General features: G+C 70.1%; 115 protein-coding genes, 4 tRNA genes, 1 pseudogene and 1 riboswitch (1 of these 121 only partly in view). Of the genes and pseudogenes, 102 read left to right on the forward strand and 18 right to left on the reverse strand.

The annotated features are described in order from the left end of the window. The 6 genes and pseudogenes from D7044_RS29120 to D7044_RS29145 form a co-directional block, all read left to right on the forward strand. Positions 1–1021 (forward strand): annotated as a pseudogene (locus D7044_RS29120) (hypothetical protein); the annotation flags it as partial. 80 nt (positions 1022–1101) lie between these two features. Continuing rightward, positions 1102–2076, forward strand: coding sequence for an alpha/beta fold hydrolase (locus tag D7044_RS29125; protein ID WP_120680576.1), 975 nt, complete (start codon positions 1102–1104; stop codon positions 2074–2076). Between the two features lie 5 nt (positions 2077–2081). After that, positions 2082–3056 carry a DUF3152 domain-containing protein gene (locus tag D7044_RS29130; RefSeq protein ID WP_120690810.1) on the forward strand — a complete coding sequence of 325 codons (975 nt, stop codon included), beginning with the start codon at positions 2082–2084 and terminating at the stop codon, positions 3054–3056. 143 nt (positions 3057–3199) lie between these two features. After that, positions 3200–4015, forward strand: a complete 816-nt coding sequence (locus D7044_RS29135) for a DUF3152 domain-containing protein (protein ID WP_120690811.1) — start codon at positions 3200–3202, stop codon at positions 4013–4015. 119 nt (positions 4016–4134) lie between these two features. Further along, positions 4135–5367, forward strand: coding sequence for an adenylyltransferase/sulfurtransferase MoeZ (moeZ, locus tag D7044_RS29140; protein WP_187398621.1), 1233 nt, complete (start codon positions 4135–4137; stop codon positions 5365–5367). Beyond that, complete coding sequence (locus D7044_RS29145) at positions 5328–6302, forward strand: prenyltransferase/squalene oxidase repeat-containing protein (RefSeq protein ID WP_411711009.1); 975 nt, start codon at positions 5328–5330, stop codon at positions 6300–6302. Before moeZ ends, D7044_RS29145 begins: the two co-directional genes overlap by 40 nt. Positions 6303–6319: 17 nt before the next feature. Here D7044_RS29145 and D7044_RS29150 read toward each other — a convergent pair whose 3' ends face one another. Continuing rightward, complete coding sequence (locus D7044_RS29150) at positions 6320–7564, reverse strand: glutamate-5-semialdehyde dehydrogenase (protein WP_120690813.1); 1245 nt, start codon at positions 7562–7564, stop codon at positions 6320–6322. A gap of 122 nt (positions 7565–7686) precedes the next feature. Beyond that, positions 7687–8796 (reverse strand): glutamate 5-kinase, encoded by a 1110-nt coding sequence (gene proB / locus D7044_RS29155; RefSeq protein ID WP_199716816.1) that lies wholly within the window; start codon positions 8794–8796, stop codon positions 7687–7689. A 62-nt stretch (positions 8797–8858) separates the two neighbouring features. Here proB and D7044_RS29160 point away from each other — a divergent pair, with 62 nt between their 5' ends. Genes D7044_RS29160 through D7044_RS29170 form a run of 3 tightly spaced genes read left to right on the forward strand, consistent with a single transcriptional unit; the run spans position 8859 to position 12128 of the window. After that, complete coding sequence (locus D7044_RS29160; protein WP_120690815.1) at positions 8859–9200, forward strand: MGMT family protein; 342 nt, start codon at positions 8859–8861, stop codon at positions 9198–9200. 32 nt (positions 9201–9232) lie between these two features. Next, positions 9233–10618, forward strand: coding sequence for an MFS transporter (locus tag D7044_RS29165; protein WP_120690816.1), 1386 nt, complete (start codon positions 9233–9235; stop codon positions 10616–10618). A 25-nt stretch (positions 10619–10643) separates the two neighbouring features. Beyond that, complete coding sequence (locus D7044_RS29170) at positions 10644–12128, forward strand: pyridoxal phosphate-dependent decarboxylase family protein (protein WP_120690817.1); 1485 nt, start codon at positions 10644–10646, stop codon at positions 12126–12128. A gap of 62 nt (positions 12129–12190) precedes the next feature. Here the strand turns inward: D7044_RS29170 and D7044_RS29175 are convergent, their stop codons facing one another. Then, complete coding sequence (locus tag D7044_RS29175; protein WP_120690818.1) at positions 12191–13390, reverse strand: hypothetical protein; 1200 nt, start codon at positions 13388–13390, stop codon at positions 12191–12193. Next, positions 13383–13952, reverse strand: coding sequence for a SigE family RNA polymerase sigma factor (locus tag D7044_RS29180; protein ID WP_120680595.1), 570 nt, complete (start codon positions 13950–13952; stop codon positions 13383–13385). Before D7044_RS29180 ends, D7044_RS29175 begins: the two co-directional genes overlap by 8 nt. A 136-nt stretch (positions 13953–14088) precedes the next feature. Between D7044_RS29180 and D7044_RS29185 the strand changes: the two genes are divergently transcribed. Together D7044_RS29185 and D7044_RS29190 are read left to right on the forward strand one after the other, a co-directional pair. Then, complete coding sequence (locus tag D7044_RS29185) at positions 14089–14670, forward strand: NADH-quinone oxidoreductase subunit B (RefSeq protein WP_120690819.1); 582 nt, start codon at positions 14089–14091, stop codon at positions 14668–14670. 147 nt (positions 14671–14817) lie between these two features. Beyond that, positions 14818–16134, forward strand: coding sequence for a DUF2252 domain-containing protein (locus D7044_RS29190; protein WP_120690820.1), 1317 nt, complete (start codon positions 14818–14820; stop codon positions 16132–16134). Positions 16135–16165: 31 nt separating this feature from the next. Here the strand turns inward: D7044_RS29190 and D7044_RS29195 are convergent, their stop codons facing one another. Then, positions 16166–17212 (reverse strand): glucose 1-dehydrogenase, encoded by a 1047-nt coding sequence (locus D7044_RS29195; protein WP_199716817.1) that lies wholly within the window; start codon positions 17210–17212, stop codon positions 16166–16168. Between the two features lie 150 nt (positions 17213–17362). Here D7044_RS29195 and D7044_RS29200 point away from each other — a divergent pair, with 150 nt between their 5' ends. Then, positions 17363–18121 carry an NADH-quinone oxidoreductase subunit C gene (locus tag D7044_RS29200; RefSeq protein WP_120690821.1) on the forward strand — a complete coding sequence of 253 codons (759 nt, stop codon included), beginning with the start codon at positions 17363–17365 and terminating at the stop codon, positions 18119–18121. Then, a complete protein-coding gene (locus tag D7044_RS29205; protein WP_120690822.1) occupies positions 18121–19083 on the forward strand; it encodes a complex I subunit 1/NuoH family protein in 963 nt (320 codons plus the stop codon). The genes D7044_RS29200 and D7044_RS29205 overlap by 1 nt, the downstream gene beginning before the upstream one ends. Before the next feature lie 46 nt (positions 19084–19129). Here the strand turns inward: D7044_RS29205 and D7044_RS29210 are convergent, their stop codons facing one another. Continuing rightward, on the reverse strand, positions 19130–20194 hold the full coding sequence (locus tag D7044_RS29210; RefSeq protein ID WP_411711008.1) for a glutathione S-transferase family protein: 1065 nt from the start codon (positions 20192–20194) through the stop codon (positions 19130–19132). Positions 20195–20309: 115 nt separating this feature from the next. On the opposite strand from D7044_RS29210, the gene D7044_RS29215 reads away from it, so the two are divergent. After that, positions 20310–20735, forward strand: coding sequence for an ester cyclase (locus D7044_RS29215; RefSeq protein WP_120684401.1), 426 nt, complete (start codon positions 20310–20312; stop codon positions 20733–20735). Here the strand turns inward: D7044_RS29215 and D7044_RS29220 are convergent. Continuing rightward, positions 20716–21291 carry a Uma2 family endonuclease gene (locus tag D7044_RS29220; RefSeq protein ID WP_120690823.1) on the reverse strand — a complete coding sequence of 192 codons (576 nt, stop codon included), beginning with the start codon at positions 21289–21291 and terminating at the stop codon, positions 20716–20718. The two genes, D7044_RS29215 and D7044_RS29220, sit on opposite strands and share 20 nt — an antisense overlap. 93 nt (positions 21292–21384) lie before the next feature. On the opposite strand from D7044_RS29220, the gene D7044_RS29225 reads away from it, so the two are divergent. From D7044_RS29225 to D7044_RS29265, 9 genes are all read left to right on the forward strand, one after another. After that, positions 21385–22011 carry a NuoI/complex I 23 kDa subunit family protein gene (locus tag D7044_RS29225; protein ID WP_120684405.1) on the forward strand — a complete coding sequence of 209 codons (627 nt, stop codon included), beginning with the start codon at positions 21385–21387 and terminating at the stop codon, positions 22009–22011. Next, complete coding sequence (locus D7044_RS29230) at positions 22008–22559, forward strand: NADH-quinone oxidoreductase subunit J family protein (protein WP_120690824.1); 552 nt, start codon at positions 22008–22010, stop codon at positions 22557–22559. The genes D7044_RS29225 and D7044_RS29230 overlap by 4 nt, the downstream gene beginning before the upstream one ends. Further along, positions 22556–22900, forward strand: a complete 345-nt coding sequence (gene nuoK / locus D7044_RS29235; RefSeq protein WP_120684409.1) for an NADH-quinone oxidoreductase subunit NuoK — start codon at positions 22556–22558, stop codon at positions 22898–22900. The genes D7044_RS29230 and nuoK overlap by 4 nt, the downstream gene beginning before the upstream one ends. Beyond that, positions 22897–24870 carry an NADH-quinone oxidoreductase subunit 5 family protein gene (locus tag D7044_RS29240; protein WP_120690825.1) on the forward strand — a complete coding sequence of 658 codons (1974 nt, stop codon included), beginning with the start codon at positions 22897–22899 and terminating at the stop codon, positions 24868–24870. The genes nuoK and D7044_RS29240 overlap by 4 nt, the downstream gene beginning before the upstream one ends. Beyond that, a complete protein-coding gene (locus D7044_RS29245) occupies positions 24867–26372 on the forward strand; it encodes a complex I subunit 4 family protein (protein ID WP_120690826.1) in 1506 nt (501 codons plus the stop codon). The genes D7044_RS29240 and D7044_RS29245 overlap by 4 nt, the downstream gene beginning before the upstream one ends. Next, positions 26369–27850 (forward strand): NADH-quinone oxidoreductase subunit N, encoded by a 1482-nt coding sequence (locus D7044_RS29250; RefSeq protein ID WP_120690827.1) that lies wholly within the window; start codon positions 26369–26371, stop codon positions 27848–27850. The genes D7044_RS29245 and D7044_RS29250 overlap by 4 nt, the downstream gene beginning before the upstream one ends. A gap of 135 nt (positions 27851–27985) precedes the next feature. Further along, the gene (gene htpX / locus D7044_RS29255; RefSeq protein ID WP_120684417.1) at positions 27986–28861 is read left to right on the forward strand and encodes a zinc metalloprotease HtpX; all 876 of its coding nucleotides are present in this window, start codon (positions 27986–27988) and stop codon (positions 28859–28861) included. 142 nt (positions 28862–29003) lie between these two features. Beyond that, positions 29004–30263 (forward strand): MFS transporter, encoded by a 1260-nt coding sequence (locus D7044_RS29260; RefSeq protein ID WP_120684419.1) that lies wholly within the window; start codon positions 29004–29006, stop codon positions 30261–30263. 142 nt (positions 30264–30405) lie between these two features. Beyond that, positions 30406–31275: an AraC family transcriptional regulator gene (locus D7044_RS29265; RefSeq protein ID WP_120690828.1), complete on the forward strand. Its 870-nt coding sequence runs from the start codon at positions 30406–30408 to the stop codon at positions 31273–31275. Between the two features lie 518 nt (positions 31276–31793). Here the strand turns inward: D7044_RS29265 and D7044_RS29270 are convergent. The 4 genes from D7044_RS29270 to D7044_RS29285 all read right to left on the reverse strand — a co-directional run bounded on the left by D7044_RS29270 (position 31794) and on the right by D7044_RS29285 (position 34877). Then, a complete protein-coding gene (locus D7044_RS29270; protein WP_199716818.1) occupies positions 31794–32273 on the reverse strand; it encodes a tyrosine-type recombinase/integrase in 480 nt (159 codons plus the stop codon). 88 nt (positions 32274–32361) lie between these two features. Continuing rightward, on the reverse strand, positions 32362–33012 hold the full coding sequence (locus tag D7044_RS29275; RefSeq protein ID WP_120690830.1) for an HAD family hydrolase: 651 nt from the start codon (positions 33010–33012) through the stop codon (positions 32362–32364). Between the two features lie 830 nt (positions 33013–33842). Beyond that, a complete protein-coding gene (locus D7044_RS29280; RefSeq protein WP_120690831.1) occupies positions 33843–34217 on the reverse strand; it encodes a hypothetical protein in 375 nt (124 codons plus the stop codon). Positions 34218–34382: 165 nt separating this feature from the next. Then, on the reverse strand, positions 34383–34877 hold the full coding sequence (locus tag D7044_RS29285; RefSeq protein ID WP_158609413.1) for a YajQ family cyclic di-GMP-binding protein: 495 nt from the start codon (positions 34875–34877) through the stop codon (positions 34383–34385). Between the two features lie 148 nt (positions 34878–35025). Here D7044_RS29285 and D7044_RS29290 point away from each other — a divergent pair. From D7044_RS29290 to D7044_RS32200, 4 genes are all read left to right on the forward strand, one after another. Next, a tRNA-Tyr gene (locus D7044_RS29290) sits at positions 35026–35109 on the forward strand. A gap of 832 nt (positions 35110–35941) precedes the next feature. Then, on the forward strand, positions 35942–36178 hold the full coding sequence (locus tag D7044_RS29295) for a hypothetical protein (protein ID WP_120690832.1): 237 nt from the start codon (positions 35942–35944) through the stop codon (positions 36176–36178). Next, positions 36162–38540 carry a coiled-coil domain-containing protein gene (locus D7044_RS32195; protein ID WP_147434740.1) on the forward strand — a complete coding sequence of 793 codons (2379 nt, stop codon included), beginning with the start codon at positions 36162–36164 and terminating at the stop codon, positions 38538–38540. The genes D7044_RS29295 and D7044_RS32195 overlap by 17 nt, the downstream gene beginning before the upstream one ends. Before the next feature lie 47 nt (positions 38541–38587). Further along, positions 38588–39574: a hypothetical protein gene (locus D7044_RS32200; protein ID WP_147434741.1), complete on the forward strand. Its 987-nt coding sequence runs from the start codon at positions 38588–38590 to the stop codon at positions 39572–39574. On the opposite strand, the gene D7044_RS29305 is transcribed toward D7044_RS32200, so the two are convergent. From D7044_RS29305 to D7044_RS29315, 3 genes are all read right to left on the reverse strand, one after another. Next, entirely contained in the window at positions 39571–40932 is a 1362-nt protein-coding gene (locus D7044_RS29305; protein WP_147434742.1) for a DNA methyltransferase, read from the reverse strand. The two genes, D7044_RS32200 and D7044_RS29305, sit on opposite strands and share 4 nt — an antisense overlap. A gap of 57 nt (positions 40933–40989) precedes the next feature. Continuing rightward, on the reverse strand, positions 40990–42306 hold the full coding sequence (locus D7044_RS29310; protein ID WP_120690835.1) for a serine/threonine-protein kinase: 1317 nt from the start codon (positions 42304–42306) through the stop codon (positions 40990–40992). Positions 42307–42733: 427 nt separating this feature from the next. Next, positions 42734–43156 (reverse strand): GntR family transcriptional regulator, encoded by a 423-nt coding sequence (locus tag D7044_RS29315; RefSeq protein WP_120690836.1) that lies wholly within the window; start codon positions 43154–43156, stop codon positions 42734–42736. 989 nt (positions 43157–44145) lie between these two features. Here D7044_RS29315 and D7044_RS29325 point away from each other — a divergent pair. The 3 genes from D7044_RS29325 to D7044_RS29335 all read left to right on the forward strand — a co-directional run bounded on the left by D7044_RS29325 (position 44146) and on the right by D7044_RS29335 (position 46095). Beyond that, positions 44146–44376 carry a precorrin-4 C11-methyltransferase gene (locus tag D7044_RS29325; RefSeq protein ID WP_233565161.1) on the forward strand — a complete coding sequence of 77 codons (231 nt, stop codon included), beginning with the start codon at positions 44146–44148 and terminating at the stop codon, positions 44374–44376. A 142-nt stretch (positions 44377–44518) separates the two neighbouring features. Continuing rightward, positions 44519–45331 (forward strand): GntR family transcriptional regulator, encoded by an 813-nt coding sequence (locus D7044_RS29330; RefSeq protein ID WP_233565162.1) that lies wholly within the window; start codon positions 44519–44521, stop codon positions 45329–45331. Then, positions 45319–46095 carry a glycosyltransferase family 2 protein gene (locus tag D7044_RS29335; protein WP_233565163.1) on the forward strand — a complete coding sequence of 259 codons (777 nt, stop codon included), beginning with the start codon at positions 45319–45321 and terminating at the stop codon, positions 46093–46095. The genes D7044_RS29330 and D7044_RS29335 overlap by 13 nt, the downstream gene beginning before the upstream one ends. On the opposite strand, the gene D7044_RS29340 is transcribed toward D7044_RS29335, so the two are convergent. Then, positions 46079–46522, reverse strand: coding sequence for a hypothetical protein (locus D7044_RS29340; RefSeq protein WP_120690839.1), 444 nt, complete (start codon positions 46520–46522; stop codon positions 46079–46081). The two genes, D7044_RS29335 and D7044_RS29340, sit on opposite strands and share 17 nt — an antisense overlap. 994 nt (positions 46523–47516) lie before the next feature. On the opposite strand from D7044_RS29340, the gene D7044_RS29345 reads away from it, so the two are divergent. The 64 genes from D7044_RS29345 (at position 47517) to truA (ending at position 98205) form a co-directional block, all read left to right on the forward strand. Continuing rightward, positions 47517–47912, forward strand: a complete 396-nt coding sequence (locus tag D7044_RS29345) for a transcriptional regulator (protein WP_120690840.1) — start codon at positions 47517–47519, stop codon at positions 47910–47912. Positions 47913–48093: 181 nt separating this feature from the next. Further along, positions 48094–49689, forward strand: coding sequence for an FtsK/SpoIIIE domain-containing protein (locus D7044_RS29350; RefSeq protein ID WP_120690841.1), 1596 nt, complete (start codon positions 48094–48096; stop codon positions 49687–49689). Next, positions 49686–49940 (forward strand): hypothetical protein, encoded by a 255-nt coding sequence (locus D7044_RS29355; RefSeq protein ID WP_120690842.1) that lies wholly within the window; start codon positions 49686–49688, stop codon positions 49938–49940. Before D7044_RS29350 ends, D7044_RS29355 begins: the two co-directional genes overlap by 4 nt. Before the next feature lie 3 nt (positions 49941–49943). Beyond that, positions 49944–50132, forward strand: coding sequence for a hypothetical protein (locus D7044_RS29360; RefSeq protein WP_120690843.1), 189 nt, complete (start codon positions 49944–49946; stop codon positions 50130–50132). Positions 50133–50152: 20 nt separating this feature from the next. Further along, the gene (locus D7044_RS29365; RefSeq protein ID WP_120690844.1) at positions 50153–50662 is read left to right on the forward strand and encodes a DUF2637 domain-containing protein; all 510 of its coding nucleotides are present in this window, start codon (positions 50153–50155) and stop codon (positions 50660–50662) included. Then, a complete protein-coding gene (locus tag D7044_RS29370; protein WP_233565165.1) occupies positions 50659–52386 on the forward strand; it encodes a replication initiator in 1728 nt (575 codons plus the stop codon). The genes D7044_RS29365 and D7044_RS29370 overlap by 4 nt, the downstream gene beginning before the upstream one ends. Before the next feature lie 920 nt (positions 52387–53306). After that, entirely contained in the window at positions 53307–53741 is a 435-nt protein-coding gene (locus D7044_RS29375; protein ID WP_233565168.1) for a GyrI-like domain-containing protein, read from the forward strand. Positions 53742–54305: 564 nt separating this feature from the next. Further along, on the forward strand, positions 54306–54452 hold the full coding sequence (locus D7044_RS32500) for a hypothetical protein (protein ID WP_158609411.1): 147 nt from the start codon (positions 54306–54308) through the stop codon (positions 54450–54452). Between the two features lie 64 nt (positions 54453–54516). Beyond that, entirely contained in the window at positions 54517–57042 is a 2526-nt protein-coding gene (locus D7044_RS29380; RefSeq protein ID WP_233565166.1) for a putative bifunctional diguanylate cyclase/phosphodiesterase, read from the forward strand. A 94-nt stretch (positions 57043–57136) separates the two neighbouring features. Continuing rightward, positions 57137–57209: transfer RNA gene (locus D7044_RS29385), tRNA-Thr, on the forward strand. 22 nt (positions 57210–57231) lie between these two features. After that, positions 57232–57304: transfer RNA gene (locus D7044_RS29390), tRNA-Met, on the forward strand. A 131-nt stretch (positions 57305–57435) separates the two neighbouring features. Then, a complete protein-coding gene (gene rpmG / locus D7044_RS29395; RefSeq protein ID WP_007073056.1) occupies positions 57436–57603 on the forward strand; it encodes a 50S ribosomal protein L33 in 168 nt (55 codons plus the stop codon). A gap of 124 nt (positions 57604–57727) precedes the next feature. Further along, the gene (locus tag D7044_RS29400) at positions 57728–58174 is read left to right on the forward strand and encodes a MaoC family dehydratase N-terminal domain-containing protein (RefSeq protein WP_120690845.1); all 447 of its coding nucleotides are present in this window, start codon (positions 57728–57730) and stop codon (positions 58172–58174) included. A gap of 1 nt (position 58175) precedes the next feature. Next, complete coding sequence (locus D7044_RS29405; RefSeq protein WP_120684221.1) at positions 58176–58589, forward strand: MaoC family dehydratase; 414 nt, start codon at positions 58176–58178, stop codon at positions 58587–58589. A 130-nt stretch (positions 58590–58719) separates the two neighbouring features. Beyond that, positions 58720–58792 (forward strand) — tRNA-Trp (locus D7044_RS29410). 211 nt (positions 58793–59003) lie between these two features. Next, positions 59004–59396 (forward strand): preprotein translocase subunit SecE, encoded by a 393-nt coding sequence (gene secE / locus D7044_RS29415; RefSeq protein ID WP_120690846.1) that lies wholly within the window; start codon positions 59004–59006, stop codon positions 59394–59396. Positions 59397–59434: 38 nt separating this feature from the next. Then, complete coding sequence (gene nusG, locus D7044_RS29420; RefSeq protein ID WP_120684225.1) at positions 59435–60157, forward strand: transcription termination/antitermination protein NusG; 723 nt, start codon at positions 59435–59437, stop codon at positions 60155–60157. A 185-nt stretch (positions 60158–60342) separates the two neighbouring features. After that, positions 60343–60774 carry a 50S ribosomal protein L11 gene (rplK, locus tag D7044_RS29425; RefSeq protein ID WP_120684227.1) on the forward strand — a complete coding sequence of 144 codons (432 nt, stop codon included), beginning with the start codon at positions 60343–60345 and terminating at the stop codon, positions 60772–60774. A 79-nt stretch (positions 60775–60853) separates the two neighbouring features. Beyond that, positions 60854–61570 carry a 50S ribosomal protein L1 gene (gene rplA, locus D7044_RS29430; RefSeq protein ID WP_120684230.1) on the forward strand — a complete coding sequence of 239 codons (717 nt, stop codon included), beginning with the start codon at positions 60854–60856 and terminating at the stop codon, positions 61568–61570. Positions 61571–61649: 79 nt separating this feature from the next. Next, on the forward strand, positions 61650–62531 hold the full coding sequence (locus D7044_RS29435; RefSeq protein WP_120690847.1) for an ABC transporter ATP-binding protein: 882 nt from the start codon (positions 61650–61652) through the stop codon (positions 62529–62531). Then, on the forward strand, positions 62528–63217 hold the full coding sequence (locus D7044_RS29440) for a hypothetical protein (RefSeq protein ID WP_120690848.1): 690 nt from the start codon (positions 62528–62530) through the stop codon (positions 63215–63217). The genes D7044_RS29435 and D7044_RS29440 overlap by 4 nt, the downstream gene beginning before the upstream one ends. A gap of 359 nt (positions 63218–63576) precedes the next feature. Continuing rightward, positions 63577–64122 (forward strand): 50S ribosomal protein L10, encoded by a 546-nt coding sequence (gene rplJ / locus D7044_RS29445; protein WP_120684236.1) that lies wholly within the window; start codon positions 63577–63579, stop codon positions 64120–64122. Between the two features lie 57 nt (positions 64123–64179). Further along, complete coding sequence (rplL, locus tag D7044_RS29450; protein ID WP_120684238.1) at positions 64180–64569, forward strand: 50S ribosomal protein L7/L12; 390 nt, start codon at positions 64180–64182, stop codon at positions 64567–64569. A 571-nt stretch (positions 64570–65140) separates the two neighbouring features. Continuing rightward, a complete protein-coding gene (gene rpoB, locus D7044_RS29455; RefSeq protein WP_120684240.1) occupies positions 65141–68572 on the forward strand; it encodes a DNA-directed RNA polymerase subunit beta in 3432 nt (1143 codons plus the stop codon). 90 nt (positions 68573–68662) lie between these two features. Beyond that, positions 68663–72550, forward strand: coding sequence for a DNA-directed RNA polymerase subunit beta' (locus D7044_RS29460; protein ID WP_120684242.1), 3888 nt, complete (start codon positions 68663–68665; stop codon positions 72548–72550). A gap of 91 nt (positions 72551–72641) precedes the next feature. Further along, positions 72642–73010, forward strand: coding sequence for a hypothetical protein (locus D7044_RS29465; RefSeq protein WP_120684244.1), 369 nt, complete (start codon positions 72642–72644; stop codon positions 73008–73010). Between the two features lie 800 nt (positions 73011–73810). After that, positions 73811–74191 (forward strand): hypothetical protein, encoded by a 381-nt coding sequence (locus tag D7044_RS29470; protein ID WP_120684246.1) that lies wholly within the window; start codon positions 73811–73813, stop codon positions 74189–74191. A 680-nt stretch (positions 74192–74871) separates the two neighbouring features. Further along, positions 74872–75246, forward strand: coding sequence for a 30S ribosomal protein S12 (gene rpsL, locus D7044_RS29475; RefSeq protein ID WP_007465318.1), 375 nt, complete (start codon positions 74872–74874; stop codon positions 75244–75246). A 1-nt stretch (position 75247) separates the two neighbouring features. Beyond that, positions 75248–75718, forward strand: coding sequence for a 30S ribosomal protein S7 (rpsG, locus tag D7044_RS29480; protein WP_120684248.1), 471 nt, complete (start codon positions 75248–75250; stop codon positions 75716–75718). A 75-nt stretch (positions 75719–75793) separates the two neighbouring features. Next, the gene (gene fusA / locus D7044_RS29485; RefSeq protein WP_120684250.1) at positions 75794–77890 is read left to right on the forward strand and encodes an elongation factor G; all 2097 of its coding nucleotides are present in this window, start codon (positions 75794–75796) and stop codon (positions 77888–77890) included. Between the two features lie 217 nt (positions 77891–78107). Beyond that, positions 78108–79301: an elongation factor Tu gene (gene tuf, locus D7044_RS29490; RefSeq protein ID WP_120684252.1), complete on the forward strand. Its 1194-nt coding sequence runs from the start codon at positions 78108–78110 to the stop codon at positions 79299–79301. A gap of 347 nt (positions 79302–79648) precedes the next feature. Further along, entirely contained in the window at positions 79649–79957 is a 309-nt protein-coding gene (gene rpsJ, locus D7044_RS29495; RefSeq protein ID WP_007073037.1) for a 30S ribosomal protein S10, read from the forward strand. A gap of 11 nt (positions 79958–79968) precedes the next feature. Further along, a complete protein-coding gene (gene rplC, locus D7044_RS29500) occupies positions 79969–80634 on the forward strand; it encodes a 50S ribosomal protein L3 (protein WP_120684254.1) in 666 nt (221 codons plus the stop codon). Then, positions 80631–81281 carry a 50S ribosomal protein L4 gene (rplD, locus tag D7044_RS29505; protein ID WP_120684256.1) on the forward strand — a complete coding sequence of 217 codons (651 nt, stop codon included), beginning with the start codon at positions 80631–80633 and terminating at the stop codon, positions 81279–81281. Before rplC ends, rplD begins: the two co-directional genes overlap by 4 nt. Further along, positions 81278–81580: a 50S ribosomal protein L23 gene (rplW, locus tag D7044_RS29510; protein ID WP_120684258.1), complete on the forward strand. Its 303-nt coding sequence runs from the start codon at positions 81278–81280 to the stop codon at positions 81578–81580. The genes rplD and rplW overlap by 4 nt, the downstream gene beginning before the upstream one ends. A gap of 12 nt (positions 81581–81592) precedes the next feature. Then, positions 81593–82432 (forward strand): 50S ribosomal protein L2, encoded by an 840-nt coding sequence (gene rplB, locus D7044_RS29515; protein ID WP_120684260.1) that lies wholly within the window; start codon positions 81593–81595, stop codon positions 82430–82432. Between the two features lie 15 nt (positions 82433–82447). Continuing rightward, a complete protein-coding gene (gene rpsS / locus D7044_RS29520) occupies positions 82448–82729 on the forward strand; it encodes a 30S ribosomal protein S19 (protein ID WP_120684262.1) in 282 nt (93 codons plus the stop codon). Between the two features lie 40 nt (positions 82730–82769). Continuing rightward, the gene (gene rplV, locus D7044_RS29525) at positions 82770–83225 is read left to right on the forward strand and encodes a 50S ribosomal protein L22 (RefSeq protein ID WP_120684264.1); all 456 of its coding nucleotides are present in this window, start codon (positions 82770–82772) and stop codon (positions 83223–83225) included. Continuing rightward, entirely contained in the window at positions 83225–84082 is an 858-nt protein-coding gene (rpsC, locus tag D7044_RS29530) for a 30S ribosomal protein S3 (protein ID WP_120684266.1), read from the forward strand. The genes rplV and rpsC overlap by 1 nt, the downstream gene beginning before the upstream one ends. 3 nt (positions 84083–84085) lie before the next feature. Further along, positions 84086–84511, forward strand: coding sequence for a 50S ribosomal protein L16 (rplP, locus tag D7044_RS29535; protein WP_120684268.1), 426 nt, complete (start codon positions 84086–84088; stop codon positions 84509–84511). After that, entirely contained in the window at positions 84511–84747 is a 237-nt protein-coding gene (rpmC, locus tag D7044_RS29540) for a 50S ribosomal protein L29 (protein WP_012015118.1), read from the forward strand. Before rplP ends, rpmC begins: the two co-directional genes overlap by 1 nt. After that, entirely contained in the window at positions 84744–85022 is a 279-nt protein-coding gene (gene rpsQ, locus D7044_RS29545) for a 30S ribosomal protein S17 (protein WP_120684270.1), read from the forward strand. The genes rpmC and rpsQ overlap by 4 nt, the downstream gene beginning before the upstream one ends. Positions 85023–85120: 98 nt before the next feature. Next, positions 85121–85489 carry a 50S ribosomal protein L14 gene (rplN, locus tag D7044_RS29550; protein ID WP_020520472.1) on the forward strand — a complete coding sequence of 123 codons (369 nt, stop codon included), beginning with the start codon at positions 85121–85123 and terminating at the stop codon, positions 85487–85489. Next, positions 85486–85806, forward strand: a complete 321-nt coding sequence (gene rplX / locus D7044_RS29555; RefSeq protein ID WP_187398703.1) for a 50S ribosomal protein L24 — start codon at positions 85486–85488, stop codon at positions 85804–85806. Before rplN ends, rplX begins: the two co-directional genes overlap by 4 nt. Then, positions 85806–86375 carry a 50S ribosomal protein L5 gene (gene rplE, locus D7044_RS29560; protein ID WP_120684272.1) on the forward strand — a complete coding sequence of 190 codons (570 nt, stop codon included), beginning with the start codon at positions 85806–85808 and terminating at the stop codon, positions 86373–86375. Before rplX ends, rplE begins: the two co-directional genes overlap by 1 nt. A 1-nt stretch (position 86376) precedes the next feature. Next, complete coding sequence (locus D7044_RS29565) at positions 86377–86562, forward strand: type Z 30S ribosomal protein S14 (protein WP_007073023.1); 186 nt, start codon at positions 86377–86379, stop codon at positions 86560–86562. Positions 86563–86658: 96 nt separating this feature from the next. Continuing rightward, positions 86659–87066 carry a 30S ribosomal protein S8 gene (gene rpsH, locus D7044_RS29570; RefSeq protein ID WP_120684274.1) on the forward strand — a complete coding sequence of 136 codons (408 nt, stop codon included), beginning with the start codon at positions 86659–86661 and terminating at the stop codon, positions 87064–87066. A 16-nt stretch (positions 87067–87082) separates the two neighbouring features. Next, positions 87083–87625: a 50S ribosomal protein L6 gene (rplF, locus tag D7044_RS29575; RefSeq protein ID WP_120684276.1), complete on the forward strand. Its 543-nt coding sequence runs from the start codon at positions 87083–87085 to the stop codon at positions 87623–87625. Continuing rightward, on the forward strand, positions 87622–88011 hold the full coding sequence (gene rplR / locus D7044_RS29580) for a 50S ribosomal protein L18 (protein WP_120684278.1): 390 nt from the start codon (positions 87622–87624) through the stop codon (positions 88009–88011). The genes rplF and rplR overlap by 4 nt, the downstream gene beginning before the upstream one ends. A gap of 33 nt (positions 88012–88044) precedes the next feature. After that, positions 88045–88659 (forward strand): 30S ribosomal protein S5, encoded by a 615-nt coding sequence (rpsE, locus tag D7044_RS29585; protein ID WP_120684280.1) that lies wholly within the window; start codon positions 88045–88047, stop codon positions 88657–88659. Then, positions 88659–88841, forward strand: coding sequence for a 50S ribosomal protein L30 (rpmD, locus tag D7044_RS29590; protein ID WP_120684282.1), 183 nt, complete (start codon positions 88659–88661; stop codon positions 88839–88841). Before rpsE ends, rpmD begins: the two co-directional genes overlap by 1 nt. Further along, positions 88841–89284: a 50S ribosomal protein L15 gene (gene rplO, locus D7044_RS29595; protein WP_120684284.1), complete on the forward strand. Its 444-nt coding sequence runs from the start codon at positions 88841–88843 to the stop codon at positions 89282–89284. The genes rpmD and rplO overlap by 1 nt, the downstream gene beginning before the upstream one ends. Before the next feature lie 233 nt (positions 89285–89517). Then, positions 89518–90846, forward strand: a complete 1329-nt coding sequence (gene secY / locus D7044_RS29600; protein WP_120684286.1) for a preprotein translocase subunit SecY — start codon at positions 89518–89520, stop codon at positions 90844–90846. Continuing rightward, positions 90847–91500: an adenylate kinase gene (locus D7044_RS29605; protein WP_120684288.1), complete on the forward strand. Its 654-nt coding sequence runs from the start codon at positions 90847–90849 to the stop codon at positions 91498–91500. It abuts the gene before it with no gap. A gap of 88 nt (positions 91501–91588) precedes the next feature. Further along, positions 91589–92440: a type I methionyl aminopeptidase gene (gene map / locus D7044_RS29610; protein ID WP_120690849.1), complete on the forward strand. Its 852-nt coding sequence runs from the start codon at positions 91589–91591 to the stop codon at positions 92438–92440. Positions 92441–92612: 172 nt separating this feature from the next. Next, the gene (locus D7044_RS29615; protein WP_120690867.1) at positions 92613–93113 is read left to right on the forward strand and encodes a DUF1707 SHOCT-like domain-containing protein; all 501 of its coding nucleotides are present in this window, start codon (positions 92613–92615) and stop codon (positions 93111–93113) included. Between the two features lie 251 nt (positions 93114–93364). After that, complete coding sequence (gene infA, locus D7044_RS29620; protein ID WP_007073013.1) at positions 93365–93586, forward strand: translation initiation factor IF-1; 222 nt, start codon at positions 93365–93367, stop codon at positions 93584–93586. A gap of 92 nt (positions 93587–93678) precedes the next feature. Next, complete coding sequence (rpmJ, locus tag D7044_RS29625; RefSeq protein WP_043965539.1) at positions 93679–93792, forward strand: 50S ribosomal protein L36; 114 nt, start codon at positions 93679–93681, stop codon at positions 93790–93792. Between the two features lie 262 nt (positions 93793–94054). Beyond that, positions 94055–94435, forward strand: a complete 381-nt coding sequence (gene rpsM, locus D7044_RS29630) for a 30S ribosomal protein S13 (RefSeq protein WP_076466650.1) — start codon at positions 94055–94057, stop codon at positions 94433–94435. A gap of 88 nt (positions 94436–94523) precedes the next feature. Further along, positions 94524–94931, forward strand: a complete 408-nt coding sequence (gene rpsK / locus D7044_RS29635; RefSeq protein ID WP_076466649.1) for a 30S ribosomal protein S11 — start codon at positions 94524–94526, stop codon at positions 94929–94931. 13 nt (positions 94932–94944) lie between these two features. Next, positions 94945–95571 carry a 30S ribosomal protein S4 gene (rpsD, locus tag D7044_RS29640; RefSeq protein WP_120684291.1) on the forward strand — a complete coding sequence of 209 codons (627 nt, stop codon included), beginning with the start codon at positions 94945–94947 and terminating at the stop codon, positions 95569–95571. 98 nt (positions 95572–95669) lie between these two features. Beyond that, positions 95670–96692, forward strand: a complete 1023-nt coding sequence (locus D7044_RS29645) for a DNA-directed RNA polymerase subunit alpha (RefSeq protein ID WP_120684293.1) — start codon at positions 95670–95672, stop codon at positions 96690–96692. A 34-nt stretch (positions 96693–96726) separates the two neighbouring features. After that, positions 96727–97305 (forward strand): 50S ribosomal protein L17, encoded by a 579-nt coding sequence (gene rplQ / locus D7044_RS29650; protein WP_120684295.1) that lies wholly within the window; start codon positions 96727–96729, stop codon positions 97303–97305. A 69-nt stretch (positions 97306–97374) separates the two neighbouring features. After that, a complete protein-coding gene (gene truA, locus D7044_RS29655) occupies positions 97375–98205 on the forward strand; it encodes a tRNA pseudouridine(38-40) synthase TruA (RefSeq protein WP_120684297.1) in 831 nt (276 codons plus the stop codon). A gap of 14 nt (positions 98206–98219) precedes the next feature. On the opposite strand, the gene D7044_RS29660 is transcribed toward truA, so the two are convergent. Further along, the gene (locus D7044_RS29660; protein WP_120690850.1) at positions 98220–99347 is read right to left on the reverse strand and encodes a hypothetical protein; all 1128 of its coding nucleotides are present in this window, start codon (positions 99345–99347) and stop codon (positions 98220–98222) included. A gap of 183 nt (positions 99348–99530) precedes the next feature. Between D7044_RS29660 and D7044_RS29665 the strand changes: the two genes are divergently transcribed. The 4 genes from D7044_RS29665 (at position 99531) to D7044_RS29680 (ending at position 103665) form a co-directional block, all read left to right on the forward strand. Then, positions 99531–100136 (forward strand): class I SAM-dependent methyltransferase, encoded by a 606-nt coding sequence (locus D7044_RS29665; protein ID WP_120690851.1) that lies wholly within the window; start codon positions 99531–99533, stop codon positions 100134–100136. 41 nt (positions 100137–100177) lie between these two features. Further along, the gene (locus D7044_RS29670; protein WP_120690852.1) at positions 100178–101857 is read left to right on the forward strand and encodes an ABC-F family ATP-binding cassette domain-containing protein; all 1680 of its coding nucleotides are present in this window, start codon (positions 100178–100180) and stop codon (positions 101855–101857) included. After that, positions 101854–102651, forward strand: a complete 798-nt coding sequence (locus D7044_RS29675; protein ID WP_120690853.1) for a nucleotidyltransferase domain-containing protein — start codon at positions 101854–101856, stop codon at positions 102649–102651. Before D7044_RS29670 ends, D7044_RS29675 begins: the two co-directional genes overlap by 4 nt. A gap of 69 nt (positions 102652–102720) precedes the next feature. After that, positions 102721–103665, forward strand: coding sequence for an aldo/keto reductase (locus D7044_RS29680; protein WP_120684307.1), 945 nt, complete (start codon positions 102721–102723; stop codon positions 103663–103665). 205 nt (positions 103666–103870) lie between these two features. Here the strand turns inward: D7044_RS29680 and D7044_RS29685 are convergent, their stop codons facing one another. Both D7044_RS29685 and D7044_RS29690 read right to left on the reverse strand, forming a co-directional pair. After that, positions 103871–104410, reverse strand: coding sequence for a hypothetical protein (locus D7044_RS29685; protein WP_120684309.1), 540 nt, complete (start codon positions 104408–104410; stop codon positions 103871–103873). 70 nt (positions 104411–104480) lie between these two features. Beyond that, positions 104481–110336, reverse strand: a complete 5856-nt coding sequence (locus D7044_RS29690; protein ID WP_120690854.1) for a ThuA domain-containing protein — start codon at positions 110334–110336, stop codon at positions 104481–104483. A gap of 295 nt (positions 110337–110631) precedes the next feature. Further along, positions 110632–110740: riboswitch (TPP riboswitch) on the forward strand. Between D7044_RS29690 and thiE the strand changes: the two genes are divergently transcribed. From thiE to D7044_RS29710, 4 genes are all read left to right on the forward strand, one after another. Further along, positions 110735–111361: a thiamine phosphate synthase gene (gene thiE, locus D7044_RS29695; protein ID WP_120684313.1), complete on the forward strand. Its 627-nt coding sequence runs from the start codon at positions 110735–110737 to the stop codon at positions 111359–111361. (Overlaps the previous riboswitch by 6 nt.) Then, entirely contained in the window at positions 111358–112617 is a 1260-nt protein-coding gene (gene thiO, locus D7044_RS29700) for a glycine oxidase ThiO (protein WP_411711010.1), read from the forward strand. The genes thiE and thiO overlap by 4 nt, the downstream gene beginning before the upstream one ends. Continuing rightward, the gene (thiS, locus tag D7044_RS29705; RefSeq protein ID WP_120684317.1) at positions 112608–112808 is read left to right on the forward strand and encodes a sulfur carrier protein ThiS; all 201 of its coding nucleotides are present in this window, start codon (positions 112608–112610) and stop codon (positions 112806–112808) included. The genes thiO and thiS overlap by 10 nt, the downstream gene beginning before the upstream one ends. Continuing rightward, positions 112805–113568, forward strand: the 5' portion of a protein-coding gene (locus D7044_RS29710; protein WP_120684319.1) for a thiazole synthase. The gene runs 16 nt beyond the window's last position; the window shows 764 of its 780 coding nt (coding positions 1–764); it begins with the start codon at positions 112805–112807; its stop codon lies off the right edge, out of view. Before thiS ends, D7044_RS29710 begins: the two co-directional genes overlap by 4 nt.

The raw sequence follows: 113568 nt of genomic DNA on the forward strand, positions 1-113568 counted from the left end.
CGCCACCCACCTGCGTCGTGACGACGAGCCCGCGACGCCCCAGGAACGCCCCGAGGGGTTCGACGTCAACGCGATCCTCGGCGCGGTACGGGAGGTGGCGGGCGTCCGCGACGCGTCGCTGCGGCGTACCCCGGCGGGGGCGCACAGCCTCCGCCTCGATCTCTCCGACGGGGCGGATCCGGCCGAGGTGAGCCGGCAGGTCGCCCGCCTGCTCCAGGAGCGGATGGGGCTCGCCGCCGCTCCGCAGAACCTGCCGGGTCTGCCGGCCGCGCCGAGCGTGCCCACCGTGCCGGTCCGCCGCCGCACGGCGGTACGTGACCCGGAGCCTGCCCAGTCCGCAGGTGCCGTTCGGGAGGTCCGCGCGGATCGACCCGCCGGGACCGAGGCGGCGACCGGTGCGGAGGCCCCCGCCCGGCCCGCGCGTCCCGAGCCGGAGCCGCTGCGCCGGCGCCGTCCCTCCGGACCGCCCCGGGGTCGGGCCTCGGTGGACGAGACGCCGGTCGGCGGGGCCACCGGGAGCCCGGTGAACCTCGGGGCGTCGTACTCCGGCGCGCAGTTGACGACCACGGAGAGCGGGCCGTCGCGTCCACTGGACACCGGTGGGGTCCCCGGCCCGCGCGTGGTGATCGATCACGTCCAGGTGAGCACGTTCGGCCTCGACGCCAATGTGGAGGTACGGCTCATCGCCGCCGGTGAGACCGCCGCCGGCTACGCCACGGGCCCGGCCGTCGACGGCTACGTCCTGCGGCTCTGCGGGGTGGCCGCCGCGGCGGCCGTCGACGAACTGCTGCGCCGCCCGGCCGGCTCCGAGGGCGGGCGGTGCTTCGTCGAGCACGCCGCCGTCGTGCCGTTCGGCAACTGCGAGGTGGCCACCGTGGTGGTGCTGCTGGTCTGCGACGGCTGGGTCGAGCAACTGGCCGGGTCGGCGCTCGTCGCGGGCGATCCGCGGCAGGCGGTCGTCCGGGCCACCCTGGCTGCCGTGAACCGTCGACTCGAGGCGCTGCTGGCCGACCGGCCGTAGGCCCGGCCCGCGATCCGCCGGGGGCCGCCGGCTCTCGGCGACGCGCTGTCGGCCGGGCCGTTCCCGGGCAGACTGAGGCGATGAAGCGCGCCACCCTCTGCCCGGAGCGGCTGCTCCCGCAGCACGGGGTTCCGCCGCCGTGGCCGGGCCGGGAGGTCCGGCTCGACGGCATGGTCAGCTACGTCCGGGAGACCCCGGCCACCGTCCCGGGCGCGGAGCCGGCCCTGTACGTGCACGGACTCGGCGGCTCGTCGCAGAACTGGACCGACCTGGCCGGGCTGCTCTCCGGCAGGCTGGACGGCCAGGCGATCGACCTGCCCGGCTTCGGGCGCAGTGAGCCGGGCCTCCGTTACACCGTGCCGGCGTTCGCCGCGCGGCTGGTCCGCTACCTCGAACACTCCGACCGGGGGCCGGTGCACCTCTTCGGCAACTCGCTCGGCGGGGCGATCACCGTGCAGCTCGCCGCGCTCCGCCCCGACCTGGTACGCACCCTGACGCTGATCTCCCCGGCCCTGCCCTTCCTCAATTTCGGGCGTTCGTTGCAGGGCCGGATGCTGCCGCTGCTCGCCCTGCCCGGGGCGGAGCGGATGGCCGCCCGGCGCCTGACCGAGTTGGCGCCCGAGGCGATGGTCGAGAAGTTGCTGGAGGCGTGCGTCGCCGACCTGAGCCGGATCTGCGAGCAGCGCCGGCGGGAGGCGTTGGAGGAGATCCGGGTGCGCTACGAGGCCGAGCACTACGCGGCCGCGTACGTCCGCACGTTTCGTGGGCTCGTCTCCAGCTTCCTGCGGTCGTACCTGCCCGGGTCGGGGTCGCTCTGGCGGCTGGCCCGGTCGGTGCGGGCACCCACCCTGGTGGTGGGCGGTGGGCGGGACCGTCTCGTGGACGTCCGGGTCGCTCCGCAGGCGGCTCGGGTGATTCCGGACAGTCGGCTGCTGATGCTGGGCGGGGTGGGTCACGTGGCGCAGCTCGAGGAGCCGCGGCTGGTGGCCCGGGCGGTGCTGGGACTACTCACCGAAACGGGGGAGGGTGCGCAGCGTCACGATCTGGCAGGCTGAGCCGGATGCCCAGCTCCGCGCCGCGCTCCGCCGGCGACCCGACCGTCGGCCGGCAGCCGGTCGATCCGCCGGTGCTCCCGCCGCGCAGGTCCGTCCGCGGCGCGGCACCCGGCCGGCCGGGCGGCGGTGACCGCCGCAGCGGCGCGGTCGCGGGGCCGTGGAGTCCGCACGGCCGCCGGTTCCAGTTGATCGCGCAGCTCTCGGTGGTGCTGCTCGCGATCGGGGCGGCGCTCGTCGTGATCATGCGGCATCAGGACGTCGCGGCCCGGCCGGTGCCGGTCGGCGCGGCGGAGCTGCCGTCCCCCGAGGGGCCGCTGCCGTTGCTCGGGTCGTCGCCGGTCACCGCCTCGCCCTCCGCCTCGCCGTCGCCGGTGTTCCAACTGCCGGGGCCGGTGCCCTCGGCCGGCTCGGGCCGTTTCGGCTACGACGATCGCACCGGGCCGGTGCTGGGCCGGGCCGGCGGGATCCAGCAGTACCGGGTCGCCGTCGAGGCGGGGAGCCGCGAGGAGGCGGGCGAGTTCGGCCGGGCCGTGCAGGTCGCGCTCACCGGTCCGGGTAGCTGGGTGGACAGTGGCCGGCTGCGGCTGCGACAGGTGCCCGGTGGAACGGATTCCGAGTTCACCGTCTACCTGGCGACGGCCCGTACGGCGGGGCGGATGTGCGCGCAGGGCGGGGTGGACATCCGGGTCGAGGGGCGTCCGTACACGTCCTGCCGGGCGCCGGGGAAGGTCATCATCAACCTCGACCGGTGGCGGCTCTCCGTGCCGCACTTCGTGCGGGCGAAGGTTCCGCTCTCGGTCTACCGGCTCTACGTGGTCAATCACGAGGTGGGTCACCAGCTGGGGCATCGCCACGAGCGCTGTCCGGGCAAGGGCCGGGTGGCGCCGGTGATGATGCAGCAGACGCTCTTCCTCAACGGGTGCGTGGCCAATCCCTGGCCGTACCGGGACGGCCGCCGGTACGCCGGCCCGCCGCTCTGACGCGCTGTTTCGTACTGTCTGCGTGCCTTAAGGTGTATTCATCCTAATCACATCTTTCGTCGCCAATAATTGGTCTGACGATTCTGCGGGGCATCAGCCTTGAACATCCGGAAATAAGCGATTGATCTGGCAGGCTGAAGGGCATGACGTCGTCGTCCCCCTACGGCCCGCCGGCTTCCCGTGGCGAGCGGCCCCCCGCACTGCTGCGGACCCGCTCGCGGCGCCGCGGCGCCGTTCTGCTCGGGCTGGCGCTGCTGCTCGCGACCGTCGCCGGAACCGTTGTCACCTGGGGCGACGAACCCTCCACGCCCGCTACCGTGGCGGACCGGCTGCCCGAGGGCGGTGGGTTGGGGGCGCATGCCGAGCCGCAGGAGGCGCCGCCCGTCGTCGTCCCCTCGTACGGTCCGGGCCGATTCGTCGTCGCCACCGGTGGCACGCCCGTCGTCGGCGAGGACGGCCCGCTGCACCGCTACCGCGTCGTCGTGGAGGAGGGGGCCGGTCAGGACGTCGACGCCTTTGCGGCCAGCGTGGACGAGACCCTCGCCGACCCACGTAGCTGGATCGCCTCGGGCGAGCTACGGGTGCAGCGGGTGGCGGAGGCGGCGGAGGCCGACTTCACCGTCTACCTCGCCACCCCGGTCACCTCGGAGCGCATGTGCGCCGAGGGCGGCCTCAGCACCGAGGGCTACACCTCCTGCCGGCTGCCCGGGCAGGTCATCATCAACCTGGCCCGGTGGATGGAGGCGGTGCCGGACTACGGTGCCCCGCTCTCGGTCTACCGGACGTACGTGATCAACCACGAGGTCGGGCACGAGTTCGGCGAGGGGCACGAGGCCTGCCCGGCGCCGGGCAGCCCGGCGCCGGTCATGCAGCAGCAGACGTACGGGCTGGAGGGCTGCCTCGCCAACGCCTGGCCCTACCTCGACGGCCGCCGCTACGCGGGCGAGATCATCCCCTAGCGTCGAGCCACGATCCAGCTCCGGTGGCGGCGGTATCGACGACGGGGTGCGGCGATCGGCGGTGCTATTCCCCTCCCGAATTACGGGCGTCGTGTCCTCCCTCATGGCCGACGCGTCCGGTGCCGAGTGACAATGGCCGGGTTCGCACCGCCGATCCCGGGGAGTCCACCGTGTCGTTGCCCCCGCTCGTCGAGCCCGCCGCCGAGCTGACCGTTGACGAGATCCGTCGCTACTCGCGCCACCTGATCATCCCCGACGTCGGAGTCGAGGGACAGAAGCGGCTGAAGAACGCCCGGGTGCTCTGCGTGGGCGCCGGCGGTCTCGGCTCGCCGGCCCTGCTCTACCTCGCCGCCGCCGGCGTCGGCACGCTGGGGATCATCGACTTCGACACCGTCGACGAGTCGAACCTCCAGCGCCAGATCATCCACGGCGTCTCCGACGTCGGCCGGTCCAAGGCCGAGTCGGCCGCCGCGAGCATCCGCGAGATCAACCCCCTGGTCCAGGTGGAGATCCACAACACCGCGCTCGACCGGGAGAACGTCCGCGACATCTTCGCCCAGTACGACCTGATCGTCGACGGCACCGACAACTTCGCCACCCGCTACATGGTCAACGACGCGGCGGTGCTGCTCGGCAAGCCGTACGTCTGGGGGTCGATCTACCGCTTCGACGGCCAGGCCTCGGTCTTCTGGTCCGAGCACGGCCCCTGCTACCGCTGCCTCTACCCGGAGCCCCCGCCGCCCGGCATGGTCCCCTCCTGCGCGGAGGGCGGCGTGCTCGGTGTGCTCTGCGCCTCGATCGGCTCGATCCAGGTCAACGAGGCGATCAAGCTGATCACCGGCATCGGCGAGCCGCTGGTCGGCGGGCTGATGGTCTACGACGCCCTGGAGATGTCGTACCGGAAGATCAAGGTGCGCAAGGACCCGAACTGCGCCCTCTGCGGCGAGAACCCGACCGTGACCGACCTGCTGGAGGACTACGAGGACTTCTGCGGCGCGGTGTCGGAGGAGGCGCAGGAGGCGGTCGTCGACTCGACCATCACCGCGCTGGAGCTCAAGGAGTGGCAGGACGCCGGCAAGGACGTCTTCCTGGTGGACGTCCGGGAGCCGGCCGAGTACGAGATCGTCCGCATCCCCGGCGCGACGTTGATCCCGAAGGGCGAGATCCTCTCCGGTGAGGCGCTCTCCCGCCTCCCGCAGGACCGGCAGATCGTGCTGCACTGCAAGTCCGGGGTCCGCTCGGCCGAGGCGCTCGCCGCGCTCAAGGCCGCCGGGTTCCGGGACGCGGTGCACGTCCAGGGCGGCGTGCTCTCCTGGATCAAGCAGATCGATCCGTCGCTGCCCGCGTACTGACCGACCGGGCGGGGTCGGGGCGGGCTGGAACCGCTCCGACCTCGGCCGATCCTCCGAGGCGGAATCGCGTTTACGCAGGTAGCGTCTCCGCCGTGGTCGACTTGGACGCCGCCATCGGCTTCGTGGTGGCTCGTGGGGATGCGGTGGAACGCGCCCGCCTCTCCCGGCTGCGCACCGGAGCCCCGGCGCCGGTCGAGCTGATCGAGCGGGCCGAGTTCGGGCAGACGCCCGACGGCGGCTGGCCGGCGACCCTCGACGGTCCGATCGGCTCGGTCGACGCCACCTGCTTCCGCCTCGCCGAGCTCGATGATCTGGGCGCGCTCGGCCGACCGGCGGCCCGGCACGCCCTGGACTGGCTCGCCACCCGGCAGTCGGCCGACGGCGGCTGGGAGGAGGACCCGGCGCTCGCCGAGGTCGCACCCGACTGGGCCCGCCCCGGCGATCCGGAGGCAGGCTTCTACCTCACCGCCAACGCCGGCTTCTGGCTGACCGTCGCCGGGCTCGACGCCCGATCCGCCGGCCCGCTCGACCACCGGGTCGGCGGGGCGTACGCCGGGGTGGTGCAGGCGGCGGCCCAGGCCGTCGTCGAGCGGCTCGGGCCCGACGGGAGCTGGCCGTCGTTCCTGCCGGCCGGTTGGCTGAGCGCGGCCGTGCTGCACCGGCAGGGCAGGTACGACGAGTCGGCGCGGATCCAGGCGGTGCTCGCCGAGCGGATCCCCGAGCTCTCCCCGGCGGACGCGGCCTGGCTCGCCGCGAGCCTGCGCCGCGTCGGGGTGGGCGAGGAGCAGTGGCTCCTCGTCTCCGCCCGCCGCCGGCTCACCGAGACCCAGCGCAGCGACGGCGGCTGGGACAGCGACGACGGCCACCAGTTCGACGTGCACACCACGCTCCGCGCGGTCCGCGCCTGCCTCACCCCGAGCACCGGGCCCGACTGACGGGGCGCGGCCGCCGGTCAGCCGCGCAGGTGGCCGTCGCCGGTCACCACGTACTTGGTGCTGGTGAGCTCGGGCAGGCCCATCGGGCCGCGAGCGTGCAGCTTCTGCGTGGAGATGCCGATCTCGGCGCCGAAACCGAACTCGCCCCCGTCGGTGAACCGGGTCGAGGCGTTCACCATCACCGCCGCCGCGTCCACCCGGGCCACGAACTCGCGGGCCGCCCCGGTCGAGTCGGTGACGATCGCCTCGGTGTGCCCCGTGCCGTAGCGCCGGATGTGCGCGACCGCCGCGTCGAGGGAGTCCACCACGGCGACCGAGATCTCCGCGGCGAGGTACTCGGTGGCGAAGTCCTCCTCGGTCACCGGCAGCACGGCGGCGGAGTGCGCGACGACCCGCTCGTCACCGTGCACCGTGACGCCCGCCTCGGCGAACGCGGCAAGCATCGGCGGCAGGAAGGTCTCCGCGACGGCCGCGTGCACGAGCAGCGACTCGGCGGTGTTGCAGGTGGAGAGGCGCTGCGTCTTCGCGTTCAACGTGATCGCCACGGCCATCGACACGTCGGCGGCGGCATCGACGTAGACGTGGCAGTTGCCGACCCCGGTCTCGATCACCGGGACGGTCGACTCCTCGACCACGGTGCGGATCAGCGACGCGCCACCGCGCGGGATCAGCACGTCGACCAGCCCGCGGGCGCGCATCAGCTCCTTGACCGAGTCGCGGGAGGTGGCGTCGAGCAGCTGGACCGCGTCGGGCGGCAACCCCGCCCCGGCGACCGCGTCGCGCAGCACCGCGACCAGCGCGGAGTTCGAGTTGGCGGCGGAGGAGGAGCCGCGCAGCAGCGCCGCGTTGCCGGACTTCAGACAGATCCCGGCGGCGTCGACCGTCACGTTCGGGCGGGCCTCGTAGATGATCCCGACCACGCCGAACGGCACCCGGATCTGCCGCAGCTCGAGCCCGTTGGGCAGGGTCGAGCCGCGTACCACCTCGCCGACCGGGTCGGGCAGCGCGGCCATCTGCCGCAGCGCGTCGGCGATGCCGGCCACCCGCTCCGCGTCGAGGGCGAGCCGGTCCAGCACGGCCGCGCTCAGCCCGGCTTCCCGCCCGGCCGTCAGGTCGGTCGCGTTCGCGGCGAGGATCTCGGGGGTACGCGCCACCAGCGCGTCGGCCATCGCGTGCAGCGCGGCGTCCTTGGTCGTACGCGTCGCGAGGGCCAGCGCCTCCGCCGCCACCCGCGCCCGCCGTGCCTGCTCCACCACGCTCATGCCGCCACTCCGCTGCGCTCCGTGCCGTCATGAGGCTCTACCGCGCTGCGTTGATGATTCGCTCGCTGTCGCTCGCTCACGTCAACCCTCCGCCCTGAGCTGATCTGCTCATTCGTCACTCCTCACAGCAGCACCAGGTCGTCGCGGTGGACGACCTCGCGTTCGTATGCCGGGCCGAGCGCCGCGGCGAGCTCCGGAGTGGAGCGACCGAGCAGTCCGGGCAGCTCCACCGCGTCGTAGTTGACCAGCCCCCGGGCGACCGCCGCCCCCTGGGAGTCCACCAGGTCCACCGGGTCGCCGGCGGTGAACGCCCCGTCGACCGCCGTGATGCCGGCCGGTAGCAGCGACTTGCGTCGCCCGACCACCGCGGCGACCGCCCCCTCGTCCAGGTGCAGCCGGCCCCGGGGCGAGGTCGCGTGCGCGAGCCAGAAGAGCCGCGCGGCCGGGCGCTGACGCTGCGGATGGAAGAAGGTGCCGACCGCCTCGCCGGCCAACGCCGGGGCGGCCAGCGGTGCGGCGGTGAGCACGACCGGGATGCCGAACCCGGTGGCGATCCGGGCCGCCTCGACCTTCGTCACCATGCCGCCGCTGCCGACCCCGGCGCGCCCGGCGCCGCCGATCGTGACGCCCGTGAGGTCCTCCTCGCTGCGTACCTCGGTGATCCGGGTGGAGTCGGGTCGGCGGGGGTCGCCCGTCCAGAGCGCGTCGACGTCGGAGAGGAGCACGAGCAGGTCGGCCTGGACGAGCGCGGCCACCAGCGCGGCCAGCCGGTCGTTGTCGCCGAACCGGATCTCCTCGGTGGCCACCGTGTCGTTCTCGTTGACGATCGGCACCGCCCGCAGGTCGAGCAGCTTGCGCAGGGTCCGGTACGCGTTGCGGTAGTGCGCCCGCCGGGTCACGTCGTCGACGGTGAGCAGCACCTGCCCCACCGTCCGCTGGTGCCGGGCGAAACTGGCCGCGTACCGGCCGATCAGTTGACCCTGTCCGACGCTCGCCGCGGCCTGCTGGGTGGCCAGGTCGCGTGGGCGGCGGGACAGCCCCAGCGGCGCCAGGCCGGCCGCGATCGCGCCGGAGGAGACCAGCACGACTTCCCGGCCGTCGTCGGCGAGCGCCCCGAGGGTGTCGACCAGCGCGTCGACCCGTTCGCCGGCCAGACCGCCGGTCGCGGTGGTCAGCGAGGAAGATCCGATCTTGACGACGACGCGTCGGGCTGCCGTTACCGCTTCACGCACAACGACCATTCTGCGTGGTCACGGCGGCGCAGCCCCGCGACGTTCCCATAGTGTGGCGCGCTGTGACACCTGACGAGTACGTCGAGGCGGTGCTGGACCTGGTGGAGCGGATCCCGCCGGGCCGGGTGATGTCGTACGGGGCGGTCGCCGATGCGCTCGCCGAGCGCTCGGGTCGCAGCTCGGCCCGGCTGGTGGGCAACATCATGGCCCGGCACGGCGGGGCGGTGCCCTGGCACCGGGTGGTCAACTCGACCGGGCGGCTGCCGCCGGGGCACGAGCGGGAGGCCCGGGCCCGGTTGCTCGCCGAGGGGACGCCGCTGCGCGCGTCCGGGGTGGACCTGGCGGCGGCCGGCTGGTCACCGGAGGAGGGCGAGGGCGCGTGGCCGCCGGAAGAGAGGATGTGACCGGCGCCATAACGTGAGTAGCATTCGGCGCCATGAACGCCCCGCCGGCCGGTCCGCTCCCCGCCCCGGGCCGTCTGCCGCGTCGGGTGCACCTCGGCTACGCGCTCGGCTCGCTCGCCACCGGCGCCTTCGGCACCGTGCCCGGCCTGCTGCTGCTGCCGTACCTCACCGACACGCTGGGGGTGGCCGCCGGGGTGGCCGCGCTGCTGGTGCTCGTACCGAAGGCGTGGGACGTGCTGGTCAACCCGGTGGCCGGCCGCATCTCCGACCGCACCGCGTCGCGCTGGGGTCCGCGCCGCCCCTACCTGCTCTTCGCCGGGCTGGCGCTCGCGCTGCTCTTCGCCGCCATCTTCGCCGCCCCGTTCGGATCGGGGAGCCCGGCCCCGGGGTACGTCGCGGTCGCCTTCCTCGCCACGGCCACCGCGTTCGCCTTCTTCCAGGTGCCGTACGTGGCGATGCCGGCCGAGCTGACCGAGGAGTACGCCGAGCGCACCCGGCTGATGACCTGGCGGATCGCCGTGCTGGCCCTCGCCATCCTGGTCTCCGGGGCGGTCGCCCCGATGGTGGTGAGCGCGGGCGGCGAAGGGCTCGCCGGGCACCGCTGGATGGGCCTCTTCGTGGCGGCACTGATCGCGTTCGGCGCGGTCGGCGCGTTCGCCGGCACCAGGGCCGGGCCCACCGGGCGGGTACGCGAGAGCGAGCCCACGCTCCGCGCCCAGCTCGCGGTCGCCGCCCGGAACCGCCCGTTCCGGGCGCTGCTGCTCTGCTTCGTGGTGCAGTCCGCCGGCGTGGCCACCATCCTGGCCGGGGTCAACTACTTCGCCGACCAGATCCTGCGGGACCCGCGGACCGGAGCGACGCTGCTCTTCGCCTGCTTCGTCGGGCCGGCGCTGCTGGTGATGCCGCTCTGGACCCGGATCGGTGCCCGGGTCGGCAAGCTCCGCGCCCTGGTCGCCGCGTCGCTGCTGCTCGCGGTGGGCGTGGCGGCGCTGGTGTCCGCCCCGCTCCTGCCGGCGGCCGCCATCTACCCGGTGGTCGCACTGGTCGGCGCCGGGTACGCGGGCCAGCAGGTCTTCGCGCTCGCCATGCTGCCCGACTGCATCAGCTGGGACGAGGCGCGCACCGGCCGGCGGCAGGCCGGTGTCTTCACCGGGGTGTGGACGGCGGGGGAGACCCTCGGGCTGGCGCTCGGGCCGGGCATCTACGGGCTGGTGCTCCAGCTCTCGGGCTACGTCTCCTCCGACACCGGAACGGCCGCGGCGCAGTCCGACCCGGCCCGGTTCGGCATCCTGCTCGGCTTCACCGTGCTCCCCGCCCTCCTGGTGGCCGCGCCGCTCGCCCTGCTGCGCCGCTACAACCTGCCCACCGCGAACGACGACGCCGACCGACCGGTCGTGGTGGGCAACGACAGCCGCTGAGCCGCACGGAGAGGGCCGAAGACCCATGAACGAGGAGCCGACCGGCGGCTGTGCGCTGCCGCAACAGGGGCTGCCCGCCGAGCGGGTGCTCGACGAGATCCACCTGCTGCGGGCCCAGGACCGGCCGACGCACGGCGGGCAGCTCTTCGCGTACGTCTACGACCCGGCCGTACCCGGCCTGGACGAGCTGGCCGCCACGGCGTACGCGGCGAGCGCGCACGTGAACGGGCTGGACCCGACCGCCTTCCCGTCCCTGCTGGCCATGGAGAACGCCCTGGTCGGAGCGGCCGCCGAGCTGCTCGGCGGCGGACCCGGCAGCACCGCGCCGGAGGTGGTCGGCAGCGTCACCAGCGGCGGCACCGAGTCGCTGATCCTGGCGGTCAAGGCGGCCCGGGACGCCCACCCGGAGATCAGCACGCCCCGGCTCGTGGTGCCGGCGAGCGGGCACGCGGCCTTCGCCAAGGCGGCCCACTACCTGCGGGTGGGGCTCGACGTGGTGCCGGTCGACCCGGGCACGCTGCGCCCCGACCCGGCCGCGACGGCCGCCGCCATCGGGCCGGAGACGGTGCTCGTGGCCTGCTCCGCCCCGTCGTACGCGCACGGCGTGATCGACCCGGTCGGCGAGATCGCCGCCGCGGCCGCCGCAGCGGGGGTGCGCTGCCACGTGGACGCCTGCTTCGGCGGCTGGACGCTGCCCTACCTGCGTCGGCTCGGCGTGCCGGTACCTCCGTTCGACTTCGCGGTGCCCGGGGTCACCTCGATCTCGGTCGACCTGCACAAGTACGCGTACGCCCCGAAGGGCGTCTCGGTGCTGCTGCACCGTGATCCGGCGCTGCGCGCCCCGCAGTACTTCGCGTACGCCGACTGGCCCGGCTACACGATGATCAATCCGACGATCGCCTCGACGCGCTCGGGCGGCCCGATCGCCGCCGCGTACGCCACCCTGCGGCACCTCGGCGACGACGGCTACCTGCGCCTGGCGGCGGCCACCCGGGACGCCGTGGCCGGGCTGGCCGACGCCGTGCGCCGCGTACCCGGGCTGCGGCTGATGGCCGAGCCGGAGTCGACAGTCGTCTGCTTCACCGCCACCGACCCGGAGCTCGACCTGTTCGTGCTGGTCGACGAGCTGACCGCCCGGGGCTGGCACACCCAGCCCCAGCTCTCGTACGCCGGCCTGCCGGCCAGCGTGCACCTCACGGTGACCGCCGCGGTGGCGACCCGGGTGGGCGAGTTCAGTCCGGCGCTGGCCGAGGCGGCGAAGGCCGTTCGGGCGGCCGGCCCGGTCGTGCTGCCCGAGCAGTTGCGCACCCTCGCCGGCACGCTCACCCCGGACGCGCTCACCCCCGAACTGGTCGGCGGGCTCGCCGCCGGCCTGGGGCTGGGCGGGTCCGCCGCCGCCCCGCCCGACCGGATGGCGGTGGTGAACACGCTGCTCGACGCCGCCGCGCCCGCGCTGCGGGAGCGGCTGCTGGTGGAGTTCGTGGGCCTGCTGCAACGTCCCCACTGGTGAGCCGCCCGACGCGGCAGCCCGGGTTCTCCGGGCCGCCGCGCCGTGCGGGGGTTGTCGTGCTGCTAGCCGGCCGTGCGGAGCTCGACGCGGTTGTCGCTCCGCTTCAGGTCGTCCCAGTACCGGTCCTGCGCGTCGAAGTGGACCACGTGCACGACCGGTCGCAGGTCGTCGTCGCCGGGCGGGTCGACCAGGAACCGGAACGTGTACGTCTTCCGCCCGCCCGCCGGCAGCGGATCCAGCAGGCAAGCGGCGACCGGCCCCGCGTCGGCCGTCCGGCACCGGTCGAGGTCCGTTCCGTCGGGCTCGCCGATGCTGGTCAGCGTGTCGAAGCCCAGCCGGGGAACGTCCACAGGTCCCCGGTTGACGACAGTGACCGTCACCGTGCCGGTGCGTCGGCCCTGCCCGTCCGGCGGCCCGAGGGCCAGCTCACCGGCGGTCAGGGTGAGGTCGGTCAGCCGGGGATCTACTCCGAACTTCGTCGGCCCGGCCGTCTGGTCGAACCGGTCACCGGTCCACGCGTACGTCCGCCACTGCCCCTGCGGCCACCACGACGGCAGGCCGCAGCAGGGCTGTACGTCGGCGACGTGGACCCGGACCTTCCCGTCGTCCTGCACGGAGAAGTCGGCGATGTCGTCCATCCCCTCGGCGGCGCCGACCACCCGGCCCATGGTGACGATCCGGCCGGCGGCGTCGCGATCGAAGGCCACCACCTGTTTCCCGAGGGTCTCACCGTTGGCCCGGCAGCCGAGCAGGGCCACCGTCTCGACCGCACCGTCGCCGTCCAGGTCGCCGTGGCCCGGATCGCCGAGGAGGGCCGGCACCGAATCCACGTTCGGCCCCGGACGGAGCCGCACGTCCTCGGTGCCGCAGCTCGGCGGGGAGTGCAGGTACTCCGGCCAGGCGGGCAGGTCGACGCGGGCGGCGAGGAGCTGGGACCGGCTGATCCGACCGTCCGGCGCCGCGGCGGTGGGGCTCACCGAGCTCGGGGTTGGCGTCGGGGGCACGGTCGACGACGGGCTCGGCTCGCCGGTCTGCGCCGGGCCGGGCGGCGGGGCGGAGCCCCGGTCCCGGGTCGTGTTCGCCGCCACCGGGATCGTGACCGCGAGCACCGCGACGGCGGCAGTCAGCACCGCTACCCGCTGGCGACGTCGCCGTACCGTCCGTCGCACCTCGGTGGGGCCGGCCGGCTGCACCGCCGGGGCGTACGCCTCGCGGAAAGCGGAGAACTCGCCGCTCACCAGAATGTCATCGAACTCAGGCATGACCGTTCCCCCCGTTCTCGCCGGCGAGCTGAACCGCCAGCGCCGTCCGGCCCCGGTGCAACCAGGACTTGACCGTGCCCTCCGGCACCCCCTCCTGCTCCGCGATCTGACCGACGGACAGATCCGCGAGGTAGTGCAGCACCACCGCGCGACGCTGGTTGGCCGGCAGCTGCGCCAGGGCGGCGGTCAGCGCCACCCGCTCCGGGCCGGGACCCGGCATGTGCTCCTCACGCTGCCGGCGCAGCCAGGACTGCGCGGTACGCAGCCGCCGCCAGCGGCTGGTGGCGAGGTTCCAGGCGACCCGCCGTACCCATGCCACCGGATCGTCGTAGCGCGACACCCGGGACCACCGGGCGAAGGCCCGGCAGAACGCCTCCTGCACCAGGTCCTGCGCCTGCGGCAGATCCCCGCAGTACGCCGCGAGCTGGAGCGTCAGCGACCGGAAGTGCGCATGGTAGAGGCCGTCGAAGTCGATTCCCTCGGCCTGCTCACGTGGCTGCGGGCGCTCCGCTGCCACCCCGGGTGGCGGCTCGCCCCGCCGTGGCTCCCTCGTCACCGTCATCTGGTCCTCCCCGTGCGTGCCGCGTCCGTGCGGCCGATGCCGATCACACGCCTCGATGCCGGCCCCGGTTGCACGGGTCTCCGCCGCCGCCGCTGTGGTTGACTGTCAGATCGGAGACAGGGGAGGGAGGCCCGAGGTGCAGGTACCGGCAGTGCTCGGCGAGCCGATCCGGTTCGTGCTGAACTGGGGTCGCCGCTACTCGCTCTGGGTCTTCAACTTCGGCCTGGCCTGCTGCGCGATCGAGTTCATCGCGACGAGCATGAGCCGGCACGACTTCATGCGGCTCGGGGTGATCCCGTTCGCGCACGGCCCCCGCCAGGCCGACCTCATGGTGGTCTCCGGCACGGTGACCGACAAGATGGCCCCGGCCATCAAGCGGCTCTACGACCAGATGCCCGAGCCGAAGTACGTCATCTCGTTCGGCGCCTGCTCCAACTGCGGCGGCCCCTACTGGGACTCGTACTCGGTGACCAAGGGGGTCGACCAGCTCATCCCGGTCGACGTCTACGTGCCCGGCTGCCCGCCCCGGCCGGAGGCGCTGCTGCACGGCATCCTCCGCCTCCAGGAGAAGATCGCCGCCGAGCAGTCCGGCCCCGGCGGGGTGTCCCGTCCCGACCTGCTCGCCGCTCCCGTCGACGCGCCGCCGAGCGACGGTGCGCTTCCGCGGTCGGTCGCGTCGCTCACCGCCCCGCCGGTACGCCCGCCCTCGGCCGGCTGACCCCCGACCGCCCGCGCACCTCTCGTCCGGCCGGCGAGCCCGTCCCCGGTCCCGGCCCGCCCGTGCCGGTGTCTGTACCGCCACCAGCGCCAAAAGGTCCGCCCCGGCGGCGAGCAGCAGTTGGCGGACGGGGGCTAGCCTCCGCACATGAGCAGCTCAGGGCCGCGCCGCGCCGCCCACATCGTCGACGTGTTGATCGCGGAGTTCGGGGAGTCGATGACGCTCGACCCCGCCGCCTTCCGCCGCAAGTTCCGCAAGATGGCCGCCTCCCCGTTCGCCTTCTACCGGGGCAGCGCCGCGCTCTTCTACGCCGACCAGCGCGGCGACTTCGCCGACGACCGGTTCCTCGACGAGCGCACCAGCCGGGTGTGGATCCACGGTGACCTGCACGCCGAGAACTTCGGCACCTACATGAACGCCTCGGGACAGCTGGTGTTCAACGTCAACGACTTCGACGAGGCGTACGTCGGGCCGTTCACCTGGGACCTGAAGCGCTTCGGGGCGAGCGTGGCGCTGCTCGGCTACGCCAAGGCGCTCTCCGACCAGGTGATCACCGAGCTGGTCACCAGCTTCGCCCACTCGTACCTGACCGAGCTGCGGGCGATCGCCGCGGGCGGCGACGACGCCATCGGCTCGATCACGCTCGACAACGCCGACGGGGTGCTGCGCCGGGTGCTCCAGCAGGCCCGGCTCTCCACCCGCGTCGACCTGCTCGCCGCGCAGACCACCATCGACAACTACGAGCGGCGCTTCTCCCTCGGCGACGGTGTGTACGAGGTCGACGACGAGACGCGCGGGCTGGTCACCGCCGCCTTCACGGCGTACCTCGGCACGCTGCCCGTCTCCTCGTCCCGGCTGCGTCCGGTCGAGACCCGGATCAAGGACGTGGTGCTGCGCAAGGGGGTGGGCATCGGCTCGGCCGGACTGCCGTCGTACAACCTCCTGCTGGAGGGGCACACGCAGGCGCTGGAGAACGACGTCGTCATCTACATGAAGCAGGCCCAGGTGCCCGCGGTGGCGCGGCACATCCCCGACGAGTCGATCCGCGCCTACTTCCAGCACCAGGGGCACCGGACGGCCGAGTCGCAGCGGGCGTTGCAGGCGCACGCCGACCCGTGGCTGGGCTTCACCGAGCTGGGCGGGGTCGGCCAACTGGTCGCCGAGGTCTCGCCGTACGCCGCCGACCTGGACTGGGCGGACGTCAACGAGCCGGAGGAGCTGGCCGGGGTGCTGGCCGACCTGGGCCGGGCGGTGGCCCGGATGCACTCGGTGGCCGACGACGAGTCCAGCCACGACCTGGTCGACTACTCCACCGAGGAGGCGATCACCGCGACGGTGGAGCGGGACGAGCCGGGCTTCGTGCGCCACCTGGTGGAGTTCGCCCACGAGTACGGGCTGCGCGCCCGGGAGGACCACCAGCTCTTCGTGGACGTGTTCCGCAACGGCCGGCTGCCCGGCATCTGAGCCGCCGGGCGGGGACCGCCGGGGCGTGCGGTCAGACGGCGAACTCCAGCACCACCTTGATGTCGTCCGGCCCGCTCGTGTACGCGTCGGCGTAATCCGACACCGCCACCCGCCGGCTGATCAGCGAGCTGAGCCAGAGCGGGTCGGCCCGGTGCAGCGCCTCCGCGGCCAGCTCCCAGTGTCGCCGGTTGGCGTTCACCGAGCCGAAGACCACGTTGTTCTCCAGCACCAGCTCGCGGTTGAGCGCGCCCGCGTCGAAGTCGATGGTCCGCCCGCCGCTGGAGACTCCGGCCAGGCAGACGATGCCGTTCGGCGCCGCCTTGCACATCACGTCGAGCACCACCCGGGGCGCTCCGGTGCACTCCAGCACGACGTCCGGCTCGAAGTCCAGCTCGTTGACGTGCACCGAGTGGTAGGTCGCGCCCAACGCGTTCACCAGTTCCGGCTTCGGGCCGCTGGTGGCGAGGTCGAGCACGTGCACGGAGAACCCGCGCTGGGCGGCGAGCAGGGCGGCGAGCAGGCCGATCGGGCCGGCCCCGGTGACCAGCACGACCCGCGGCTGCCACACCGCCCGCTGCCCGATGCGTTCGATGTGGTCCCACGCCTTCGCGACGATGCTTGTCGGTTCGAGCAGCATGCCGACCTGGCCGAGCGACCGGTCCAGCGGGACGGCGTACGGGGGCTGGATCCGCCAGCGTTCCCGGGCGAACCCGGGCAGCGCCTTGATGCCGTGCTCGGTGTAGCGGCCGTTGCGGCACATGTCCCACTCGCCGACCGCGCAGTTCGGGCAGGGCACCGGATCCGGGTGCCGGACGACCCCCGCCACCAGGTCGCCGGGTTGGAGGGTGCCGGTCGGGTCCTCGAGGACCCGACCCAGCGACTCGTGCCCGAGCACCAGGTGCCGCTCGCCCGGCGGCGCCTCGCCGTACTCCCCGGCGACGATCTCGTGATCGGTGCCGCAGACCCCGATGGCCAGGGACTCGACCAGGATCGGGCCCTCCTCGGTGGCCGGTTCCGGGTAGTCCTCGACCAGCTTCAGGGAGTCGGCGGTCCCGGGGGTCACAGTCACTGCGCGCACGACTCCCATCCTCGCCTCTCTGCCGGCCTCCCGACGGGCAAAGCGCAAGATGAGTCCCGTGCCGACCGGTCCCGGCGGTCCGGTCCGACCACGGTCAGCGCGAGCCGCTCGGCCGGGCGAGCCCGCCGAGACAGGCCCTAGGATCAGCGCATGACTCCGGAAGAGGTCGGCAGCCGGATGGCTGAGCTGCTCGCGCCGGCCGAACCCACCCCGTCGGTCTCCGGTGGCGGCCGGCACGCCCGCGCCACGGTGGACGTGCCGGCGGCGAGCTGGCGTGACGCCGTCCGGGCGGCCCGCGACGACGCGGAACTGAACTGCGACTTCTTCGACTGGCTCTCGGCCGTGGACGAGCTCGCCGACGGGTTCGACGTGGTCGCCCACCTCTGGTCGACCCGCCGCCGGCACGGCCTGCTGCTGCGCACCCGGGTGCCGCGCGAGGCGTCCACGGTCGCCTCGGTGGTCGACCTCTATCCCGGGGCCGACTGGCACGAGCGTGAGACGCACGAGATGTTCGGCATCGACTTCGCCGGCCACGCCGGTCTGCGTCCGCTGCTGCTGCCGCCCGAGTTCGAGGGACATCCGCTGCGCAAGGAGTTCGTGCTGGCCTCCCGGGTGGCCAAGCCCTGGCCGGGCGCGAAGGAGCCGGGCGAGTCCGAGGCGGGCGGTGGACGTCGGCCGATCCGCCCGCCGGGCGTGCCCGCGCCGGGGGAGTGGGGCACCACGCCCACCCCGGCCGGCGCCGGTGGCGCGGGGGAGCGGCCGCGGGGCGGCACACCGGCCCGCCCGGCCGGTGACCGGCCCGCCCGGCCGGCGCCGGGAGCCCGCCCCGGGCGTACGGACCGACCGGCGCGCCCGGCCCCGTCGACCGACGCGGCCGACCGCACCGAAGTCGACGGGGACGGGTCCTGATGCCGATCTGGGTCGAGCTGCTGATTCGGGTCGCCGCGGTGCTCGTCGCCTTCCTCGTCCTGCCGCTGCTGGTCGGTCAGGCCGAGCACAAGGTGATGGCGCACATGCAGGGCCGGCTCGGCCCGATGTACGCGGGCGCGTTCCACGGCTGGGCGCAGCTCGTCGCCGACGGGCTCAAGTTCGTGCAGAAGGAGGACGTCACCCCGCGCGAGGCGGACCGTTCCGTCTTCCGGTTGGCTCCGGTGGTCGCGCTGCTGCCGTACCTGCTCGTGCTCCTGGTGATCCCGCTCGGCCCGAACGACCTGGTCGGGCAGCCGCTGGACGTCGGGCTCTTCTTCGTCCTCGCGGTGGTGGGCGTCGGGGTGCTGGCCGTGCTGATGTCGGCCTGGGCCTCGGCCAACAAGTACAGCCTGCTCGGCGGGGTGCGGGGCGCCGCGCAGCTGCTCGGTTACGAGCTGCCGTTGGTGCTGGCCGCCGCGTCGGTGGCGATGGCGGCCGGCACGCTCAGCCTCTCCGGCATCGTCGAGGCCTGGCGGCCCTGGTGGCTGCTCTGGCAGGCGCCCGCGATGATCATCTTCTTCGTGGCCGGGCTCGCCGAGATCCGCCGCCCGCCGTTCGACATGCCGATCGCCGACTCCGAACTGGTCTTCGGCTACCTGACCGAGTACACGGGGCTGCGCTTCGCGTTCTTCCTGCTGGCCGAGTACGTCGGCATCGTGGTGATCGCGGCGCTCACCACCGTGCTCTTCCTCGGCGGTTGGCACGGGCCGTTCGCCGACGACCAACTCGGCTGGCTCTGGACGCTGCTCAAGGTCTTCGCCGTCTCCTTCGTGATCATCTGGCTCCGGGTGTCGTACCCCCGGCTGCGCGAGGACCAGCTCCAGCGGCTCTGCTGGCTGGTCCTCGTTCCGGCGTCCCTGGCGCAGCTGGTCCTCACCGTCGCCGTCCGCGTCGCCCTGTGAGGGCGGGCCCCCTCCGACGGGAGGGGACCCGCACCGGCGATGCCGGTCAGCGCAGCGGGGTGTGCGCGGGATCGACGCGCTCGGCCGGCGGCGGGGGCGGGGTGCCGTCGCCGAACGGGCGCCCGCCGAGCGACTCCCGACCGTGCGGCGTGAGCCAGTTGGCCAGGTCGGGCCCGAGCGGCACGATCCCGGTCGGGTTGATGTCCCGGTGCACCTCGTAGTAATGCCGCTTGATGTGGTCGAAGTCGATCGTGTCGCCGAAGCCGGGGGTCTGGAAGAGGTCCCGGGCGTACGCCCACAGCACCGGCATCTCCGCGAGCTTCTGCCGGTTGCACTTGAAGTGGCCGTGGTAGACCGGGTCGAAGCGGGCCAGCGTGGTGAAGAGCCGCACGTCGGCCTCGGTGATGGTGTCGCCGACCAGGTAGCGCTGCCCGGCCAGCCGCTCGCTCAGCCAGTCCAGCCGGTCGAAGAGCCGGTGGTATGCCGTCTCGTACGCCTCCTGGCTGCCGGCGAAGCCGCACCGGTAGACGCCGTTGTTGACGTCCCGGAACACCACGTCGTTGACCTCGTCGATCTCGTCGCGCAGCCGCTGCGGGTAGAGCTCTGGCGCGCCCTCCCGGTGGTACGCCGTCCACTCGGTGGAGAGGTCGAGGCTCATCTGCGCGTAGTCGTTGGTCACCACCCGCCCGGTCGGCACGTCCACGATCGCCGGCACCGTGATGCCCCGTTCATAGCCGGGGAACCGCTTGAAGTACGCCTCGGCGAGCCGTTCGATGCCGAGCACCGGGTCCCGCCCACCCGGGTCGAGGTCGAACGTCCAGCTCCGCTTGTCGTGCGTCGGACCGGCCACCGCCATCGACATCGCGTCCTCCAGGCCGAGCAGCCGGCGGACGATGATCAGGCGGTTCGCCCAGGGGCAGGCCCGGCTGACCGCGAGCCGGTACCGGCCGGGCTCCACCGGATAGCCGTCCCGCCCGTCGGCGGTGATCCGCGTGGCTATGTAGCGCTGGTCGCGGGTGAACTCACCACCTGGCTCCACGTACTTGCCGCCGGTGCGTTGCAGCACCTCGTCGTCGGTCTCGGTCCTGTCGGCCTCGCTGCTGGTACCCACGCCGCCCTCCGATCCTGTCGCCTCGTCCCATTCTGGCGGCTCGACCGGTTGCCGGCGGGGCGACCGCCGCGAGCGCCGGCGTGCGCGGCACGAGCCCGGCGCTACGCTGCCTCCTGTGATCGACACGGAGGCGGCGGCGCGGCGACTCATCGCCGACGTGTGGAACGCCGGTCGCGAGGAGTCCGCGTACGAGCTGATCGCGCCCGAGTGCCCGGGGCTGGGCGGCACCGGCCCGGAGGCCACCCTGGCGTGGCATCGGGAACGTCGGGCCGCCTTCCCGGACCTCCGCTACAAGATCGTCGACCTGGTCGCCGACGGGGACCGGGCGGCCGTGCACTGGCGGGCCGCCGGCACCCAGGTCGGGCAGTTCGGGCCGGTGCCACCGACGGGACGGGTGGCCAGCTACTCCGGGGCGTCGTTCCTGCGCTTCGACACGAACGGGCGGATCGTCGACGTGTGGAGCGTCAACGAGCTGTTCCAGGTGCTCCAGCAGCTCGGTGTCGAGATGATCCCCCCGGCGGTCAGCGGCCCCGGAGCGTGATCCGGCTGATCGGCAGGTTGATCGGGAAGGGCTCACCGGTGTCGACGAACTTCGTCCACCGGCCGGTCTCTGTGTAGACCTCGTTCACCGCATCGATTCGATAGGTGACGATCTCCAGCGCGCCGTCCTCCGTCTCGACCCGCCAATAGAACGGGATGCCGGCCTGGGCGTAGAGCGCCGGCTTGAGCACCCGGTCTATCGAGCGGGTGCTCGGGGAAACGATCTCTATGGCAAGGACGACCTCATGCGGCTCGTACCGCGACGGTTCGCGTGCCGCCGCGGCCGACGTGGTCACCAGCACGTCCGGAATGAAGGACCGGGTGCGATTTATCCGCACCTCGACTCCCTGGGTGACGTCGTAGTCGTCGGGGCACTCGGCCTCGAGAGCGACGCCAAGACGCATCGCGATGGTCTGGTGAGTGCGGGTGGGGGAGGGGGACATCAGCAGCACTCCATCGAGCAGCTCCCGGCGGCGGCCATCCTCGGGCAGCGCATCCAGATCGTCTGTCGTCCACCCGCCCTCGGGCGGATAGTCGCTCTGCAGCGCGGCGGTCATGGCGGGTCCTTCCAGGCGGTCGTTCTCCCCGGGTCCACCGTACCGCCGGCCGGGCTCGGGGGGCGGTCGCGCGCGCCGGGGCCACAGGGCAGGATGGTCCGCATGAGCGACCGCAGCGAGCGCACGCCGGACGACGTCGCCGGTGACCGCGGCCTGCCCGGTGCGGGTCTGGTCAAGGGGCTGGCGGTCACGCTGAAGACGATGACCCGGCGCTCCACCACCCAGCAGTACCCGGACGTGGCCCCCGAGCTGCCGCCCCGCTCGCGCGGAGTGATCGCGCTGCTCGAGGAGAACTGCACGGTCTGCATGCTCTGCGCCCGCGAGTGTCCGGACTGGTGCATCTACATCGACTCGCACAAGGAGGAGGTGGCGGTGCCCGGCGCCGCCCGCCCCCGCCAGCGCAACGTGCTCGACCGCTTCGACATCGACTTCTCGCTCTGCATGTACTGCGGGATCTGCATCGAGGTCTGCCCGTTCGACGCGCTCTACTGGTCGCCCGAGTTCGAGTACGCCGAGTACGACATCAAGGACCTGCTGCACGACAAGGACCACCTCGGGGAGTGGATGGACACCGTTCCGCCCCCACCCGCACACGACCCGAACGGCGAGCCGGCCAAGGAGGAGACCAGCGCCGCCCGCAAGGCGACGGTCCCCGCCGCGCGCCCCACCGCCCCGGGCGTACGTCCCGACCCGGGCCCGTCCGGCGAGGCGACGACATGACCGGTGCGGACGTGCTGCTGCTCGCGCTCGGCGCGGTGGCGGTCGGCTCGGGCGTGCTGGTGGTCACCACGAAGCACCTGGTCCGGGCGGGCCTCTACCTCGTCGTCTGCCTGGGCGCGCTCGCCGGTGACTACCTGGTGCTCACCGCGGAGCTGGTGGCCTGGGTCCAGGTGCTCATCTACGTGGGCGCCGTGGTGGTGCTGCTGCTCTTCGCGGTGATGCTCACCCGGGCGCCGATCGGCGCCTCGGACGACCTGGACCGGCCCGGCTGGCCGGCCGCGCTGATCGGCGGCGGCGTCGGGCTGGGGCTGACCGCACTGCTCGTCGACGCGTACCGGTGGACCGCTGTGGAGCTGCCCGAGGCGGGCACGGCCGAGCGGATCGGCGGGGAGATCTTCCGCAGCTGGGTGCTCCCCTTCGAGGTGCTCTCGGTGCTGCTGCTCTCCGCCCTGGTCGGCGCCGTGGTGCTCTCCCGACCGGAGATCGGCCGGCCGGCCGGCGGGTCGCGCGACACCACGCGACCGGGCCGTACGGAGGTGGGCCGGTGAGGCCGGTCATCCCGTACGTCACCGCGGCGCTGCTCTTCGGCCTCGGGGCCTACGGTGTGCTGCGTCGCCGTAACGCGGTACTGGTGCTGATGTCCGTCGAGCTGATGCTCAACGCGGTCAACCTGATCCTCGTCACCGCCGACACCACGGTCCGGGCGGCGCTGCCGCACAGCGGCCAGGTCTTCGCGCTCTTCGTCATCGTGCTGGCCGCCGCCGAGATCGGGGTGGGGCTGGCCATCGTGCTCCAGCTCTACCGGCTGCGGGCCGACGTCTCCGTGGACGAGGTGCCGTTGAGCGAGCCGTCCACGACGGTGGACGCCGACGTACGGGAGGCGCGGTGAGCACGACCACGCTGCTCGGTGCGCTGCTGCCGGTCGTACCGCTGGTGGCCGGCCTGCTCGGCCTGCTCCTGCCGCCCTCGCCGCGGGCCCTCACCGCGCAGGGCCGGGACGCGGCGGCCGGTGAGACGTGGGCCCGGCGCGCGGCGATCGTCCTCGGCGTGACCGGCGCCGCCGCTGCGCTGGCGCTCGCCGTCGCCCTGCTGGCCACGTTGGACACGCCGGCCGAGGCGAGCACCACCTGGGTGCGGCTGGGTGGACTCGAGGTCAGCCTCGGCGTCCGGCTGGACGGCGCCGCCGCGCTGGTCGCGGTGGCGGTCGGTGCGGTCGCGCTGGCCGTGCAGGTCTACTCGATCGGCTACCTGAAGCGCGGTCCGCACGACGACGTCGACGTCGACCACCGCTACCCGCCGTACGCCGCGCAGATCAGCCTCTTCACGGCGGCGATGCTGCTGGTGGTGGTCTCCGGAGACCTGCTCCTGCTGCTGGTCGGCTGGGAGGTGATGGGCCTCTGCTCGTACCTGCTCATCGCGCACGACCGCCGGCTGCCCGAGGCGCCCGCCGCCGCGATGAAGGCGTTCCTGGTCACCCGGGTGGGTGACGTCGGTTTCCTGCTCGGCATCGCGCTGCTCGGCGTCTCCGCGGGCAGCTTCCGGATCGCCGACGTGCTCGCCGCCGACCACTCGTCCGGCACGCTCACCGCCGCCTGCCTGCTGCTGCTCGCCGGGGTCGCCGGCAAGAGCGCGCAGTTCCCGCTGCACACCTGGCTGCCCGACGCGATGGCCGGCCCGACGCCGATAAGCGCGCTCATCCACGCCGCCACGATGGTCGCGGCCGGCGTGTACGCGGTCACCCGGCTCTTCCCCCTCTTCGAGGCCGCGCCGGTCGCGCTGACCGTGCTCGGGGTGCTCGCCTCGATCACGCTGCTGCTGGGCGCGCTCGCGGCGACCGCCCAGGACGACATCAAGCGGGTGCTCGCCTGGTCGACGGTCTCCCAACTCGGCTACATGACGGGTGCGCTCGCCGTCGGCGCGCCGGATGCGGCGCTGTTCCACCTGCTCACCCACGCCGCGTTCAAGGCGCTGCTCTTCCTCGCCGCCGGCGCGGTGATCCACGCCGTAGGCACCACGCTGATGTCCAGGATGGGCGGGCTCCGGCGCGGCATGCCGGTCACCTTCTGGTGCACGGTGGTCGGGTTGGGCGCGCTGGCCGGGCTGCCGCCGCTCGCCGGTTTCTGGAGCAAGGACGGCGTGCTCGCTGCGGCGCAGGCGGCCGCGTTGGACGGCGAGGGGCCGACGCCGACCTGGACGGCCTGGCTGGTCTGGCTCTCCGGGCTGGTCGGCGTCGCGCTCACCGCCTGGTACGCCACCCGGCTCCTGCTGCGCGCCTTCCTCGGCGAGAGCCGGGCTCCGCTCGCCCATCCGCACGACCCGCCGGGCACCCTGCGCTGGCCGGTGCTGCTGCTCGCCGTGCCGGCGGCGCTGCTCGGGTTCGCCGGCTTCGCCGGCCCGTTCGCCGACCGGCTGCGGCCGTCCGCGCCGGCCACGGCGGAGCAGCCGTCGAACCTGCTGCCACCCGAGCCGCTGGTCCACCTGGCGCCGTCGGTGCTGCTGCCGCTGGCGCTGCTGCTGCTCGGGGCCGGCCTGGCCTGGGCGCGGTGGCGTCGCGATCCGGCCGCCGATCCGGCGGCCGCGTTGGGCCCGGCGCGGCCGCTGCTCGCGGCGGCGTTCCGGCTCGACGACCTCCAGCACGCCCTGGTGGTACGTCCCTTCCGGGCGCTCGCCCGGGTGACGCGCGCCGGTGACGAGCGGGTGGTGGACGGCGCGGTGGAGGGCTCCGGGCGGGCCGCTTCCGGGCTCGGCGCCGGGCTGGCCGCCCTGCACCGGGCGGCGCTGCCCCGGGCCGCCGCGGCGGTGCTGGCCGGTGCGCTGCTGATCGGGCTGGCCGCCGCGCTGATCGGAGCGAACGCATGACCTTCGGGCAGTTCCTGCTGGTCGCCGTCCTGGCGCTGCCGGCGCTCGGCGCGGTGGCGGTGGCCGCCACCCCGGCCGACCGGGCCGCCCGGCTGGTCGGCACGGTGACCGCCGCGCTCACCCTGCTCGCCGCGCTGCCGCTCGCCGCCGGTGACCGGGGCTGGTTCGCCTGGTCGGCGAACGGGCCCGCGGTTCGCCCCTGGCACCAGCTCGACCTGCCGTGGGTGCCCGGGCTGGAGCTGCGCTTCCACCTGGGGGTGGACGGCATCTCCTACCCGCTGGTGGTGCTGACCGCGCTGCTGACCCTGCTCTGCTGCGCCTACAGCCTGTACCGGGTGCCGGCCGGCGGCAGCGGCCGGGCGCTGGTGGCGCTGCTCCTGGTGATCGAGGTCGGCATCCTGGGCACCTTCCTCGCCCTGGACCTGGTCCTCTTCTTCCTCTTCTTCGAGGTCGTCCTGCTGCCCATGTACGCGGTCATCGCCGGCTGGGGCGGCGAGGACCGGCGTCGGGCGGCCCGGAAGTTCGTCCTCTACACGCTTCTCGGCTCGGTGCTCCTGCTGGTCGGCGTGTACGTGGTGGTGGCCGCCGCCGGCACCGCCGACATCGTGACGCTCACCGGTGGTGGCGGGCTCTCCCGGAACACCCAGCTCTTCGCGTTCACGCTGCTCGCCCTCGCCTTCGCGGTGAAGAGTCCGCTCTGGCCGCTGCACTCCTGGCTGCCGGACGCGCACACCCAGGCGCCCACCGTGGGCAGCGTGGTGCTCGCCGGGGTGCTGCTGAAGATGGGCACGTACGGCCTGATCCGGGTGGCGGTCGGGGTGGCTCCGGAGGGCGCCCGCTGGGCCGCGCCGGTGCTCGGCGCGCTCGCCGTCGCGGCGATCCTCGTCGGCGCGCTGGTCTGCCTGGCGCAGACCGAGCTGAAGCGGCTGATCGCGTACTCCAGCGTGGGACACATGGGCTTCGTGCTGCTGGGGATCGCCACGCTCACCAGCACCGGCCTCCAGGCGGCGCTGATCGGCAACGTCGCCCACGGAGTGATCACCGGCCTGCTCTTCTTCCTCGCCGGCGCGGTGAAGGACCGTACGCACACCGGGGCGCTCGCCGAGCTCTCCGGGCTGCGGGAGACCGCGCCCCGGCTCGCCGGGCTGCTCGGCTTCGCCGCGATCGCCTCGCTCGGCCTGCCCGGGCTCGCCGGATTCTGGGGTGAGGCGTTCGCGGTGATCGCCGCGATCGAGGTGGGCGGGCCGCTCTGGACCACCCTCGCGGTGCTGGCGGCGGTCGGCGGCGCGCTCACCGCCGCGTACTTCCTGCGGCTGCTGCGCCGGGTCACCCACGGCCGGCCGAGCCCCGCGGTGGGCCGGCTCGCCCCGACGCTGGCCGGCGGGGAGCTGACCGCCTGGACGCCGCTGGTGCTGCTGGCGCTCGCCGTCGGGCTGGCTCCGACGCTGGTGCTCGGCGTCGCCGAGGCCCCCGTGAACGCCCTGGTGGAGGTCCTCCGATGAGCGCGAGCGTGGTGCAGAGCGTCGACCACGTGGCGCTGCTGCCGGCGTACCTGGCGGCCGGCACGGCCGTGCTGGTCCTCGTCACCGACCTGGTGCTGGCCCGTTCGCGGGCCACGCTGGCCGTGGCGGCGCTGGGCACGATCGCCACCGCCGTCGGGGCGGCAGTGGTCGGCGCGGGCGACGAGCGGCGGACGTTCTGCGTGGCCGGCGACTGCTCGTACGTCTTCGGCGGGCGGGCGGCGGTGGTCGGCGTGCTCTTCGCCCTGCTGACGCTCGGGGTGCTCGGCCTCTCCGGAGGGCACCTGCGGGCGGGCCGCGCGCCGGTGGGGGAGTACTCCTTCCTGCTCGCCTGCTCGATGACCGGCGGTGTGGTGCTCGGCGCGGCGGGGGACCTGATCACCCTGATCGTGGCGCTGGAGACGCTCACCCTGCCGCTCTACGTGCTTGTCGGCCTGCGCCGGGGCAGTCTGGCCAGCGCCGAGGCGGCGCTCACGTTCTTCCTGGTCAGCGTGGTGGCCACCACGCTGAGCCTGCTCGGCGCGGCCCTGCTCTACGCGGTGACCGGCGAGCTGCACCTGGGGCGGCTCGGCACGCTGCTCGCCGAGCGGGCGGAGCTGCACGACCTGCCGTTGACCGCGGCGGCGGGCGCGCTGCTGCTGCTCGGGCTGGCGTTCAAGGTCGCCGCCGTGCCGTTCCACGCCTGGGCGCCGGCGACCTACGACGGCGCGCCGCTGCCGGTGGCCGCGTACCTCTCGACGGCGTCGAAGCTCGGTGGCGTGGTGGCGCTGCTCGCGGTGACCTCCGCCGCGCTCCCGGCCGACCTGACCGGCCCGGTGCTGGCCCTGCTCGCGGTGCTCACGATGACCGTCGGCAACCTGGTGGCGCTGCGTCAGCGGCGTACGGTCCGGCTGCTCGCCTGGTCGTCGGTGGCGCAGGCGGGTTACATCCTCGCCCCGCTCGGCGCGTTGGCGCTGGCGGCGGGGCGCACCGGCGAGGCTCGGGCCGGCGCGTACGCGGCCGCCCTGGCGTACGCCGTCTTCTTCGTGCTGCTGGAGTTCGCGGCGTTCGCCGGGGTGACCGCCCTGCGACCGGCGGACGCCGACGGCGGCACCCTGGAGGAGCTGCGTGGCGCGGCCCGCCGCCACCCGTGGCTCGGCGCGGCCCTGGGGCTGGCCCTGGTCGGGCTCGCCGGGCTGCCTCCCGGCCTGGCCGGTCTCTTCGCCAAGGTGACGGTGGTCCGTTCGCTGCTGGGCGGGGGCAGCGGCTGGCTCGCGCTCGTCGTGGCGGTGAACGCGGTCATCGGTCTCGCCTACTACCTGCGGCTGGGCGCGGGGCTCTACGCCGCCCCGGACGCCTCGAACCCGGCGCCGGCCGCCGGTGCGGCTCGGGCGGTGGCCCTGGTGCTGGCGGTGGCGACGGTGGCCGCCGTGGTGGTGGGGTTCGCGCCGCAGCTCGTGCTCGATCTCGCCGCCCGCTGAGGCCCGGCTCCGCGCGTCACCCCCGCGCTGGACACGCTCCCAGACAACTCACAGCCATATGACGGATGGTTGACGGGTACCACAGTGTTGAACCGGTCGACGGATCCCGGCGATCCGTACACCGAAGGAGTGACAGTGCACCACAACCGTCTCAAGACCGCCGCGCTGCTCGGCCTGCTCACCGCGTTGATCCTTGGGGTGGGCTACTGGTTCGGCGGCAGTGGTGGTCTGGTCATCGCCGTCATCATCTCGCTGCTGATGAACGGCATCAGCTACTTCTACTCCGACAAGCTCGCGCTCCGCGCGATGGGGGCGCAACCGGTCACCGAGGCACAGTTCCCCGAGCTGTACCGGATGGTGCGGGAGCTGGCCACCGAGGCGCGCCAGCCGATGCCCCGGCTGTACGTGAGCCCGACCGCGCAGCCCAACGCGTTCGCCACGGGTCGTAACCCGCAGCACGCGGCGGTCTGCGTCACGCAGGGCATCACCGAGATCCTCGACTACCGGGAACTGCGCGGCGTGATCGGGCACGAGCTGTCCCACGTCTACAACCGGGACATCCTGATCTCCAGCGTGGCCGCCGGCCTGGCCGGCATCATCACCACGCTCGCGAACATCGCCTGGTTCATCCCGCTGACCAGCGGCGACGACGAGGACGCGCCGAACCCGGCCGTGCTGCTGCTCACCATCATCCTGGGCCCGATCGCGGCGACGATCATCCAGCTGGCGATCAGCCGTAGCCGCGAGTTCCAGGCGGACGCCTCCGGCGCCCGGCTGACCAACGATCCGCTGTCGCTGGCGAACGCGCTGCGCAAGATCGATGCGGTGGCCCGCCAGCGGCCGCTGCCCGCGCAGGGCAACCTGACCAGTGCCGCGCACCTGATGATCGCCAACCCGTTCCGGGGCGGCGGCATCGCGGCGCTCTTCTCCACCCACCCGAAGATGGAGGAGCGTGTCGCCCGGCTGGAGCAGATGGCCCGCAGCTCCGGTCCGGTGCAGTACCTGCGCTGACCCGTCGACCGCAACCCGCGCGCCCGCACCCGGCATCCCGGGTGCGGGCGCTGCGCGTGTGCGGGATATCCGCTACAGCGGCTTGACCCACGGCGTTAGGGTCGGAAGGTTTCCCGCTCATTACATCCCTTGGGAGGATCGCGTGACCGCGCTGCGCCAGTATCTGGGTGTCTGGCGGATTCCCGGAGCGCCGATGCTGCTGATCACCGGCATCATCGGCCGGCTCGGGATCGGCATGACCCCGCTGGCGCTGCTGCTGGTCGTCGAGCAGGTCACCGGGCGGTACTCCCTCGCCGCCGTCGCCGGCGGGATCTACGCCGTGGCGGGCGCCGCCTTGAGCCCCGTGGCCGGCCGGATCGCCGACCGGATCGGGCCCAGCCCGGTGCTGCTCACCACCGCCGTCGCGCACCCGCTGGCCCTCATCGGGCTGCTGCTGGCCAGCCGCTCCGGCGCCGACGGGCTCGTCGCGATCTATCTGACCGCCGGGGTGGCCGGCGCCACGTACCCGCCGCTGACCGCGGCCATCCGTGGCGCCTGGAACGACCTCACCGCACCGGCGTCCGGCCGGTACCACCTGCGCAACACGGCGCTGGCCGCGGAGACCTCACTCTTCGAGATCGTCTTCGTGCTCGGCCCGCTGCTGGTGGCCGGCTTCGTCCTGGTGGCCGACGCGACCGCCGCACTGGTCGGAGCCGCTGTGGTCACCCTCGCCGGCACGACGGCGGTGGCCCTCGGCCGGGTGATGCGCGGCTGGCGACCCCACCCGAGGGAGCACCACGCCCGCGGCCTCGGCCCGCTGCGGCTCGCCGGCTTCCCGGCCCTGCTGGTCTGCGTGGCCAGCCTCGGCATCGCGTTCGGCGCCGCGGGGGTCATTGTGCCGGCGTTCGCCGGCAACTACCGGCCCGCCGACGCGGAGAGCCTGGCCGGCGTGCTGCTCGCGGTCTGGGGCATCGGCAGCGCCGTCGGCGGATTCTGGTTCGGCGTACGCAAGCCGGCGCTGAACATGACCCGTCAGTTCGCCGTGCTGCTCGCCGCCCTCGCGGGCAGCTTCGCGGTCTTCGCGGTGATGCCCACCCCGCTGGCGCTGGGTATCGCCCTGGTCGTCGGCGGAGCCACCATCGCGCCCGCGCTGACCCTGGAGAACACCCTGGTCGGGCGGATCGCCCCGGCCGGCATGCTGAACGAGGCGTACACCTGGGTGGTCACCATGTCCGTCGCGGCGAGCGCGGCCGGCGGTGCGGTGGCCGGACTCATCGTCGACCACGCGGGCGGCGTGCCCTGGGCGTTCCTCTTCGCCGGGGCCTCGGTCGCCGTCGGGGCCGGGGTCGCCGCCCTGCCCGCCGGGCCCATCCGCCGCGCGGAGACCGCTTCGGTACGCCTTGAGGAGCCCGTTCCCGCCTGACCCGGCGGACCCGCGGCGGACCCCGATCCGGGGTCTGGACGCCTCGGGACCGCGCCGGTCCGGGAAGCCGATCGGATCGGGCCGGTGTGATCGGGCGGAGTCGGTGCCGCATCGGCCAGGCTCGACGTCGAAAGGGGGTTCCGTGATCTCGGCACTCAACCGGCTCGTCGACCTCGTCGAGGAGCGGCTCACCGACGAGTTCGACCTGCACGGACTCGTCGGATCGCTCGGCACGACCGAGTACCACCTGCGCCGGATGTTCTCGTCGCTGGCCGGCATGCCGCTCTCGGAGTACCTGCGCCGGCGCCGGATGACCGTCGCCGCCGGCGACGTCGTCCGGGGCGAGGACGACCTGCTGACCATCGCCGTCCGGTACGGCTACGGCTCGACCGAGGCGTTCGGTCGCGCGTTCCGCGCCGTCCACGGTGCCGGCCCCGGTGACGTACGCCTGGACGGCGGCCCCCTTCGCGCACAGCCGCAACTCAGGTTCCACCTGACCGTCGAAGGGAGCATCCCCATGGACACCCGCATCGCCGACCGCCCCGCGTTCCGGCTCGCCGGCCACGCGACCCGGGTCCCGCTGATCCACCACGGCGTCAACCCGCACATCCAGCAGCACATCACCGCGCTGCCGCCCGAGGAGCATCTCCGGCTCAAGGCTCTCGGCGACACCGAGCCGGCCGGCCTGCTGCAGGTCTGCGACGACGTCGAACCCGACGCCGCCGAAGGCAGCGAGCTGACCTACCTGCACGGCGTCGCCCTCTCGGGGGACACCCCGGTCCCCGACGACCTCGACGCCATCGAGGTCCCGGCCGGCACGTGGGCGGTCTTCCGTACCGCCGGGCCCTATCCGCAGGCGCTGCAGAGCACCTGGGCCGCGACCGCCACCGAGTGGTTCCCCTCCAACCCGTGGCGTCTGCGACCGGGCCCCTCGATCGTCGCGGTGCTCGACCGTGCGGCTGACTTCAGTACGGCAACCACCGAGCTCTGGCTACCCGTCGAACCGGCCTGACGGATCCGCTGGGAGCCGGACGGCCGCGCGGATCCGGCCACTGCCCGGGTCGGTAGGGCCCACCGACCCGGGCACCATCCGGCCCCGCCGGGTTTGATCTGGTTGATCAGACCCAGCGGGGCCGAACGCTTTGCCCGACGCACGTTCTGTCGTCGAGGGGGCCGTAACGGACTCCGGGGTCGCTCTGGTGGCGTCACACCGGGCGCCCGGCGTACGGGGCGGAACCCAACGCCTGGGCCGCCCCGGTCTGCCCGCCGTCCATCGACTCGCAGGTGTCCACCGCCGTCGGTAAGCCCGCCATCACGGGCGGACGTCAATCCCCAGGTAGGCGCGACGGCCGGCCATACCGCGCTCACCGCACCCTCGGGCTCCACCGGGTGCGGCCCCCTCGCGGCGGGATCCGCCAGGCGGCTTTCTGTGGGGGCGCGACCGCTCGGGATCCGGGTGCCGCCTCAGCGGTAGTTGGTGAACCGGAGAGACACCGCCCACTAGCAGCCGAAACAGGGCCATGATCGCCGCTAGGCCGTCGCCAGGCCGTCCGGAGTCGATCCGAACACCTTGTCCACTGCCCGGCGGGTGCGGTCCTCGCTGGTCGGCATGAGGTGGGTGTAGGTGCGCAGGGTGAAGCCGGGATCCGCGTGACCCAGGTACTCCGACAGCGCCTTGACGCTCTCCCCGGCGTCGAGCAGAACCGAGGCGTAGAAGTGGCGCAGAGCGTGCATGCCGGTTGCCCGAGTCGGCTGGATGCCGGCGGCCGTCAGTGCGGAATGCCAGTAGCCCCGGTTGAACGTGTGGCGGTCCATCGCGACGTTGGTACGCCCGTGTACGACCAGGTTGACGGTGGTCGCCGGGCCGCCGGGCACCTCCCACGGCAGTGTCACGGGTACCGGAGGGAACTCTTCAAGGTGGCGAGTAAGCGCAACACCAACAGACCCAGGCAGCGGGATGTCGCGCGTCTTGCGACCCTTGGGTAGTGCGTAGACGAGCCGGCTACCCACGATCTTCGACGTTCGAGACGACCGTTGACTACGTACTTCAACGCTTCTCGGTCCGTGCTGCGGTTGATGCTGTGGTCGTCGCGCGTGGTCAGGCTGCGTCCAGCAGACCCGGGAGTTTGCGCATGTCGTCGAAGACCACCGTGTCTGGGCCTTCCAGCCGGTGCGCGGGGGTCAATCCGCCCGCATAGCCGAAGCAGCGCATCCCGGCGGCGCGGGCCGCTTGGACTCCGTACTGGCTGTCCTCGACCACGACGCACGCCGCGGGCGGGACACCCATCGTCGCCGCCGCGTGCAGGAACAGGTCGGGGGCGGGCTTGCCATGAGCGACCTCGGTCGCGCTGAAGATGCGGCCCTCAAAGCGGCGATACAGGCCGGTGCGGCCCAGGGTGTGGCGCATCTTCTCGTGCGTACCGCTGGAAGCCACGCACGTCGGCTGGGTGATCTCATCGAGCGCGTCGTTGATGCCGTCGACGGCGGTCAGTCCGGCGTCCACCGCTTGGCGGTGCGCTAGGTCGAACCGGTCCGCCCAAATGTCAGCCACGCCCCGTCCGAGGCGGGCCGCGATCTGTTCACCGATGGACATGCTGGACCGGCCGATGAAGCGTTCGATGACCTCTGCCTCGGTCAGCGGCCAGCCCAGTTCCGCACCTAGTGCAATGTTGACGCGGACCGCGATGCGCTCGCTGTCGACCAGCACCCCGTCGCAGTCGAAGATGACAAGCCCGATCGGATTGATCATCCGGACAGGCTAGTCGAGTGGTAGGACGAAATGGGCGGCACCCACGATCCCCCGAGGGCGCCAGATCGCCGTCACCGCCGAGGCGGCAGCCAACTCGGACAGGTCGACCACGTTGCGAGGCAGCGCCAGCGGCCGGTGCACGACCGGGGTCGAGAAGGACGCACGCTTCCGCCGCGATCAGCGCACGAAGGTGTCGCAGATCAGTTGGCGGACGAGTGTCGCGCATTAGTCGACGGAGGACACGGCCGGCTGCCGGAAAGCTGTTCAAAGTTTCTGTACGTCTTCAAGGCGGCCCTTGACGGGCCGCACGCGCCGCCGCCTGGGCGCGCGTCCGTCGCTCCGCTGGCGCTCCGACTCTGGCCACGCAACACGCCCGGCGGCTGGCGCGGAGAGCGGAAAGCCCAAAGGGGCCGCCGCAGACGGGGTAGCTCAGAGTGGTGGAGGTTCGTCGCCGGCAGCCGGCCGCGCCGCGCCTGAGCAGCGCGGCGCATGGAGAGCGCGCGCCGGGTCCGCGCGGCAAGCCCCAAGCATGGGGGCCGGGTCCGCGCGGCGGCATGCCGGTCGTCCAGGAGCCGGCTCCACAGCCGCTCAGGGTCAGATCAACCGCCCACCTGGGAGGGGGAGGGGTGCCCGCCGGTGGCCAGCTCCGCCCCCGGGAGCCGGGTCCGCGCCAGGCGAGGTTGGGTCAACTGCGCCACTGTGGCGGTGTCCGTCGAGGGCGAGGTCCGTGACACGAGGGCCGACTCCGTCTGTTCCGCCAGCGTCCGTACGTGCGTCAAGGTCCGCTAGACATGCCGGGCCGGCCGGCCCGGCACTGCCGCGTGCGTGATTCAGTTGGAGGCAGCGACGGGATCCGACGGCTGCCCGACAGATCGCCAGCGGCGAAGGTGCCTACCGGACGACGGCAGCGACAGCAGGACCAGTGCACCTGCCACAGCCGACGCCGACGCCGACGCCGACGCCGACAAGGCCATCACGATCCCGGTAACGACGGTGACGGTGGTATCGGAGACCAAGCCGATCGAGTCGTTGGCTACGAGCCTGCCATGCGCGACTGGGGTAGAGAGGGCATCGATCACGCCGGAGCTGAGAACGCTGCACCAAGGCCCGGCGAGGACCGCAACCAACCAGGTCAGGGCGCGAGCAGCCCGCGATCCCCGCCAGACCGACACCGCTGCGCCCACCCTGGCGTTCCAGGTCAGCACGCCGCGTTGGTTGTCTGGGGGTCAAGGGGTCGACGAGGGCCAGGCCCAGGCCGTCACCAGGCCGTCAGAGGGCGATCGAGAGCGACCAACGACGACCACTGGTGACGACATCTGCCCAGGTAGGAAGGCGTGGCCAGCGCGGCGACCGGGCCGGGCGGGGCCGCCTTACCTGTAGTTGGTGAACTGGAGCGCGACGCCGAAGTCCTCGCCCTTGAGCATCGAGATGATGGCCTGGAGGTCGTCCTTCTTCTTGCCGGTGACCCGGAGCTGGTCGCCCTGGATCTGAGCCTGGACGCCCTTCGGACCCTCGTCGCGGATCTTCTTGCTGATCGCCTTGGCCTTGTCCGAGTCGATGCCCTGGATGATCTTGCCGTCGATCTTGAACACCTTGCCCGACGGCCGCGGGTCGCCGGCGTCCAGCGACTTCAGTGAGATGTTGCGCTTGACCAGCTTCTCCCGGAAAACCTCCAGCGCCGCCCGAACCCGCTCCTCAGTCTCGGCCTGCAGGGAGATCGCCTCCTCACCCGACCAGGAGATCTCGGCGCCCGTCCCCCGGAAGTCGAACCGAGTCGCGAGCTCCTTCTCCGCCTGGCGGAGAGCGTTGTCGACCTCCTGGCGGTCGACCTTGCTCACGATGTCGAACGACGGGTTCGCTGCCATGCTCATGCTCCTGCTGTCCGGCGGTCCAGTGGCATGTCGCCGCCGCTGACCAGCGGCACGACCCTCTGACGGTACCCGCTTGCGCCCGTGCCCGGGTGAGCCGCTATCCTTGCTTCCGTCGCCGCGTCCTGACGTGGTGACGCGCCCTGGCGGGTTGCCCGAGCGGCCAATGGGAGCGGACTGTAAATCCGTCGCGAAAGCTACAGAGGTTCGAATCCTCTACCCGCCACCAGGTGCACCAACGGCCCCTGACCAGCAGAAATGCTGATCAGGGGCCGTTGTCGTTGATCTAGCGAAGTCCGGCTGAGTCCAGCCGTTGACGACGGGTTGTGGGCAAATCGTGGGCGGGTCGATCTTGCGTCCTGAGGGCTCTTCTGCGGCCGAAACGGCGATGTTGGTGAGGCGTGGCCGGTTACCGCGGGCCGTGCGTGTAGCGACCGGCTGAGCCTTCGCTATCGGCGCCGCCGGCCGCAGGAGTTGGGCCGGTGGCAAGCCAGTCCCGGGGTTGGACTGGTGCGGCAGTCGGAAGCCCCGAGCCCCGACGAGTCCGACCCGTTCGGCTTCCGTGCGGCCTGGTCGTGATCGTGCTGCTCATTAGCAAGTCGGGGGCGGCGGTCCGGCGGCCGTCGGTGGCTCTCCGCCCCGGCGCCGGAGGCGGCCGGGGCGGCTTGCCGCCGGCCGGCTCACCGCCCCGCGCCGCGCGAAGCGTGGCGCCTTGATCCAGAACAGAAGAAGTCGGCAGCAGGGACCTATTGCGCAGGCCGGCTCCGCCCTGTTGTGGTTCGGACGGCGCTTCAACACAGTGCCCACCCGCTTGGTGCGCACGGTGCGCTCTTGCGAGAACTTGCCACCGAGCCCGCCGCGGGGCGCGTGACGACGGTCAAGGAGGCGTGTGAACCGAGCTGGTTTGCCGATCACGCCGACGCATGCACGTTCGCCACCATGCGTTCCTAGGCGAAATTTGATTGAGTGAAGGAGCATCAGGAGCTCTCGCTGGCAGCGACGACGACGGGTCCGCATCTGGGAACGGCTTAGCCATCTTGATCGGCGCCTCTCATCAAGATATGAAGGACGAGTTCGGCCATCTTGATGGGAGCGTGCCGGTGGTCAGCCGAGGAAAGCAGGTCTTGCAAGTCATAAGCGACATTACGGGCGCCAGGGTGTCGCCAATCGATGAAGGCGAGGGTGCCAGCGCCGTGAAGGATGCCATCGACTTCGAGCTTATAGAGGTCCTCACCGAGGACCGAATGGATATCAGCGCGGTGACGGAAAGGCTCCTAAAGGATGCAAATCAGGATTGAGGCCGAGTCGCGACGCGGGCTTCGCGTGATCAGCGAAATCCCAAACATCCCGCTATGCAAGATCGAGGGTTATAACGGGATCGGGAAGACTAGTGCGATCAAGCTGCTGCGCTTATGTACCGGTGAGCAGCCCTTCGCGGACGCCGATCAAGAATGGCGCAGCTTTCGCGACCAGCTCGTAAGGGCCCGTGTGGAGGTTACCGGCCTAAAAGGCGCCGGCTCAATCGAATGGGAGCTAGATGCCAGTCTCTGGCCGCTAAAACCCGAGCCCCTAGGGGAACGTCTCGGCAAGCTATTAATCAATGGCAAGTCCGCTAGCCATGCAAACACTCGCGAGTTGCTTAGCGTTCATCACATCATTGCCGCTGAAACTCCGTTGAGCGTGCTGGCACACCGAGTGGACGCATCCCGTCGGCAGCTTGCAGATTGGCTAGATAATCCAGGCGAGGGGCGGCAGCGCGACATCGATGTCGCGATTGTCGAAGTGCAAAAGCTAATAATCCAGAGCCTAGCTTCGCAGGTCCATTCTGAAGCAAAAGCTGCTGAGGACGCTGCAAAAGTCGGCGGACTAATTTCGTCCGAGCTAAGCGCTCTGCGTCACCGTGTGGAAATCCTGGACCGCGCCGTTGGCGTTCTGGATCGTCTCGAACAGGTTCGAGGGCAGGGCCCCGAGATGGACGACAAGCTCGATCGCCTTAAGAGAGAGTTAGACGACCTTGAGGCGAAGACTGAGGAACTTGACGAGCAGATCACCCAAGCAAGCAGCCGCCAACATCTTGATGAACAGGCCGAGCATGAGTTCGAGAAAGCCACGAAGTTCCTAGTCCGGCAAGACAGGGCATTACGCCATGCCACCACCGAATTGGAGCGTCTAACGGCGGCGGCCCAAGTGGATCCTAGTAATGATCAAATGCTGGCCCTCCAACGGGAGTTGAGCCGCAAGCTCAACGAGCTCGTAGGTCGGCAACCTCAAGTAAACGCGGCACCCATGCTTGTGGCTATTCTGGATGACCTGGCCGAACGGCTCATGGACGCGGAGAGACACGAGCTCGGCCAAACAACGCTGCTTGAAGAGGATGACGGGCGTTCCCCCTGGACCGTCTCGAGTTTACGAGATGCTTGCGTTAAGCAGGCGGCTCGACTTCGAGAGCGCACCCCCTCCGGCGACGCGCAGGAACTCGCCACCGAGATCGACCGTGTTCGTGGACGCATAGATGCCGTCGTGCAGGCAACCGCCAAGCTCACCGAGCTGCAGCAGGCTCAGGCCAACTTTTCCCGGGCCGAGCAGCGTCTTCGGGAGGCTTCTGAGGCACTACCGGCGCAGACAGCGAAGACCGTTGACGACCTGATTAAGACTCGCAATGAACTTGACCAGCAGAGCCGAGTGGTCCGATCTGCCCACGCCCGTCTAGAGCACGCTCGGGAACTCCTGGGTGGGGGCATGACGGAAGACGCCCTGGCGGCAGAGCTATTGCGGCTATGTAGGGAAGCTGGCGTAGAGGTTGCACGCCTCCGAGGGAGGAGTGAGCACGCACGTACGGAGCTCGACCAGCTGACGAGGCGACACGTCCAGGCAATCCAGGTGGCCGAGAGGACGCAACGCCTCTTTCAAGAGCGCAAGGCGCAGGTTGCGCAGGTCGTGGAAGCGTTGACCGAAAGCGACGAGTACGGTTGGCTGCGGAATGCCCTTCCTGTGGTACCGAAGTTGCTCGGTCTCTCCGTAGGCAAACAGGCACAAGAACTCGACATCATATCCGGTCAGCTTGAGCGAGCACGCGACAGGTTGCATGAGCACTTCAAAGCCCTACAAGGGGTCGCCACCGCCCTAGTCCGCCTATACGACGAGCTGTCGGGTACTTCTAGAAGAGCCACGACGCCTACCGTTTGGGACAAAGCTGCACGAGTATGGCTCGCGAGCGAAGTACGTGAATGGTTCAGTGATCCCCTTGTTCGGCAGTCACTATTTGAGGGTGCCGAGAATATTCGCCTAGACTGGCGCGACATGATGGTCCATTGGAGGGCGGAGGGTGAGGAGATGAGTAAACCACTTTCCGGATTTTCTAGCGGCGAACAGGCCTTTGCCTACACCCATGCTCAACTTGTGCAGCTAGAGCGAGAGGATGCTAGAGCGGCGAACCGTCTCATCGCTCTCGATGAGTTCAATGCCTTCCTGGATGCTCAGAGAATGCGCGACCTGGCGATATATCTAGATGAGCGTCGACTCCGCCAGCAGCATGATCAAGTTGTCGTGATCCTTCCACTCGAAACCCTGCCTTCCGCTAACGGGGGAGACAAGATCAAGCGAGCCCGCGTGAGGGAGCTCGAGCAGCGGGGCTACGTTACCGAGGCATTCAAAGTATGACCCATCGAGAGTCTGATTCAGTGCGGACCGCTTTCGGGGCGCCTGCAGTGCTTGCCAAGTCTGAAGCCACGGCCCTCCTCGCCGACCTTTCCCATTTATGGCGCCTCACATACGGCCAGGCGGTTGGAGATCCCCTCGCAGATCTAGCTAAATGCAAGAAGTTCTTCGATCCACTAACTAGGGGCCAGTCGCTGCGGGAAAGGCTCGCCGAATTGCCCAGTACGCCCACAGCCCTTCGGCGCGGCCTCAGTCGGTTAGGACCACCGACGGTCATCGACGGAGGCGATGATGCGCTCTTGGTCGGGGTCGAAGGCCGGCTCTTGATTGAGATCCTCGAAGCGGAGATCACGGTCGATGATGACTTCATCGTCATCTCGCCCTCGAGTGTGACAGACGCCGAACACAAGGCACTGGCGGTCTACCGCTCGTGGTGCGTCGCTAGGTTGACGCAGGTTATCGACCTGCGGAGTGGGCGCGGGAAGGAGGTAATGCAGGCGATTTCCGTCGGTGTGGTGCTTGCACTGCTCGTCAATCGTTCGGATGGACCCGAGAAGGCGGTTGTCCAACCAGATCCCGACTCCCCCGAAAGTGAACTCATTAGTTCAGCAGTCTTTTCCGGCGCAGAGAGATTTGCAAAGGTGATCACAGGATCCGATGGAAGATCAACAAGTGAGCAGCGTTTAAGGGGCGGGTATGGCGTGAGCGAAGCACGCCGCCGACTAGCGCCTAAGCTGGCGGTGGCGAAGAGGGGCGGAGATGTGCTCGTCTACATCCCCGCCGTACATCGTGCGGAAGTAGTCGACTTCATTGCTCGTGATCTAGCACGACGGCCGGGGCTTACGGAAGACAAGCTGGCGGTAGCCTTCGACCAACTTGCTATTGCATTCCGCGCCAAGTCCGGGAACCTAGCGCACCAATCAATGAACTTCGAGCGTCCGGCCGACACAATGGACCTGCGCGCCAGTCTTCTCTCGTCTTTCACTCAAAGCCGCAAGAAGGGCGAAGGGCGCAGCGGCTCAACCGTCGGAGCCTAGCGACGCAAAAGGAGTAGGCGCTCAGAAAGCTCGACCTGGTGTCTGCTTGCATTCTTGGCCCACCGTTGTCCCCGTCGGCGAAGAACGCGATCATCTTCGGCCTTGAACCCAATGCTCTCTGCCAATTCGGCGATAATTGCGGGCGTGTCGACATATACACCGTAAGGTGCGCTGTCTCCAACCAGCCACACGATGGGTGCGTCCGGCTTCATAGCCCACCACAAGTTTGCCAGCACCTTGGCGACGGAAGAGAAGTAGTCGGGAATGACTCGATCGTACTCCTTGCCGCGGGCTCGGGCTAGCCGTTCACTCCTAAGGTCGTCAGTTAGATCGCTAATTCGCTTTGCGATGTCACCGTAGCCCTCTAACGCCTTGCTGGCATTTGCGGCCGAACCTACGCTGCTTTGTTGAGTCGTCGCAGTTATCATCTTCGAACGAATTTTCGAGCACAATTGCGACCAGTTGGCTGCCTCTCCCCAAAAATACATCTCGAGACGAGTCGCGTCGGCGTAGTCGAAATTGTTCAGGTAAGGTGGCGATGACACGCAACCGTGGGCTGAGGCTTGGGGCAGCAAATTCCACGATGCGCTGTCGGTAGAGTCTCCGTGGACGACGTTAAGGCTCAGTTGCTCGTTTTCGCGTGAGGGTACTGCCCGCAAATCACTTGCCATGGCTTCGAGGCGTTGCTGAAATCGCAATAGCGGATCGGCGAACTTCGCCTTTTTGGTCTTAGTTGGATTCTGGTATGGCCATCCTACCCGCACCGAGGCAACATCACGAAGGGTGCTAAGCAGCGCCCACTTGGCATGGATGGACCAAACTCCTGCCTCACCGCTCTTGATGAGGTCACGCAGCGAAATTAGGCGGGCGAGTGCGTCTGGTGCAAAAGACTTGCGCGTCAGTTCCGTCTCGGCGCTGAAGTCTCGATCAACGCCGTCGGAATACTGCCTCGCCAGCCGTACTAAACGGTCTGCTGTCTTCATGCCGCCAGTGAGATCCGTGGGAGCATCTTGCAGCTTCAAGGACGCGAGTTCGGCGATGGCCGGATGCGCCTCGATCCCGAAAAACGAATATCCCATTGTTCGCGCGGAGGTACCAGTAACGCCGGAACCGGCGAACGGGTCAGCAACCAGGCTTCCCTTCGGGAGCTCGAGTTGCTTGAGTAGTAGGGAAACGTAGTCAGAGGCGAAGCCGGCTGGATACCTGAACCAGCGGTCGAAGGCCTCGCTGCTACTCGTCCCGTGACTTCTCCCGCGCCCTGAACCCGGTTCCGTCGGCCACGTCGAGCCGTCATCCGGCATAAAATGGACATCGTCGCCCAGATGGGCTGCGAGAGCAAGGTCGGGCTGTGTGGGCACGCGCCCATTCCACCACGGTGGTCGGCCGAATGCCAGGGAGGGTCTAGATCTTTTCGATCATGGTGCGAGCAGGGTGCGCAGGCTAACGCTACGTGCACGCCATCCTGGCTCGATGTAGTACTCAACAGCAGTGGGGCGGCGAGCTAACTCTGGGTGGACAGCGCTCGCGGCGCCGTCGTCCAACTCGCCAAGCCACTCAAGAGTGCGAGTCCTCTGCCGTGCGTGGTCCCACTTGACGTCGGCCTCGAAGTAGACTCCCGCCACATCTTGTGCAAGGCCTAAGCGTCGCACCTCCACGAGCGCCCGCAAGATCGTCAGGACGAAAGTCAGGGGCGTGGCGGCGTACTGGACATCGCGGTCGCCCCACGGACTATGGAGGAGGTGCCTCGCCATCGCCAAGGCCAGCGTCGCTGCGCGTTCCGGTTCATCGGTCGTCCAAGCCCTTATCTTGCCGCTGGGCACCTGCGCCAAGTTGTCTAGGTAAACGACTGTGTCTTCCTTGAAGCTCTCTGCGAGCGAGATCAACCCGGTCAAGCCTTCCTCGTCGCCGAGGAGTAGGGCTTCGAGCAGGCGGGCAGCTCTGTCCGGAATTGGGTCATCGCGATGCTCAAATACTTCCCGAAGTAGGTTGCGCAGCCCGTCCATCGACGCCACTCGGTGGCGCACATCCTGCTCGGTGCACGCACGCACGAACGGCCGCCAATGCAGCATCTCTCCGTCGGGCAGCAACTGAACATTGCTTCGCGGTTCGGTGCCTGTCAGAAACCAAGCCGCGACGCGGCCGAGGCTGTAGACATCTACTGCCGAAGTAGCTTGCCTGGGGTCGTCGTCCAACTCGGGCGCGTCAAAGCCTGGTGTCCCCATCCTCTGGCCCGGCCGCGTGAGGGCTCGGGAGGCTATCTCGGGCGCGACCCTGACCATTCCCCAGTCTGCCACGACCCATCTCAGTCGCGTGGCGCCAGGCAAGCCTAGGATGTTGCCAGGGGAAATATCTCTATGAATCAGATCCTGTTTGTGTGCAACGTCCAAAGCGTCGGCCAAGTCCAACAGAATCGACGCGATGTCCTCCTCGCCGAGTTCATCGCGAGCTTCATACAGATTCTTGTCGGCTAGCGGCATGGTGTACCACCGAAACCCTGGATCATGATCCCGAATGGGCATGATGTTGGGATGTGCCAACTCTTTCTGTGCGACTATTTCCCGTTTGATGCGATCCCTCGCCTCCGGGAAGGACTTGGCGCGCTTAAGGGCTACCTCAGATTCATCTATCCGATGTACCGCTCGGATCACCTGAGCGAAGGTGCCGGATCCCCGTGGTCTCGGATCGAGGCGGTAGCGCTCCTTGGGCTCGACGCTCGCCTCAGTCGGCTGCATGGCGTCTAGCTTAGAGATCGAATGTCGTTACAACTAGCCCCGATGAGCTGACAATTGCCTCATATCGGGCTCGACGCGAATTTGCGTCGCTGCCTACTCCTTGTCCTCGGCTGCTGTACTAGGCGGCGGCGCGGCTGTGCACCCTGGCCCTGGCCGAGTTCCCTCCTCGGGAGGAGGCGACGGTTCGGTCAAGATGCCGAGCGCTCCGCCGACGCTTGCCGGTGGGACTCCCTGTACCAAGCGTGTTTCTGACGGCGGTTCGTCGGGTTCCCGCCCGCTGCCAGCGGTCGTCGTTTTGTTGGATGCTCTGTGGACTCTCCGGGTCTCGCGCGGGAGACTGGGGGCGGAGTGGCCTGCAGCAAATGGGAGTCCGGCTGCGTGACCTGTTGGCCGCGCACAAGCCGAATAGGAACACCTCCGAAGGGGCTTACGGCTTTCCTTCCAGTAATCGGTAGGTCCTGATAACGGCGCCGACCGCTCCGCGTGTTCGGCTGACACTCTGCTGTTCGACCAAAATGGTTCCAATCTTAACGCCAAAAAGTGCTGCAAGCTCCGGGCCGGCGGCGACTTCCCGCTGTCGGGTCTCGGGCGCGGCACTTTTGTCCGATCCGATCCCGCTTTGGCATGAAGTGGCACAGGTGCCGCGACCGTGCTCGGTAGCGACCAAGCCCGCGTTGCGCAAGACAGTAATGGCCTGACGGATTGTCCCTCGGCTTACCCGGAACTCAGCGGTAAGGACCCTCTCGGTCGGCAGGAGAGCGCCTGGCGGGATGACGCCGCTTTCTATGCGCTCTCTCAGCTCGTCGGCGATGACGCGATAGCGGGGCAGTCCGTAGTGCGGGGTGGGCACCTGCTCACCGTACCTGGCACTTGTCTTACCAAGTGCCAACCAAGTGACCCGTTTCAACGTCTAGACAACTCATCCACTTGTAGATACGTTTCCTAACGTGCGGTCAGGATGACGCCTTGTATCAGGGGTGGTGCTGCGTCAGCTCTGATCGCACCCGACGCGCGGCGTCCTGTCGGACCGGTTGCGGTAGCCGCGCGGACAAGTTGGCTCGGCGATACCCGACCCGTCTGCGTCGGACGGTGCGCCGTGCCTACATCCGGGCCGGTGGCCGGTTGCATTCCCCCGTGGTCGGCCACCGGTCTCCGTCTACCTGTGGAGGTGCGATGTCTGGCTCTCATCGTCGGCGCCGCTGGTTCTCGTCCTGGTGGTCCCGAAAGCACCCGTCGGCGCGGGCCGCAAGTAGCAACGTCTCATCAGGCTCACACCCGGTGTCGATGCCGATGCCGCCGCGGTGGTCGCTAGGGCCGACACGGGAAGTGCCCGTGCTGCGGTACGCGCCGTTGATGACTCGGGCTCAGATGTACCGGGGCAACGGTGGGAGGTGGCCGCGATGACCGGTGCGCGTAAGCCAGCGCCCGCCCTGAGCCACCCGGACTGGTGCGCCTCGGACCGATGCGGTCACCTAATGCCCCCGCTGATGACGCACATGGCCCGTCGTCACCGAGGCCCGCTTCACCGGGTAGGAGATCCGCGGGCGATTGGCGCGATAGTTACGTACCTCATCGGCGCCGACGGGCGGACGCCCCTGGTGGCGTTGCACGCGACAGGCCGGTCCGGGAACGGCTGGGCGGAGCTGTCCCTGATCCAGGCAGGCCAGCTGATCGAGCGGCTTCGGGGTCTGCTCAACGAGGCCGGCCGCGGTGCTGGGGGCGACGATGACTGAGCGCGGTACCAGGGCGAAGAGCGGATCGGGGACGGTGAGCGGGCTTGTCGCGTGCCCGAAGTGGTGTCGGGGCTGCGGGCCGAACGATCCGATGCACCGTTGCCTCATGGCCACGGTCGGGCGGGAGCGCACCGGCTGGGTCAGTGTGCAACTGCTGCTCGACCGCTTCGCACGGCGGGACCTGGCGGTGAAGCTCGACACCACCCGCAATGGCGCTACCCAATCGATCCTGCTCGACCGCATTCAGCTCGACCGGCTCATCTACGAGCTGACCTACGCCCGTCTGCTGATGATGACCAAGGGACAGACTCCGGAGGAGCACGATGGATACCGCTGACCGCCGGATGGCCACCCGGACCTCACCGCTTACGGGGCGGCAGACAACGCGGCCTGCCGCAGCCGTCACCCTCGTGCCCGAGCGGCCCGCAGGCGGGACCGCCTGGCAGACGTTGGAACGTCTAGGGGGTACGGTGACGGGTGTGATCGGCCGGGACTGGCGCCCTCGTTACCTGCAACTCGCGGAAGAGTTGCGGGCGAAGATTACGAGCGGCGAACTGGCACCCGGCACGCTAATGCCGAGCGAAACCGAGCTGGCCGACACCTCCGGTCTGTCGCGGACCAGCGTCCGCAACGCCATTCGTCAGCTTCGTGAGTGGGGCCTGGTCCGGGCGGAGCAAGGGCGCGGCACCTACGTGCGGGCACCTCGTCAGCGGGTACGCCGTCGCAACGCCGAGCGGTACCAATGGGAGAAGGACCGGGTCCTGCTCGATGAGGACGAGCGACTGAAGACCGGCGCCACCGAGCACGACACCGGTCTAACCGTTGACGACCTCAAGTTCCACGCCGAGTACACCCGCGTGGAAGCGGACCAGGAGATGGCGGCGGCCCTGCAGGTCGAGGCAGGTACATCGCTGCTGCGTCGGGTCTACTGGACATCCTCTCGGCACGAGAACGCGCCGCTGACCATGTCGTACTCGTACCTGCCGTACGACCTGCTGGCTGCGAACCCGGACCTGCTCGACGCGGGCAAGGAGCCCTGGCCCGGTGGCACACAGCACCAGCTCCACACCCTCGGCATCGAGCTGGACCGGATCGAAGACGAGATCCGGGCGCGTCCGCCGTCGCCGGACGAGGCCGAGCTACTGGACATCGACCCGGGCGTCTCGGTGCTCACCGTGCGGAAGACCTCTATCGACACCGCTGGCCGGATCGTCGAGGTCGCCGACGTGGTGATGCCGGGCGACCGGACCGAGCTTGTCTACTCGCACAAACTCAAGCGGTGGAGAACTTGACCCAACTCGTCTCGGTCATCACTCCGGTCCACGCGCCCAGCATCGAGTACCTGGCTGGCGCCTACGAGTCGTTGGTCCGGCAGGAGATGCCTGACGGTTGGGACTGGCAGTGGCTCGTCCAAGAGGACGGGCAGACAGGCGCGCTCGCGGGCGTGCTGCCGGATGACCCTCGTATCAGTCTCGGCGGGGGTCGTCCGGGCGGCCCCGGTGTTGCCCGCACCCTTGCTCTTTCCCGAGTCTCCGGGCAGTTGGTCAAGGTCCTGGACGCGGATGACCAACTCACCCCCGGCGCGCTCGCCCGGGACATCGCCGCCTTCGACGCCAACCCGCACATCGGTTGGGCGACCTCCCGCGTCCTGGACCTGATGCCCGACGGGTCGATGGTCGGCTGGGACAAGGATCCCGAGGGCGGAAGGGTCGCCCGCGGTGACGTCCTTTCCTTCTGGCAGGCCAACGGCTACCGCGCTCAGGTTCACCCGGCGACGCTCTGCATCCGCCATGACCTGCTTCTCGCGCTCGGTGGTTGGATGGCGCTGCCCGCCTCCGAGGACACCGGCCTTCTCCTAGCCGCGAGTGCCGTCAGGGAGGGCTACTTCACGCGTGAGCATGGACTGCTCTATCGCAAGTGGCCCGGCCAGGTAACCAGCCAGGCGGCGCACCGGGAACCCGTCGAGTACGAGGGGCGCATGAAGATCATCGAGGCCCGAGCCGTCGCCCTGGCCTCGATGCTGCCTGACGGACTGGCGCTCACTCGTCTGGCGTAGCCTCGTGCCCCAGCATTCCGGGCGTCCGGCGCCGCGCCTTCATCTCTGCCTCATAGATGTGTCGCCGGCCGCCGGCTAGCTTCTCTCGGGCGTACCGCTCGATCTCCTGGAACGCCGCGTAGTAGCCATCGTCGAACTCCTCCATGATCTGGAAGGTCCAACGGCCCGGTAGCACGTTGCGGCCGAGGAGTTCCCGCTCCACCCGGTCCGCGACGTCGTCATGCCCTGCCTCCCGAAGCAGCTCGACTACGCGGTCCAGGGTGAGATCCGCGCCGCCGACGAGCTGGTGAGCGGAGTACAAGTGGCCACGCACTCGATGGATGGTCTCAAGGGCTTTGCTCAACTCACCCAACGCTTCGACCGTCGCGTCATCCACTCCCTCAGGGCGCGAGTGTTCTTCATCAACAGCCGGACTGTTCCCGCTCATGGCCCTTCGTTACCCCCAGCATCTGAAGAGCTAACCGCTTGCAGGTTGCCCGGCAAGTCAACCCTCAACCATCGCATTTCAATGCGCCGTTGCCGCGCATGACACGCAAGCTAATGCCGCAGTGAGACTCGGATTCGACGCTCGTTGATCATTAGTTCCAGGAAACAGAAATGAGTGGCGCTGGTGCACCGCCTGAGAGGCGGCAAGGGTTAGGATCACTGCGCAGTTCTGCTGACTTCCCCTGCGGTGAGGGTCGTCTTTGGACCCCTCGGGAGGCGATCTCCACCGGTCGATCCGAAGGGAGGTGAGCAGGAGTGTCATCCGAGAAGAGTCGGGGTGAAGAGCATCAGCCCGACGAGCGCCGACGGTCGTGGATCTGCGACATCAAGCGGTTGACCTGGTTAATTCCAGTCGTCCGCCTAGCTGTACCGCTGGTCCTGCACCTAAGCGCAACCGTCACGGATGGAGATGAGCCCGCCTCATAGACGAGCTCATCCACCCGGGAGTTCCTCCGCTCTTCCCTAGCAACGGCGGGGCGGAGGGCTTCCCAACTGCCAGTCGTTCACGACGTGGCAGCCGCCTCTTGCGTGAAGCGTTTCACGCATCTAGCCGTTCAAACCTTACTTTGCTCTTGCCCCAACTTACACACCGAGCGTCTTACTTGCAGTATTCGACGCCTACTTGAGGAACATAGTCTCCGGAATTCTTCACGGGGAACTCTCTTGCGGTTCGGCTCATCGGGCCGCCCAGCAGTATGACGGCGTCAAGGCTCACGGCGGCCAATCGAGGCACGGCCGAGGGCGTCCTGGGCGAGTAGGCGGCCGGGTTCGATGCGGCCACGAGGTAGCCGCCCACGTAACGCTGCTGCTGTCGGAGGGCGCGCATGCCGAGCCGGTTATCGCATCGCCTCAGTCGACTTGTTGACTTGTCTGCCAAGCGCCGTCTACCTTGGACTGCAACTTGGCAGACAAGTTAACAAGCTGGAGGTTGAGCGGTGGCTCTGCGAGGCGGCACGAGGTTCGCTGTGCGGTTCGAGGACGTGTTCCCGGCGGGGTGCGCGTTGGTGCCCGAGTCCCTGGGCGAGGTCGAGGACTACGACGAGAAGACGGGCCGGCGGACTCCGGCCAAGGACAAGGTGACCGGCCAGCGGGTGTGGCAGGTGCGGGTGATGGACCTTGACCCTGAGCTGGGGAAGCGGTCGCGGGAGACGACGGTGAAGATCTCCGCCGATTACCAGCCGGTGCCGCCGACGGGCGCGCCGTTCGAGGCGGTGGAGTTCGACGGGATGACGGTCACGCCGTACGTGACGAACAACGGTCGGATGGCGTACTCGCTGCGCGCGACCGGCCTGCGCGCTCCGGCTGGCGTGACCACGAAGGCGGCGGCGTAGCCGCATCGGGTGAGGGCGGGGCTGTCAGGTCTTGGCGGACGGCAGCCCCGCCCTCTGTCTCTTCCCCCTGCTCTGACGAGAGAGGTAGTGACATGTCCAAGCCTATGCCTGCCCACAGGCGGGTGCTGGTCGCGGCTGTGCGGGGTGCGCGATGATCCGCCGGCCGCGTGGCGAAGTCGTGATGACCACGGCCGGGGAACTGATGGTGATCCGGCCGCGCCGGTTGGAGCTGCCGGTCTGGCTGGTCGCCCTGGGCCTGATTCTTCGGTGGCTGTGGCGGGGTCTTTGGTGGTGCGTGCGGCACCCGGTGATCGTCGGCCTGTTTGTGGCTGGGGTACTGCTCTACCGGGAGTTCGGCCGGGTCGGGCTGATTGTGCCGGTAGTCGTGGCGTCCGCGGTCTCGGCGGTCTGGCGGTGGAAGCACGAGGCTTCCTGGTGGGCGTGGTGCGCCGGCCCGATGCTCGGCCGGTTCCGTCAGGTGTTCGTCTACCGACGGGCCTGGCGTGAGGCCATGACGTTGTGCGGGCTGGCGAGAACGTACGACCATCGGCCGGTCCTGCCGCAGCTGTTACGGGTGCGTTCGGATCAGGCACTCGATGTGCTGACCGTCCGCATGGTGCGCGGGCAGACGCCTGAGGAGTTTCAGCGGGTCACCGCGAACCTCGCGTACGCCTTCGGCCGTCGGCATGCCCGCGTCTACACAGAGCGGCCCGACCAGCCGCCGGTGCGCTCCGGGTACTGGGCGCTGGTGCTGAGCGCGGTCGACCGGCTGCGGTATAGGGACCGGCCCTCGCTCGTGTACCTGGTGATCGTCCGCACGGACGCGCTGCGGACCGTTGTCGAGCCGTTCGACGTGCCCACGGTTCCGGACTTCACCGCGCTGCCGCTGGCTCGTCGGGAGGATCTGCGGCACTGGCGTCTGCACCTGCTCGCCACCCACGTCCTGATCGGTGGCGCCACCCGGTCCGGCAAGGGCTCGGTGTTGTGGTCGCTGGTGCGGGCGCTGGCCGGCGGGATCACCTCGGGCCTCGTACGGCTGTGGGTGATCGACCCCAAGGGCGGCATGGAGTTTGCCATGGGCCGGCCGCTCTTCGCCCGGTTCGCCTGCAAGTCGTTCGAGGCCATGGCGGACCTGCTCGACGAGGCCGTGGACGTGATGCGAGAGCGGCAGACCCGGCTCGCCGGAGCGGTGCGGGTCCACACCCTGACCGAGGCTGACCCGCTGGTAGTGGTCGTCATCGACGAGATGGCCGCGCTGACCGCGTACCTCCAGGACGTCGACCTGCGCAAGCGCATCGCCTCCTCCTTGGGTCTGCTGCTGTCGCAGGGTGCCGGGGTCGGGGTCCTCGTGGTGGCCGCGTTGCAGGACCCCCGCAAGGAGGTACTGCCGTTCCGGGACCTCTTCCCGACTCGGATCGCGCTTGGCCTGACCGAGGCGGCTCAGGTGGACCTCGTGTTGGGCGACGGTGCCCGTAACCGGGGTGCCCTGGCCGACCAGATGCCCCGGTGGGCGAAGGGCGTCGGGTACGTGATCCTCGACGGCACCCCGGAGCCGGCCCGAGTGCGCTTCTCGTACATCTCCGACGAGCACATCCGCGAGCTGGCCGCCGAGTACCCGGCGCCGTCCGACGCTGCGGACATCCTCGCCCAGGTCGGCCGGGAGACCGCCGACGAACCGGCCCGACCACCACTGCCTCGGCAGCGTCGCGGCCCACTGTTGCCGGACTCCCTGCTCAACTTCCTCGACCAGGACGCGGACGGGGGTGAGTCGCGGTGACCACCCCGAGCTTCTACCGGCTCCGTGCCCCGAATCCGGACGGCTCGACCAGCACGGCCGTCTCCGTCCGTGTCGACCCCGAGCGGCCGGACCCGTACCCGGTCTATCTGGCCGTCGGCGGTGGCCGGCGCCGCATGTACCTGACGCCCGACGAGGCGTGGGCGCTCTGGCGCTGCCTCTCCGAAGCGGTCGCCACCCTCGGCGAACCGCCCGACCACATCCGTACCCGCGTCAACCCGGCCCGGAGGTAACCGATGTCCCTCAAGCGACTCTTCCTCGGCACCCACCGGATCAAGCCCCTGCACGTCGAGCTGGACGGCTCCCCGGACCGGCTCGCCGCCGCGCTGCACGGCCTGGCGCACATGGTCAACCGCCGTCGGGACCTCGACGGGCAGAGCATCCGCATCACCCTGACCGTCCGCAACAACGGGAGCGGCCGATGAGGATCGAGTCCGGCGTACGAATGCTGATCCTGATCGCCATCGGCGTCATGGCCGGCGCCGCCGCCTTCACCCACGTCCACGACCTGACCGTGGCGCACGGACAACCCGACTGGATCGGCTGGGCCAACGCCGTAGCCGTCGAGCTGATGGCCATCTACCTCGGCCTGGAAATCCGCGCCCGCCGTCGAGCCGGTCGACCGGTCGGCATGGTCGGTGTGCTCCTGGTCGCGTTCTCCCTGCTGTCGCTCGCCGCGCAGGTCGCCGAAGCTGAGCCGTCCGTCTGGGGCTGGATCGTCGCGGCCGTGCCGTCGCTGGCCTTCCTCGCCTTGGTCAAGGTCGTCCTCTCCGGCGCAGGGGCCACCACAGCGCCGCCAGAACCGGAACAGCCACAGTCTGACTGGTACGACGAGCCCGAGCAGGTCGAGCCGGTGTCACCCGCCCCGGTCGAGCCGCCCGCCCCGGCTGCGGTGCTGGCTTCGGTCCGCGTTGTTCAACCCAACCGGCCCCAGGTCGTGGGGATCATCCGATGACCGCTCCGACCCTGCCCGGCCTCGCCTCCGCCGCCCCGGCCCCGGTTGCTCCTCGGCCGGGGTCGCGGGCGGCCCGCATGGCGCTGCCCCGCTCGGTCGACTTGCTCAAAGAGATCGCCACCGAGTACGGCGTCTGCATCCGTCCCCTCGCGATGCGCCGGACCGACCTCGACACCGGCCTGACCGAGATCATCGACCTGCCCTGCGGGGCAACCCGCGAGGACAAGTGCCCGCCGTGCGCCAAGAAAAACCGCCGGCTGCGGCAGGCCCAGATCCGCGAGGGCTGGCACCGCGACGACGAGCCGCTACCCGGCCCGGAGCCGGCGACCGAGGCGCAGAAGTCGCTGATCCTGTTCCGGGCGCACCTGGAGTTCTCCCGCGACGAGGCGGTACGCGCCGCACAGTGGGACCAGGTCACCGACCTCGACGAGGCAATCCGCGAGGTGGAAGAGGCCATCGCCGCTGAGGGCCTGCGCGGGCGCGTCGGGCCACCCCACGCCAGCGTCGACGACGACCAGGACGAGGAGCCCGGCCGCCGGCGCAAGCGCTCGACCAAGCGGCGTCAGGACGCACCCGACCTGCCCCGGCGCAAGGTCGAGCGGCGCACCGTCGGCAAGACCTACACCGCCTCGGACGGCACCACCTACCGCCCGTCGATGTGGCTGACCCTCACCCTCGACTCGTACGGCCCGGTCCGCCCGGACGGCACCCCGGTCAACCCCGACCGTTACGACTACCGCCGGGCCGCCTGGGACGCCGTGCACTTCCCGCGGCTGCTCGACCGGTTCTGGCAGAACCTGCGCCGCTGTGAGGGCTGGAACGTCCAGTACGCCGGCTGCGTCGAGCCGCAACGCCGACTCGCCCCACATGCGCACTTCGCCATCCGGGGCACCATCCCTCGCGACGTGCTGCGCACCGTGGCGGCGGCGACCTATCACCAGGTGTGGTGGCCCTCGGTCGACGTCCAGCGGTACACCCTTGACCGGCTTCCCGTCTGGGACGAGCAGGCGGCGGCGTGGGTCGACCCGGACACTCGCGAGCCGCTGACCACCTGGACGGAAGCCCTCGACGCCATCGACGACGACCCGGACGCCGAGCCCGTGCACGTCGTGCGCTTCGGCGCCCAGGTCGACGCCCGCCGCGTCATGCCCGGCACCGAAGACGCCGAGCGCACCATCCGGTACCGCCCGGCGCCTGGGCCACGGCGTCGCCGTCCTGCTCCGCGTCTACGCCAACTGCATCGATGGGGGAGACGACACCATGAACGACAAGATCGGGGAGGCACTCGGATGACCACGCTCCGCCATCGTGCGAAGATCTCGGCATGTCTGTTCTCCGAAAGGACCATGCCGCGTAGACGGCCCAGGGAGCTTCGGCGCTCCCTCTCGACACGCTCGGCCTCGTCCCGCTACGGGACAAGGACCTACCGCTTCTCAATGCTTCCCGGTCTGTCAGGCCGAGGTCTGACCGCAATCCGGAATCTTGAACTCGCGCGGCTGTGGCCCGGTGCCGTGGCCGAGGTGCTTGAGATCTGGGAAGAGATGGTGCGGCATCCGGCCCACCGGATACGTGATCCGGGCTACCGGGCAGCTGAGGAATTCCACTTGGAATATCTCAGTCCGGCTGGTGCGCGAGCGGTCCTCGAAGTCGTCGCCTACGCGCTGCCCAAGCAGGACGCCCGGACGTTCCGACGACGCCTGGCCGTGCTGGACGAGATGTGGTAACCAGCGGAGGCCTCACTCTGCCTGAAGGCCGGCGTCGGGCCGACCGAGGTCGCTCAGCGGCTGGGTCACGCCGTCGCCGTCCTGCTGCGGGTCTCCGCCAACTGCGTCGACGGCGACGACACGATCAACGACAAGATCGGCGAGGCACTCGGATGATGTCGCAGTTTGCTGCCACCATCGTTGCTGTGGCAGTGAGCCGGGAGCATCGAGGGAAACGTATGAGCGCCCTTATTGCTGGAGGCGCTACCTGGGCAGCGGCGTCTGCTGGCTACTCGGAAGCCCCGTCGCGATTCCAGCTGATCATGTCAGGCGTCGCTGCTGCCCTCGCAGCCGGCGCGGCGGTCTTCAGCCCCGAGGCGCCGGCGCGATCGGCCGACTCAAAAAAAGCTCGGTCTTGCTATGAAGTCGCTCGGTTGCGATCGCTCGACTGGACTACGGGCTTAGGACAGGCGGCGGCTCTCAAAAAACCCCCGAAGCTTAGGTTTGGACTGTAAGAGGCGACTGTGGGGCGTGGGCAGATGGTGGGCGGCCGAGCGTCATGAGGTTGGCCACCGAAGCGAAACAGCAGGTCAGGCCACCTTTGCCCGGCAAGATCGTTGACGCCCTGTAAATCCGTCGCGAAAGCTACAGAGGTTCGAATCCTCTACCCGCCACCAGGGAACGGCAAGGCCCTTGACCTCCGGAAACGCGAGTCAGGGGCCTTTGTCGTCTCCTGCCGTAGTTGACCGCCGTTGCCCCTGAGCGACCGGCCGATCGTGCACGTATCGGGCACGCGAGGGGGCTGACTGCGGTGAGCGAGTTTGAGGAGTTAAGGCTCACCATCGCGGCACCTTGATGTCGTCCGCGGCGAGGACGATCTGCTGACCATCGCCGACCGCCCCGCGTTCCGGCTCGCCGGCCACGCAGCCCGGGTACCGCTGATCCACCACGGCATCAACCCGCACATCCAGCAGCACATCACCGCACTGCCCCAGGAGGAGCATCTCCGGCTGAAGGCCCTCGGCGACACCGATCCGGCTGGCCTGCTGCAAGTCTCCGACGACGTCGACCCCGATAGCATCGAGGGCAGCGAACTGACCTACCTGCAGGGGGTTGCTGTCTCTCGGGGCACGCCGGCCCCCGACGATCTCGACGCCATCGAGGTGCCGGCCGGCACGTGGGCGGTCTTCCGTACCGCCGGTCCCTATCCGCATGCACCGCAGACGGCCTGGGCCGCGACCGCGACCGCGACCGAGTGGTTTCCCGCCAACCCGTGGCGTCTGCGGCAGGGGCCCTCGATCGTCGCGATCCTCGCGCGGGCGGACGACTTCAGCACCGCGACCTGCGAGCTGTGGCTGCCTGTCGAACCGATCTGACGTACTGGCTGGTGTCGCCGGGCAGCCTCGCTGTCGTTCCCGTCACGGCACATGCGGCGCGGTCGACGCGTGGCTGTCCGGTGTCCGGCCCGCTGCCGAAGACGTCGCCGCGGGCGCGACCCCGGCAGCCGACGACGCGGACTTCCGCTACCGACCCCACAGCGTGTTGCGCCGTCGGGCGGCGGGAACAGTCGGGTCCGCGTCAGGCTATTGAAGCCCATGACAGCGACCGCTACCCTCGGTGACGAGCTGCCGCGCCGAGTGATCATGGCAGGAGACGTCGCCGCTCGCTCGCTGCCACTGTCCGGTCAGGGCAGTTCGACCCGCCGCCTGTTAATTCACTTAGACGAGATACGTGAAACTTGCGCTCTTGGTCTCTTCTTCGTCGCCGCGATCCGGTGTGCCCGGCGGTGATCTGCACAGACGTGCCATGTCGTCGGTCCGGACGTCTTCCATCGCGCGACGACCGGACGGGCCGAGCGTGCTGCCGCTTTCCAGTTCACCGGGCGCTGTGGCACCATCGTGGAAACCTTCACCGTGTCTGCCCACCCCACAGGAGCACAGATGTCCACTCGACGCCTGGGCCGCCTGCTCGGCTCCCTCATGCTGCTCGTCGGCTTGGTTGCCCTGCCGGCGCTCGCGATGGATTCTCAAATGCATTTGTCGGACTACAACTGGCAGATGCCGGTGGTGCACTCGCTCCTCCCGTGACGGTGAGTGAGGGCTGATCCGGCAGCGCCGACTCCGGCCAGCTGATTACGGCGAGGGGACGGCAGTGTTACGACAACCATCCCCTCGCCGTAGCACAGAGCACGCATGGCTGATCACCGGGCCACTCGCGCTCTGCGCTGCGGTCTTCTGCACGGCACTCGGTCTCACCGCGCGTCCGGCCATCGGTGCTTGGCCGGTGACGCTGCTGCTGACGGCGGCGATGGTGGCCGCGACGTTGCCCGTCATCAACATCGTCGTACGCCGGCAGGCGCTCGGCGTGACCCTCACCGAGATCCCGCTCGTCCTCGCGCTGCACCTGCTGCCGCCGCTCTCCGTGGTGCTGGCCTACACACTGGCCACACTCATCGTCCAGATCCGGCGCAAACTCGTCCCGGCGAAGTTCTGGTTCAACGTGGCGCTCGCCGCGGCCGCGACGTCGGTGGCCAACCTCGTGCTCGTGGCGCTGCCCGAGACCCAGGGTGTCGGCCCCGGAACGTGGGGCATCCTGCTCGCCGCGGTCGGCACCCACACGCTCGTCACCCTGGCCGCCGTGGTCGCCGTGATCTCGGTGGTTCAGGGCTGGCAGGCGGGGCTGGAACTGGCCCGCTCGGCCCCGCCGACGCTGATCACCGCGGCCATCAACCTCTCCATCGGCCTGCTCATCATCATCGCCTTCGTGACGACGCCCTGGGCGCTGCTGCTCTTCGGCGGGCTCGCCGCCGCGTTCCTGATGGTCTACCGGTCCTACGCACAGTTCCTCCGCCAGCACCGGACCTTGGCCGACATGTACCAACTGACCAAGGCGATCACCGAGAGTGGTCCCGACGGCACGCTGGTCGACACGCTGATCAGCCGGATCCGCAGCCTGATGCAGGCCGAGCACGCCACCCTCTGGATGCCCGCGCAGGGCCGCCACCCCGAGGTGCTGTTGTCCTCACAGGAGGGCAAGCCCGGTCTGCTCGACTCGGCGCCGACGCCGGCGCAGCTGCGGGACGTGGCGGTGGCCAGGAAGGGGACCATCGCCCTGGGCCGGCGTCTCGGCGGCGAGCCCGAACTGCGCGGGATGCTGACGAGGGACCGCGTCAAGGACGTCATCGTGATCCCGCTGCGCTCCGGAAAAGCCGTGATCGGCACCATCGAGGTGGTCAACCGGCTCGGCGACACCAACCACTTCGCGCCGGCCGACATCCCCGTCTTCGAGACGGTGGCGGCGCACGCCGCGGTGGCGTTGGAGAACTCCCGACTGGTCGACCGGCTGCGGCACGACGCGTACCACGACCTGCTCACCAAGCTGCCCAACCGCCGGCGCATCACCAGCGCCCTGGCCGAGTCGGTCAAGATCGGGGCACCCGACGAGGTGGTTGCGCTGCTCCTCTTCGACGTCGGCGGGCTGCGCCAGGTCAACGAGTCGCTGGGGCACGCGGCCGGCGACAAGGTGCTCGCCGAGGTCGCCGCTCGGCTCCGTGCGTCGGCGCCGTCGTCGGCTCTGGTCGGTCGGGCGGGCGGTGACGAGTTCCTGGTGACCATGCGGCTGGAGAGCGTCGAGGCGGCGGTGGAGCTGGCCGCCCGACTGCGTGAGCAGATCCGCGACGAGATGATCTTCGACACGCTCACCCTGGACGTGGACACCGCGGTCGGCGTCGCCGTGCACCCGGATCACGGCAGTGATGCGGCGACGCTGCTGCAACGGGTCGACCTGGCCGCCAACGCGGCGAAGTCGGTGCCGGGCAGTGTCCAGCTCTTCAACCCGGCGTTGGAGTCCCGGTCGCTGCGCCGGCTGGGCCTCGCCGGCGACCTGCGCCGCGCCCTGGACGACGGAAAGCTGGAGGTCTACTTCCAGCCCAAGGTCACGCTCCGGGATCGGCGCCTGGTCGGGGTCGAGTGCCTGGCCCGCTGGGACCATCCGACCCACGGCACGGTGGCCCCGGAGGACTTCGTCGCGGTGGCCGAGCACACCGGCCAGCTCAGCCGCCTCACCGAGCTCGTGCTCCACGAGGGGTTGCGGCGCAGCCGGGACTGGGCCCAGGCCGACCAGCCGCTCTCCGTGGCGGTCAACATCTCCCCACGCTCGCTCACCGACCAGCACTTCCCCGACCGGGTCAGGGAGCTGCTCGACGAGTACGGCGTACCCCCGCAGCGACTCACCCTGGAGATCACCGAAGCCGGGGTCCTCGACGGCACGGAACGACCGATCCCCACGCTCCGCCGGCTGCGCGAGATGGGCGTACGCCTCTCCGTGGACGACTTCGGCACCGGCGACTCCTCCCTGGCGCATCTACGCCGGCTGCCGATCCACGAGGTGAAGGTCGACCGTTCCTTCGTGCAGGGCATGGCGACCGACCCGGGGGACCTGGCCATCGTCAACGCGGTGGTCACCCTCTCCCAGCAGTTCGGGCTGGCCGTGGTGGCCGAGGGGGTGGAGAGCGAGTTGACCTTGGAGCTGCTCCAGGACATCGGCTGTGAGATCGGGCAGGGCTTCCTCTTCAGTCGTCCGCTGCCGTACGAGCGCCTGGAGGCGTGGTTCGGTGCGCAGGTCGACCCGGAAACGATCTCCGCCGGTGAGCTTCCCCGGCTGCGTGTCGTGCCCTGAACTGGGGAAACTCCGCCCCGGGGGATCCGATTTCCTGTGTACGGCAGGGCCGTGTAGTCTTACCTCTGCGCGCCCCACGGGGAAGATCGCGCAGGCCCCCTTAGCTCAGTCGGCAGAGCGTCTCCATGGTAAGGAGAAGGTCTACGGTTCGATTCCGTAAGGGGGCTCTAGGGTCGCTGGACCCACCACGGCGGTGTAGCTCAGATGGCAGAGCAAGCGGCTCATAATCGCTGTGTCGCCGGTTCAAGTCCGGCCACCGCTACTCTCGTCCTCCGGGGATGACCCGGCGGTCAGTGAGAGGGGCGCCGTAGGCGCCCACTTTGCATGTCCGCGTCATCAGCGCGTACGCTGATACGCCGTAGTTGTAACCCGTAGCGAGGAAGGCACTCCGCCGTGGCGAAGGCGACCGATGTCCGGCCGAAGATCACTTTGGCGTGTGTGGAGTGCAAGGAGCGCAACTACATCACGCGCAAGAACCGTCGTAACGACCCGGACCGCATCGAGCTGAAGAAGTTCTGCCCCCGGGACGGTCGGCACACGGTCCACCGCGAGACCCGCTGACCTACGGCCGGCACCGTCCGGCCCTTCGAAGCTCCACCCGATCGCCGATCTGACCGGCCGGTGCGGCATCCGCCGCCCCTGCCGCTCGGGTCGGCGATTGTGCTTTACGTGTAGGTTCGCGGGCATGTCCCTGGACCCGTCCTACGTCGGCCGGACGTACCCGCCGACCGCCCCCTATCAGGTGGGCCGAGAGAAGATCCGCGAGTTCGCCACGGCGATCGGCGCCACCGACCCGGCCCATCACGACCCCGACGCCGCCCGCACGCTCGGCCACCCCGACGTGGTGGCGCCGCCCACCTTTCCCTTCGCGCTGACGATGGCCGCCACCCAGCAGATCGTCGAGGACCCGGCGGTGGGTGTCGACTACAGCCGGGTGGTGCACGGCGACCAGCGGTTCGCGTACACCCGGCCGGTGGTGGCCGGCGACGAGCTGGTCTGCGTCAGCACCATCGAGGACATCACCAACCGGGGCGGGCACGGCTTCCTGACCACCCGTACCGAGATCAGCACCGTCGCCGGCGAGCCGGTCGTCGCGGTCTGGTCCAAGCTCGTCGTACGCGGGGAGGCCTGACATGGAGCTGCCAGCCAGGACGTTCCGGATCACCCGCGCGGACCTGGTCCGCTACGCCGGTGCCTCGGGCGACTTCAACCCGATCCACTGGAGCGACCGGGTCGCCACCAAGGTGGGGCTGCCGGGCGTCATCGCGCACGGCATGTTCACCATGGCCCTGGTCGGTCGTGCGGTGACGGAGTGGGCCGGCTCGCCGGACGCGGTGGTCGACTACGGGGTCCGGTTCACCCGGCCGGTCGTGGTGCCCGACGACGACGAGGGGACCGAGATCGAGGTGACGGCGGTGGTACGCGAGGTCACCGAGGACGGCCTCACCCGGCTCGACGTCACGGCGACCTGCCACGGCGAGAAGGTGCTCTCGCAGGCCCGGGCGACCGTCCGGGCGAGTGTCGACCGGTCGGCCGGACGTCCCTGACCTGGGGCGCCGACGCGCTGTGGGCAGACCGGTTGGGAAAGTCGGCCGGCTACCCGTACACTGGTCCGCCGTGGGGCAAGTGACCCCTGCTCGACCTCTCGTAGGTCGGGTGGGGTGAGCGTTGCCGCACAGGGGTGTAGCTCAATTGGCAGAGCAGCGGTCTCCAAAACCGCAGGCTGCAGGTTCAAGTCCTGTCACCCCTGCGCCTCAGGCCTGACCGTTCCCGTGGGTCGCGCCGCCGTGAGAAGGCGGCGTCCGGCCCGTGGTGGTGGAATCGGCGGGGTGGTTCCGAGGCATCGGGCCACCGGTCGATCCGCCGGCCGCGGCCCGTCGCGGGACGGTTCGGCCCGGCCGGCGTGACCAACGCCGCGTACGCCGCCCGGCGTGCGAACCCGAGATCCCGCGGAGGGCGAAGTGGCCGAGAGCAAGCGGCGCGGCGAGGATGCCGGCGACGATCGTCTGAACGACGAGACCGTCGACGACGTTGCCGACGACGACGCCACCGACGCGGACGAGCCGGTATCCCGCGGTGGCACCGCGACGCGGTCCCGCGCGAAGGCCGAGTCGGCCGACAGCCGGCCGAAGACCCGGACGGAGACCGACCGCGTGGGCCTGTTCGGCCGCATCGCCCGGTTCTTCCGCGAGGTCGTCGCCGAACTGCGTAAGGTCATCTGGCCGACCCGCAAGGAGTTGCTGACCTACACGGCCGTCGTTGTCACCTTCGTCGCGATTATGTTGACGATCGTGGGTGTGCTGGACTACGGCTTCGCCAAGGGCGTGCTGTGGGTCTTCGGCAACCCCAGCTGACCGGCTGTACCAGCCGATAGTGACGGAAGTGAGCGAGCGTGCCTGAGTACGACGAGACCGCCGGCCCTGCGGACGAGCAGTCCACGGTGGCGACGGCGGCGAACGACGAGTCGGTCGAGGCCGCCAGCGAGCCGGAAATCCCGACCATCGAGGCCCCGGCGGACGAGGAGTTCGACCCGGTCGCCGAGCTGCGCCAGAAGCTGCGCTACGCGCCGGGCGACTGGTACGTGGTGCACTCGTACGCCGGCTACGAGAACAAGGTCAAGACCAACCTCGAGACCCGGATCACCAGCCTCGACATGGAGGACTTCATCTACCAGGTCGAGGTGCCGACCCGGGAAGAGGTCGAGGTCAAGAACGGCAAGCGGTCCCAGGTCCAGGCGAAGGTCTTCCCGGGCTACATCCTCGTCCGGATGGAGCTGACCGCCGAGTCCTACTCCTGCGTGCGCAACACGCCCGGGGTGACCGGCTTCGTGGGGGCCACCGACCGGGCCGACCGGCCCGCGCCGCTCTCCCTCGACGAGGTGCTCAAGTGGCTGGCCCCGGCGGTCGAGACCGAGCAGAAGAAGGCGAAGCCCGAGATCAAGGTTCTCGACTTCGAGGTCGGCGACTCCGTCACCGTCACCGACGGCGCCTTCGCGTCGCTGCCGGCGACGATCAGTGAGATCAACGCCGACCAGCAGAAGCTCAAGGTGCTGGTGTCGATCTTCGGCCGGGAGACGCCGGTCGAGCTGAACTTCAACCAGGTCGCCAAGATCTGAGTCCGGTCGCCGGCGGTGGGGCAGCGTCCCGCCGCCGGCGCGGCCGTTCCCGCTCGACCTCGCCGGACGGGCGGGGTCCGGCCTGCGCTACCCTTGAACGTCGCTGCCTCGCGCCGCGCTGACCGTGCGCGCTCGCAGGGTGGTTGTCGGATGAGCACCAATCCAGTCAAGCCCCAGGAAGAGACATGCCTCCGAAGAAGAAGCTCGTCAAGACGTTCACGCTTCAGCTGCCGGCGGGCCAGGCCACCCCGGCGCCGCCGGTCGGCCCCGCGCTCGGTCAGCACGGCGTGAACATCATGGAGTTCTGCAAGTCCTACAACGCGCAGACCGAGTCCCAGCGGGGCGACATCGTCCCCGCCGAGATCAGCGTGTACGAGGACCGGTCCTTCACCTTCGTGCTGAAGACCCCGCCCGCCGCCCGGCTGCTGATCAAGGCCGCCGGTGTGCAGAAGGGCTCGGGCGTCCCGCACACGGAGAAGGTCGGCTCGGTCAGCCGCGCCCAGGTGCGCGAGATCGCCGAGCGGAAGATGGCCGACCTCAACGCCAACGACCTCGACCAGGCCGAGCGGATCATCGCCGGTACCGCCCGTTCCATGGGCATCACCGTCAACGACTGATCTCGCACAGCTCAACCCGTACGGATCGTGGGAGGGCGCGCGGAAGCGGCCCGCCAGAGACCACAGGAGTAACCAGAACATGCAGCGCAGCAAGAGCTACCGCAAGGCCGCCGAGGTCATCGACCGGTCCAAGCTCTACACCCCCGCCGAGGCCGTGAAGCTGGCCAAGGACACCACCAACGTCAAGTTCGACGCCACGGTCGAGGTCGCGATGCGCCTCGGCGTCGACCCCCGCAAGGCGGACCAGATGGTCCGCGGCACGGTCAACCTGCCGCACGGCACCGGTAAGACCGCCCGCGTGATCGTCTTCGCCGCCGGCGCGAAGGCCGAGGAGGCCGCCGCGGCCGGTGCCGACGAGGTGGGTACCGACGAGCTGGTCGCCCGGATCCAGGAGGGCTGGCTCGACTTCGACGCGGCCATCGCCACCCCGGACCAGATGGCCAAGATCGGCCGGATCGCGCGGATCCTGGGCCCGCGCGGTCTCATGCCGAACCCGAAGACCGGCACGGTGACGATGGACGTCACCAAGGCGGTGCAGGACATCAAGGGCGGCAAGATCACGTTCCGGGTGGACAAGCACTCGAACCTGCACCTGATCATCGGCAAGGCCTCCTTCAGCGAGGCGCAGCTCGTCGACAACTACGCGGCGGTGCTGGACGAGGTGCTGCGGGCCAAGCCGTCCGCCGCCAAGGGCAAGTACCTGAAGAAGGTCATCCTCACCACCACCATGGGCCCGGGCGTCCCGGTCGACCCGAACGTGGTGAAGAACCTCCAGGAGGGCTCGGCCGAGGCCTGAGTTCACCGACACCCGTACGGGGCGCCGCCACAGCTGTGGCGGCGCCCCGTCGCGTATCCGATGTGGCAGGCTCGGCGGCATGCGACTGGAGAACGTCTGGCTCCGGTACCACCGCCGCGGACCGTGGGTGCTGCGGGACGCGGCGATCGGCATCGCCCCCGGCGAGGCCGCGATCGTGCAGGGGCGCAACGGGGCCGGCAAGTCGACCCTCCTCCAGCTCGCGGCCGGCGTGCTGCGGCCGACGCGGGGGCGGGTCGTCGAGCGGCCGACCGTGGTCGGCTGGGTTCCGGAGCGGTTCCCCGCCGATCAGCCGTTCGACGTTCACTACTACCTGGTCGCGATGGGCCGGATGGCCGGCCTGACGTCGGTCGAGGCGGGCCGCGCCGTGGATCACTGGACCGAACGCCTCGGGCTCACCCGGTTCCGCCGGGTCCGGTTGCCCGAGCTGTCGAAGGGGACGGCCCAGAAGGTCGGCCTCGCCCAGGCCATGCTCCGCCCGCCGGGGCTGCTCGTACTCGACGAGCCCTGGGAAGGGCTGGACGCGTCCTCCCGTGAGCTCGTCCCGGAGTTGATCGACGAGGTGCTCGCCGACGGGGGTTCGGTGCTGGTCAGTGACCACCGCGGGGAGACCGTCCGGCTTCCCGGTGCGCGTCGCTGGACCGTCGCGGCGGGCGAGGTGGATGAGGTGGCCCCGACCGAGGGCCAGGCGTACGCGGTGGTCGAGATCGCGGTGCCCGCCGCGCAGGTGGCCGGCACCGTCACCCGGCTGCGCGCCGACGGGCACCGGGTGCTGGGCGTACACCTCGACCGGCTCGGCGCCACCGATGGGGCGGGGGTTGAGACGGCGGCCGCTGAGGGCCGGCCCGGAGACGCGCCGGTGTCGGATCCCGAGCCGCCGGACGTGGCGGTGTCCGGGTCGACGACCGCGAACACGGCATCGGGCGGGCAGGTGGCCCGGTGACCGCCCTGGTCCGGCTCCGGCTGGCCGGGTTCCTGCGTACCGGCCGGGCGGTGGCGCCGCTGCTCGCCGGTCTGGTGGCCCTCGGCATCCTCTACGGCGGCGGTCGGGCCCAGCCGGCGGAGGCGTACGGCGTCTCGGCGGTCGTCCTCTTCCCGGTGCTCGCCTGGCAGACCAAGCTGCTGCTCGACGTGGAGCCGGACGGGCAGCGCCGCCTCGCGCAGGTGGTGGCCGGGGTGCGGCGGGAGCGGTGGGCGGGGTTGCTCGCCGCCGGGCTGGCGGCGTTGGGCACGGTAGTCGTCGCGCTGGTCTTCCCCTGGCTGGTCGGCGGAGTCACCGCCGTGGTGGAGCCGGGTGGCCGGTCCGTGGCCGTCGGCATCGTGCTCGGGATCTGGGCGCACCTGCTGGCCGTCCCTCCGGCGGTGCTGCTCGGTGCGCTGGCCAGCCGCGCCTGTACAGGCAGCGCCGGGTACGGCGTCGCCGTGCTCGCGCTCGGTGGCGTCGGCGCGATCGTCCTCGGGCTGAGCGGCTCGGCGGTGCCCTGGCTGGTGCCGCCGATCATGGCCACCGCCCGGGCCACCACCGGCGCACTCACCGCACCGACCGCGGCGCTGCTCACCTGCTGGGCGGCGGCCTGGAGCGCGGTGGTGCTGGCCGGCTACCTGTGGTGGCGCCGGTCGCGGGCGTGAGGCGGGGCTGATCCCGGCGGCCGTGTCGGTGCCGGCCCACCGGGCGTGAGCTGGCACACATGCGGGAGGCGATTTGCTGCTCGCGTCACGCGTCGCGTAACCTTGCTGCGAAGTACCACCCAGAGACCGCTGGTCACCGTGCCCCGGCACGGTCGAAGGTTCCGCGACGACGGGCGACCCGCGCAGGGCGGCAAGCGAAAATCGGCAGTGCAGCACGGTCCGCCGACTGTGCCCGCCTCCGCCGGACCTCGCCCCGTGCGCCCTGCGCCGGGGCTTTTCTCGTTGTCGCGCTTCCTGAGCTGCCGTCGTGAGCATCCGTTCCCGACGGCGACCAGCCTCGAGCACGAGAGAGGAGGGACATGGCGGACAAGCCGATCCGGGCCGACAAGGCCACGGCCGTCGCCGAGCTGACCGAGAGCTTCCGCAACGCGGGCGCCACGGTGCTCACCGAGTACCGCGGTCTGACGGTTTCCCAGCTCACCCAGCTGCGGCGCACGCTCGGCAAGGAGACCAGCTACACGGTCGCGAAGAACACGCTGGCCAAGCGTGCCGCGACCGAGGCCGGTATCTCCGGGCTCGACGAGCTGTTCACCGGTCCTACCGCGCTGACTTTCGTTTCGGGCGACGTCGTCGAGGCGGCGAAGGGGCTTCGCGAGTTCGCGAAGGCCAACCCGAAGCTCGTCATCAAGGGCGGTGTCTTCGAGGGCAAGGCCATTTCCGCGGCCGAGGTCACGAAGCTCGCCGACCTGGAGTCCCGCGAGGTGCTGCTGGCCAAGCTGGCCGGCGCGATGAAGGGCAACCTGAGCAAGGCCGCGGCCCTGTTCCAGGCCCCGCTGTCGAAGACCGCCCGCCTGGCGGCCGCACTGCAGGACAAGCGCGAGAAGGAGGGCGCCGAGGCGGCCTGAGGCCCCCCGGCGCACCTGGTTCAGTCTTAGACACACCAAATGGAAAGGACGCCAGACATGGCGAAGCTCAGCACCGACGAGCTGCTCGACGCGTTCAAGGAGATGACGCTGATCGAGCTCTCCGAGTTCGTGAAGCAGTTCGAGGAGACCTTCGAGGTCACCGCCGCCGCTCCGGTCGCGATCGCCCAGGGTGGCGGTGGCGGCGGTGCCGCTGCTGCCCCGGTCGAGGAGGAGAAGGACGAGTTCGACGTCATCCTCGACGCCGACGGTGGCAAGAAGATCCAGGTCATCAAGGTCGTGCGTGAGCTGACCGGCCTGGGCCTCAAGGAGGCCAAGGACCTGGTCGAGGCCGCGCCGAAGCCGGTCCTGGAGAAGGTCAACAAGGAGACCGCCGACAAGGCCAAGGCCAAGCTCGAGGGCGAGGGCGCCAAGGTCACCCTCAAGTGACCTGAGCACCACCTTGCGCGTCCGGTTCACGTGAGCCGGGGCACATCTCGCGCTACGACGGGCGGCGATCCGGCATCGGGTCGCCGCCCGCGGTGTTGGACCAGTGTCGGCAACGGGCGTGAGCAGGGCGTCCGTTCGTACGACGTGGCGCGGTGGTGGCGGACGGCGTGGCCGGGCCGGTGGGAAAGACGCGGCGAGCCGGAGACCGGGCCTTGACGCGGCCCCGGGCTGACAGGCACGCTGACACCAGCAAGACCTTCCGCGCTTGCGACGGCCACCAGGCGGGTATTGGAGCGGCGGCACCATCGGCCGCGACACCCGAGCGGCCCGACAGGAACATTGCGTTCCGAGCGGCCCGGTTGTCCCGGTTTCCGGGGCCCCGGAGCACGTTCCGCAATCTCCTGGCGGGGTGGGCTGGACAGCGGTTAGCCTCTCGGCTACACTGCTAGTTTGCGCTGCCTTCCGACTAGACCCCTGCTCGGAAATGTCCGTTTGCGGATATTTCTGGCGGGGTCATTGGAGTGCACGCGTACCAGCCGTTCTGCAGCACAGGTCCTCGGAAGGACGCATCTTGGCAGCTTCCCGCCCTGCGAAGACCAGTCGTACGTCGAGCGCTTTCGCTCCCCGCCGAGTTTCTTTCGGCAGGATCACCGAACACCTCGAGGTCCCCAACCTCCTCGCCATCCAGACCGAGTCCTTCGACTGGCTGGTTGGCAACGAGGCTTGGCAGGGCCGGTCGGCGGACGACCCGCACGCACGCTCGGGTCTCGCGGAGATCCTCGACGAGATCAGTCCCATTGAGGACTTCTCCGGCACCATGTCGCTCTCCTTCTCCGCTCCGCGCTTCGACGAGGTCAAGGCCTCGATCGAGGAGTGCAAGGAGAAGGACCTCACCTACTGCGCGCCGCTCTTCGTGACCGCGGAGTTCACCAACAACACCACTGGCGAGATCAAGAGCCAGACGGTGTTCATGGGTGACTTCCCGATGATGACGCCGAAGGGCACCTTCATCATCAACGGCACCGAGCGTGTCGTGGTGAGCCAGCTCGTCCGGTCCCCGGGCGTGTACTTCGACAAGCAGCCGGACAAGACCTCCGACCGCGACCTCTCCAGCGTCAAGGTCATCCCGAGCCGGGGTGCCTGGCTGGAGTTCGACATCGACAAGCGTGACACGGTCGGCGTCCGTATCGACCGTAAGCGCCGGCAGGCCGTCACGGTCCTGCTCAAGGCCATCGGATGGTCGAACGAGCAGATCCGTGAGCGGTTCGGCTGGTCCGAGCTGATGATGACCACGCTCGAGAAGGACCACATCGCCGGCCAGGACGAGGCGCTACTCGACATCTACCGGAAGCTGCGCCCTGGCGAGCCGCCGACCCGCGAGAACGCGCAGACCCTGCTCGACAACCTCTTCTTCAACCCGAAGCGGTACGACGTCGCCAAGGTCGGCCGGTACAAGTTCAACAAGAAGCTCGAAGTCGACGTGCCGATCACCACCGGCACGCTGACCGAGGACGACATCGTCGCCACCGTGGAGTACCTCTGCCGGCTGCACGCCGGTGAGGAGGGCTACGAGGCCGACGACATCGACCACTTCGGCAACCGGCGCCTGCGCACGGTCGGCGAGCTGATCCAGAACCAGGTCCGCGTCGGCCTCTCCCGCATGGAGCGGGTCGTCCGCGAGCGGATGACCACCCAGGACGTCGAGGCGATCACGCCGCAGACCCTGATCAACATCCGCCCGGTCGTGGCGGCGATCAAGGAGTTCTTCGGCACGTCGCAGCTGTCCCAGTTCATGGACCAGACCAACCCGCTGGCGGGCCTGACCCACCGGCGCCGGCTGAGCGCGCTCGGCCCGGGTGGTCTGTCCCGGGAGCGGGCCGGCTTCGAGGTCCGTGACGTGCACCCGTCCCACTACGGCCGGATGTGCCCGATCGAGACGCCGGAAGGCCCGAACATCGGTCTGATCGGCGCGCTCTCCACCTTCGCCCGGGTCAACCCGTTCGGCTTCATCGAGACGCCGTACCGGAAGGTCGTCGACGGTCGGGTCACCGACCAGGTCGACTACCTGACCGCGGACGAGGAGGACCGGTACGTCAAGGCGCAGGCCAACGCGCCGCTGAAGGCCGACGGTTCGTTCGCCGAGGACCGCGTCCTGGTCCGCCGTAAGGGCGGTGAGACCGAGGACGTCGCGCCGGGCGCCGTGGACTACATGGACGTCTCGCCGCGGCAGATGGTCTCGGTCGCGACGGCGATGATCCCGTTCCTCGAGCACGACGACGCCAACCGCGCGCTCATGGGCGCGAACATGCAGCGCCAGGCGGTGCCGCTGGTCAAGGCCGAGTCGCCGCTGGTCGGTACGGGCATGGAGTACCGGGCCGCCGTCGACGCCGGTGACGTGGTGGTCGCCGAGGTCGGTGGCGTGATCGAGGATCTCTGCGCCGACTACATCACCGTCCACCAGGACGACGGCCACCGCCGGACGTACCTGCTGCACAAGTTCCGCCGCTCCAACGCCGGCTCCTGTGTGAACCAGAAGCCGGTGGTCTTCGAGGGCGACCGCGTCGAGGCCGGCCAGGTCATCGCCGACGGTCCGTGCACCGACGAGGGCGAGATGGCGCTCGGGCGCAACCTGCTCGTGGCGTTCATGACCTGGGAGGGGCACAACTACGAGGACGCGATCATCCTGTCGCAGCGCCTCGTGCAGCAGGACGTGCTCACCTCGATCCACATCGAGGAGCACGAGGTCGACGCCCGGGACACCAAGCTCGGCCCGGAGGAGATCACCCGCGACATCCCGAACGTCAGCGAGGAGATGCTCGCGGACCTCGACGAGCGCGGCATCATCCGGATCGGCGCCGAGGTCGTCCCCGGCGACATCCTGGTCGGCAAGGTCACTCCGAAGGGTGAGACCGAGCTGACCCCGGAGGAGCGGCTGCTCCGCGCGATCTTCGGTGAGAAGGCGCGTGAGGTTCGGGACACCTCGCTGAAGGTGCCGCACGGTGAGACCGGCACGGTCATCGGCGTGCGTACCTTCTCCCGGGAGGACGGCGACGAGCTGCCCCCGGGCGTCAACGAGCTGGTCCGGGTCTACGTCGCCCAGAAGCGGAAGATCCAGGACGGCGACAAGCTCGCCGGCCGTCACGGCAACAAGGGCGTCATCTCCAAGATCCTTCCGGTCGAGGACATGCCGTTCCTCGAGGACGGCACCCCGGTCGACATCGTGCTCAACCCGCTCGGTGTGCCGAGCCGGATGAACATCGGCCAGGTGCTGGAGACGCACCTCGGCTGGGTGGCCAAGACCGGCTGGAAGGTCGAGGGCGAGGACGCGGAGTGGAAGCGTCAGCTCAAGGCGATCGGCGCTGACGAGTCCGAGGGGGACACCAATGTGGCCACCCCGGTCTTCGACGGTGCCCGCGAGGAGGAGATCTCCGGTCTGCTCGAGTCGACCCTGCCCAACCGGGACGGCAAGCAGCTGATCGGGCGCAGCGGCAAGGCGCGCCTCTTCGACGGCCGTTCCGGCGAGCCGATCCCGGACGCCATCGCGGTCGGCTACGTCTACATCCTGAAGCTCAACCACCTGGTCGACGACAAGATCCACGCTCGGTCGACCGGTCCGTACTCGATGATCACGCAGCAGCCGCTGGGTGGTAAGGCGCAGTTCGGTGGTCAGCGCTTCGGTGAGATGGAGTGCTGGGCGATGCAGGCGTACGGCGCCGCGTACGCCCTGCAGGAGCTGCTGACGATCAAGTCCGACGACGTTCTCGGCCGGGTGAAGGTCTACGAGGCCATCGTCAAGGGCGAGAACATCCCGGAGCCGGGCATCCCGGAGTCGTTCAAGGTGCTGCTCAAGGAGCTGCAGTCGCTCTGCCTCAACGTAGAGGTGCTCTCCAGCGACGGCGTGGCCCTCGAGATGCGCGAGACCGACGACGAGGTGTTCCGGGCCGCCGAGGAGCTGGGCATCGACCTGTCCCGGCGCGAGCCGAGCTCGGTCGAGGAAGTGTGACGTCGAGCCTCCGGGGGCGGGCGACCGCCCCCGGAGGCCCGGCCCCGATGAGCTGCTGGCGCAACAAGCGACGTGTGAGGGATATATAACGTGCTCGACGTCAACTTTTTCGACGAGTTGCGGATCGGCCTGGCGACCGCCGACGACATCCGTCAGTGGTCGCACGGCGAGGTGAAGAAGCCGGAGACGATCAACTACCGCACCCTGAAGCCGGAGAAGGACGGGCTCTTCTGCGAGAAGATCTTCGGTCCTCAGCGGGACTGGGAGTGCTACTGCGGTAAGTACAAGCGGGTCCGGTTCAAGGGCATCATCTGCGAGCGCTGCGGCGTCGAGGTGACCCGCTCCAAGGTCCGCCGTGAGCGGATGGGGCACATCGAGCTGGCCGCTCCGGTCACCCACATCTGGTACTTCAAGGGCGTGCCGAGCCGGCTGGGCTACCTGCTGGACCTCGCCCCCAAGGACCTCGAGAAGATCATCTACTTCGCCTCGTACGTCGTGACGAGCGTGGACACCGAGGCGCGGCACCGCGACCTCTCGACGATCGAGAACGAGATCCTCGCCGAGAAGCGGCAGTCCGAGAACAGCCGTGACTCGGAGATCGAGAAGCGGGCCGCCAAGCTCGAGGCCGACCTGGCCGAGCTGGAGGCCGAGGGTGCCAAGGCGGACGTCCGGCGCAAGGTCAAGGAGGGCGGAGAGCGCGAGATGCGCCAGATCCGCGACCGGGCCCAGCGCGAGATCGACCGCCTCGACGAGGTGCTCGACACCTTCCGCAAGCTCGAGCCGAAGCAGCTGGTCACCGACGAGCTGCTCTACCGCGAGCTGCGCGACCGGTTCGGCGAGTACTTCACCGGGTCCATGGGCGCCGAGGCGATCAAGGCCCTGGTGCAGAACATGGACCTGGACGCCGAGGCGGAGAACCTCCGCGAGACCATCCGTACCGGCAAGGGCCAGCGGAAGATCCGGGCGCTCAAGCGACTCAAGGTCGTCTCGGCGTTCCTGAACACCCGCAACTCGCCGCTCGGCATGGTGCTGGACTGCGTGCCGGTCATCCCGCCGGACCTGCGTCCGATGGTGCAGCTGGACGGTGGCCGCTTCGCGACCTCCGACCTGAACGACCTGTACCGCCGGGTCATCAACCGGAACAACCGCCTCAAGCGTCTGATCGACCTCGGTGCGCCCGAGATCATCGTCAACAACGAGAAGCGGATGCTCCAGGAGGCCGTCGACGCGCTGTTCGACAACGGCCGCCGTGGCCGGCCGGTCACCGGGCCGGGTAACCGCCCGCTGAAGTCGCTCTCGGACATGCTCAAGGGCAAGCAGGGCCGGTTCCGTCAGAACCTGCTGGGCAAGCGCGTCGACTACTCCGGCCGTTCGGTCATCGTGGTCGGCCCGAAGCTCAAGCTGCACCAGTGCGGTCTGCCCAAGCAGATGGCCCTGGAACTCTTCAAGCCGTTCGTGATGAAGCGGCTGGTGGACCTCAACCACGCGCAGAACATCAAGTCCGCCAAGCGGATGGTCGAGCGGCAGCGGCCGGTCGTCTGGGACGTGCTGGAAGAGGTCATCGGCGAGCACCCGGTGCTGCTCAACCGGGCGCCCACCCTGCACCGACTGGGCATCCAGGCCTTCGAGCCGCAGCTGGTCGAGGGCAAGGCCATCCAGATCCACCCGCTGGTCTGCACCGCCTTCAACGCCGACTTCGACGGCGACCAGATGGCGGTCCACGTGCCGCTCTCCGCCGAGGCCCAGGCCGAGGCGCGGATCCTGATGCTGTCGTCGAACAACATCCTCAAGCCGGCCGACGGCAAGCCGGTCACCATGCCCACCCAGGACATGGTCATCGGCCTCTATCACCTCACCCACCTCACCACCGATGAGAAGGGTGCGGGCCGGGCGTTCAGCTCGGACGCCGAGGCGCGGATGGCGTACGACAACGGCGAGCTGCACCTGCAGGCTCCGGTGAAGATCCGGCTGCGGGGCATCGTCGGGGTCGACAACGGCGCCGGCGCCGAGCCGTGGGTCGCGCCGGAGGGTTGGTCCGAGGGCGAGACGGTGACCATCGAGACCACCCTCGGCCGGGTCCTGTTCAACGAGACGCTGCCCCCGGGCTACCGCTTCGTGAACTACGAGATCCGCAAGGGCCAGCTCTCCGCTATCGTCAACGACCTCGCCGAGCGCTTCCCGAAGGTGGCCCTCGCGGCGACCCTGGACGGGCTCAAGGAGGCCGGTTTCCACTGGGCCACCTGGTCCGGCGTGACGATCGGTATGGAGGACGTCATCGCTCCGCCGCGCAAGGCGGAGATCCTGGAGCGGTACGAGAAGGAAGCCGACCGGATCGACAAGCAGTACCAGCGTGGTCTGATGACCGCCGAGGAGCGTCGCGGCGAACTCATCGAGATCTGGACCAAGGCGACCAACGAGGTCGCCAAGGAGATGGACACCGCGCTGCCGCAGGAGAACCCGCTGTGGAAGATGATCAACTCGGGTGCCCGCGGTAACCTGCTCCAGCTCCGGCAGATCGCGGCGATCCGTGGTCTGGTGGCCAACCCGAAGGGTGAGATCATCCCGCGGCCCATCAAGGCGTCGTACCGGGAGGGTCTCTCCGTGCTGGAGTACTTCATCTCCACGCACGGTGCCCGTAAGGGTCTCGCCGACACCGCGCTGCGGACCGCCGACTCGGGTTACCTGACCCGTCGTCTGGTGGACGTGTCGCAGGACGTCATCATCCGCGAGGAGGACTGCGGCACCGACCGGGCCATCCCGATGCAGATCGGCGAGCGGCTCGACGGGAAGCTGGTCGTGCACACGCACGCCGAGACCAGCGTGCACGCCCGTACCCTCGCCGACGACATCAAGGGGCCGGACGGCACCGTCGTCGCCGAGCGGGGTCAGGACATCAACTCCATCGGGGTCGACAAGATCGTCGCGGCCGGGGTGGAGACCGTCCGGGTGCGCAGCGTGCTCACCTGCGAGTCGAAGCTCGGCGTCTGCGCAGCCTGCTACGGCCGTTCGCTGCCGACCGGTAAGTCGGTCGACATCGGCGAGGCAGTCGGCATCATCGCCGCGCAGTCCATCGGTGAGCCCGGTACGCAGCTGACGATGCGTACCTTCCACACCGGTGGTGTCGCGGGTGAGGACATCACCCAGGGTCTGCCGCGTGTCCAGGAGATCTTCGAGGCCCGCGTCCCGAAGGGTAAGGCGCCCATCGCCGACACCCCGGGCCGGATCCGGATCGAGGACGGCGAGCGTTCGCGGAAGATCATCGTGATCCCGGACGACGGCAGCGACGAGATCGTCTACGACAAGATCTCGAAGCGCGTGAAGCTGCGGGCCCACGACGGCGACCACGTCGAGGTCGGCGAGAAGCTCACCGAGGGCACCATCGACCCGCACGAGCTGCTGCGCATCCTCGGCCCGCGCGCGGTCCAGGTCCACCTGACCCAGGAGGTCCAGGAGGTCTACCGCTCGCAGGGTGTGCTCATCCACGACAAGCACATCGAGATCATCATCCGCCAGATGCTCAAGCGGGTGACGGTCATCGACTCCGGCTCGACCGAGTTCCTGCCGGGTGTGCTGGTCGACCGGGCGCTCTTCGAGTCGGAGAACCGCCGACTCGTCTCCGAGGGCGGCGAGCCCGCCGCGGGTCGCCCGGTGCTGATGGGTATCACCAAGGCCTCGCTGGCCACGGACTCCTGGCTGTCGGCGGCCTCCTTCCAGGAGACCACCCGGGTGCTGACGGACGCGGCGATCCACGCCCGCAGCGACTCGCTGATCGGCCTCAAGGAGAACGTGATCATCGGTAAGCTCATCCCGGCCGGTACGGGCATCAGCAAGTACCGCAACGTCCGGGTCGAGCCGACCGAGGAGGCGAAGGCCAAGGTCTACTCGATGACCGGCTACCCGGAGACCGACTACGGGTTCGGGCCGGCCAGCGGGCAGGCAGTGCCGCTGGACGACTTCGACTTCGGGTCGTACCGGTAACAGCACGTAGGACGAGGCCCCCGGCAGTTGCCGGGGGCCTCGTCGTGTCCGGACCGGTACGTGCGCCACGCCGGTTCGGCATGATGGGGGGATGACGACCGCACCCGGGCAGCTGCCCGTCGCGGAGCAAGCCCCGCGCCATCCGTCGGACCCCGATCCGGCCCGTGCCACGAAGACCCGGGCGGTGTTCGCGCTCGGTCTGATCGCCGCGTTGACCGGCCTCTTCATCGGGGGGATCGTGCCGGCCACGGTGGCGCTGCAACTCTCCCGGCAGGCACGCCGGGAGGCGTACGCCTCGGGTGGTTTCCTCACCGGCGCCAGGTGGCTGCGGCGGGGGGAGCAGTTGGCCTGGACCGGGCTGCTGCTCGCGGCGTTCGCTCTGGTGGCGCTGGCGGTGATCGCGGTGGTCCGGCTGGCCCAGGCGCCGTTCGGGTACGACTATCCGGCCAACGTCGACTGATCCGGGGGAGCGGCACCCGCTCGGGCGCGGTGGGCCCTGCCCCCGGCGGTAGCCTGGCTCCTGTCGGTCGCGTGAGCGACGGCGAAGTCGAGGAGGAGCACGTGACGGAACCGGCGCGCCCCCCGTCGGACGACGACGTGCGGCCGTCCGACCCACCGGACGGCCCCGACGCCTCCGGCCAGCCCTCCGCCGCGGCCGGCCCGTCGACCGGTGAGGGCCCCGGCTCGGCGGCGCCGCACACGGGTCCGCCACCGGAGACGCCGTCCGGGTTCACGGCTGCGCCGGAGGCCGGTCAGGACGCGCCGGCCGGACCCGGGGTCTCCGCCGCGGGCGCGCCGGATCCGGCTTCGGGGCGGCCGAGCCACGCCGGCTGGGGCGCGCCGTCCGGGGCGGGACACGGGGTTCGACCGGCGGCACCGGGCTGGGCCACGCCCGCCGGGCCGCCCGCCTGGGGTACTTCCGCGCCGCCGAGTCATGGGGTGCCGTCCGCGCCGCCCGGATATGGGGTGCCGTCCGCGCCGCCCGGATATGGGGTGCCGTCCGCGCCGCCCGGATATGGGGTGCCGTCCGCGCCGCCCGGCTGGGCTACGGGTGCGCCCGGCTGGGGCGCGCCCGTGTCGCCGGGCCCGGGATTCCCGCCCGGTCCGGGCGGGTGGGGCGCGCCGGCGTCGGCCGGGCCGGGACCGTGGGGTGGGTCGGGCGGGCCGAGCGGGGCTGCGCCGGGCGCGCCGAGCTGGGGTGCGCCGCCGGTTCCGCGGGTGCCACCGCCGACCGACGCCCGGCCCCTGGCTCCGACGAGGGTGGAGCCCGTGGCCGGCACGCCGTTCGGCGTCGTGCACCTGGAGGTACCGCCGGTCACCTCCGGTCTGGCGGTCGGCGCGCTGGTCGCCGGCGTCGTCTCGATCCTCGTGTCGATCCTGGTCATCTGCTTCGGCGTGACCGGAGGCAGCTGGACGGGGGTCTGGGCGGCCGGCGCCTTCACCGTCCTCGGCGTCCTCACCGGCGCGGGTGCGGCAGCCGCCGGGCTGCTCGCACTGCGGCAGATCCGCCGGCCGCTACCGCCACCCGCGGTCCGGTTCACCGGCCACGGGCTGGCCGTGGCCGGGATCAGCTGCGGCGGGGCCGGACTGGTGCTGAGCCTGATCGGCCTGGGGCTCGCTCTGCTGCTCTCGCTGGGCTGACCGTCGCCCGTCCCGCCGAGGCCGGCGGCAGTCGCGGCACCGGGTTGTCCGGTGACGCCGGCCCGCCCAGGGACGAACATCACCCGCACCGCCGGGTGACTCGCGTCACCGTCGGTGGTGTTCCCGGGGAGGGGAGAACGACCGGGCCGTGCTGGCCGCGCCACGCCCGGCGCCGGTGTCCGGATCGGGATGCCCGGTGACGGTGGGGCGGTGGCGGGCTCCCGGGGCTGGCGGGCCGTACGCCCGGGGGAGCGGTACACTTGACCCGTAGGTGCCCATCAGGGGTGCGCAGGCGGGACAGACCCCGACGGCCGCGGTGGCGTGGTTCGACGGACCACTCCGTTTTGACCTGGGCGGCTGTGGTAGGTACCCTTTCCCCTTGTGCCCGGGCCAGCCCGGGCAACTCGTGCGTGCGCTGGAGCCGGTTCTCCGGAGATCGAGCGACAGCACGACACAAGCCCAAGACCCGGCCTCGGGGCGACCCGCGTGCCGGTGACAGACCCCCGGTCGCGCGCGAGAGCTCGCGCCGGGACCGCGAACCGGGCGACACGCCCGACCGCGGGTGCTGGGGCCGCCTCAGGGTGGCCCTGGTTGGAAGGTAGGAGAGCCGTCCATCCGGCCGGCTAGACGAGCAGACGGCGCGGTCGCCTCGCAGCGGCCGAAGGGAGCGGAGAAACCCGGTGCCCACCATTCAGCAGCTGGTCCGAAAGGGCCGCCAGGCCAAGACGACCAAGACCAAGACCCCAGCGCTCAAGGGGTCTCCCCAGCGGCGCGGCGTGTGCACCCGCGTGTACACCACCACCCCCAAGAAGCCGAACTCGGCGCTGCGCAAGGTCGCTCGTGTCAAGCTCAGCAGCCAGATCGAGGTGACCGCCTACATCCCGGGCGTCGGTCACAACCTGCAGGAGCACTCGATCGTGCTCGTTCGCGGCGGTCGTGTGAAGGACCTCCCCGGCGTGCGTTACAAGATCGTTCGCGGCTCGCTGGACACCCAGGGCGTCCGCAACCGTAAGCAGGCGCGTAGCCGCTACGGCGCGAAGAAGGAGAAGAGCTGACATGCCGCGTAAGGGACCCGCTCCGCGGCGGCCGCTGGTCGCTGACCCGGTGTACAACTCGCCGCTGGTCACCCAGCTGGTGAACAAGATCCTGCTGCGCGGCAAGCGCCAGCTCGCCGAGCACATCGTGTACGCGGCCCTGGAGGGCTGCCGCGAGAAGTCCGGCACCGACCCCGTCGTGACGCTCAAGCGGGCGATGGACAACGTCAAGCCGACCCTCGAGGTCCGCAGCCGCCGTGTCGGTGGCGCGACCTACCAGGTTCCGGTCGAGGTGCGGCCGGCCCGCGCGACCACCCTCGGTCTGCGCTGGCTGGTCACCTACTCTCGCGCCCGCCGCGAGAAGACCATGATCGAGCGGCTGATGAACGAGCTGCTGGACGCGAGCAACGGCCTCGGTGCCGCCGTCAAGCGGCGCGAGGACACCCACAAGATGGCCGAGTCCAACAAGGCCTTCGCGCACTACCGCTGGTAACACCCGGGTTCCGGCGCCCACAAGGCGCCGGAACCACCGCCAGTTGTGTCGAGACGACGATAAGTAGGGATTGAAGTGGCCGCCGCAGACGCGCTCGCCAACGTACGCAATATCGGCATCATGGCGCACATCGATGCCGGTAAGACCACTACCACCGAGCGGATCCTGTTCTACACCGGTATCACGTACAAGATCGGTGAAGTCCACGAGGGCGCTGCCGTCATGGACTGGATGGAGCAGGAGCAGGAGCGCGGTATCACCATCACTTCCGCCGCCACCAAGTGCGAGTGGAAGGGCCACACGATCCAGATCATCGACACGCCCGGCCACGTCGACTTCACGGTCGAGGTGGAGCGGTCGCTGCGGGTGCTGGACGGTGCGGTCGCGGTGTTCGACGGCGTCGCCGGTGTGGAGCCGCAGACGGAGAACGTCTGGCGTCAGGCGGACAAGTACAACGTCCCCCGGATGTGCTTCGTCAACAAGCTCGACCGGACCGGTGCCGACTTCTTCCGCTGCGTGCAGATGATGATCGACCGGCTGAACGCCACCCCGCTGGTGCTCCAGATCCCGATCGGGACGGAGGCCGAGCACATCGGCGTCGTCGACCTGGTCGGCATGCGCGCCCTCACCTGGCGCGGGGAGACCCAGAAGGGTGAGGACTACGCGGTCGAGGAGATCCCGGCCGAGCTGGCCGACTCCGCGGCCGAGTGGCGCGAGAAGCTGATGGAGACCCTGGCCGACGTCGACGACGCGGTGATGGAGAAGTACCTGGAGGGCGAGGAGATCTCCGTCGAGGCGATCAAGGCCGCCATCCGGCGCGCCACCATCGCCGGCAAGGCCAACCCGGTGCTCTGCGGTTCCGCGTTCAAGAACAAGGGTGTCCAGCCGATGCTGGACGCGGTGGTCGACTACCTGCCGTCGCCGCTGGACGTTCCGGCAATCGAGGGCACCGCCACCGACGGCGAGACCCCGATGCAGCGCAAGCCGTCGAAGTCCGAGCCGTTCTCCGGCCTGGCCTTCAAGATCCAGACCGACAAGCACCTTGGCAAGCTGACCTACGTCCGGGTCTACTCCGGCGTGGTCGAGACCGGTACCCAGGTGATCAACTCCACCAAGGACCGCAAGGAGCGGATCGGCAAGATCTACCAGATGCACGCCAACAAGCGGGAAGAGCGCAGCTCGGCCCAGGCTGGCGACATCATCGCGGTGCAGGGTCTGAAGCAGACCACCACCGGTGACACCCTCTCCGACCCGGCGAACCCGGTCATCCTGGAGTCGATGACCTTCCCGGAGCCGGTCATCGAGGTCGCCATCGAGCCGAAGACCAAGGCCGACCAGGAGAAGCTCAGCGTCGCCATCCAGCGGCTGGCCGAGGAGGACCCGACCTTCCGCGTCAAGCTGGACGAGGAGACCGGTCAGACGGTCATCTCCGGCATGGGCGAGCTGCACCTGGACATCCTGGTCGACCGGATGCGCCGCGAGTTCAACGTCGAGGCGAACATCGGTAAGCCGCAGGTGGCGTACCGCGAGACCATCCGCCGGACGGTGGAGAAGGTCGAGTACACCCACAAGAAGCAGACCGGTGGTTCCGGCCAGTACGCCCGCGTGATCGTGAGCGTCGAGCCGCTGCCGCTGGACAACGACTCGCCGACCTACGAGTTCGCCAACGCCGTCACCGGTGGCCGTATCCCGCGGGAGTTCATCCCGTCCGTGGACGCGGGCGCCCAGGACGCGATGCAGTACGGCATCCTCGCCGGCTTCCCGCTGGTGGGTGTCAAGCTGACGCTGCTGGACGGTCAGTACCACGAGGTCGACTCGTCGGAAATGGCATTCAAGATCGCCGGCTCGATGGTGATGAAGGAGGCGGCCCGCAAGGCCGACCCGGCACTGCTCGAGCCGATGATGGCTGTTGAGGTCACCACTCCTGAGGAGAACATGGGTGACGTCATCGGCGACCTCAACTCCCGCCGCGGCATCATCCAGGCGATGGAGGAGCGCAGTGGCGCCCGCATCGTCCGGGCCCTGGTGCCGTTGTCGGAGATGTTCGGCTACGTCGGCGACCTGCGGTCGAAGACCCAGGGCCGGGCTAGCTACAGCATGCAGTTCGACTCCTACGCCGAGGTTCCGACCAACGTGGCCAAGGAGATCATCGCCAAGGCGACGGGTGAGTGACGCTCACCTGAGCTGATGAACCGTCGGTGGTCGCGGGAGGATCCTTCCGCCCGCGACCACCACGGATGAGCTGCATGAAGACCGGGCCTGTAGGCTTCACCGCCGCAGAACCCACTAAAAGCTCTCCGGCCGCAAGGTCGGAAAGGCTGTCGACAGAGTCCTAAGCGCCGAACGGCGCGCCGGGCGTACGAACCAAACAGTCCACAGGAGGACACCAGTGGCGAAGGCGAAGTTCGAGCGGACTAAGCCGCACGTCAACATCGGCACCATTGGTCACATCGACCACGGTAAGACGACGCTGACGGCGGCCATCACGAAGGTCCTGCACGACCAGTACCCGGACCTGAACCCGTACACGCCGTTCGACGAGATCGACAAGGCGCCGGAGGAGAAGGCCCGCGGCATCACGATCTCGATCGCGCACGTCGAGTACCAGACCGAGGCGCGGCACTACGCGCACGTCGACTGCCCCGGTCACGCCGACTACATCAAGAACATGATCACCGGTGCCGCCCAGATGGACGGCGCGATCCTGGTGGTCGCGGCGACCGACGGCCCGATGCCGCAGACCCGCGAGCACGTGCTGCTGGCCCGTCAGGTCGGTGTGCCGTACATCGTCGTGGCGCTCAACAAGAGCGACATGGTCGACGACGAGGAGCTCCTGGAGCTCGTCGAGCTCGAGGTCCGCGAGCTGCTCTCCTCGCAGGAGTACCCGGGTGACGACCTGCCGGTCGTCCGGGTCTCGGCGCTGAAGGCCCTCGAGGGTGACCCGGAGTGGACCCAGCGTCTCCTGGACCTGATGACCGCGGTCGACACCGCGATCCCGCAGCCGGAGCGCGAGACCGAGAAGCCGTTCCTCATGCCGATCGAGGACGTCTTCACGATCACCGGTCGTGGCACCGTCGTCACCGGCCGCGCCGAGCGTGGCGTGCTCAAGCCGAACGAGGAGGTGGAGATCGTCGGTATTCGCGAGAAGTCGACGAAGACGGTCGTCACCGGCATCGAGATGTTCCGCAAGCTGCTCGACGAGGCCCGCGCGGGTGAGAACGTCGGTCTGCTGCTGCGTGGCATCAAGCGCGAGGACGTCGAGCGCGGCATGGTCGTCATCAAGCCGGGCACCACGACCCCGCACACCGAGTTCGAGGCGACCGTCTACATCCTCTCCAAGGAGGAGGGTGGCCGGCACACGCCGTTCTTCCAGAACTACCGTCCGCAGTTCTACTTCCGGACCACGGACGTGACCGGTGTCGTGACCCTCCCCGAGGGCACCGAGATGGTCATGCCGGGTGACAACACCTCGATGTCGGTGAAGCTGATCCAGCCCATCGCCATGGAGGAGAACCTCAAGTTCGCGATCCGCGAGGGTGGCCGCACCGTCGGCGCCGGGTTCGTCACCAAGATCATGAAGTGAACTAGGTAACCCCGATTAGACCGGCCGCAGGTCATGCGGCATACTAGTCAGGTTGCGTAACGGCAGTTCGCCGTCCGTGTTCGGCTGAGCCGAACCTCCGGATGGTGAGACAGTCGAGCGCGGGGTGGTTGGCGGCCCGTCCGCCAACCACCCTCGCACGGCGTTCGAGTTGCGATATCGCGCTCGGCGTCTTGACCCACCGCGTGGTCGGACCGCTCCGGAGTCTGGGGCGGAGCCTGATCCGAGGGCGCGACACGCCCGACCGCGGGGGTCGGCGAAGTGGGCCTGTGCCGGCCGGTGCAGGCGCCCGCAACACAGCGGCATCGAGAGAAGGAACAGAAGCCACCATGGCGGGACAGAAGATCCGCATCCGGCTCAAGGCCTATGACCACGAGGTCGTCGACTCCTCGGCTCGGAAGATCGTCGAGACGGTGACGCGTACCGGGGCGCAGGTCGCGGGCCCGGTGCCGCTGCCCACGGAGATCAACCGTTTCTGCGTCATCCGCTCGCCGCACAAGTACAAGGACTCGCGCGAGCACTTTGAGATGCGTACGCACAAGCGGCTGATCGACATCATCGACCCGACCCCCAAGACGGTCGACTCGCTCATGCGCCTCGACCTGCCGGCTGGCGTCGACATCGAGATCAAGCTGTAGGGACCGGACAAATGGACAGGCAAGTTAAGGGGATCCTGGGCGCCAAGCTCGGCATGACCCAGGTCTGGGACAACAACCGCGTTGTTCCGGTGACCGTGGTCGAGGCCGGCCCGTGCGTCATCAGCCAGGTTCGTAGCGCCGAGAAGGACGGTTACTCCGCGGTCCAGCTCGCCTACGGCACGATCGACCCGCGCAAGGTGAAGAAGCCGATCACCGGCCACTACGCCAAGGCCGAGGTCGCGCCGCGCCGGCACATCGTCGAGCTGCGCACCAGCGACGCCGCCGACTACTCGCTCGGCCAGGAGGTCACGGTCGAGGAGTTCCCGGCGGGCGTCTCGATCGACGTCACCGGCCGCACCAAGGGCAAGGGTTACGCCGGCCCGATGAAGCGGCACGGCTTCCACGGTCTGCGCGCGAGCCACGGTGTCGAGCGCAAGCACCGCTCGCCCGGCTCGATCGGCGCCTGCGCCACCCCGGGTCGCGTCTTCAAGGGCACCCGGATGGCCGGCCGGATGGGTGGCGTGCGCTACACCGTCCAGAACCTGACCGTCCAGGCGGTCGACACCGAGAACAACCTGCTGCTGGTCCGCGGTGCCATCCCCGGTCCGAAGGGCGCGGTGGTTCTGGTCCGTACGGCGGCCAAGACCAAGGCGAAGAAGGGCGGTGTGGCCAAGTGAGCACCGTTGACGTCCTCAACGTCGAAGGCGCCAAGAGCGGCTCGGTCGAGCTGCCGGCCGACATCTTCGACGTGCAGGCCAACGTCGCGCTGATGCACCAGGTCGTGGTGGCACAGCTGGCGGCGGCCCGGCAGGGCACGCACAAGACCAAGACCCGCGGCGAGGTTGCCGGCGGCGGCAAGAAGCCCTACAAGCAGAAGGGCACCGGTCGTGCCCGCCAGGGCTCGATCCGCGCGCCGCAGTTCGCCGGCGGTGGCGTGGTGCACGGTCCCGTGCCGCGTGACTACAGCCAGCGCACCCCCAAGAAGATGAAGGCCGCCGCTCTGCGTGGCGCCCTCTCCGACCGGGCGCGCGCCGGCCAGGTGCACGTCGTCGAGGCGTTCGTCTCGGGCGAGAAGCCGTCGACCAAGGCTGCTCTGGTCACGCTGGCCAAGCTGACCGAGGCCCGGCGGGTCCTCGTCGTGCTGAGCAGCACCGACGAGCTGAACTGGGTGTCGCTGCGCAACGAGCCGCGGGTGCACCTGATCGAGGCCGGCCAGCTCAACACGTACGACGTGCTGGTGGCCGACGACGTGGTCTTCACCAAGGACGCGCTGGACGAGTTCCTGGGCGTTCCGGCCGAGACCACCGAGGAGGGTGGCAAGTGAGCACGATCGCCGACCCGCGCGACATCATCGTGGCGCCGGTCGTCTCGGAGAAGAGCTACAGCGAGCTGAACCGCAACTGGTACACCTTCGAGGTGCACCCGGACGCGAACAAGACCGAGATCAAGATCGCTATCCAGCAGATCTTCAACGTCCGCGTCCTGACGGTCAACACGCTCAACCGCGAGGGCAAGCGCAAGCGCACCCGTAACGGGTTCGGCAAGCGCAAGGACACCAAGCGGGCGATGGTGAAGCTGGCTGACGGTGACCGTATCGAGGCCTTCGGCGGCCCGGTCAGCTGAGGGGTGTAGACAATGGCTATCCGTAAGTACAAGCCGACGACGCCGGGCCGGCGTGGCTCCAGCGTCGCCGACTTCGCTGAGATCACCCGGTCGACGCCCGAGAAGTCGCTGCTGGCTCCGCTGCCGAAGAAGGGCGGTCGCAACGCCCACGGTCGGATCACCACGCGGCACCACGGTGGCGGCCACAAGCGGCAGTACCGTCTGATCGACTTCAAGCGGGTCGACAAGGACGGCGTGCCGGCGAAGGTCGCGCACATCGAGTACGACCCGAACCGCACCGCGCGCATCGCGCTGCTGCACTACGCCGACGGCGAGAAGCGTTACATCATCGCGCCGAAGGACCTGAAGCAGGGCGACGTCGTCGAGTCGGGTCCGAGCGCCGACATCAAGCCGGGCAACAACCTGCCGCTGCGCAACATCCCGGTCGGTACCACCGTCCACAACGTGGAGCTGCGTCCGGGCGGCGGCGCCAAGCTGGCCCGCTCGGCCGGCGTCGGCATCCAGCTGCTTGGCCGCGAGGGCGCGTACGCGACCCTGCGTATGCCCTCCGGTGAGATCCGGCGGGTCGACGTGCGCTGCCGGGCGAGCGTCGGCGAGATCGGCAACGCCGATCAGTCGAACATCAACTGGGGTAAGGCCGGCCGGATGCGGTGGAAGGGCAAGCGCCCGACCGTCCGTGGTGTCGCCATGAACCCGGTCGACCACCCGCACGGTGGTGGTGAGGGTAAGACCTCCGGTGGTCGCCACCCGGTCAACCCGCAGGGTAAGCCCGAGGGCCGCACCCGCCGTAAGGGCCAGCCGAGTGACCGGCTGATCGTCCGCCGTCGCTACGCCACCCGCAAGCGCGGCTAACAGGAGAGCTGACTTATGCCTCGCAGCCTGAAGAAGGGCCCGTTCGTAGACGACCACCTGCTCAAGAAGGTGGAGACGCAGAACGACAAGGGAACCAAGAACGTCATCAAGACCTGGTCGCGCCGCTCGATGATCATCCCGGACATGCTCGGGCACACGATCGCCGTGCACGACGGACGCAAGCACGTCCCGGTGTTCGTGACCGAGGCGATGGTCGGGCACAAGCTCGGCGAGTTCGCTTTGACCCGCACGTTCAAGGGTCACGAGAAGGACGATCGGAAGAGCCGTCGGCGCTGACGCCGCGGGCACACGGATAGAGGATCAAGGGGTTACAGCGATGCCAGGAAAGGGCGACGCTCCGGTGCTTCCGGGCGCGCGGGCGGTTGCGCGGCATGTGCGCATCTCGCCGATGAAGGCGCGCCGGGTGGTCAACCTCGTCCGCGGCCTGCCCGCGAAGGAGGCGCTCACGGTGCTGCAGTTCGCGCCGCAGGCTGCGAGTGAGCAGGTGTACAAGGTGCTCGCTAGCGCGATCGCCAACGCGGAGAACAACGAGCGGCTGGACCCCGACGCGCTGCTCGTCAGCGAGGCGTTCGTGGACGAGGGCCCGACGATGAAGCGGTTCCAGCCGCGGGCGCAGGGTCGGGCGTTCCGGATCCGCAAGCGCACCTGCCACATCACGGTGGCGGTCGAGGCCGTCGCGCCGGCCACGCCGCGTAAGGCCGCGAAGAAGACGGCTCCGGCGAAGAAGGCCGCGCCGGCCGAGACGCAGAGCAACACGGAGGGCGCGGAGTAATGGGTCAGAAGGTTCACCCGCACGGGTTCCGACTCGGTATCTCGACCGACTGGAAGTCCCGCTGGTTCGCGGACAAGCTCTATAAGGACTACGTCGGCGAGGACGTCAAGATCCGCCGGATGATGTCCCAGGGCCTCGAGCGCGCCGGGATCTCCAAGGTCGACATCGAGCGCACCCGGGACCGGGTCCGTGTCGACATCCACACCGCCCGGCCGGGCATCGTCATCGGCCGTAAGGGTGCGGAGGCCGACAAGATCCGGGGCCGGCTCGAGAAGCTGACCGGCAAGCAGGTCCAGCTGAACATCATCGAGGTGAAGAACCCCGAGTCGGACGCCCAGCTCGTCGCGCAGGGCGTGGCCGAGCAGCTGTCCAGCCGGGTCAGCTTCCGTCGGGCGATGCGCAAGGCCATGCAGTCGGCCATGAAGAACCCGGTCTGCAAGGGCATCCGGGTGCAGGTCTCGGGTCGCCTCGGCGGCGCCGAGATGAGCCGGACGGAGTTCTACCGCGAGGGCCGGGTTCCGCTGCACACGCTGCGGGCCAACATCGAGTACGGCTTCTTCGAGGCCCGTACCACGTTCGGCCGGATCGGTGTGAAGGTCTGGATCTACAAGGGCGACGCGGTCCCGGGCCGGGAGGCTCCGGCCGAGACCGGTCCGTCCCGTCCGCGCCGTGACCGTGGCGACCGGCCCGAGCGGCCGCGCCGTGGTCGGTCGGGTTCGTCCGGCACCACCGCCGGCGGTACCGAGGCCGGCCGGGCTGCCGCGACCACGCTCGCGCAGCAGGCCGAGACGCCGAGTGGTGACGCGGTGGATCCCGCCGCCGTCGCCGCCGCGGCAGAAACGCAGCAGGAGGGCTGACAGATGCTGATGCCGCGCAAGCCCCCGAAGGGCTTCCGCAAGCCGCACCACCCGGACCGCCACGGCGCGTCCAAGGGTGGTAACCGGGTGGTGTTCGGCGAGTTCGGGATCCAGGCTCTCGAGCCGGCGTACGTGACCAACCGGCAGATCGAGTCGGCGCGTATCGCGATGACCCGTCACATCAAGCGTGGCGGCAAGGTCTGGATCACGATCTTCCCGGACCAGGCGCTCACCAAGAAGCCGGCCGAAACCCGGATGGGTTCCGGTAAGGGTTCGACCGAGTGGTGGGTCTCCAACGTGAAGCCGGGGCGGATTCTCTTCGAGATGTCCTTCCCCAACGAGCAGATTGCGCGAGAGGCGATGCGTCGCGCGATCCACAAGCTCCCGATGAAGTGCCGCATTGTGACGCGCGAAGTGGGTGAGTCCTGATGGCAGCGGGCGTTAAGGCCGCCGAGCTGCGTGAGCTCTCCGAGGAGGAGCTGGTCACGAAGCTGCGGGAGGCCAAGGCGGAGCTGTTCAACCTCCGCGTGCAGGCCGCAACCGGTCAGCTGGACAACAACCGGCGGCTGCAGGTCATCCGTCGGGAGATCGCCCGGATCTACACGATCATGCGCGAGCGCGAGCTGGGGCTCTCGGCCGCGCCGACTGAGGTGACTGCAGGATGAGCGAGAACACCACCACCACCGAGACCCGGGGCCGCCGCAAGGTCCGCGAGGGTCTGGTGGTCAGCGACAAGATGGACAAGACCGTCGTCGTCGAGGTCGAGGACCGCGTCAAGCACGCGCTGTACGGCAAGATCATGCGTCGTACCAGCAAGCTGAAGGCGCACGACGAGCAGAACAGCGCCGGCATCGGCGACCGGGTCCTGATCATGGAGACCCGGCCGCTCTCCGCCACCAAGCGCTGGCGGCTCGTGGAGATCCTGGAAAAGGCCAAGTAGCGAAGGCTTCGAGCTCGCCCGACGTCGCGTCGGGCGCGGGTTCCGCCAGGCTCCGGCCGCTACGGCGGCCGGAGAACCGGCAGACATAGGAGATAGACGTGATTCAGCAGGAGTCGCGACTGCGCGTCGCCGACAACACGGGTGCCCGGGAGATCCTGTGCATCCGGGTTCTCGGTGGCTCCGGTCGGCGCTACGCGAGCATCGGCGACGTCATCGTGGCCACCGTCAAGGACGCGATCCCGGGTGCCGGTGTGAAGAAGGGCGACGTCGTCAAGGCGGTCGTCGTTCGCACCGTCAAGGAGAAGCGGCGTCCGGACGGGTCGTACATCCGCTTCGACGAGAACGCCGCCGTCATCATCAAGGATGGTGGCGACCCGCGCGGTACCCGTATCTTCGGCCCGGTCGGTCGGGAGCTGCGGGACAAGCGGTTCATGAAGATCATTTCCCTCGCGCCGGAGGTGTTGTGACCGTGAAGGTCAAGAAGGGCGACACGGTCGTCGTCATCGCCGGCAAGGACAAGGGTGCCAAGGGCAAGGTCATCGCGGCCTACCCGCGGCAGGACAAGGTCCTGGTCGAGGGCGTGAACCGGGTCAAGAAGCACACCCGCATCAGCACCACCCAGCGCGGCGCCAAGACCGGTGGCATCGTCACCCAGGAGGCCCCGATCAACGTCTCGAACGTGATGGTCGTGGACTCCGACGGCAAGCCGACCCGTGTCGGTTACCGGATCGACGACAACGGCCAGAAGGTCCGCATCGCGCGTAGCACCGGTAAGGACCTCTGATGACCACGGCTACCGAAACCAACACCACTCCGCGTCTGAAGGAGCGGTACCGCAGCGAGATCGTGGCCAAGCTGCGCGAGCAGTACGACTACGGCAACCCGATGCAGGTGCCGCGGCTGGTCAAGATCGTCGTCAACATGGGTGTCGGCGAGGCCGCCCGGGACGCCAAGCTGATCGACGGCGCCGTCCGGGACCTGGCCACCATCACCGGCCAGAAGCCGCAGGTGCGGCGGGCGACCAAGTCCATCGCGCAGTTCAAGCTCCGCGAGGGCATGCCGATCGGCGCGAAGGTGACCCTCCGCGGCGACCGGATGTGGGAGTTCCTGGACCGGCTGCTGTCGATCGCGCTGCCGCGTATCCGCGACTTCCGCGGTCTCGACGGCCGCAAGCTCGACGGGCACGGCAACTACACGTTCGGCCTGACCGAGCAGTCGGTGTTCCACGAGATCGACCAGGACAAGATCGATCGCCAGCGGGGCATGGACATCACGGTGGTCACCACCGCCACGACCGACGACGAGGGCCGGGCGCTGCTCAAGCTCCTGGGCTTCCCGTTCAAGGAGAACTGAGATGGCCAAGAAGGCGCTGATCCTCAAGGCGGCCGCGAAGCCGAAGTTCTCGGTTCGCGCGTACACCCGCTGCCAGCGGTGCGGGCGTCCGAAGGCGGTCTACCGCAAGTTCGGTCTCTGCCGGGTGTGCATCCGGGAGATGGCCCACCGCGGTGAGCTGCCCGGCGTGTCCAAGGCTTCCTGGTAATAGCCCGGCGCGCTCCGCGCGTCAGCTGCACTGTCTCTTCGCCGTAGGCCTGCGGCCGATTCGCGGGAACCCCGGCGAGAAAGGTTGACGAAATCCATGACGATGACCGACCCGATCGCAGACATGCTCACGCGTCTGCGTAACGCCAACCAGGCGTACCACGACCGGGTGACGATGCCTTACTCCAAGATCAAGGCGAACATCGCCGAGGTCCTGAAGGCCGAGGGCTACATCGCCACCTGGTCGGTCGAGGAGCCCGAGGAGGGCGCCGTCGGCAAGCGACTGGCCGTCGAGCTGAAGTACGGCCAGAACCGGGAGCGGAGCCTGGCCGGGATCAAGCGGGTGTCCAAGCCCGGACTGCGGGTGTACGCCAAGTCGGGCGAGCTTCCTCGGGTGCTCGGCGGACTGGGCGTGGCGATCATTTCGACGTCCCAGGGGCTGCTCACTGACCGGCAGGCCCGCAAGCGGAGCGTTGGCGGGGAAGTCCTCGCCTTCGTCTGGTAACGGGAGACAGGTAGAAATGTCGCGTATTGGACGTAAGTCGATCCCGGTGCCGTCCGGCGTCGACGTCACGATCGACGGGCAGACCGTCAAGGTCAAGGGCCCGAAGGGCGAGCTGGCGCACACCCTCGCCGAGCCGATCCGCGCCGAGCGGAGCGAGGACGGTCAGCTGTCCGTCAACCGCCCCGACGACGAGCGCAAGTCGAAGGAACTGCACGGCCTCAGCCGTACCCTGGTCGCCAACATGATCGTCGGCGTCACCGAGGGCTACCGGAAGAGCCTGGAGATCAACGGCACCGGTTACCGGGTGACGGCCAAGGGCAAGGACCTGGAGTTCGCGCTCGGCTTCTCGCACCCGGTCGTGGTGACCGCGCCGGACGGAATCACCTTCACGGTGGAGCGTCCGACGCTGTTCCACATCGCCGGCATCGACAAGCAGCAGGTCGGCGAGATCGCCGCCAACATCCGGAAGATCCGCCCGCCGGAGCCCTACAAGGGCAAGGGCATCAAGTACCAGGGCGAGGTCATCCGCCGCAAGGCCGGAAAGGCAGGTAAGAAGTGAGCGCCACGCTGCTCAAGCGCCGCCGCGGCGTCGCCGCCAAGCGCGCCGTCGGGCGTGCGCGTCGGCACTTCCGGGTCCGCAAGAACGTCAGTGGTACGGCCGAGCGTCCGCGCCTGGTCGTCACCCGTTCGCTGCGGCACATCGTCGCCCAGGTCGTCGACGACAACAAGGGTCACACCCTGGCGTCGGCGTCGACGATGGACGCCTCGCTGCGCGGTGCCGAGGGCGACAAGAGCGCCCTCGCCGGCAAGGTGGGCGCCCTGCTCGCCGAGCGGGCCAAGGCCGCCGGCGTTTCCAAGGTCGTCTTCGACCGCGGCGGCAGCCGGTACGCGGGGCGGGTCGCCGCGCTTGCCGATGCCGCCCGCGAAGCCGGGCTCGACTTCTAGTAACCCCGTCACGAGAGAGAAGGAAGGCTGCTGATGCCAGGTCAACAGCGCCGTGGCGGCGGGTCCGGTGGCAACGAGGGTGGTCGCCGCGACAACCGCCGTGAGGGCGGCCGCGGAAACGCGCCCGTCGAGAAGACCCCGCACCTTGAGCGGGTCGTCGCGATCAACCGCGTCGCCAAGGTCGTGAAGGGTGGTCGTCGCTTCAGCTTCACCGCCCTGGTGATCGTGGGCGACGGCGACGGCACGGTCGGCGTGGGCTACGGAAAGGCCAAGGAGGTGCCCGCGGCGATCGCCAAGGGTGTCGAGGAGGCCAAGAAGCACTTCTTCAAGGTGCCGCGGATCGGCCAGTCGATCCCGCACCCGGTGCAGGGTGAGGACGCGGCCGGCGTCGTGCTGCTCAAGCCGGCCTCGGCCGGTACCGGTGTCATCGCCGGTGGGCCGGTGCGTGCCGTGCTGGAGTGCGCGGGCATCCACGACGTGCTCTCCAAGAGCCTCGGCTCGTCCAACCCGATCAACATCGTGCACGCCACCGTGGCGGCCCTGAAGGCGCTTGAGTCGCCGGAGGCTGTCGCCAGCCGTCGTGGCCTGCCGGTGGAGGACGTCGCGCCGGCCGCCATGCTTGCTGCGCGGGCGGGGGTGGCTTCCTGATGGCACGGCTTAAGGTCACCCAGGTCCGATCCGAGATCGGGACCAAGCAGAACCAGCGGCACTCGCTGCGCTCGCTCGGTCTCAAGCGGATCAACGACGTGGTGGTCAAGGAGGACCGGCCCGAGATCCGCGGCATGATCTTCACTGTGAGCCACCTCGTGAAGGTCGAGGAGGTCGAGTAATGACGATCAAGGTCCACCACCTGCGCCCGGCGCCGGGGGCCAAGACCGCGAAGACCCGTGTGGGTCGCGGTGAGGGCTCCAAGGGCAAGACCGCCGGCCGCGGTACCAAGGGTTCTAAGGCCCGTAAGAACATCTCGGCGGCCTTCGAGGGTGGGCAGATGCCCATCCACATGCGCCTGCCGAAGCTGAAGGGCTTCAAGAACAAGTTCAAGGTGACGTTCCAGGTGGTCAACCTGGAGCGGCTCGCCGAGCTCTTCCCGAACGGCGGCCAGGTCGGCCCGCAGGAGCTGGTCGACGCCGGCGCCGTCCGCAAGGGGCAGCCGGTGAAGGTTCTCGGTACCGGGGACCTCGGTGGAGTGAACCTTCAGGTGTCGGCGCACGCGTTCAGCGCGTCGGCCAAGGAGAAGATCGCCGCCGCCGGTGGCTCGGTCACCGAGCTGTAAGGCATGTGACCCATGGCGCCCGTCCAGTTGTGACCAACTGGCGGGCGCCATGGTCTACCTGGGACGTGTGCGCCCAGTAATATCGGATTCGGTTTATGTAGCCGGGCACATCTGCCCGGAGCGGGATTGGACTGTTAGAGTCCCTTCCCAGCCATGGATATCGGGCACTCGCCCGGCACCCACCCCGAACCGCCAGGGACAACCGGCGGCCCGCCTCGCGCAGGAGGAAGAAGTTGCTGTCCGCCTTTCTCAGTGCGTTCCGTACGCCTGACCTGCGCAAGAAGCTGCTGTTCACAGTCGGCATCATCGCGATCTACCGGCTCGGCGCCACCCTGCCCAGCCCAGGCGTCTCGTACGGCAACGTGCAGAAGTGCCTCGACTCGATCCAGGGTGACACGACCGGCGTGCTGAACCTGCTCAACCTGTTCTCGGGCGGGGCGCTGCTGCAGCTGTCAGTCTTCGCGCTGGGCATCATGCCCTACATCACCGCGTCGATCATCCTTCAGCTGCTGACCGTGGTGATCCCACGGCTCGAGCAGCTGCGTAAGGAGGGCCAGGCCGGCCAGGCGAAGATCACCCAGTACACCCGTTACCTGACCCTCGGCCTCGGTGTCCTCCAGGCCTCGGCGTTCGTGGCGCTGGCCCGCTCCGGGCAGCTCTTCCAGAACCGCTGCGACCAGTTCCCGATCATCCCCGAGGGTCTCGGCATTCCGGACTGGCTGACGCTGAGCGTCCTGGTCATGACGATGACCGCCGGCACCGGTGTGGTCATGTGGCTCGGTGAGCTGATCACCGACCGCGGCGTCGGTAACGGCATGTCCGTGCTGATCTTCACCTCGATCGCCGCCCGTCTGCCCAGCGAGGGCTGGCAGATCAAGAACTCGCAGGGCTGGTGGAAGTTCTTCCTCGTCATCGCCCTGGTCCTGGTCGTCATCACCGCCGTCACCTTCATCGAGCAGGCGCAGCGCCGGATCCCGGTGCAGTACGCCAAGCGCATGATCGGCCGGCGGATGTACGGCGGCACCTCGACCTACATCCCGCTGAAGGTCAACCAGGCGGGTGTCATCCCGGTCATCTTCGGCTCGTCGCTGCTCTACCTGCCGCAGCTCGCCCTGCAGTTCTTCGACCAGACGAACCCGGGCAAGACTCAGGCGTGGATCCAGAACAACCTGGTGGCGCCCGACAGCCCGATCTACATCGCGGTCTACTTCCTGCTGATCATCTTCTTCACGTACTTCTACGTCTCGATCACGTTCAACCCGACCGAGGTCGCGGACAACATGAAGAAGTACGGCGGGTTCGTGCCGGGCATCCGCCCGGGCAAGCCGACGGCCGACTACCTGGACTTCATCCTCAGCCGGATCACCCTTCCGGGCGCGCTCTACCTGGGCATCGTCTCGATCCTGCCGAACTTCTTCTTCATCTGGCTCGACAACCAGCAGTACCAGAACTTCCCGTTCGGTGGTACCGCTGTGCTGATCATGGTCGGCGTCGGTCTGGAGACCGTGAAGCAGATCGAGAGCCAACTGATGCAGCGGAACTACGAAGGGTTCCTGCGGTAGATGAGACTCGTCTTGGTTGGCCCGCCGGGCGCGGGTAAGGGCACACAGGCCGAGTTCATCGCCGCCCATCTCGCGGTGCCGAAGATCTCGACCGGCGACATCTTCCGGTCGAACGTGTCCCAGGGCACCCCGTTGGGCGTCGAGGCGAAGCGGTACATGGACGCCGGCGAGCTGGTACCGGACGAGGTCACCATCAACATGGTCCGGGACCGGCTCGCCGAGCCGGACGCCAGCGAGGGCTTCCTGCTCGACGGGTTCCCGCGTACGACCCCGCAGGCGGCCGCGCTGGACAAGCTCCTCGCCGACCTGGGTACCGCCCTGGACGTGGTGCTCGAACTGGTCGTCGACGACGACGAGGTGATCCGGCGGCTCTCCGGCCGCCGGACCTGCCGGGGCTGCGGCAAGATCTGGCACGTCGAGTTCGACGCCACCACCCGCGAGGGCATCTGCGACCGGTGCGGCGCCGAGCTGTTCCAGCGGGACGACGACAAGCCGGAGACCATCGCCACCCGGCTGCGGGAGTACGCAGACAAGACCGCGCCGTTGGTCGACTACTACGGCGCCCAGGGCAAGCTGGTCGGGATCGACGCCACGGGCCCGGTGGAGGACGTCACCGTCCGTGCCATCGACGCCCTCCGGTCCTACGGCGGCTGAGGTTCGCCGGCTCGCCGGTGGATAGAGTGCGAACAGCGGGGTACGTCCGGCGTACCCCGCTGTCTCGGCAACGAAAGGTAATCGCTCCATGCGTCGTCCCCAGCTGGACATCCAGCTGAAGACCCCCGAGCAGATCGTGAAGATGCGGGCCGCCGGTCTGGTGGTCGCCGAAGCGCTGCGGCGGATGAGGGAGGCGGTCGCTCCCGGGGTCAGCACGGCCGACCTGGACGCCATCGCCGAGTCGACGATCCGCGACGCGGGCGCCGTCCCGTCGTTCAAGGGCTACCACGGCTTCCCGGCCTCGATCTGCTCCTCCGTCAACGAGCAGGTGGTGCACGCCATCCCGGCGTCCGGCCAGCTGCTCCGCGACGGCGATCTGATCTCCATCGACTGCGGTGCGGTGCTCGACGGCTGGCACGGCGACTCGGCGATCACCGTGGGGGTCGGCGACGTCGACCCGGCGCTGCTCAAGATGGCGGCGGTGGCCGAGGACGCGATGTGGGCCGGGATCGCCGCTGCGGCCCGCGGGGCGGCGAACGGCCGGGGACGACTCACCGACATCTCGTCGGCGGTGGAGAAGGCGGTGCGCCGCGGTGGGCGGTACGGCATCGTCGACGGCTACGGCGGCCACGGCATCGGCACCGAGATGCACCAGGATCCGCACGTGCTCAACCACGGGCGGCCGGGCAAGGGGCCGCGGCTGGTGGCCGGCATGGCCCTGGCGATCGAGCCGATGATCACCATGGGTTCGCCCCGTACGGCCGAGCTGTCGGACGGCTGGACCGTGGTGACCCGTGACGGGTCGATGGCGGCGCACGTCGAGCACACCATGGCGCTGCTGCCCGACGGGGTGTGGGTGCTGACCGCCGAGGACGGCGGCCGGGCCCGGCTGGGCGATCTGGTCACGGCCCGCCAGCCCGCCGACTCACCGACCGCCTGACCCCGCTCGCCGGCTCCGTACGCCGGGCCCTGCGGCTCCGACCCGTGGTGACGATCAAGACGGCCGCGGCGGCCTCGCCATCGCGATGGGGACGCCTGCGGCGGCAAGCTCGTGGGTCTCGTCTGATTGGCGTATGCGTGGCATGCTCGCGGGCGTGGAGGGGCGCAACGAGATGCGGGCCGCCGATGCCGATCGCCAGGCGGTTGCCGATCGGCTGCGGGTGGCGTTGGACGAGGGCCGGCTGGATCTGCACGAGTACGACGAGCGCCTCCAGCGGGCCTACGGGGCTCGGACCTACGGGGAACTGGACGTGTTGCTGACCGATCTCCCGGCGGTCACGCCTCGGGCGGAGGCGCAGTTGTCGGTGCCCACCGCCGCGCCGGTGGTGGCCGGGACGCCGCCGGTCGACCGTGCGCCGACCGGACGCTGGCTGCTCCAGGTCTGGATGCCGTACCTCCAGGTGGTGCCGGTCACCGTAGGGGTCTGGGTGATTTCGTCCCTGTCGTCCGGTGAACTCCTCTACTTCTGGCCCGGCTGGGTAGCCGGCCCCTGGGGCATGCTCCTGCTGCTCCGAACGGTCGGCGGCCTGAACGCCGGAGAGCCGCAGCGGTGGATGGAGAAGCGGGAACGCCGGCGCGAGCGCAAGCGAGCGAAGCGGGACCGCCGCCGCTAGTCGGCCCGTCCCGGCCCGGCCCACGGGCCCGGCTTTCCTCCATAGGCGGAACCCGCTGGTGGTCGGTTTGGCGGCGGCGCGCAGGCGGGCGTACACTGACTGATCGGCGCACAGCGTCCACTCCGGCATGCCCATCAGCGCTTCGATGGGTGCTGGAGCCGCGGCTGGCGCGGGCTACCTGATTTTGATCGGTTTCCCGTGTAAGACGTTGTGGGCCGTCCGGAGCAACCGACGTCAGGACAGCGGAGGACATGCCGAAAAAAGACGGAGCCATCGAGATCGAAGGTCGGGTCATCGAGCCCCTGCCGAACGCCATGTTCCGCGTGGAGCTCGCGAACGGCCACAAGGTGCTGGCTCACATCAGCGGCAAGATGCGGCAGCACTACATCCGCATCCTGCCGGAGGATCGGGTCGTCGTCGAACTCTCGCCGTACGACCTGACCCGCGGGCGCATCGTCTACCGCTACAAGTAGTCCTGACGACGGCCGGGACATCTCCGTGTCCGTCTTCGACGTCCGAGGCCGCGCGTGGCGCGTCACCGGGCCTGATGGGAAGTAAGGCAACCGTGAAGGTCAAGCCGAGCGTCAAGAGGATCTGCAACAAGTGCCGGGTGATCCGCCGGCACGGCCGGGTCATGGTCATCTGCAGCGACCCGCGCCACAAGCAGCGCCAGGGCTGAGTTCCTCGGCCGGCCACGACGATGGCCGGTGAGGATGGCCCCGGACGCAGATCCGACAGCACACACAGCACATGCTCGTCCCAGCCGCGAGCGGTACGTCCCAGACGTACTTCCTCGTGGCTGACCCCCGGTCGGAGGCCGGGGCCCGCTCGGGCAGCGGCCGTCATCCGGTCGCCGGCGTCAACCGCCGGGGACAGGTGAGGGTCGGAGCGGGGTGGGGCGGGCCAGACCTCCGCCAACATCACGAGGAGTACGCCCGCACATGGCACGTCTAGTCGGCGTCGACCTCCCCCGCGAGAAGCGGATGGAGATCGCGCTCACCTACATCTTCGGCGTGGGCCGCACCCGCGCCCTGGAGACGCTCGCCGCCACCGGCATCTCGCCGGACAAGCGCGCTCGGGACCTCACGGACGAGGAGCTGGTCCAGCTCCGGAACCACATCGAGGGCAACTACAAGGTTGAAGGCGACCTGCGCCGTGAGGTCGCCGCTGACATCCGCCGCAAGGTCGAGATCGGCAGCTACGCGGGTATCCGGCACCGCCGGGGCCTGCCCGTGCGTGGCCAGCGGACCAAGACCAACGCGCGGACCCGGAAGGGCCCGAAGCGGACCGTGGCCGGCAAGAAGAAGCCCGGCAAGAAGTAAGACGTAGACCGGAATACGGGTCTGGGTCCGCCGAGCTAGGCCAGGCCGCAACCTGTATCGGGAAGTCAACTAGGAGCGCAGAAGACTTATGCCACCGAAGGCTCGTGCCGGAGCTGCAGTCAAGAAGGTCCGGCGCAAGGAACGCAAGAACGTCGCCCACGGGCAGGCGCACATCAAGAGCACCTTCAACAACACCATCGTGTCCATCACGGACCCGACCGGTGCGGTCATCTCCTGGGCCTCTGCGGGCCAGGTGGGTTTCAAGGGCTCCCGCAAGTCGACCCCGTTCGCCGCGCAGCTGGCTGCCGAGGCCGCCGCGCGTCGGGCGATGGACCACGGCATGCGCAAGGTCGACGTGTTCGTCAAGGGCCCCGGCTCCGGCCGGGAGACCGCCATCCGTTCGCTGCAGGCCGTCGGGCTGGAGGTCGGACAGATCTCCGACGTCACCCCGCAGCCGCACAACGGATGCCGTCCGCCGAAGCGTCGTCGGGTCTGAGAGGTAGAGAGAGATGGCTCGTTACACCGGTGCTGACTGCCGCCGTTGCCGGCGGGAGAAGATGAAGCTGTTCCTCAAGGGCAGCAAGTGCGATGGCCCGAAGTGCCCGTTCGAGTCCCGGCCGTTCCCGCCCGGGCAGCACGGCCGCGGCCGCACGAAGGAGACGGAGTACCTGCTCCAGCTCCGTGAGAAGCAGAAGGCCCGTCGGGTCTACGGCGTGCTCGAGAAGCAGTTCCGCGGCTACTACGAAGAGGCCGTGGGCAAGCAGGCGAAGACCGGTGAGGTCCTCCTGCAGATCCTCGAGTCGCGGCTGGACAACGTGGTCTACCGGGCCGGCTACGCCAAGTCCCGCGACATGGCCCGCCAGCTCGTCAAGCACGGCCACTTCACGGTGAACGGCAAGAAGGTCGACATCCCGTCGTTCCGCGTGAAGGAGCACGACATCATCGAGGTTCGGGTGAAGAGCAAGGAGCTCACCCCGTTCATCGTGGCGCAGGCCGAGGCCGGCTCGAAGTCGGTTCCGGCCTGGCTGGAGGCGATCCCCAGCCAGATGAAGATCCTCGTGCACTCCCTCCCGGCCCGTCAGGTGATCGACACCCAGGTCCAGGAGCAGCTGATCGTCGAGCTCTACTCCAAGTAAGGGCTCGTTGCGGTGGCCCGCCCCGATCGGGGCGGGCCACCGGAACACTTTGTGTCGTGGGCGTCAAATAGCGGGCGTCCCGGAAGAGAAGAGAAGAAATGCTCATCAGCCAGCGACCGTCTCTCTCCGAAGAGTCGATCAACGAGACCCGCTCCCGGTTCACCATCGAGCCGCTCGAGCCGGGCTTCGGCTACACCCTGGGCAACTCGCTGCGGCGTACGCTGCTGTCGTCGATCCCGGGCGCGGCGGTGACGTCGATCAAGATCGACGGCGTGCTGCACGAGTTCACCACGATCCCCGGTGTCAAGGAGGACGTGGTCGAGCTCGTCATGAACATCAAGGAGCTCTGCGTGAGCTCCGAGCACGACGAGCCGGTCAGCATGTACCTGCGCAAGCAGGGCCCGGGCGACGTGACGGCGGGCGACATCCAGCCGCCGGCCGGCGTCTCGGTGCACAACCCGGACCTGAAGCTCGCCACCCTGAACGGCAAGGGCCGGCTCGACATGGAGCTGACCGTCGAGCGGGGCCGGGGTTACGTCACGGCGGCGCAGAACAAGCAGGCGGGTGCCGAGATCGGCCGGATCCCGGTCGACTCGATCTACTCGCCGGTGCTGAAGGTCACCTACCGCGTCGAGGCGACCCGTGTCGAGCAGCGGACCGACTTCGACCGGCTGATCATCGACGTCGAGACCAAGCCGTCGATGGGCCCGCGTACGGCGCTGGCCTCCGCGGGTTCCACGCTCGTGGAGCTCTTCGGGCTGGCCCGGGAGCTGGACGAGACGGCCGAGGGCATCGACATCGGCCCGTCGCCGCAGGACGCCCAGCTGGCGGCGGATCTGGCCCTGCCGATCGAGGAGCTGGACCTCACCGTCCGCTCCTACAACTGCCTCAAGCGCGAGGGCATCAACACCGTTGGTGAGCTCATCGGGCGTACCGAGGCCGACCTCCTCGACATCCGGAACTTCGGCCAGAAGTCGATCGACGAGGTCAAGATGAAGCTCGCCGGGATGGGTCTGGGGCTGAAGGACTCGGCTCCGAACTTCGACCCGGCGCACGTCGTGGACGCCTTCGGCGAGGCCGACTACGACACCGACGACTACCGCGAGACCGAGCAGCTCTAGTCCGCGCTGCCGCCACATCTGAGGAGCACCGAGAATGCCCACGCCCACCAAGGGTCCCCGCCTCGGCGGCAGCCCCGCGCACGAGCGGCTGATGCTGGCCAACCTGGCCACCGCGCTGTTCCAGCACGGCAAGATCCAGACCACCGAGACGAAGGCCCGGCGGCTGCGCCCGCTGGCCGAGCAGCTCATCACCAAGGCCAAGCGCGGTGACCTGGCCTCGCGGCGGCGGGTGCTGGGTGTCGTCAAGGACAAGGACGTGGTCTACGCCCTGTTCGACCAGATCGCGCCTCGGTACGCCAACCGCAACGGTGGCTACACCCGGATCGTGAAGACCGGGCCGCGCAAGGGTGACGCCGCGCCGATGGCGATCATCGAGCTGGTCGAGGAGCTGCAGGTCGCCGAGCCGAAGGCGAACAAGAAGACCGCTGCCCGCAAGGCTGCTCAGCAGGACAAGGTCGAGGCGCTCGCGCCCGAGGAGGAGTCGCCGCGCTCCGAGTCGGCCGACCAGGACTCCGAGGCGCCGGTCTCGGCGTCCGGCGACACCGCTGAGTCCCGCGAGGACAGCGACCTCGCCATCGAGGAGAACAGCGTTAACAACGAGAACAAGGCCTGATCCAGGGCTTTGGTCGGGCCCGGCACCCCTGGTGGGTGTCGGGCCCGTCTCGTGACGGGAGGTACGAGGGTGGACGGGCGCACCCGGCTACGGCTGGACGTGTCGTACGACGGGACCGACTTCTCCGGCTGGGCCGTGCAGCCCGACCGGCGTACGGTCGCGGGCGTACTGGGTGAGGCGCTCGATCTCCTGCTCGGCGCGGGTATCGCGACCGGGCTGACCGTTGCGGGGCGTACCGACGCCGGCGTGCACGCGACCGGTCAGGTGTGCCATGTGGACCTGCCGTCCGACGTCTGGCGGGAGCGGGAGCCCACCCTGCTGCGCCGGCTGGCCCGACTGCTCCCCGGCGATGTTCGGGTGCGGGCGGTCACCGAGGTGCCGGCCGAGTTCGACGCCCGCTTCTCGGCCACCTTCCGGCGCTACGAGTACCGGGTCACCGACGCGCCGTACGGCGCCGAGCCGCTGCACCGTCACCTGACCCTGGCCTGGCCGCGACCGCTCGACCTGGCCGCGCTCAACGCCGCGTCGGCCGGGTTGGTGGGGGAGCACGACTTCGCCGCGTACTGCCGTCGCAAGGAGAACGCCACCACGCTGCGCGAGGTGACCCGGCTGGACTGGCGGCGGGAACCGGACGGTCTCCTGGTCGCCACCGTGCAGGCCGACGCGTTCTGCCAGGCGATGGTCCGCAGCCTGGTCGGCGCCATGCTCGTCGCCGGGGACGGCCGACGCCCGGCGGAGTGGCCGGCGAGCCTGCTCTCGCACCGCGAGCGCTCCAGCCACGTGACGGTGGCGCCCGCGCACGGGCTGACCCTGGTGGCCGTCGGCTATCCGGAGGACCCGGCCGGGTACGCCCAGCGTGCGGAGCTCACCCGCCGGCTGCGGGTCCCCGCCGAGGCCTGATGCCGATCGTCGGGTCAGTTGCCCGACGACTCGTCGTTCTCCCCCGATTCGTCGTCGCTCGGCGACTCGTCGACGCTGTCCTGGGTGCCGGTCGTCGCGGACGGGCCGGCCGTGGGCTGGCTCGCGGTGCCGCCGTCGGCGCGCCGCTGTAGTACGCCCTGGTTGAGGTGCAGCTCGATCATGTCGTAGAGGACCTCGCGGACCTTCTCGTCACCGGACTTGATCGCTGCGCCGTCGCTGCGGGCGACCACGGCGTACGCCAGGTAGTGGCCGCGGACCTGCCAGCCGACGCGGGCCGGGGCGGTCGCGATCGCCTCGGCCTCCTCGCCGGCCGCCATGCCGCGGAACCGGCCCTGCCGCTCGTCGAGCAGCTGCCGGATCCGGTCGCGGGCCCGCTCGGCGCTGGCCCGGTCGGTGAGGTTGAACAGGCCGGTGGTGACGAGGTGGTCGCCGTCGGGAGTGCGGAGCGTGCCGCGTACGACCTGGTCGCAGCCGAGCCGGACCAGCAGGTCGGCGATCTCGTCGGTGGCGGCGACCGCGCAGCTGCCGCTGGACTGTGTCTTCAGCACGTCGTACGTCGTCCGGCCGTCGTCGAGCACGAGCTTCTTGCCGGCGAAGACCTCCTTGGCGGTCAGCGGGGTCTGGTCGGCGTCCCGCGAGTCGAGGTTCTCCTCCCCGGTCGGGTCGGCGGACGGGTTGGCGCCAGCCTGATAGCTCGGCGTCACGTCCGGCGTCGGGGTGCGGTCGGCAAGCAGGGCGGCGGCGCCGAGTCCGCAGAGCGCCAGCAGTACGAGGACGGCCGCGCCGCCGACCACCACCTGCCAGAGCCGGCCGCCGCCGGCCCGGGGGACGGGCACCGGTGCGGGCGGCTCCGGTGCCACCTGCTCGCGGACCTGTTCCGCTCGCGGCGGTTCGGGAGGCTCGGCTTGTGCCAGTGTCGGTGGCGCGGGATCCTCGGCCCAGGACGGCTGCGGCTCGGGCGCGGGCAGCGCCATCCGGGTCGTCCGGGGCAGCGACGGGGTCGGGAAGCGGGACGGGGAGGGCCCGGCCGGCGGAGGCGGACCGGCGCCGAGCATGGATTCGGACCCGCGCTCCGGGTCGTCCACGAAAGCGTCCTCATCGAACTCGTACCGATACACCATGTCGCCAAGGGTAAGAGTAATTGTCCCTTTAGGTGGGAATTACGGAAAATGCGGCGCGCTGTTGCTCGGTCACCTTTCCAACGCCGAACCGACACCGTTCGTAACGCCGAACGCGCCCCGCCCGACCTGCCCGCTCGGAGGCCGTCGCGGAGCCGCCCCCGGGCCGGTGCGAGAATTGCCGGCGTGACCGGCGACCACTACTTCACCGCGGAACCCACGACCGCCGCGCGCCCTCGCGAGGTCGAGTTCACCGTGGCCGGCCGCGACTACACGCTCGCGTCGGCCGGCGGGGTCTTCTCCGCCGACCGGCTCGACGCCGGCACCGCCGTACTGCTGCGCAAGGCCGAGCTGCCCACCGCCGACAGCACCGGTGACCTGCTCGACCTGGGCTGCGGGTTCGGGCCGATCAGCTGCGTGCTGGCCGACAACGCGCCGGCGGCGACCGTGTGGGCCGTCGACGTCAACGAGCGGGCGCGGCAACTCACCGCCGCGAACGCCGAGCGGGTCGGTGCGGCGGACCGGGTGCGGGTGCGCGCCCCGGACGACGTACCGGCCGACCTGCGCTTCACCCAGCTCTGGTCCAACCCGCCGATCCGGATCGGCAAGGACGAACTGCACGAGCTGCTGCGACGCTGGCTGCCCCGGCTCGCCCCCGACGGGGTCGCCTGGCTGGTCGTCGCCCGCCACCTCGGCGGCGACTCGCTGCACCGCTGGCTCGTCGACGAGGGCTGGCAGGTCGAGCGGCACGCCAGCCAGAAGGGCTTCCGCGTCCTGCGCGTCGGCCGATAATTGGATGTACCGCGCCCGGCGGGTTACGGCAGGATCCCGGCGTGGGTTACGTGGACGTGGCTGCGGTCGGGCACATCCTGCCCGACGGCCGGGAACTCTTCACCGACGTCTCCTTCCGGGTCGGTGAGGGCGCGAAGGTGGCGCTCGTCGGGCCGAACGGTGCGGGCAAGACGACGCTGCTCCGGATGGTCGCCGGCGACCTGCCGACGCCGACCGGCGCCATCGCGCGTACCGGCGGGCTCGGCGTCATGCGGCAGTTCATCGGCATGATCGGGGACGAGTCGACCCTCGCCGACCTGGCGCTCTCGCTCGCCCCGCCCGCACTGCGCGCGGCCGGCCGTCGGCTCGCCGACACCGAGGCGGCCATGCGGGAGGCCGAGGTGCGCGGCAAGTACAGCACCGCGGCGGGCAAGGCGCAGCTGGCGTACGCGGACGCGCTCGCGGCCTGGGGCGAGGCCGGCGGATACGACGCCGAGGTGCTCTTCGACACGGTCGCCACCATCGTGCTCGACCTGCCCTGGGACGCGTCCCGGGAACGCCCGGTCCGGACCCTCTCCGGCGGACAGCAGAAACGCTTCGCGCTGGAGCTGCTCCTGCGCGGGCCGGACGAGGTGCTGCTCCTCGACGAGCCGGACAACTTCCTCGACGTGCCGGGCAAGCGGTGGCTGGAGGGACGGCTGCGCGAGTCGGCGAAGTCGGTGCTCTACGTCTCGCACGACCGGGAACTGCTGGCACGTACGGCCGACCGGGTGGTCGCCGTGGAGGGCGGCAGCGCCTGGGTGCACCCGGGCGGCTTCGCGAGCTGGCACGAGGCGCGGGTGGCCCGGCACGCCCGCCTGGACGAGCTGCGCCGACGCTGGGACGAGGAGCACCAGAAGCTGCGCGAGCTGGTGCTGATGTACAAGCAGAAGGCCGCGTACAACGACGGGTTGGCCTCGCGCTACCAGGCGGCGCAGACCCGGCTGCGCAAGTTCGAGGAGGCCGGCCCGCCGCCCGTACCGCCGAAGGACCAGGACATCCGGATGCGGCTGACCGGCGGGCGCACCGCCAAGCGCGCGCTCATCTGCGAGCAGCTGGAGCTCGACGGCCTCACCTACCCGTTCGACCTGGAGATCTGGTACGGCGACCGGGTGGCGGTGCTCGGCGCGAACGGCACCGGCAAGTCGCACTTCCTGCGGTTGCTGGCCCGCGGCGGCACCGACCCGGATCCGGCGAACGGCCCGGTGGACGCCGGGCTCACGCTCGCGCCGGTGGCGCACGACGGGGTGGCCCGGCTCGGCGCGCGCGTCCGGCCCGGGCACTTCTCGCAGACGCACGACCGGCCGGAGCTGATGGCGAAGACCCTCGTCGAGATCCTCTGGCGGGGCGACGAGCACCGGGCCGGGATGGATCGACACGCGGCCATGGCGTCGCTGTCCCGGTACGAGCTGGCAGCGCAGGGCGACCAGCGGTTCGGCACGCTCTCCGGCGGGCAGCAGGCGCGGTTCCTGGTGCTGTTGCTGGAGCTGTCCGGGGCGACGCTGCTCCTGCTCGACGAGCCGACCGACAACCTCGACCTGGCCAGCGCCGAGGCGCTGGAGGCCGGTTTGAACGCGTTCGACGGAACGGTGCTCGCGGTGACGCACGACCGCTGGTTCACCCGTACCTTCGACCGGTTCGTGCTCTTCCGGGGTGACGGTGAGGTGGTGGAGACACCCGAGCCGGTGTGGGACGTCGCGTGAACGTGGCGGAGTTGGCCGGTCGGCTCTGCGCCGTCCGGGGCGTGGTGGCCGTCGCGTTGGGCGGCAGCCGGGCCCGTGGCGAGCACCGGCCGGACTCGGACTGGGACCTGGGCCTCTACTACCGGGGCGAGCTGGACGTGCCGGCGCTGGAGGCGGTCGCCGCGTCGATCGCCGACGCGGCGGTCGAGCTGACGACGCCGGGTGGTTGGGGGCCGTGGGTGGACGGCGGCGGCTGGCTGCGAGTGGAGGGGTCGGCCGTCGACTGGATCTACCGCGACCTGGACCGGGTCCGCCGGATCTGGGCGGACTGCCGGACCGGCCGGTACGAGGTGGGCGTACAGGCCGGGCATCCGCTCGGCTTCTACTCCCACGCGTACGCGGGCGAGGTGGCGCTGTGCCGGGTGCTCGCGGACCCGACCGGCGAGCTGACGGCGCTCAAGGAGGAGACCGCGGCGTACCCGCCGGCGTTGGCCGAGGCGCTGGTGCGGGCCGGTTGGGAGGCCGAGTTCCTGCTCGCGGGCGCCGCGAAGGTCGTCCCGGCCGGCGACAGCGGCTACGTGGCCGGTTGCCTGTTCCGCATGGTCGGAGTGCTCGTGCAGGTGCTGCACGCCCGGGCCGGGCGGTGGCTGGTGAACGAGAAGGGCAGCATCGCCTCGGCCGGGCGGCTGCCCGGTGCGCCGCCGGACTTCGCGGCCAGGGCGCAGGCGCTGCTCGCCGGGGTCGGGCGTTCCCCGGCGGAGCTGGCCGAGACGCTGGCCGCCGCCGAGCGGCTCCGCGCCGAGGTGCTCGGCTGAGTCGGGGAACAACCCGGGTGGCGCCGCCGCGCCCCGGACGGCAGGCATAGAGTCGATCTCGTGACTGAGATGACCTACCGCCGGCTGGGCGACTCCGGGCTCGTGGTGTCCGTCGTCGGTATCGGCGGCAACAACTTCGGCCGCAACATCGGCCTCGACGGCACGCGGGCCGTGGTGGACGCCGCGCTGGACGCCGGGATCAACTTCTTCGACACCGCCGACATCTACGGCGAGCCGCAGGGCGGCTCCGAGGAGGTGCTCGGGCAGGCCCTGAAGGGCCGTCGGGACGACGTGGTGGTGGCCACCAAGTTCGGCATGAACATGAACGGCCTGAACGGCCCCGACCACGGCGCGCGCGGCGCCCGGCGCTACATCGCCCGGGCCGTCGAGGCGTCGCTGCGCCGCCTCGACACCGACTACATCGACCTGTACCAGATGCACGAGCCGGACCCGGGCACCCCGATCGACGAGACCCTCGCCGCGCTGGACGACCTGGTCCGCGCCGGGAAGGTGCGTTACCTGGGCAACTCGAACTTCACCGGCTGGCAGATCGCGGACGCCGACTGGGTGGCCTCCTCCAACGGCCGATCCCGTTTCATCAGCGCGCAGAACCACTACAGCCTGGTGGAGCGGTCGGTCGAGACCGAGGTGGTCCCGGCCTGCGAGCGCTTCGGGCTGGGGCTGCTGCCGTTCTTCCCGCTCGCCAACGGCCTGCTCACCGGCAAGTACCGGCGGGGCGAGGCGCCCCCCGCGGGCAGCCGGCTCTCCGGCGGTGGCCGGTACGCCGCCCGGTTCGCCGCGGCGAACTGGGACCTCATCGAGGCGATCGGCCGGTACGCGGACGAGCGGGGCCTCAGCATGCTCCAGGTGGCGATCGGCGGGCTGGCCGCCCAGCCGGCGGTGACCTCGGTGATCGCCGGGGCGACCACGCCCGAGCAGGTGCGCGCCAACGCCGCAGCCGGTTCCTGGCAGCCGACCGACGAGGACCTGGAAGCCCTGCGCGAGATCCTGTGATCACCGCCGCTGCCGCCGGCGGCCGGCTCGGGCCGAGGCGCCCGGGTGTGGCTCGACCGTGAGTCGGTATCGGCGGCAAAACTTCGGCCTCGAAGATCCGGAAAGGCCTGATACCTCAGCGGCATATTGATGCCGCTGAGGTATCAGGCTCACCGGGGTTGGCGACTGTCGCCGAAGCCGTCCCGGCGACCTCGCGCCGTGCGGCTCACTCGTCCGAGCGGCGGCGGGTGAGCAGCATCGGCACCGCCACCGCCAGGGCGGCGATCACCAGGACGGCCAACCCGACCGGCCACCACCAGGCACCGCCCGCCCCCGCCGTGGCCGAGGCGTCGGCCGCGGGTGCGGTCGCCGCGGCCGGCACCGCCGGAGCGGGCGACTGGGCGGGCCGGGCCTGCACCTCGGCGCTGACCTCGCTCTCGTCCGGGGCCGGGGCGGCGACCGTCACCCGCCAGCGGCCGGGGGAGAGCAGCGGACCGCTGCTGTAGAAGCCCTGCCCCTCCGGCGCTGGCGCGAGCTGCACCGGGCCGACCCGCTGCCCGTCCGGACCGGTGCCGGTGAGGGTCAACAGCACCGGCTTCTCCAGCCGGTGCCCGTCGGTATGGACGGCCTGCACGGTCACCCCGCCCGCCCCGTCGCCGGCCACCGTCAGCTTGAGCTTGCCGTGCGCGGCGGCCGGAGTGGCGGAGAGCAGGGTCAGCGCCACGCCGATGAACAGGGCGACGAACACCTTGCGGAGATTCGGCACGGACTCTCCTCACAACCGATGAGGGAGGCCCCTCCCCGACGCCGCTGCGCCGGGGAGGGGCCTCGTCGGATCAGAGCCGGCGGCCCGGGGCGAGCCGGGTGGCGTCGCCACCCAGCCGGCCCGCGCCGGCGACCGGATCGCCGTCGTTGGCCTTCACCCCGGCCTTGCTGGCCGCGCCGCCGAGCCGGACGATCATGGCGTCGGCGTCCCGGACCAGCACGTCCCGGATCTCCGCCTCGGCCACCGGCGTGGCGTCGGCGGCGAGCCCGCGGAAGGCGGTCAGCTGCTTGATCGCCTTGTTGTCGTTGCCGGCCGCCTCGGCCTTGCGGGCGGCGTCGAGCTTCTCCGTCAGCTGCTTGTGCGCCTTGGCCGAGAGCCGACTGGTCGCCTTGAACCGGTCCAGCAGGTTCTGCATGTCCCGGAACGAGGTGGTGACGAAGAACCGGACCTCCGAAGTGGTCTCGTTCCCCGCCTTGTCGGTCGCGGTGACGGTCAGCTCGTGCAGGCCGAGCGGGAGCTCGTACATGGCCTGCAACGTGCCGCTCGCGTACGGCCGGCCGTCCAGCTCGCCGGCCACGCTCGCGATGCCCGAGGTCGGGTCGACCGCCTGCCAGGACACCCGGACGTCCTGGCTGTCGCCGTAGAGCTGACCGTCGGCGAGCCCGGAGACCAGCAGCGTCGGCTTGGTGCCGTCGATGCGCAGCACCGCCGACTTGAGCGTCTCCGGGTTGCCGGCGCTGTCGGTCGACCGGAAGAGCAGCTCGTGTTCGCCGTCCCCGGTCACCTCGACCGGCTCCGAGTACGGCGTCCACGCGCCACCGTCGAGCGACCACTCGACATTCTTCACACCGGACCCGGCGTCGGTCGAGGTCAGCACCACCGGGATGGTCCCGTCGTGCCAACCCTCGTCGTTCGCCGGGGCGAACGTCGCCGAGGTCACCGGCGCCGTGGCGTCGATCTTCACGGCGGCGGTCTTCGTCGCCTCCACGTTGCCCGCCTTGTCGGTCGAGCGGAACCGCAGCTCGTGCTCGCCGTCCCCGCTCACCGGGACCGGCCCGGTGTACGCCGTCCAGGACTGCCCCCCGTCCAGCTGGTACTCGGTGCCGGCCAGCCCGCTGCCGCCGCTCTCGTCGGTGGCGGCCAGGGTGACCGTCACCGGCCCGGTGTGCCACCCCTCGACGGGGGTGCCCGTGACGGTCGCCGCCGTCACCGGAGCCGTCTCGTCCGCGACCTCGGTGGTGAGGCGGAAGTAGTCGAACACGGCGGTCTTCGAGGCGGTCTGGTTGGCCCCGAGGGTGAAGAGACCCACCTTCGGGGTGGCCCCGACCGCGCTGTTGGTCAACGCGGTCAACGCCGTCCAGGTCGCCCCGTCGGCCGAGTACGACGCGGTGAAGGTGTCACCGCTGCGGGCCAGCCGCAGGTGCCACACCGATCCGGTCAGGTTCGCCGCCTCGGGCTGCGGGTTCTGCACCGTCCCGCCGATCTCGCTGCGGAACTCGATCCGCCGCGTCACCGGCTGGCCGGGCTGGTTGTCCGCGATGTAGTCGAACTTCAGGTAGTTGTCGTCGTCGACGTGCACCATCAGTCCGGCCTGCTGGTACTGCTCGTTCAGCTGGCTGCCGTCGACCTTCGTCTCCAGGGTCCAGTCGCCGGCCGGCGCGGTCTGCAGGATGAAGTTCGCCGGCCCGGTGTTGCCGGTGCCGTAGATGTCACCGTTGGGCACGTCGACCCGCAGCGCCCCACCGGTGACCCGGTAGCCCGTCGCGTCCTCCCGCAGGATCGCGTCCCACCGGCACTTGTCCAGCGTGTCACCGGTGAACTCGTCCGACGGATCGACCGGGCCGGCCGGCTCGTCCGGCGAGACCTGGAACCAGTCGAACGCCGCCTCCACCACCGGAGCGTCCGTGCCGCCGTTGAGGGCGAACAGGCCGATCCGAGGGTTGGTGATGCCGGCGAGCGCCGCGGACCGGCCGACCGGGGTGAAGGTCTGCCCGTCGGCCGAGACGGCCGCGGTCAGGTTCGTCCCGTCGCTGTTGAGCCGCAGGTAGAGCGTGTCTCCGGCCGGGGCGGCGATGCTGTCGGCCGCCTCGTTGCGCGGTGCGCCGGCGGTCTCCCGGATGAACTCCACCCGCCGGCTGCCCGAGTAGAGCAGGTCCAGCTTGGCGTAGTTCTCGTCGTCGCCGTAGACCAACAGGCCGGCCTGCTGCCAGTTGGTCGTCACCGGCAGGGTGAACCGGGTGGTCGCCTGCCACGGGCCGGACGGCGCCGGCTGGAGCACCAGGTTCGTCGCGTCGTTGCGTGCCCCGTAGAGGTCACCCACCGCGGTGGGCAGCCGCAACGCGCCGTCGGAGACCGAGTAGAGCTGGTTCTCCCGGACCACGCTCCAGCGCGCCTTGTCGAGGCCGGCGCCGGTGAAGTCGTCCGAGCGTGCCCCGAAGCAGGACGTGTTCGGCGCCTCGACCCGCACCGGCACGGTCGCGTACGCCTTGCCGCCCCTGCTGTCGGTCACCGTGAGGGTCGCGGTGAAGGCGCCCGCGGCCGTGTAGGTGTGGCTCGCGTCCAGGGTGTCCGCGGTGCCGCCGTCACCGAAGTCCCAGGCGTACGTCAGCGGCGTGTCCCCCTCGGCGTCGGTGGCCGTGCCGTCGAAGGCGACGGCGAGCGGGGCGGTGCCGGTGGTCGGGGTGGCGGTGGCGGTGACCACCGGTGGCCCGTTCTCGGTGACCCCGCGACCGATGAAGTCCATCCAGTTGACGTTCATCAGCGAGCCGGCGCCGCCGGACGGATCCTTGGCGACGAAGAAGAGCGTGCCCGTGCCCGGGCCGGTCACCGGCGCGGTCACGTCCGTGTACGTCTGCCAGTCGCCGGTGCCGGGCACGGTGGCCTGCGCCACCAGCGGCCCGTCGACCGCGCCGGAGCGGACGTCGATCCGCCCGCCGTTGACGTCCGACGCGACCCGGAACCGGATCGACGTGATGTTGGTCAGGTTCGCCGGGGAGACCGACCACCAGTCGCCGTCCTCGATGAACCCGATGTTCTGGCCACCACCGGCGGTGTCGCTGGTGGTCTCGCGCTGCACGCCCGGGTCCCCGCCGCCGGTGCTGCCCGGCGCCCGGCCGGTGGCGGTGAAGTACTCGGCCTGCTTCCGCTTCGGCTGGAGCTGCTCGATGGCCCGGCCGGTGAGCGGGCCGGCGCCCGAGCCGCCACCGAGGTCGGTGTAGGTCGCCTCGAAGACGGCGAAGACGTTCGCCTCCGCGCCGTGCCCGGAGGCGAGCGACGTCTGGACCAGCCCGGTGCAGCCGGTGTGCTGCTCCAGCGGGTGGGCGTGCTCGTCGTGGCCGAGCAGCACCTGGAGCTGGACCCGGTCGCAGTCGATCTCGCCGTCCTCCGGGTCGGTCACCTGCACCGTGTAGCGGACCTGGTCACCCCAGTCGAAGAAGCCCCCGTCCGGCGGGAACTCGATCTTCACCGTCGGGGCGGTGTTGCCCACGGTGACCGGCACGTTGGCCACCGCGGTACGCCCCTTCGGGTTGGTGACCGTGAGCTGCGCCGTGTACGACCCGGCCTCGGCGTACGTGTGCGTCGGGTTCGCCTCGGTGCTGGTCTGCCCGTCGCCGAAGGCCCACGCGTAGCTGAGCGTGCCGCCGTCGGGGTCGCGGGAACCGGCGCTGGAGAAGGCGACGGTCAGCGGCGCCGGCCCGGAGGTCGGCTCGCCGCTCGCCACCGCGATCGGGGCCCGGTCACCGGCGACGTAGTCGATCCGGTAGACGCCGGAGTTGTCGTTGTTGCCGCCGAAGCCGCTGCCCCACTCGATGAGGTAGAGCGCGCCGTCCGGGCCGAACTCGAAGTCCATCGGCCGGATCAGGCTCATGCCGGTGAGCAGCTGGTTGATGTCCACCAGCGACTTGCCGTCGGCGGTCACCTGCATCGTGTACATCTTCGACTGGTTCCACTCGCCGAAGAGCGCCTTGCCGTCGTAGTACGCCGGCCACTTCCGGTCCGAGTTCAGCTCGGCGTCGTACCGGTAGACCGGGCCGCCCATCGGCGCGCCGCCGCCTCCGATCTCGGGGAAGAGCGGGTTGCCGCTGTAGTCGTAGTCGACGGTGGCCGGGACGGCCGGCGGCAGGTTGGTGAGGCCGGTGTTGTTCGGCGAGTTGTTCACCGGCGCCGCGCAGTCGAACTTCGGCCCGCTCGGGCCGGCGGGGAACTGGTAGTCGTTGTAGGCGTAGTTCGCCCCGGTGCAGTACGGCCATCCGTAGTTGCCGGCGGTGCCGACGATGTTCCACTCGACCGTGCCCTCCGGGCCACGGTTCGGGTTGGCGGAACCGGCGTCCGGCCCGTAGTCGCCGACGTACAGGGTGTCGGTGCCCGGGTCGACGCCGATCCGGAACGGGTTGCGGAAGCCCATCGCGAAGATCTCCGGCCGGGTCCGGTCGGTGCCCGGCGCGAACAGGTTGCCGGTCGGGATGGTGTACGTCCCGTCGTCCTCCGGGTGGATCCGCAGCACCTTGCCGCGCAGGTCGTTGGTGTTGCCCGAGGTGCGCTGCGCGTCGTAGTCCTGGCGACCCGGCCGCTCGTCGATCGGGGTGAACGCGTCGGACTCGAACGGGTTGGTGTTGTCACCGGTGGCCAGGTAGAGGTTGCCGGCCCCGTCGAAGGCCATGCTCCCGCCGGCGTGGCAGCAGGTGTTGCGCTGCGTGTCGACCCGGAGCACCTGCTTCTCGCTGGCCAGGTCGATGGTGTCGCCGGTCACCGTGAACCGGGACAGCAGATTGCGCGCCACCCCGTCGTTCGGGGCGTAGTAGAGGTACACCCAGTTGTTGGTGGCGAAGTCCCGGTCGAGGCGGATGCCGATCAGCCCGTCCTCGTTGCCGGTGAAGACGTCCAGGTCGACGGCGGTGACCGTGTTGCCGGTGTCCGGCTTGACGATCTGCACCCGGCCGTCGCGCTCGACGTAGAAGACCCGGCCGTCCGGGGCGACGTCCAGCTCCATCGGGTTGCTGGTGTTGCTGTCCAGCGTGACCTTCTCGAAGCTGGAGGTCAGCGAGGCGCCGCAGTCGGCGCTCTCGACGCCCGCCGCGGTCCGGATGCCGCCGAGCAGGTGGGCGAGGAACTCCGGCTCCGCGTACGACTCGCGGGTGTGGCCGCCACCCGTGTACCACGAGCGGCCGCCGTCGAAGTCCTGACACCAGGCGATCGGGTGGTCGGCACCCATCGCGCCCGCGCCCGGGGAGTAGCTGGTCTCGTCGAGGCTCGCCAGCACGTGCACGTCGGGGCGGGGGTTCGACTGGTAGTTGTACCACTCGTCGAACCGGGACCAGCGTGCCGGCAGGTCGGCCGTGGCCGGGTGGGCGTGGTCCTCGACCTTCACCGTGGCCTGCTGGTTGGCCGGGTGGCTGGCGAAGTACGCCCCGACCAGCTCGCCGTACCAGCTCCAGCTGTACTCGGTGTCGGACGCGGCGTGGATGCCGACGTAGCCGCCGCCGGCCTGCACGTACCGCTCGAAGGCCGCCTGCTGGTCGGCGTCGAGGACGTCGCCGGTGGTGGAGAGCCAGATGACTGCCTGGTACTTCGCGAGGTTGGCGTCGGTGAACGCGCTGCCGTCCTCGGTGGTGTCGACGGTGAAGCCGTGCTCCGCGCCGAGCTGCTGGATGGCGGCGATGCCGGTGGGGATCGAATCGTGCCGGAAGCCGGCCGTCTTCGAGAAGATCAGCACGGAGAAGGCCTCGGCGGCGGCGGGAGCCGCCTCGGGGAGCGCCTGGGTCACCGGCGTGGCGGCCGGCGGGGCGGCCTGAGCGGCTCGCGCCGCGGTCGGGCCGGCGGTCGGTGCGGCCTGCGCGGCCGACGTGCCGAGCAGGGCTGTCGAGGTGAGCGCAATTGAGAGCAGGATCGCGGTGATGGGTGAGCGGGCACGACGAGTGCGGGACACGCCGCCTCCTATGTCGCGGTGGACAGGGGATCGCGGGGGCCGGCTCGCCGAAGACCGTCCCGGGTGGGTCGGTGCGGGCGCCGGGCCATGGCGTCCGCACCGATATTTTTGTCGAATCGCTGAACAAATTAATTCCGGTGGATGCGTATCCGGCAAGATGCCAAACGGTAACGGTTTCGCAACAGCGGGCGACATTCCGAACAGGACCGCATGAAGCGCCCGGCGGAGGATCGCCGCCACTGTTGCCGCGCTCACCCTTGGCAGGGTCGCCGGGTCTGTCGTACGGTGACCGAGCAAGTGACCCACGGGAGCCCGGTGGACCGGGCTGAGAGGGGGGCTGTCAGCCCCCGACCGTCGAACCTGATCCGGGTAATGCCGGCGCAGGGAGGAGTGTTGCCGTGCCGTCCCTGGGACGACTCCATCTCATCACCGACACCCGACCCGGGCGCGATCCGCTCGCCGTGGTCCGGGCTGCCCTCAGCGCCGCCCGCACGGAACTCGTCGTGCAGGTCCGGGTCGAGGACTCCGCCACCGACCGCGAGGCGTACGACCTGGCCCGCCGGGTCGCCGCGCTCTGCGCGCCGTACGGGGCGACCTGCCTGGTCAACGACCGGCTGCACGTGGCGCTGGCAGTCGGCGCCGCCGGTGGGCACATCGGCGCGGACGACCTCCCGGTCGAGGCGGCCCGACGCGTGCTCGGCCCGACCGCCGTGCTCGGCGCGACCGCCCGTGAACCGGGCACCGCCACCGAGGCCGTCGCCGCCGGCGCCAGCTACCTCGGGGTCGGCCCCTGCCATCCCACCGCCACGAAGGAGGGCCTGCCCGCCCCGATCGGCGTGACCGGCGTACGGGCGGTGGCCGGAGCGGTCGCCGTTCCCGTGATCGCCATCGGCGGAGTGACCGCGAGCGACGTGCCGGCGCTCCGGGCCGCCGGGGCGTACGGAGTGGCGGTGGTCGGTGCGCTCTCCGGGGCGGCCGATCCGGCCCACGCCACGACCGAGTTGATCGCGGCACTGACGTGCTGAGCGCCCGGTCCACGTCGACCCAAGCCGGCGACGTGGCCCGGGCGGACGTGGCGGTGGTGGGGGCAGGGCCGATCGGCCTCGCCGTCGCCTGGCGCTGCGCCGCCCGCGGGCTGCGCGTGACCGTGCACGATCCCGCTCCGGGCTCGGGGGCCTCGGCGGTCGCCGCCGGCATGCTCGCCCCGGTCTCCGAGGCGTACTTCGGCGAACGGGAACTGACCGGGCTGCTGGTCGAGTCGGCCGCCCGCTGGCCGGCGTTCGCGGCCGAGCTGACCGAGGCGAGCGGCGTCGAACTCGGCTACCGCACCGAGGGGACCCTGCTGGTCGGGCTGACCGCCGACGACCTCGCCGAGGCGCGGCGACTCTGGGCGTACCAGCAGGAGATCGGCCTGCCGGTGACCCCGCTGCGCCCCTCCGAGCTGCGGGACCGCGAGCCGGCGCTCGCCCCGCGGGTGCGCGGCGGCGCGTTCGCCGCGACCGACCACCAGGTCGACCCGCGGCTGCTGCTGCCCGCGCTGCGCATCGCCGCCGAGCGGGCCGGCGCGGTGCTGGTCCCCGGGCCGGTCCGCACGCTCGCCGACCTGGACGCCGCGGTGACGGTGGTGGCGGCCGGCTGCGGCGCCGCCGCCCTCACCGGGTTGCCGGTCCGGCCGGTCAAGGGACAGGTGCTCCGGCTCCGCGCGCCCGGTGGCGCGACGCCGGGCTTCCGGCACGTGATCCGGGGGTACGCCGACGGCGAGTCGGTCTACCTGGTGCCCCGCTCCGGTGGCGAGGTGGTGGTGGGCGCCACCGTCGAGGAGCGCCGGGACACCGACGTCTCCGCCGGGGCGGTGCTGCGGCTGCTCCGCGCCGCCGTGGACGTGCTGCCCGAGCTGGCGGAGTACGACCTGGTCGAGACGGCCGCCGGGCTGCGCCCCGGCACCCCGGACAACGCGCCGATCCTCGGCCCGTTGCCGGGTCGGCCCGGCGTGCTGGCGGCCACCGGGCACCACCGGCACGGCATCGTGCTCACCCCGGTGACCGCCGACCTGATCGCCGACCTGGTGACCACCGGCCGGCCCGATCCACTGCTCGCCCCCTTCCGGCCGGACCGGTTCACCGGTCCAGCCGCTCCGGACTCGGCCGGTTCGGACCCGACCGCTCCGGCGACGGGCGCTGCAGCGGCCGACGCGGTGCCGGCGGCCGGCGGCGCTGGCGTATCGGCGGCCGGAGACGACGACGTAGCTGCCCGGACTAGTGAGGAGGACCCGTGGAACTGACGGTGAACGGGACCGGGCGGACGATGCCCGGCGGTGTGACGGTGGCCGACCTGGTCCGCGAGGTCGCTCCGCAGCAGCGCGGAGTGGCGGTCGCGGTCAACGGCGAGGTGGTGCCCCGTACGGGCTGGCCGGCGACCACGCTGCGCGACGGTGACCGGGTCGAGGTGCTCAGCGCCGCCCAGGGCGGGTGAGCGCGATGACGTTCCGACTCGGCGGGGTCGAGTTCACCTCGCGACTCATCCTCGGCACCGGTGGCGCGGCGAACCTGCGCGTGCTGGAGGAGGCGATCCGCGCGTCCGGCACCGAGCTGGTCACCCTCGCCCTGCGGCGGGTGGACACCGCCCCCGGCATGGGCGGCGGGCTGCTGGATCTGCTGGACCGGTGCGGCGTACGGCTGCTGCCGAACACGGCGGGCTGCTACACGGCGGTCGAGGCGGTCAAGGTGGCCCGGCTGGCCCGGGAGGCGTTCGACACCGACTGGATCAAGTTGGAGGTGATCGGCGACGAGCGCACGCTGCTCCCGGACGGGGTGGAGCTGCTGCGCGCCGCCGAGGAGCTGGTCGCCGACGGGTTCACCGTGCTGCCGTACACGAGTGACGATCCGGTGCTCGCCCGGCGGCTCGCCGACGTCGGCTGCGCCGGCGTGATGCCGGCGGGCGCACCGATCGGGTCCGGGCTGGGCATCAGCAACCCGCACCACATCCGGCTGATCCGGCAGACCGTGGAGGTGCCGGTGATCCTGGACGCCGGCATCGGCACCGCCTCCGAGGCGGCGCTGGCCATGGAGCTCGGCTGCGACGCGGTGATGCTGGCCAGCGCCGTCACCCGGGCCGCCGACCCGGTGGCGATGGCCACCGCCATGCGGCACGCGGTGGAGGCCGGCCGGTTGGCCGCGGGCGCCGGCCGGATCCCGCGCCGGCACCACGCCCTCGCCTCCACCCCGGACGAGGG

This window comes from Micromonospora musae (assembly GCF_003626635.1).
Classification (GTDB): Bacteria; Actinomycetota; Actinomycetes; order Mycobacteriales; family Micromonosporaceae; genus Micromonospora; species Micromonospora musae.

What these genes read in the sequence shown, in the direction of transcription:
- rplE (WP_120684272.1), top strand. Translation starts at nt 85,806, where the DNA reads ATGACCACGGCTACCGAAACCAACACCACTCCGCGTCTGAAGGAGCGG.
- D7044_RS29230 (WP_120690824.1), top strand. Translation starts at nt 22,008, where the DNA reads ATGACCGGTGCGGACGTGCTGCTGCTCGCGCTCGGCGCGGTGGCGGTC.
- D7044_RS29150 (WP_120690813.1), bottom strand. Translation starts at nt 7,564, where the DNA reads ATGAGCGTGGTGGAGCAGGCACGGCGGGCGCGGGTGGCGGCGGAGGCG.
- D7044_RS29135 (WP_120690811.1), top strand. Translation starts at nt 3,200, where the DNA reads ATGACGTCGTCGTCCCCCTACGGCCCGCCGGCTTCCCGTGGCGAGCGG.
- D7044_RS29605 (WP_120684288.1), top strand. Translation starts at nt 90,847, where the DNA reads ATGAGACTCGTCTTGGTTGGCCCGCCGGGCGCGGGTAAGGGCACACAG.
- D7044_RS29275 (WP_120690830.1), bottom strand. Translation starts at nt 33,012, where the DNA reads ATGATCAATCCGATCGGGCTTGTCATCTTCGACTGCGACGGGGTGCTG.
- D7044_RS32195 (WP_147434740.1), top strand. Translation starts at nt 36,162, where the DNA reads ATGCAAATCAGGATTGAGGCCGAGTCGCGACGCGGGCTTCGCGTGATC.
- rplQ (WP_120684295.1), top strand. Translation starts at nt 96,727, where the DNA reads ATGCCCACGCCCACCAAGGGTCCCCGCCTCGGCGGCAGCCCCGCGCAC.
- D7044_RS29465 (WP_120684244.1), top strand. Translation starts at nt 72,642, where the DNA reads ATGACGACCGCACCCGGGCAGCTGCCCGTCGCGGAGCAAGCCCCGCGC.
- D7044_RS29250 (WP_120690827.1), top strand. Translation starts at nt 26,369, where the DNA reads ATGAGCGCGAGCGTGGTGCAGAGCGTCGACCACGTGGCGCTGCTGCCG.
- D7044_RS29220 (WP_120690823.1), bottom strand. Translation starts at nt 21,291, where the DNA reads ATGACCGCCGCGCTGCAGAGCGACTATCCGCCCGAGGGCGGGTGGACG.
- rpsQ (WP_120684270.1), top strand. Translation starts at nt 84,744, where the DNA reads ATGAGCGAGAACACCACCACCACCGAGACCCGGGGCCGCCGCAAGGTC.
- rpsE (WP_120684280.1), top strand. Translation starts at nt 88,045, where the DNA reads ATGCCAGGTCAACAGCGCCGTGGCGGCGGGTCCGGTGGCAACGAGGGT.
- D7044_RS29165 (WP_120690816.1), top strand. Translation starts at nt 9,233, where the DNA reads ATGAACGCCCCGCCGGCCGGTCCGCTCCCCGCCCCGGGCCGTCTGCCG.
- D7044_RS29295 (WP_120690832.1), top strand. Translation starts at nt 35,942, where the DNA reads ATGAAGGACGAGTTCGGCCATCTTGATGGGAGCGTGCCGGTGGTCAGC.
- D7044_RS29190 (WP_120690820.1), top strand. Translation starts at nt 14,818, where the DNA reads ATGAGCAGCTCAGGGCCGCGCCGCGCCGCCCACATCGTCGACGTGTTG.
- D7044_RS29205 (WP_120690822.1), top strand. Translation starts at nt 18,121, where the DNA reads ATGCCGATCTGGGTCGAGCTGCTGATTCGGGTCGCCGCGGTGCTCGTC.
- D7044_RS29225 (WP_120684405.1), top strand. Translation starts at nt 21,385, where the DNA reads ATGGTCCGCATGAGCGACCGCAGCGAGCGCACGCCGGACGACGTCGCC.
- D7044_RS29285 (WP_158609413.1), bottom strand. Translation starts at nt 34,877, where the DNA reads ATGGCAGCGAACCCGTCGTTCGACATCGTGAGCAAGGTCGACCGCCAG.
- rpsH (WP_120684274.1), top strand. Translation starts at nt 86,659, where the DNA reads ATGACGATGACCGACCCGATCGCAGACATGCTCACGCGTCTGCGTAAC.
- D7044_RS29400 (WP_120690845.1), top strand. Translation starts at nt 57,728, where the DNA reads ATGTCCCTGGACCCGTCCTACGTCGGCCGGACGTACCCGCCGACCGCC.
- infA (WP_007073013.1), top strand. Translation starts at nt 93,365, where the DNA reads ATGCCGAAAAAAGACGGAGCCATCGAGATCGAAGGTCGGGTCATCGAG.
- rpsS (WP_120684262.1), top strand. Translation starts at nt 82,448, where the DNA reads ATGCCTCGCAGCCTGAAGAAGGGCCCGTTCGTAGACGACCACCTGCTC.
- D7044_RS29325 (WP_233565161.1), top strand. Translation starts at nt 44,146, where the DNA reads ATGGCCACGGTCGGGCGGGAGCGCACCGGCTGGGTCAGTGTGCAACTG.
- rplL (WP_120684238.1), top strand. Translation starts at nt 64,180, where the DNA reads ATGGCGAAGCTCAGCACCGACGAGCTGCTCGACGCGTTCAAGGAGATG.
- D7044_RS29175 (WP_120690818.1), bottom strand. Translation starts at nt 13,390, where the DNA reads ATGCCTGAGTTCGATGACATTCTGGTGAGCGGCGAGTTCTCCGCTTTC.
- D7044_RS29360 (WP_120690843.1), top strand. Translation starts at nt 49,944, where the DNA reads ATGTCCCTCAAGCGACTCTTCCTCGGCACCCACCGGATCAAGCCCCTG.
- rpmC (WP_012015118.1), top strand. Translation starts at nt 84,511, where the DNA reads ATGGCAGCGGGCGTTAAGGCCGCCGAGCTGCGTGAGCTCTCCGAGGAG.
- D7044_RS29170 (WP_120690817.1), top strand. Translation starts at nt 10,644, where the DNA reads ATGAACGAGGAGCCGACCGGCGGCTGTGCGCTGCCGCAACAGGGGCTG.
- D7044_RS29660 (WP_120690850.1), bottom strand. Translation starts at nt 99,347, where the DNA reads ATGGTGTATCGGTACGAGTTCGATGAGGACGCTTTCGTGGACGACCCG.
- rplA (WP_120684230.1), top strand. Translation starts at nt 60,854, where the DNA reads ATGCAGCGCAGCAAGAGCTACCGCAAGGCCGCCGAGGTCATCGACCGG.
- D7044_RS29200 (WP_120690821.1), top strand. Translation starts at nt 17,363, where the DNA reads ATGACTCCGGAAGAGGTCGGCAGCCGGATGGCTGAGCTGCTCGCGCCG.
- D7044_RS29435 (WP_120690847.1), top strand. Translation starts at nt 61,650, where the DNA reads ATGCGACTGGAGAACGTCTGGCTCCGGTACCACCGCCGCGGACCGTGG.
- rpsD (WP_120684291.1), top strand. Translation starts at nt 94,945, where the DNA reads ATGGCTCGTTACACCGGTGCTGACTGCCGCCGTTGCCGGCGGGAGAAG.
- D7044_RS29350 (WP_120690841.1), top strand. Translation starts at nt 48,094, where the DNA reads ATGACCACGGCCGGGGAACTGATGGTGATCCGGCCGCGCCGGTTGGAG.
- D7044_RS29245 (WP_120690826.1), top strand. Translation starts at nt 24,867, where the DNA reads ATGACCTTCGGGCAGTTCCTGCTGGTCGCCGTCCTGGCGCTGCCGGCG.
- map (WP_120690849.1), top strand. Translation starts at nt 91,589, where the DNA reads ATGCGTCGTCCCCAGCTGGACATCCAGCTGAAGACCCCCGAGCAGATC.
- rplC (WP_120684254.1), top strand. Translation starts at nt 79,969, where the DNA reads ATGGACAGGCAAGTTAAGGGGATCCTGGGCGCCAAGCTCGGCATGACC.
- D7044_RS29615 (WP_120690867.1), top strand. Translation starts at nt 92,613, where the DNA reads ATGCGGGCCGCCGATGCCGATCGCCAGGCGGTTGCCGATCGGCTGCGG.
- D7044_RS29370 (WP_233565165.1), top strand. Translation starts at nt 50,659, where the DNA reads ATGACCGCTCCGACCCTGCCCGGCCTCGCCTCCGCCGCCCCGGCCCCG.
- D7044_RS29125 (WP_120680576.1), top strand. Translation starts at nt 1,102, where the DNA reads ATGAAGCGCGCCACCCTCTGCCCGGAGCGGCTGCTCCCGCAGCACGGG.
- D7044_RS29405 (WP_120684221.1), top strand. Translation starts at nt 58,176, where the DNA reads ATGGAGCTGCCAGCCAGGACGTTCCGGATCACCCGCGCGGACCTGGTC.
- rplV (WP_120684264.1), top strand. Translation starts at nt 82,770, where the DNA reads ATGCCAGGAAAGGGCGACGCTCCGGTGCTTCCGGGCGCGCGGGCGGTT.
- rplK (WP_120684227.1), top strand. Translation starts at nt 60,343, where the DNA reads ATGCCTCCGAAGAAGAAGCTCGTCAAGACGTTCACGCTTCAGCTGCCG.
- rpsC (WP_120684266.1), top strand. Translation starts at nt 83,225, where the DNA reads ATGGGTCAGAAGGTTCACCCGCACGGGTTCCGACTCGGTATCTCGACC.
- rpsM (WP_076466650.1), top strand. Translation starts at nt 94,055, where the DNA reads ATGGCACGTCTAGTCGGCGTCGACCTCCCCCGCGAGAAGCGGATGGAG.
- D7044_RS29340 (WP_120690839.1), bottom strand. Translation starts at nt 46,522, where the DNA reads ATGAGCGGGAACAGTCCGGCTGTTGATGAAGAACACTCGCGCCCTGAG.
- rpmD (WP_120684282.1), top strand. Translation starts at nt 88,659, where the DNA reads ATGGCACGGCTTAAGGTCACCCAGGTCCGATCCGAGATCGGGACCAAG.
- D7044_RS29310 (WP_120690835.1), bottom strand. Translation starts at nt 42,306, where the DNA reads ATGCAGCCGACTGAGGCGAGCGTCGAGCCCAAGGAGCGCTACCGCCTC.
- rplJ (WP_120684236.1), top strand. Translation starts at nt 63,577, where the DNA reads ATGGCGGACAAGCCGATCCGGGCCGACAAGGCCACGGCCGTCGCCGAG.
- rpsG (WP_120684248.1), top strand. Translation starts at nt 75,248, where the DNA reads ATGCCGCGTAAGGGACCCGCTCCGCGGCGGCCGCTGGTCGCTGACCCG.
- rpsJ (WP_007073037.1), top strand. Translation starts at nt 79,649, where the DNA reads ATGGCGGGACAGAAGATCCGCATCCGGCTCAAGGCCTATGACCACGAG.
- D7044_RS29130 (WP_120690810.1), top strand. Translation starts at nt 2,082, where the DNA reads ATGCCCAGCTCCGCGCCGCGCTCCGCCGGCGACCCGACCGTCGGCCGG.
- rplF (WP_120684276.1), top strand. Translation starts at nt 87,083, where the DNA reads ATGTCGCGTATTGGACGTAAGTCGATCCCGGTGCCGTCCGGCGTCGAC.
- rplO (WP_120684284.1), top strand. Translation starts at nt 88,841, where the DNA reads ATGACGATCAAGGTCCACCACCTGCGCCCGGCGCCGGGGGCCAAGACC.
- D7044_RS29680 (WP_120684307.1), top strand. Translation starts at nt 102,721, where the DNA reads ATGACCTACCGCCGGCTGGGCGACTCCGGGCTCGTGGTGTCCGTCGTC.
- D7044_RS29565 (WP_007073023.1), top strand. Translation starts at nt 86,377, where the DNA reads ATGGCCAAGAAGGCGCTGATCCTCAAGGCGGCCGCGAAGCCGAAGTTC.
- rplB (WP_120684260.1), top strand. Translation starts at nt 81,593, where the DNA reads ATGGCTATCCGTAAGTACAAGCCGACGACGCCGGGCCGGCGTGGCTCC.
- D7044_RS29645 (WP_120684293.1), top strand. Translation starts at nt 95,670, where the DNA reads ATGCTCATCAGCCAGCGACCGTCTCTCTCCGAAGAGTCGATCAACGAG.
- rplP (WP_120684268.1), top strand. Translation starts at nt 84,086, where the DNA reads ATGCTGATGCCGCGCAAGCCCCCGAAGGGCTTCCGCAAGCCGCACCAC.
- rpsK (WP_076466649.1), top strand. Translation starts at nt 94,524, where the DNA reads ATGCCACCGAAGGCTCGTGCCGGAGCTGCAGTCAAGAAGGTCCGGCGC.
- D7044_RS29365 (WP_120690844.1), top strand. Translation starts at nt 50,153, where the DNA reads ATGCTGATCCTGATCGCCATCGGCGTCATGGCCGGCGCCGCCGCCTTC.
- D7044_RS32500 (WP_158609411.1), top strand. Translation starts at nt 54,306, where the DNA reads ATGTCCACTCGACGCCTGGGCCGCCTGCTCGGCTCCCTCATGCTGCTC.
- D7044_RS29180 (WP_120680595.1), bottom strand. Translation starts at nt 13,952, where the DNA reads ATGACGGTGACGAGGGAGCCACGGCGGGGCGAGCCGCCACCCGGGGTG.